A 115,343-nucleotide genomic window follows, 5' to 3' on the forward strand; every position below is an offset into this window, starting at 1 on the left:
GCCGACGCGCGCAGCTCGGGCTGCCGGTGGCCGCCGCGGCCGGCGACGTGACCCGGCAAAGCCTTCTGGCGGTGGTGGTGCTGGGGGCCATTTATCTGCTCAATGATTACCGCGGCGTACCTACGCCGGTACTGATCCTCACCGCGCTGATGCTGGCGGGGATATTTATGGCTACCCGCACCGCTTTTGGCCGCCGGATTTATGCCATTGGCGGCAATATCGACGCCGCGCGCCTGTCGGGGGTCAACGTCGAACGCACCAAGCTGGCGGTGTTCGCCATCAATGGCCTGATGGTGGCGATTGCCGGGTTGATCCTCAGTTCGCGGCTGGGCGCCGGCTCGCCGTCGGCGGGCAATATCGCCGAGCTGGATGCCATCGCCGCCTGCGTGATTGGCGGCACCAGCCTGGCCGGCGGCATCGGCAGCGTAGCCGGCGCGGTGATGGGGGCGTTTATCATGGCGTCGCTGGATAACGGCATGAGCATGCTGGACGTGCCGACCTTCTGGCAGTACATCGTCAAGGGCGCGATCCTGCTGCTGGCGGTGTGGATGGACTCCGCCACCAAGCGCCGGGCATAAGAATATATCCTTCATACTTGAAGTTGCATCTGTGTTGGCTGCACTTACTCACCCGAATCACTTACTTTAGTAAGCTCATCGGAATGAGTTCCTTTGCCGCCTTGATACAACTCCAATTATTTTGGATATAGCGCTTGAGCTCACAGTTATGAGGTAATGCTTTCTGCTCTCGAAGATAGCTATGCTATCCCAGAGAGCAGTTTATTTATCGGGGATGCCGCATGTTCGCGAAGCGCTTTCGCATTACGTTACTGTTCAACGCCAATAAGGTGTATGACCGCCAGGTGGTCGAGGGCGTCGGCGAGTATTTACAGGCTTCACAGTGTGACTGGGACATCTTTATCGAAGAGGATTTTCGTTGCCGTATCGACAACATCAAGGACTGGCTGGGCGATGGGGTGATCGCCGATTACGACGATCGCGAGATTGAGCGGTTGCTGCATAACGTCAATGTGCCGATCGTCGGCGTTGGCGGCTCCTATCACCGTGAAGAGGATTACCCGCCGGTGCACTATATCGCCACCGATAATCAGGCGCTGGTGGAGGCGGCGTTTATGCACCTGAAGGAGAAGGGGGTCAATCGCTTTGCCTTTTACGGCCTGCCGGCGGAAGGCGGCAAACGCTGGGCGCAGGAGCGCGAACAGGCTTTCCGCCAACGGGTGGCGGCGGAGCAATATCAGGGTGTGGTGTATCAGGGTATGGCCACCGCGCCGGAGAACTGGCAGTACGCGCAGAACCGGCTGGCGGATTGGGTGCAGACCCTGCCGCAACAGACCGGCATCATCGCCGTGACCGACGCGCGGGCGCGCCATTTGCTGCAGGTGTGCGAGCACCTGGATATCGCGGTGCCGGAGAAACTCTGCGTGATCGGTATCGATAACGAAGAGCTGACGCGCTACCTGTCGCGGGTGGCGCTGTCGTCGGTGGCGCAGGGCACTCGCCAGATGGGTTATCGCGCCGCCAAGCTGCTGCATCAGTTGCTGGACCGCCGCGAACTGCCGCTGCAACGCATCCTGGTGCCGCCGGTGAAGGTGATCGAACGCCGCTCCACCGATTTCCGCTCGCTGCGCGATCCGGCGGTGATTCAGGCCATGCATTACATCCGTCATCACGCCTGCAAGGGCATCAAGGTGGAGCAGGTGCTGGATGCGGTCGGCATGTCGCGCTCCAACCTGGAAAAACGCTTTCGGGACGAGACCGGCGCAACCATCCACCATATGATCCATCAGGAAAAGCTGGAGCGCGCCCGTAATCTGCTGACGGCGACCTCGCTGACCATCAACGAGATCTCGCAGATGTGCGGCTACCCGTCGTTGCAATACTTCTATTCGGTGTTCAAAAAAGGCTATGACGCAACGCCCAAAGAATACCGCGAACGCCACGGTGAAACCGGGTATTAAGAGGTGTAGCCATAATGGCTACAAATGTAGTTAATCAGGCTACATCGCTCTTCTCACACCAACCCGCAGAACGCCCTTAGCCGCTCGGCCAGTGCTGGGGTGGCGGCGGGTGCGCTGTCGCGGTAGTAAAGCGCCAGCTCGAAGCTGCCGACCGGCGGTAACCCTTCGGCGATGCCCAGCACCCGGTGGCTCGGTAACCGGCAGCCGGCCGGCAACAGGGTGACGCCCAACCCGGCGGCGGAGGCGGCGGTGAGTGCCGCCAGGCTGGCGCTGCTGTAGCCGATGCGCCAGCGTTTGCCGAGGTTATCCAACGCCTGACACAGCTCTTCGCGGTACAGGCCATTGAGCGGGAACACTGCCAGCGGCACCGGGGATTGCTCGATCGCCGGGAAGGCTAGGCTGTCGAGCCACAGCAGCGGTTCCGGCCTGGCGGCGCGCGGCGGCTGGCTGCGGCGCTGCTTGACCAGGATCAGATCCAGCTCTTCACGGGCGTAGGCGCTGTGCAGATCGGCGCTCAGGCCGCTGGCGACGTCGAGGCGCAGGTGCGGGTGCGCACGGCTGAATTCCGCCAGCAGCTCGGTGGTCGGTGCCGCGAAATCCTCCGGCATCCCCAGCCGCAATACCCCGTCGCGCCAGATGCCGGTCAGCGCGTCGTGCGCCTCTTCATTCAGCGCGATAATCCGCCGCGCATAGCTCAATAGCTTGACGCCCTCTTCGGTCAGCAATACCTGATGGGATGAACGTTCAAACAGCGGCTTGCCGAGCATCTCCTCCAGCCGCCTTACCTGCTGGCTGACGGTCGATTGCGACAGGAACACCCGATCCGCGGCGCGGGTGAAGCTGCCGCTGTCGCAGACCGCGACAAAGCTGAGCAATAACTGCGGATTGAACATCGGGTAACGATTCATTTTCCCACTGCCGGCTATTTCATTATTTAATTTCCCAATACTAGCGGCGATGCCTACAGTAACGCAACGCTGTGGCGCACAGGCTGTGACGCTGCACTCTTCATCCCGCAAGACCAGGATTATGCCGTGTTGAATCATTCCGTTTCCCCTGCTACCCCGCGCCGCGGGCTTAACCCGCTGCTGTGGGTGCTGGTGCTGATTGGCCTGAATATGCGGCCCTTGTTGACCTCGATTGGCCCGCTGCTGCCGACGCTGCGGCAGGCCACCGGGCTGAGCTTTGGCGGCGCTGCGCTGCTGACCACCCTGCCGGTGCTGATGATGGGGCTGATGGCGCTGGGGGGTGGGGCGATCAACCGCCTGTTCAGCGAACGGACCAGCGTGGTGCTGAGCCTGCTGGCGATCGGCCTCGGTGCCGCCTGGCGCGAACTGGCACCGGGCAGCGCGCAACTGATGCTGAGCGCGGTGCTGGGCGGCCTGGGGATTGGGGTGATCCAGGCGGTGATGCCCGGGATTATCAAGCATCACTTTCTCAAGCGGATGGCGTTGGTGGCCGGGCTGTGGTCGGCGGCGCTGATGGGTGGCGGCGGACTGGGAGCGGCGATAACGCCGTGGCTGATGAGCGCCGGGCATGACTGGCACAGCGCGTTGGCTTGGTGGGCTGCACCGGCGCTGATGGCGTTGCTCGCCTGGTGGCCGGTCAGCCGTGGGTTGGCTCGCCTTGCGCCATCCGGCGCTTCCGCCGGCCCGAACCTGCTGTTCAGCTGCCGCGCCTGGCTGTTGGGCGCTTATTTTGGTTTGATCAACGGCGGTTATACCAGTCTGATCGCCTGGCTGCCGCCGTATTATATGCAGCTTGGCTGGCAGCCGCAGGCCAGCGGAACGCTGCTGGCGCTGATGACCTTCGGCCAGGTGATTGGCGCGCTGTTGCTGCCGGCGGTGGCGCGGGCGCAGGATCGTCGGCCGCTGTTATGGTTGGCGCTGGTGATGCAACTGATCGGTTTTATCGGCCTGATTTACCTGCCGCAGACGCTGCCGTGGCTGTGGGTACTGATCGCCGGCCTGGGGCTGGGTGGGGCCTTCCCGCTGTGCCTGGTGCTGGCGCTCGATCATATCCTGCACCCGGCGGCGGCGGGGCGGTTAGTGGCGTTTATGCAGGGCATCGGTTTTTTGCTGGCGGGGGTGACGCCATATCTTTCCGGCCTGCTGCGCGACTACAGCGGCAGCTTTGTGCTGGACTGGCAAATCCATGCGCTGCTGGTTGTGGCGTTAATCGCCATCACCGGGCGTTTTCATCCGCGCAGCTACCGGCAGGCATTCCGCGAATAATATTTCTGTCATTGCGGCTCCCTATAGTGACGTTGCTTTTACCTCGGGGCGATAACAACAATTAGGGAACCATGACATGCACATCACCAAAACCCGTTTGGCGCTGTTAGCCGGCTGTATGGCATTAAGCAGCAACCTGTGGGCCGACGCGCAGCCGGCGCAGGCGATCCTGGCCGGGCATGCGCTGCTGCCGGTTAAATCCAGCATCTCCGCGCCACAGGATGCGCCGACCGATTTACGGCAAAGCGGCAAATACACCAGCGGTAAACGTGTCACCGAATTGGGCAGCGTGGCGGGTAAATCTGCCGATCGCATGACCGGCATCGGCCTGCCGATCAACGGCCAGCCGCTGCAGGGCCATTCCGGCATCAAGCACATGCCTGACGGCACCTACTGGGTGCTGACTGACAACGGCTTTGGCAGCAAGGCCAACTCGCCGGACGCCATGCTGTATCTTAATCACTACAAAATCGACTTCAGCACCGGCACGGTCACGCCGCTGAAGACGGTATTCCTGCACGATCCGGATCAGAAGGTGCCCTTCCATATCATCAATGAAAGCACCGAAAAACGTTACCTGACCGGCAGTGATTTCGACCCGGAGAGCTTCCAGTTCGCCGACAATGCGCTGTGGATCGGCGACGAGTTCGGTCCTTACCTGATCAAGGCCGATCTGGACGGCAAGGTGCTGGCGGTGTTCGACACCAAGGTGGACGGCAAGGTGGTGAAATCGCCGGACAACCCGACGCTGACCCTGCCGGGCGCACCGGACGGCAAACAGAACTTCCAGGTGGCGCGTTCCAAAGGCTTTGAAGGCATGGCGGCATCGCCGGACGGCAGAAAACTCTACCCGCTGCTGGAAGGCGCACTGTGGGACGGCGAGAAGTTTGAAAACGTCGACGGCAAACGCTACTTGCGGGTGCTGGAGTTTGACGTGAAACAGCAGGCCTGGACCGGTCGTAGTTGGCAATACGTACTGGAAGACAACCAGAACGCCATCGGCGATTTCAATATGATCGACGCCACGCACGGCCTGGTGATTGAGCGCGACAATGGCGAAGGCACGCCGGACAAAGCCTGCGCTGCGGGTGCGCCGACCGACAATTGCTTCAGCCAGGTAGCGAAGTTCAAACGGGTGTATAAAATCGCCTTCTCGGACGCCAACGTCGGCAAACCGGTGGAAAAGCTGGCGTATATCGATCTGCTGAACATTCAGGACCCGAACAAGCTGGCGCGCAAGCCGTTGAACGACGGCGTGCTGACCTTCCCGTTCTTCACTATCGAGAATGTCGATGTGGTAGACGGTAGCCATATTATCGTCGGCAACGACAATAACTTCCCGTTCTCTTCCAGCCGCCAGCCGAATGTGGCGGACGACAACGAATTTATCCTGCTGGACGTGAAAGATCTGCTGAAGCCTTAACCCCGCCGGCCTCCGGTATCGCTGCCGGGGGCCACCGCTATTTCCCTCTTAGCGCCAGGGATAAACTGCGCTATAATCAGCCTCTTGCTTCTGACTCCCGAAGGAAGATCCTCGTCCCCGGTGGGGCGGCCGGACTTCAAATCCGGTTGGGGCCGCCAGCGGTCCTGGGCAGGTTCGACTCCTGTGATCTTCCGCCAATGCTTGTCCCTCCTTATCAACATCAACACTGACGGTAGTAAATGTTGGCGTTTTCGCTATCGCTCGTGATTTCAATACCATGTGACATACTATGCTCAGAATAAAAGCGGCCAATTTGTAACTTTCACCTGGCAATGACATCAACTTAAAATCAATTGCGGCAGCTTCCCAGCCACAATCCAGTAGCCTGATAATTGATATCACCAACTTAGAGTTATGATGAGCAGGATGTGAATCAAAGTACGGTATTAACTAATGAGCACAACGATGTTATTGAAGTAGCTACAAAATATGTCCAGGCTTTACGCAGCGGTAACGTTGATGTGTTGGCTGATATTTTGAATAAGAATTTTTTGCGTACGGAACTGTTAATAGTGAGATTATGTAACCTCATGATTTATTTAATTAAGAACTATGGGGGGGCTGAAATTATTTTTAATATTGACGTTCTTGATATTACACTAACCACAGTATTTGTGCGAATGATTATGGAGAAGGATGCTGTTGGGGCTGACTGCAACGACTATCTCTCGTTTATTAAACTTGATAAAATTTTGGTTGTAATTGAAAATATTTTTCATCAATTAGATAAGGTTTTTTCGTTAACTAATCAATTTATTTATAAAATAATTTATGAGAATTATATTATTCGCAGAAATTTTAGTATATAAATAAGCATCAAGCCCAACCCTCTAGCTTCAGCAATATCATATTATTTAGGTTTGCTGATGTATTTCTCTGAATGCCAGTTTTACCCGGTGAAAAATGAAACCGTAAATTTCATTTTGAGAGCTTACGTAAAATATGTATATAAAAAGTTCTTAGCGTTGGATATTTCCTGTTTTCCAAGCTGAACCCTTTATGGATACCTATGTAATCAATGCCCCCAGGCGTTTTTCCTTGGTTAGAAAAATCATAAAAAACAAAATAATTCAATATGATAACTGGATTTTCATGATCGTGTTTTAGTACAACTGAACCTCGCGAATTAAGCGCTGCGTTGATGATTTAAACTACCAATTTTATCTGGTGCCAACCCAAAAACAGGTGAATGCAGCTTTTCCGGTTTACCTAGACTAATGCGGCAGGACTGTCGTTTTAAACAACAGCGTACAACAGAAAGTGTCGTCGAACACTCCTGCTCAGACGGATTGAAAGTAACTAAAATAATCCCACTTTGATTTTTATATACTAAGTTTTATGCTTACATGCAGTCCCTTACTATAAATTTATTTTATTTTTTAATAAATGCAATCACAATAATTTGCATTCAACGAAAATGATCACTATATTAAAGTATGGCAGAGTTTTCTTATAGAATGGACTTTATAATCTCTGTTTAAATAATGTTGTGTGGTCGTTAGTTTTGAAGGGGAATGTATGGAGTACATAATAAACAATTATGTAAGTTTTAACTCATCGGATGGCACGTTGTTTTGCCAAGATGACAGTATTGACATGATCACACTTAACCGAGTGAGCAATGAACTTTTATTGTTGTTTATCCAAAATGTTGGCGTTCCGATAAGCCGAGATAAGTTATTAAATGAGCTGTGGGAAAAAAAAGGCCTGAGCGCATCTAATAATAACCTCAATAACTATGTCTCTATGCTGAGAAAGGCACTGGCACAATGCGGTTGCCCTGGTGTTATTTCGACAATTCCAAAGCATGGTTTTTTATTTGAAGCAGATATTATATATATCGCTCCTTCTGCGACCTCCCCTGCCGTTACTGAAGATAATCAATCCCTCACCCCGCCATTAGGTCATGGAGATAAGGGGATTGGGATCGATTTTTTTTCATCCAAAAAAATTAAGATAGCGACCTTTTTTTTAGTTTTACTCACTGCCGGCGTTACCGCCTATATACACGAAAATCTGAGACTCAACTCGGTAAGGAGTGAGATTTTTCGTTACCAGCAATGCCGATTTTATCTTATTGATGACATGACCCGCCGACTTGATAGAAGTAAGGTGATTAACAGAATTAATGCCATTGTTAAGGATGAGAAAATAAACTGCGCCATTAAAGCTAATGTTTATTTTTCAGCAGACAAAAAAAGGAATACGTCAGGTAATTATGCCTATTTCGATATTCTCGGTCACTGTGCTTATAAAAGCAAGGCACCTTGTGAAAATTACATTTACTCCAGAGTTGAAGGTGTATATGAAAATAAAAACTAAAATTTTAGTATTTTTTCTCGCTGTAACAGCCTGTGTCATTTTTTGGAAAAACATGCACAAAGATAAAGGCTTTAATTGCTGGGCACGTTTACACACTTTAGGTAATGTGGAAAATTGCAAGGGAAAGAGTGTGTATGATATTTTTTTATCTCTGCACTCCGGAGGGGAAGGCTATATTCTTGTCTCTGGAGAATGGTCATGCAAGAACTCATCACCGAAGACTGTCGATGGCATAATGAATTTCAGTTATATTAAAAATGGCGATTACTATTCTATCCATATGAAGGAACGAAATCCGCAACTTGAAACCATATTTCGTGTTTTAACATACCGCGATATAAAGTTAAAAGTGACTGCGCTTAATTCTTCGGACTTTGTCCTGACGCTCCCTAATGAAACATTGATGCTATGCACTGAAGATTAATATTTTGAGTTTGGATAGAGTGGAATATTGTAATTGCCACCCATATAAAATGGGCAATGTCCTACACCGCGAGTGTTTTTCGCACTGCCTGTTTCGGCAGATTTTCTTGGTCACGGTCAACGTCACAGGCAGAGATCATCCGTCAGTGCCCAAGCTATTCTGGCTCCAGGTGACAGGATAAAAATGAACGCTGCTATGCCAATGCAGCCAAGGTTTACGACGGTTGTAAACCTTTTCCGATGAGTTACATTTGTCTGAAATATAAACCTATAAAAAACTATAAGGCAGAATATTAATCTATGAATGGTGTTGTATTAATTATATAAAACCAAATCGTGTTTTTAAGTGGTAACCTCTCTCATGCTTTGGCGCTGGATGCATGGCTTGCGGATATTCCGAGTAAGTGAATGTGCCCAGACAACTTGCAACTATCCTGGGTATCCATCCTTGGATTATTGAAACGTTCTAAACGAGAGGGGGTTCTATGCCAAATCATATTTTTTTTGAAAATGATGCGTTACTTATGAAATCTCGGGTGCTACATCTCAAGGGCCAGAATATCGTGGTTGCTCTGAGTAAAAATCAGGCCCTGCTGATATACTGTCTAATGAATAAAATAAATGAAAAGGCGTTGCTGATTGAATATATATGGCCCAAGCAGAACCATGACTTGATGGAGGCTCGTTATAATCAACTTATTTTCAAAACGCGGCGCGCTCTAAATGATAATGGATTTCCGTCGGATTTTATTCTGACCCTCAAGGGTTTCGGCCTCTGCCTGAACAGTGATTTCTTTGACATGAAAGAAAAAAACTTTGACCGTGATGTTTATGTGCGAACACAACCCTTTATTTTATAGGTTTTGGAGGGTTTGTATTAATTGTAATTAAATGTAGTTACATGTGTGCTTTTTCTTATGTTGTGTGAGCTTGCGCAAGTTAGGTTTTTATTGTTTCCATCTGACCAATGTTTACACCCAATTATGTGATGTTTCACTTGTAGGCTGAGTCTTTATTTTTATCCCGGTAGTGCTTGCGGTCTGTATTGTCGATGTGATGATCTGTACTTGATGTTGTCGCGATGTTTAGAAAAAATATAATGGCCTGGTCGAAGCTATTTTCTAGCCCGTAGATATTATAATAAATCACGTCAGGCAAACTCTTTGCATGCATTGCCGTTGCGTGACGCGTTGATCAAATAAGGATGTGTTTTTAGTTCTGTGATATTTTTTTCCCACGCTTCTGTTGCAAAGGAATCCCCCTGCCAGCGATAGTGCTACTGACGGGGTACGTGCCGATTTTTATCGGAACGATTTATTTCGGGGCATGGCTATTGTCAATACGTAGCGTATAGACCATGGTGGCATTGGGCGGCACCTTAGGCGGATAGCCGGTGTCCCCATAGGCCAGCGCTGGCGGAACCACCAGGGTCAGTGAACCGTGGTTGCGCAGGTAACTTATCGCCTCCTGGAATAGCGGTGGAAACGCTGAAAGCGGTTGTGACAAGACCTTTCCATTAAGATCCATGTCCTGAATGACGGTGTTGTCGGTCAAGGTTTCTTTCACCACCACGTCAATGACTGCATCCTTTGCAAGTTCACTGTCGCCGGCATAATCGACTCGATACCAGAACCCCATTGGAGAAAGGGTTGCACCTTTCATTTTTTTAAACTTAGCGAGATAGTCGTCATCGCGAATCGCTTGTGCATGAAGTCGTTTATCACGCGCCGCACTGGCGGTGGCATCGGTTTTTACCATTAATTGGGCCAGTTGCTCCTGCGGCAGCTGCAAGTGCCCCGATACGCTGTCGATAACGCCGGCCAGCAAGGCATCCCGCTCCACGGGGACTCCCCATTCTTGGCGCTCAACTATCATTGCCTGAATATCCTGACCCAGCGTTGAACCCGCGGCGTAGGATAGACGGGTTTTCTCCTGCGCCAGTTGCTCTGGTGTCATATTCCATGAAGTCCGTTTACGCAACGCGGCCAATTCCGTTTGTGCCTGGTTTGTTACCTCCTTCTGCTTGGCCAATTTCTGTTCATTGTCCAGTAGCGTTGCGCGCAAGGCCTGTAACGTATTTTCAGTCTCCTGCTGCAGTTTTTCACGTTCACCTTCGGCCTTTTGCGCTGCAACGTTGAGACTCTTGATCTGTTCGTTGGCCTGGGCTGCCGCTTTTTGTGCCCGATCTGTCTGTAGTACCGCCTCGCGAAGCAGGGCGGTAGTTCGTTGTGCATCGGGTGATCCACGCCAGGCCTTTCCCAGACTGACGACCCATTGTTTCAACGGTTGCAGGTCAGGCAATTTGGGGGGGATAACAGCGGGAAGTAAGATTTTTTCTGCCCGTAACGCGCTAACTTCCTTACGAAGTGTTTCCAGTTCGATGTATTGCCGTGCAAGTTGCTGTTTACTGGCTAGCAGCGATTGATGTTGCGTACTGGGTTTACCCTGCGGGGTTACGGCGCTCTGTTTCTCCGGCCTGCGGGTGGGCTGTGTCGGATTTTTCGTCGATACGGCGACACCTGACGTGGGCGCTTTTTCTGTGGTTGCCGGTTTTTCAAGCACCTGTTGTTGATATTGTTCGGCAAACTGTAATAAGGCAGGCACACCGTCATCCGCCGAGACGCTGCCGGTTATCATAAGGGCTGCTAATGCAGTGTAACCTTGGGTGAACAGCCATTTTCGTTGACTCATTTCACCGGTTCCTCTTTAACCTGCTCCGCTCGCTCAGCCAGGCCGGTCAACACGGCTTGGCTGAGACTGGCACACAGGTAGTTGATCTTGTAACGATATAGAGCATCCACCGTTTCCTGGGTATTGTTGTTCACTTGGACGCGCAGACTCGCATACTGTGAGGCACCGTTCATCAGGTTGTCGAAGGCCTGTTTGTACTGCTGATGCTGTTTTGGATTAATTTTAATCAACGCGCCTAATTGCTCTTGGCACAGAGTTAATCGCTCTATCTCACGGTGTTTGAGCTGGGCATCTTCGGTGATGTTTTGTTCTGTGGCGGCAGGGTCCTTGGTGGTTGGCTTGCCTGATTTTTGCGTTTGGCAGGCTACAGAGCCGAGGACAATGAGGTACACGATGCCCATACGAATTGTGTGATTGACCGATTTGTTCATTCTTGGTGCGCATCCTGCTGAGTAGGTTTTTTCTTTATTTATCATGCTGAGATCTCTCGTTTCCGAGGCGTGGCTTGATTGGCGTTACTCTTCCGAGGAGGGGGCAGCGTTTGGGCCTCGATGAGGCTTTGCGGCAGACCATTCTGGTTGCACAGCCAGAGATACAATTCGTGATTACGAGAGAACCCCAACTTGCGCATGGCGGCACATTTATGGGAGCTCACCGTTTTGGAGTGCACTCCGAGTTGCCTGGCTATACGGTTAGGCTGCAGTCCTTGCGCTATAGCGGTTAAAATTTGACCTTCCCTGAATGTTAGAGATGGATTTCTGCACAGAGCATCATCGGTGGTGCTGTCATTGTGTTTTTTGAATGCCGTCTCAATTAACTGCCGCACGGTGTTTATGCTGTCGCGGCGTTTGATGATGCTGGCCCGGTACAGTGGTGAAACTGCCCGGTATCGGGGGTTATCCTGGATCAGAAGTACATTTCGCCGGGCATTCATCATTGCTGTCGAATAGGCCTTGAAGAAAGTGGAGGGATCATCCGTTACTATTATCAGGTCGGCCAGATAGCGATTCTGATGAGTTAAAAAGGTGACTGTTGTGTCCCTACACAATTCCTCAATTTGTAACAAGGCACTGAGGCCCTGTGCAAAATATTGATTGGGGTCTTGTATAAAGATATTGACGTGGTTTTTTTTCATCGACTTTCCTGGTTATTGTGCGTTGCAGTGCTACCGACTGAAGGGGGGGAGAAACGAATATCGGTCGGGAAAAACAATGCCGCCTCACGGCGATAACGCTCTGCAGTTGCTCGGTGTTTCTGGTGCAGTAATATGGGGATTAGGTTGGCGTAAACGTTCTTGTCGATGCGTTGTTGCAGGTAGGTTTGTGCCCACTGGCTGTAGTCTTCCAGTAGATGTTCATCACGCGTCCGGTTGTAGGTCATCAGGGCACCGACCTGCTCATCAAAGGTAATACGTTCCTGAAGCAGTTGACGAGTCAGAGAGGGCAACGTTTTTAAGGGGGCGACATCTTCCATGCCAAATCTTTCCACTTGCGTGAGAGTCACCGCCCCCTTAAGGGTAAAGCTGGCCAGCACGGTAATGCCCAGCGCCAGAACCGTCAGGGTCCGGTTCAGTATTCTGCTCGAGATGTTCGGCAAGGGGTTTAGGGTTGCCTTTGTTGCGCTGAGGCGGTCCGCCATGGCGAGCATAAGCAGGAAAATGACGAAATGCAGCGTCGAGAGGTAGAACGGAAACTCCAGCAGACTATGGATAGCCATGGGCAGTGCGGCAATACTCAGCGCTGTCGTCACTCCGGCCATGCGATGACCGGCCCTTAGAGCAGAACGGTCCCGTTTTATCGCCTGCCTGACAATGGTCCCTATGCCGATAAGAACCAGCGTCATGCCAGTTAGCCCCATCAGGCCACCCTCAACGGCCCACAGCAATATTTCGTTATGTGGATGGCGAGCAATTTCGGTCACTTGGGTGGGTGAAGCCTGGGAAACGCGAAAGTGCTGAAAATCATACTCGAACCCTCCATACCCCCATCCCTGCCAGGGTCTGTCAGCAATCATGGCTAGCGTATCGCGTAGCATGGTCCAGCGAGACAGGTTGCTGTGAGCGTGGTCGACCAGAGGAATGAGGGATTGCCCCCAGAGCAGCAATGTACCCCCCAGGAAGACACCCACGGTCAGTGCTGCAACGGCACGGACCGTTCGTGGCGAATTGAGACGACCAAAACGAAAAAGGAGCAATACTGCGGCGATGCCACCCAACCAACCAGCCCGAGACTGAATGCAAATCAGAACGGCAGAAAGCATCGCCAGTAGCATGAGCAAGCCGCACTGGCGTGCTTGCTCATTTCCGGCGCGTTTTGAGGCCAGCCCGGGGAGCAGCAGCAATGCAAGGGGCAGGGTAACGCCGGTGGCAATAAAGCTGGCGAGGACGTTCGGCTGAAAGAATGAGCCGTAGACCCGCTTGCCATAGAGAGGGACCCAGGCATTATCAGGCATAAGCCACTGCTGTCCGGCAATAATGGCCTGCACGGCAACCAAAAAGAGTAAGCCATAGAGCGCCGCAAGCACCGTAGATCGGCGCCAGTGTATTTGCAGGCACGAAACAAACCAAAATAGTCCAAGTACGGTACCGCCAACCCGCCAGGCGGCACTCGTAACTCGCATGTCTGTGGTATATGCCAGTGGGAGGGCTAATACCACAACCCCCGCAGTAAAATAGGCCAAGGCGGGCGAGACTAAAATCGCGCGATGATTTGCGGCACGCCGAAACCAAAAACCAAACAACCCCAGGCACAGCCCCAGACATATCAGAATATTGACATAGAAGGCCAATATTAATTCCTCGCTCTTTATTATTTATTAATGGCTTTTGCCGGTAAAAAATTATCGACTGGAGAAGGGGTAGTTTTCTCTATCGGAAACCAGCGTAGCGAATTTTTTACTGCACTATTACTGACGACGACATGATTTTTTCTAACCATATCGAGTAGTAAATAACGTGCTCGATAAATCCCGATATCAAGAGCCATCGCCAGTTGCCGCGTAGAAGGCCAGCTCGTCTGCGGTGGTAACCTATTGTTTGTTACTGGCGGTGCTAACTGTTGCAAAGCGATAAGTAACGCGTGTTGCAGCCGGAGGCTTTCTCTGCGTGTGGCCTTTAGCTCCGCCATTGTATTCGCTCCATGATCCCATCCACACCCAATGCCATTATGTGTCGCTGAATGTGGGAATGCGCCCCTCATGTGGTTCATTGTAGTGCAATTTTGTGCTTTGGCGATCTATAAAATCGCATATCAATATGATTTCAGTTTTTTATGTCGCAACGGGGTTTTTCACGATCGTATATTTTGATTTTTACCTCAAAAAAAAAGGTTGTTAGTTTTATATTGTTTTTTTATTTGGTTTTGATAAAAGAGCTCTCGGTTTTTGTTTTTTTTTGCAATAATTAATTTCAGAACGAGGGTGTCCTTTGTTCTTATTCTGGATCTGCATGCTGTTTTAACGTGAGTCGATTTTATCTCTTATTGAGTTATTGTTTTTTGCGTAATGGATTGTGCAGTCCGTGGTCCGGAAATAAAACTTTAATCATTAATTATCTTAGGAAATTTACAAATGAACCTGAATAAGACACTTCTGGCTGCCGTAATTGCATTTGGTTCGGCTTCTATGGCACATGCTGCTGACCAGGGTCACGGCAAAGTCACCTTCACCGGGTCTATTATCGATGCACCTTGCTCTATCGCACCGGAGTCTATCGATCAGACCGTTGACCTGGGGCAGATTTCTAATGCCACTCTGAAAGACAGTGGCCAGTCCACGCCAAGAAACTTTGATATCAAGCTGGAAGACTGCTCATTCGGCACGCCGGCTGCCAAGAACAAGGTACAAGTGACCTTCACCGGCATGGAATCTTTGGCGGGTAACGGTCTGCTGGGGATTACGGGTAATGCCAAGGGCGCTAGCATCGCTATCACCCAGAGTGATGGCCAGGTCATCACTCTGGGCCAGGCAACCAAAGAGCAGGCATTGCAGGACGGTAACAACACGCTGAGCTTCGCGGCTTACATGCAGGGTGATGGCGCGTCCGCGACCATTACTGAAGGTGACTTCCAGGCAGTGACTGACTTTACCCTGGCGTACAACTAAGCCCCTTTTATTCCCCTTATTTTAAATATTGGTGTGCCTGTGCATGCGGGTTTCCCGCATGCCTTTTTTATGCGAACCACCCAAAGGAATAATGGAAGATGCACATTAATAGCAAAACGTTAATCGTATTTTCCTGCCTGTTTTCCCCTGTATTATTTTCTGCGTATGCCGCCGGGGGTCTGGCGGGGTGGGGACGGGTAAATATGCAAGGAAGTATTATCGATACCGCCTGCGCTATTGCAGTGGACAGCCGTGAACAAAGTATCGATATGGGGGTTATTCCCGTGGCCGATATTATTCGTGATGGTCAGGGCCGCAGAAAGCCCTTTTCAATTGGCCTCGTGAATTGTGTGCTTGAACGCCAGGGTAAAGAGGACTGGAAACAATTCCAGGTGACCTTCGACGGCGACAACGAAGGGGACTTGTTTGGTGTTCGTGGCGGCGCTTCAGGTGTAGGGCTGCAAATTTCTGATGGCTCGGGAAATATTGCGTCACCCGGAAAGGTCTTGCCGCTTGTGGGTATTATCCCCGGCAGCATGCAATTGAATTACTCCCTGAAACTGGTGGCGAATAATCACGCATTGAAGCCCGGCGATTATTTTTCGTCAATTCGTTTCAAACTGGATTATTTCTGAAGGTCTCGCGCACTGAGTCGGAAACGATTATTTAAAATAAAAAGGTAAGGATATGGGATTGTCACCAACAGGAAAACTGGTTCGGCTCCAGGCCGTGGGGTTGTGCGTCTCGCTAGCGCTGGGCACGCCGATGACCGTGGTCTACGCGGCAGACGACATTCAGTTCAATACGGATGTGCTGGACGTCAACGACCGAAAAAATATCGACCTGAGCCAGTTTTCCAGTGGTGGTTACATCATGCCAGGCACCTACGGCATGGTGGTGCATATCAACAAGAATGACCTGCCTGAGCAGCAAGTGCCTTTTTATGCCCCGAAGGATGACCCGAACGGCAGCCGGGCCTGTATCAGCAAAGCGCTGGCGAATGAGCTGGGGTTCAAGGAAGGCGTGCTCAAGGATCTGACCTGGTGGCATGGCGGCGAGTGCCTGGATGAGCGCAGCGTGCCGGGGATGGAAGTGCGGGGGGATTTGGCCACCAACGGCCTGTATCTCAATATCCCGCAGGCCTTCCTGGAGTATAGCGACGAGAACTGGGACCCGCCGTCACGCTGGGACGAGGGCATTCCGGGGTTGCTGTTTGACTACAACGCCAATGCCCGCAGCCAGCGTCAGCAGCAAGGCGGCAGCAGTACACAGACCCTGAGTGGCAACGGCACGGCTGGGGCGAACCTGGGGGCCTGGCGCCTGCGGGCGGACTGGCAGGCGAACCTCGACCACCAGACCGGAGAGGGGCAATCGACCCGTAAGCAACTGGACTGGAGCCGGTATTACGCCTACCGGGCGGTGCCGTCGCTGCGTTCGAAGATGACGCTGGGGGAGAGCTACCTGGATTCGGGCATGTTCGACAGCTTCCGCTTTACCGGCGCGAGCCTGATATCGGACGACAACATGCTGCCGCCGAACTTGCGCGGGTATGCCCCGGAAGTGGTGGGTGTGGCGAAGACCAACGCCAGGGTGGCCATCAGCCAGCAGGGGCGGGTGCTGTACGAGACCACGGTGGCCTCGGGGCCGTTCCGTATTCAGGACATCAACGATGCGGTCAGCGGTGAGTTGAACGTGCGGGTGGAAGAACAGGACGGCAGCGTGCAGGAGTTTGTGGTGAACACCGCGAACATCCCGTACCTGACGCGGCCGGGGGCGGTGCGCTTCAAGCTGGCGGCGGGTAAGCCTTCGGACTGGCAGCATCATTCGCGCGGCCCGGTGTTCGGCACCGGCGAGTTCTCCTGGGGGATCAGTAACGGCTGGTCGCTGTACGGCGGTGCGCTGGCGGGCGGGGATTATAACGCGTTGTCACTGGGTATCGGGCGTGACCTGATGCTGTTGGGGGCATTGTCGTTCGACGCCACGCAGTCACGGGCGCGGTTACCGCAGGAAGGCGGCACGCTCAGTGGCGGATCTTATCGCCTGAGTTACTCGAAGAACTTTGACGAGTACGACAGCCAGGTGACCTTCGCCGGCTACCGCTTCTCTGAGCAGGACTTCATGAGCATGAGCGAGTATCTGGATGCGAAATACTACGGCACCCGGTCCGGCAACGGCAAGGAGATGTACACCGTCACCTTCAACAAGCACTTCCGTGACTGGGGGCTGAGCAGCTACATCAACTACAGCCACCAGACCTACTGGGATCGGCCGGCCAACGACCGTTACAACCTGACTGTGTCGCGTTATTTCGACGTGGGCCGGTTTAAGAACCTGAGCCTGTCGCTGTCGGCGTACCGTAATGAATATAACGGTACCAAAGACGACGGGGCTTACCTGTCGCTGTCGATGCCGTGGGGGAGCAATGCCACGGTGAGCTACAACACCACGGTGAACCGCAACGACACCACGCATCAGGTGGGGTACTCCGACCGGATTGATGAGCACAATACCTACCAGCTGCGCGCCGGCAGCTCTCGCAGCGGCGTGAACGTGAACGGGTATTACAACCATGAAGGCGATACGTCGCGCATGAGCGCCAATGCCAGCTACCAGGAGAACCGCTACAGCGCCGTCGGCATGTCGATGCAGGGCGGGATGACAATGACGGCGAACGGGGGAGCCCTGCACCGTGCCGGCATGGCGGGCGGCACCCGGATGCTGATTGATACCCAGGGCGTGCCGGACGTGCCGGTGCGCGGGTATGGCCGGACCAGCCGGACCAACGTCTGGGGCAAGGCGGTTATCGGGGATGTAAACAGCTACTACCGCAACAAGGCGAGCATCGATGTGAACAAGCTGGGTGACAACGCCGAAGCCACGAAATCGGTGGTGCAGGCGACGCTGACCGAAGGCGCCATTGGTTACCGGCAATTCGACGTGATTGCCGGTGCCAAGGCGATGGCGGTGATTAAACTGGCCGACGGCAGCGAGCCACCGTTTGGCGCCACGGTGATGAATGCGCGCAAACAGGAGACCGGCCTGGTCAACGACGGCGGCAGCGTCTACCTGAGCGGCATTAACGCCGGTGACCGCATGACGGTGCACTGGGGTGGGGGGGCGCAGTGCGAGGTGCGGATGCCGGCACTGCTACCGGCGGACATGCTGATGAATACGTTGCTGTTGCCGTGTCATCCGCTGAGTGCCGTAACCCCAGAGCCTGACGGAGATAAACCCAAGGCGTGACAACACAAGCCTGTGCCGCTGAATGGCGAGAGCGGCATGCGGTTTTACCTAACACATTTCAGAGGCCCTGAGGCCGGGAAAGAGACAATGCGAAACGACTTAGTGAAAACGACCCTCCCTTCACGCTGCAGCACCGGCACGACCGCGTTGCTGACCGTCGCCCTGCTGGGCAGCATGGCGGCCCAGCAGGCCCAGGCGGCGATAGCCCTGGACCGCACCCGGATCATCTTCGACGGCAGCCAACAGTCGGTGAGCCTGAACGTCAGCAACCAGAACAAACAGTTGCCGTACCTGGCACAGGGCTGGATTGAAGACGAACAGGGCAACAAAATCCAGAGCCCCCTCACGGTGCTGCCCCCGGTGCAGCGCATCGAGCCCGGCAAGCCGAGCCAGGTAAAAATCCAGGCGCTGCCGGTGGTGAAGACGCTGCCGCAGGACCGCGAGACGATTTATTACTTCAACCTGCGGGAAATCCCGCCGAAGAGCACCAAGCCGAACACGCTGCAAATCGCGCTGCAGTCGCGCATCAAGCTGTTCTACCGCCCGACGAGCATTGCGATGGACAAGAACGCGCCGCCACCGCAGGAGCAACTGACCCTGAGCAAGCAGGGCGACAAGTACGTGGTCAATAATCCCACACCGTATTACGTCACTCTGGTAGATGCCGCGGCGAAAAAAGACGGCTCGGGCATCAAAAGCTTCGAACCGATGATGGTGCCACCAAAAGGTAACCTGCCGCTGACGGTGAGTGTGGCAGCGGTGGGCAACAGCCCGGTGCTGACCTACGTCAACGACTACGGCGGCCGACCGCAGCTGAGTTTCAGCTGCAACGGCAGCACCTGCAACGTGATGCCGGCGAAGAAGGCGTAGCAAAACAGTATCGGGTGGTGCCGGGCACCGGCGACGCGAAGGGAGACAGGATATGGGCATAACACGCGAGACAGGCAGACACCGGCAGGGCCCGCGCAGGGCGACCGAGCTGAAGTACTACGCCACGCTGGGCGGGCTGGCGCTGATGGCTCCGCTGACGTTGGGCGCGATACTGTGGCTGCTGCCACCGGCGCAGGCGGCGGTGAACAATTGGGATGTCGACGGTGCCAACGGCACCTTGTACGTGCACGGTGCACTGACGGAAAGCGCCTGTCGGCTGGATATGACCAGCGCCCATCAGGATGTTGCGTTGGGTGAGGTGGGAACGGGGCGTTTGCAGACGATTGGCGCCCGCGGCGAGCCGGTCCTGGTCGAACTGCGATTAACGGATTGCCTGCGTAGCCCGGCGGGCAGTCGCGACGTACGCACCGGCGGCCTGACCTGGGCGGACAATCAGCCGGCGGTGACGGTGAGCTTTAACGCCACCCGCGACGCCGATAACCTGCAGCTGGTGAAGGCGCAGGGCGTCTCGGGGCTGGGGCTGCGGCTGGAGAACGCGCAGGGTGACGATGTGCGCCTGGGCAGCCGGGGTAAACCGCTTTTGCTGACGCCGGGGCAGAATACGTTGAGCTACACCGTGACCCCGGAACGCACCCCCGCTCCCCTGATGGCGGGCAGCTATCGGGCCGTGGTGGATTTTCATCTGAGTTATGACTGAGGTGGGCAGGACAATGAAGGACACCCTGATACGGCGGCGGCATGCCTGGCAGACACTGGTTGCTTTACTGGCCGCGCTGCCGCTGCTGGCATTAGCCGCGTCCACGGCCACGGTCACGGTCAAGGTGACCGTGGTGGCGCCGCCGCCCTGCGTGATAAACGATGACCGCCCGATTGACGTGGAGTTCGGTGACGTGATGACCACCCGGGTGGACGGCGACAACTACAAAATGCCGGTGAATTACACGCTGTCATGCACCGGCGCGCCCTCTAATGCGATGAAGCTTCAGGTGAAGGGAACGGGGGCCGCGTTTGACGCCACGGTGCTGCAGACCAACAAGGCAGCGCTCGGTATCGAACTGCGCCAGGGCGACAGCAAGCTGGCCGTCAACGACTGGCTGAACTTCACCTATCCGAACATGCCTGAACTGTGGGCGGTGCCGGTGAAACAAACAGGCGCAACCCTGACGGGGGGCGAATTCAGCGCAGGGGCCACGATGGCCGTGGCTTACCAGTAACGGGAGCGGAACATGACCAGAACGATAAGCGTCCTGTTGCTGACCGGCGGCCTGATGGCGGGCATTGCCCCGGCACAGGCAACGGACGGTGAAGCGGACATGACGTTTCACGGCACCCTGATAGAGCCGCCGCCTTGCACCATCAACGACGGTAATCAGGTGGATGTCGACTTCGGCGAGCGGGTGGGTATCAACAAGGTGGACGGGGTGAACTACCGTCAGCCGTTGAATTACCAGATCACCTGCGACAAGGCCGTCGGCGGCAGTTGGGCACTGACGCTCAGCCTGAGCGGCAGTGTGGCCGGGTTCGACAGTGAGGCCTTGCTGACAGACAAGACCGACCTTGGCATCCGAGTGTACCAGAACGACACGCCCTTCACCCCGAACAGCACGCTGAAGATAAACCTGGACAGCCCGCCGCGTCTGGAGGCGGTGCCGATAAAACAAGCGGGTGCCACGCTGACCGAAGGGGCCTTTGAGGCCTGGGCCACGCTGCGTGCCGACTATGAATAAGGTGCACGAGATGAAAAGGAAATTGGGCAAACGTCAGCGTTCAGGACATCCCCGTTCCGGGGCCGCTGCCCTGCTGTTGGCACAGGCGCTGATTGCGATACCGCTGCCGATTCTGGCGGCGGATGACAACAACGTGCACCTGCACGGCGCCCTGGTGGCCGAGCCCTGTGTGATACCGCCGGGCGAGGAAGAAATCACGCTGGATTTTGGCACCATCATCGACAAGTACCTGTACCTGAACACGCGCACGTTGGGGCAGGCCTTCGAGATACACCTGGAAGAATGTGACCTGACGCTGGGCAAGACGGTCAGCGTGAGCTTTACGGGCACCGAAAGCAGCGCCTTGCCGGGCCTACTGGCCCTTGACGGCGGCAGTGCGGCCACGGGGATTGCCATTGGGCTTGAGACAGCGTCGGCCAAACCGCTGCCACTGAATCAGGTGAGTGATAAATCCCTGCTGCAGGAGGGGAGCAACATCATTGCTCTGAAGGCCTATGTGCAGGGCGAGCCGGGAGCCCTCAGTGACCAGAGTATCGAACGCGGCCCCTTCAGTGCGGTGGCGACCTTCCATCTGGAATATGAGTAATAACGTCAAACAGGCAGTGCGCTGAGCCCACTTATTGGCGGCGGCATGTTTATAGTTATTTTGCGACGTGTGAGGAGATATTTCATGCCCGATAGAGGGATGACTTTATTTTCTTCACCAAAAAGCGCTGGCATTTACGCAAGGCAAGCAAGCGACTGCATGAATTTTTTGATTTGGGTGGTTTTGAAACACACCCGGATAAAACGCAACGGGGGAAGATTGAACATGGCTTTGACTGGTTGGGACTATGGTATGCCCCCGAAGGGCCCCGGATAGCCCCGAGAGCAATAGAGAACCATCGGGCACATATTGCGCGGCTTTATGAGCAGGCATGTATGAGGAAACTGTCGAAGGCAGAGACCGACCTGCGTGTGCGGGAATATGAGACCCGATGGATGAATTAGGGCAAAACACCACTTATAAAACGTGAGCTGAATGCCTGCTGAACAAATTTTCACCCTAGGATGGCCCATGAACGCCCTTACCAAATTACTCCTCCTCGTTATACTCATCACGCCCGTAACCGCAGTTGCTGTCTTGCACCCAAACATCGTGAACCACCGGATCCTGTCTTGTCAGCCATATCCTCCGTACGCATGCGGCCTCAGTGTGGTTTATACCGCGGACCGCGTCGAACTCACTGAACAAACCCCCGCCGTGCCCCCATCCCCAAGCGCACAACTTCTGCTGATGGCCGTCATGATTCACTGTTTGGGCGGGAGTGGTCCCCTAGGCATGCCGTTTAACTACTGCTCGTTCGTGTCGGGGTACCATGCTCCCACTATCCGTAATTGTGTACTCAAGTCCCATTCGTCGTGGGAACTCACCCCCGAGTCCACGTGCACGCTCACCACTGGTACATGGACACATGGCGGGGCCGATACAGGGGGGGAGTGTGTCGTCTTTGTTCAGGCGGGGGGGTGGTCGGCGAACACCGCTCGAACTATATACGGCGAAATGAACGCAACTGCACTTGCCAATAGCGGCTCCGTCTATTGCCATAAACCCTTACCGCCAGACGCTATCTGTAATATCAACTTACCCCCGACGCTCGACCACGGCGTAATTAATACCAATGCTCACTCTATCGTTGGTATTGAAGGGACAGTAGACTGTGGTGCCAAACCCGTGATCACGATCCAGGGGGGCGGTAAAATCCAGCTCTCACCAGGCGTGACCGCCGATATTACAACACAAATGGACGGGACTGACCGTGTTCGCCTCACCTCGACACTTGATGCCCTCAATGCGGAGCCCGGGGATCACAGTGGGTCTGTTGTCGTCATTGCATCGCCTTACTAATCCCTGGTGTGCTATCCATTTGTCAAGGCTAGGGGCGCCTGACGTGGTAGGGGCCAACGGTCGGCCCCTCCTGCGTCACCGTGCATCCACCCCTTGGCGCTCTACTCCCTCAGGTAACAAATCTTCACACCGCGTAACCTCTTTGGTTCCTCCCAACTGCACCGACATTGTGATCTCTTCCCTTTGTTCAGTACCGGCGTAACGTAGTGTTTTCGGCCTTTCTTCTCCTAAAAAAAGAGGTCATCTGATATGAAAAAGACACGTTATACCGAAGAACAGATCGCGTTTGCCCTGAAATAGGCTGAAACCGGCACTCGCGTGGTGGAAGTGTGCAGAAAGATGGGAATTTCTGAACCCACTTTTTACAATAGGAAGAAGAAATTCGGTGACATGGGCGTAAGGGATATAGCCGAAACCCGTATTCGCTACGGCGTGCAGCGCATTCATATCCTGCTGCGCCGGGAAGGCTGGCTGATTAACCATAAGAAAACTCACCGTATTTATTGTCAGGAAGGGCTGAATCTACGGACAAAGCACCCCCGTCGACATGTCACAGCCAGGCACAGACGGGCGCGTCCGGCAGCGACGGCGGCCGATCAGTGCTGGAGCATGGATTTCGTGGCTGATAATCTATTCCGCTGGCGCCGGATCCGGGCGCTGACTGTAGTCGATAATTTTAGTCGGGAATGCCTGGCGATAGAAGTGGGACAGGGGCTGCGGGGTGACGACGTCGTTGCGGTAATGGCGCGGCTGAAGCAATTACAGCAGCGAGTCCCCGAACGGCTTCAGACCGACAATGGCAGCGAATTTATCTCAAAGGCGTTGGATAAATGTGCGTATGAAAATGGCGTCACGATGGACTTCTCCCGGCCGGGAAAACCGACGGACAGTGCGTTAATCGAATCCTTTACCGGTAGCTTCCGTGACGAGTGTCTGAACTTTCACTGGTTCCTGTCACTGGAAGATGCGCAGGAAAAGGTCGAGTGCTGGCGATAGGCATATAACCGCAAATACCCCATTCTCCATTAAATAACCAGACTCCGGAGGAATTTGTCCGAAGTCTGCAAAAAAGGCCGGATCTCTGATTTATCCTAGTGCTGATTTGGGGAAGAGATCAACCAGGTCGGGAGCTCAAAAAGTGCATGGAATTAAAACGGGTCTATTTACATTATGCTATGTTTTTATTTTCATAGTTATTATTGCAATAGTTATCTCTAGTGCAGCTGTTCTTACATTTGCACAATGGTCGGGTTGTCTGAGTTTTCAACCAGAAAGTACGGGCCTCCATAAACATGTGAAGGGAGCAAAGTAGTCGGTGTGGTTTACCTGAGAGTAAGGGGAATGCTGCTGGCTGACGCTGTTCACTCTGAAGTGAACGGTTATGTATAGTTTTAGATAACCATTCACCATGTAGTTTATTGATTTTTAATCATTTAAATTAAAAGTTACTACTGTGATCTGTTTTGCCATAAATCTTTTTCTGACCAGCGGTGAGTTGCAGGGGCTGAGTCAAAATTGTTCATGGCAATGTTTGTGTATAGCGAGGTGTATAAGATGGATTTTTATATTAAAAAATACAATTAATATCAATGTGATAATTTTGGTTTATCACTCCTGTGATCTCCGCCAACGCACTGTTTTCCGCACTTTCTTAAATTCAACGAAAGGTGCTCTGCATTTGGCCCGCATAAAAATTAAGACACCCGCGTTCGGTGTCTTTTTGCAGGTTTCGCCATCAAGTCAATAACGCATTGCGGGCAAACTATGACTGATAAACATTGCCTTCATGCATCTGCAACAGGTGGTTGTTTGCCTGTTCGCTAAGTTCTAACAGAGCAGGGAGCACATGCGCGGAAGCTTTGAGCCAGGCGCTGATTTGCACCCTGCTGCTTGTTGAGCTCTGTTCTCCATTCTCCAGCGATTCCGCCAGATACAATAAGCCATGACATAATCCTTCTGTGGATTCCTGAGCCACGGCGCTGAGATAATCGGGGGTTCCAATCCCGGCTACGGATTTTGCCGCAGCAAGAAGACTCTATCCCGGCGATAACGCGCAGGAAACAGGCTGGATAGATTTACAGGGATTTGTTGTAGAGATTGGAATCTGGCTCGCAATTTATTATTACCTTACGGACCTTATTATCTCCGACACCTGTACAGGGTGGGGCAATATTATCGGTAGGATAAACACCTTGCCCTGAGCGGTTAACATCTATTCCAGAGCGTTATTCTTCACGAGAATTTTTATTTAAATATTATCATCATGATAAATTTAACCCCCTCAGTGATTCCTGCCGAAATCATTTCAAGTGCAATCATAATTGGTTTTCCAGGGTAATAGAAAAACGTCTAATCTGTATTTAAGTAAACTACTACCGGAGCACATATGTTCGAGCCATGCTTTCCAGAGAATGAAGCCGAACGTCTGTCGGTTCTGAATTCGTTGAACGTATTGGACACGAATTCAGTGGAAAAATTGGACCGCATCACGCGGCTGGCCGCAAAATATTTTGGCGTCAGCATTGCGCTGATTTCTCTGATAGACCGTGATCGTCAGTGGTTTTTGTCGCGCTTTGGCCTGGATGCCAGGGAGACGCCACGCAATATTTCTTTCTGCGGGCACGCCATTTTGCAGCGAGAGACCCTGGTGGTGCCCGATACCGCCACCGACCCGCGTTTTTTCGATAACCCCCTGGTCACCGGCGGCCCAAAGATTGGGTTCTACGCCGGGCAACCCTTGCTCTCGCTGGATGGCCTGCCGCTGGGCACGCTGTGCATTATTGACAGCCGTCCTCAATCCTTTTCCCATGACAGGGCGCACGACTTACGGGATTTTGCCGCGGTAATCGAAGAACATCTGCATAGTGTTGAGCGGAATATTTATACCGAAAGCCTGAAATCTAACCTGCAGCGCACTGAAGCCATGTTTGAACAGACATTTTCTCAGGCGGCTGTGGGTATGGCCCTGGTCTCGCTGGAAGGGTATTGGTTGCGCGTCAACCCACGCATTTGCGAAATGCTGCAGTATTCTGAACGGGAATTGCTGGAGCGCACGTTCCAGGACATCACCCATCCGGACGATCTGCATATCGACCTTGGCCTGCTGAAACAGTTACTAGCCAACGAGATAGAAACCTATTCGATGGAAAAGCGTTATTACCGCGCAGATGGCTCAATTATTTGGGTTCAGCTTACGGTGGCCCTTAACCGCTTGCCGAATGGCAATCCCCACCATTTTATTTCGGTCATTGTGGATATCAGCGAGCGTAAAGCGGCTGAGGCCGATTTGTTCGCGTTGCAGCATGAGCTGGAAGAGCGGGTCGAACTCCGTACCCACGAGCTCAGCGTGGTCGTTAATAAACTCAATCTCGAAATTGACAGCAGAGTCCTTACCGAACATCAACTTAGCGCAGAGAAAGAACGTCTGCGCGCCATTACCGACAATATGCCGGCCCTGATCAGCCAGATTGACAACGAGGAACGTTATCTTTTCGCCAACAGCGCTTATAAGACCTGGTTTGGCCTGGATGAAGCGCGCCTCAAGGAAATGACGGTACGAGAGTTGATAGGAGAGGCTGCTTATGCGACGGCCAAACCTGTGATCGAAAGAGCGTTATACGGGGAAACCCTAAGCTTTGAGAATGAACTCCAGACGCGGCAAGGGTTATTGATGGTCCATACCACATTAGTGCCCTGTGAAACGCAGGGTTTCTATATTTTGTCTATGGACATCACCGAGCTTAAACGCTTGCAGCAGCGGCTGGAATACGATGTCACCCATGACATGTTGACAGGGTTAACCAACCGACGCGCTTTCCTGCGCCGGCTGGCCGGCACATTGCAGCTCTGTTGCCCCCAGCAGCAGATGGCGCTGTTGTTCATTGACCTTGATGGTTTCAAAACCATCAACGACACCTTCGGCCATGATTTTGGCGATCTGATCCTGAAGACTTTCGCCAAACTGCTCAGTGCCTGTGCCGGCACCAACAACAGTGCGTCGCGGTTAGCCGGGGATGAGTTTACGGTAATCCTGTGGCCGCTCATGCACCCGGAGCGGCAAGTCAGTGAGTTTTGCGAGAAGCTACTCACGGAGCTGGCGGCGATAACGCAAATTGGCAATCAGAAGGTGACCCTGTCCGCCAGCATCGGCGCCGCGATATCTTCAGACGGCAATATCAGCGCTGAAGCGTTACTGACCAAAGCCGATGACGCCATGTACCAGGCGAAGTCCGCAGGCAAAAAGACCTACACGATCCGCTAGTTGAATCGTCTTTATCGGCTTTGATGGGGGATTCCAGGCATGCTAAGACACCTCAGTAAAAACGAAGAGGAACGACAAGCCACGATCGATGCCCTGGAAGGGCTTGATACCAGCCATAATGACGCTATTCATAATGTGTTGGATCTGACGTGCCGGCTTCTGCAAGTGCCCGGCTGTTTTATCTGTCTCTACGGCTCAAAAAAAATCTGGATCAAGGCAAAAATCAATACCGAACTGCAGGATATCGATTTTAACAGCCCACTCTTCAACTTTGTCCGACATAGCGGTAAACCGCTGATCTGCAAGGATACCAAGCGGGACAAACGTTTCGCATCAGACCTGATGGTCACCGGCCCTGCCGCGATTCGTCACTATGTCGCCATGCCTATACGTACCCGCGAAGGCTATATTATCGGGGCGTTATGCATCACCGACAAACAACCGCGTTTTTTTTCGGCCGCCAGGGTCGGTTTGCTCAGTAATATGACCACCATCGTTATTGAGCTGATTGAGGCACAAAGTGAGATTGGTTTAGTCGACGCGGTAACGCGTTTCCCTAATCGCCAGAGGTTAATGAGAGAGATCGGCAATCTGTCGTCGGCCTCCGGTGAATATGCCTTGATTCTGCTCGATACGATCGACATTAAATACGCCTACGAAATGGCGCGCTCTTTCGGTCTCTCGGCCGTGGAGCTGGTGTTGATGGATATTGGGCATTTTCTAAAAGGCACCTTTCTTGGCGAACAACTTTTATACAGCATTTCCCCGGGACGTTTCGCCACCATTATCGATGCCCAAAAAATACACCCGGCAATAGGCATGCTGGAAACTTGTGCAGAGCGGATCCGCCATGAAGTGCGCGGTATCGTGCCGTTGAAACTGGAGCTGTATGCCGGCTACACCCTGTTCTCGGTCCAGGGCAGCAACCCGCAGGAGGTGTTGCGCGAAGCAACCAGCGCCTTGCATGACGCAATAGATGAGAGCCTGACCGTCTCGGCCTATAACGTCTCGAAGGATGCCATACGTAAATACAAATTCAATTTGCTCAATGAACTGGCGGAAAGTCTGAAACAAAGGGTCGGTTTGTATCTTGAGTATCAACCCAAAGTTGAGCTGATCTCGAAGCAGATTATTGGGGCGGAAGCGCTGCTGCGCTGGCAGCATCCGGTACTCGGGGCAATCCCCACCGGTGATTTTATTCGTCTCGCAGAGAACACGTCGCTGATCAAACCCCTCACCGAGTTTGTGATTTCACAGGCGACCCGCGAGGTCTTCAGGTTGCGTCAGGCAGGGGTCAATATACCCGTATCGATCAATGTCACCGCCGAAAATTTTGCCGAGAAAGACTTTTCGGGCAGGCTGGACGACGCACTCTGCCACTATAATCTGCAACCACAAGATATCGAGATCGAATGTCTGGAATCACAGCGGATCCTTGAAAGCGGTGAGGCGTTAGCCTGTTTGCAGACGCTCAAGGCCAGAGGTTACACCATTGCGCTGGATGACTTTGGCGCAGGCTACAGCAATCTAAACTACCTGCGGCATATCCCCGCCAACGTGATTAAGCTGGATGGATCTTTGATCAAAAACTTGAGAACGGACAACGAGAGCCGAATCGTGGTGCAAAGCATTATTGATATGTTACATAAGCTCAATTATGTCGTGTTGGCCGAAGGCGTAGAAGATCAAGAGTCACTGCACTACCTTGAGCAATATGGTTGCGATATCGCTCAGGGATTTTATTTCTCCCCTTCAGTCAGCCTGGAGAAACTGTGCGTGTTGCTTAATACCCACCCTCAGCGGGTAAAGATATCCTGACTGCATATACCCGGTTTTTCCAGGGTGCTGGCCGCTGGCCAGAGGGGTATGGTGCAGATGAATTTGAAAGTATAGGTTAATAATGCTAAAGTAATCTTCCCGGACAGCAGTGGCTTTTTGCATGCCCTGTCTGACCGGAAAATTTTCCCTGGTGTTGGCTATATTGGCTACCTGACCGTAACGGTCAGGTTTTTTTTACCAGAGCCTAACGAGGTTTATTATATACTGCGGGTTACAATATATAAGCTGTACTTAAGTCTAGGTTCTTTCCTCTAAAGGGTAAAGTCGGATCGCCACGGAGCGCGCATGTTTTCTACCCTCAATGAAAATCAAACCATAACGGGAACGCTTCGGGAGCATATCGACAGGAAGTTATCCCCACTCGGTAGCCCGGCATACGCCTACACGGTTGTCAGGAAGAATAATCCGTCAGATGTGCTTATTATCTCCAGTTACCCGGACGAATGGGTGGATCTCTACCGCGCCAATAATTTCCAGCTTACAGACCCGGTGATACTGACTGCGTTCAAACGCGCCTCGCCTTTTGCATGGGGCGAAAATATTACCCTGATGTCAGATAAAATATTTTCCCTCTCCAGGCGATACCACATCGTTAACGGTTTCACTTTTGTATTGCATGACCCTATGAACAACCTGGCGCTGTTGTCTGTCATCATCGGCAGCAACGGACAAGGGGCGTTGGAAAAGCGGCTCTCGTCCGATCGCGGCGCTCTGCAGATGTTACTGATCGATTTTAATGAACAGATGTATCGTCTCGCCGGGTCGGTCTCCTCCGGTATAAGCGAGCATCATGCGGGTGTTTGCAAACCCATTTTCACCCCACGGGAGAATGAGGTGCTGTATTGGTCCAGCATGGGGAAAACCTATGGAGAGATTGCTGCCATTGCGGGTATTTCCGTGAGTACGGTGAAGTTCCACATGGGTAATATTGTGGTGAAACTGGGCGTCGGCAACGCCCGCCAGGCTATCCGATTGGGCGCTGAGTTGGGGCTTATTACACCGGCAGCGACAGCGGCCAGGTGATAAGGAGGTCCCTCTACCATGCCTATCTAAGGCTGTTCTGGCTTTACCCTGCGGATGGGCAGGTCTCCGCCAATTGCGTCAGCCCCTCACTTTCCTGTTTAAATGACACCTTATTCACTCCGCCGCTGTTATCCAGCGTGACCACAAAAATGCTGTCGAAGTCGCTGCCCGGCCATTTGGGCACCTGATTGGCATCACCACCGCGTGCGGCAACGATGCTTTTCACCACCTTGTCGAGGTTCTTGTGTTCCCAAACGATGAAAATGCGCGAGTTTTGGTATTTATCGCTGAGCAGCGCTTGTTCAAGCCCGGCGATGTCGTCGGCGTGGAACTGAATGTTGATGGGTAACTCTGCACGCACGGCGGTGGGCATAATGGTCGACAAAGCGCGCAGCGAACTGCCGCTTTTGTTCTCCTTCGGCCCGGCAGCAAAGATAAAGTCCGGCTTGCCGTAGCGGCCCAGCAGCACCTGCGGTAATGCCAGTGCGCGGTTCAACCCCTTGCAGGTCAGTTGGCCGCTGTTGTTGGCGGGTTTCTCCCCGTGCCGGACGAAGATCAGCGTTTCCTGCGCTTGTGCGCTTTGGCTGCACAGCCACAATGCCGCCAAACAGCCCAGTATGTTGTGGCCTATCTTGTTGCGCATCTTTACCCTCAACCTTCATGCAATGGTTCGTTGATTTTCTTGCGCTTTGCCTCGCATAACTCGTTATCATAACCGGCGTAACAAATAGGGCCGGCCGCCATATCGACGCTGACGAGTCGCCTCTGGGATAATTAAATACTGACCTAAGGAAGGATTTACAATGAAAAATATTTTCTTTTTTGACGCGATGCTGACACCGAAAATCATCACCGCCGTTTACTGGCTTTGCCTGCTGGGCATTCTTGTTAGCGGCATTGGGGCGATGTTCTACGGGGAGTTCTTCCGTGGCCTGCTCGGGATTATTCTCGGCGGCGTGTTTACCCGCGTCTGTTTTGAAATGATCATCATTGCATTCAAAAACAACGAATACCTGCGCAAAATCGCCGAAAAGCCGTAATTTAGTTGAAAATGCCGGGCCATGCCCGGCATTTTTTCATTCGCCCAGCGTTATCGCCAGCCGCTCCCTTATTAATTCAATAAAATTCTCCGGCAGTGTTTTAGCCGTTGGCTCCCGTAGCGCCTGGCTCCATACCGGCTCGGGGAAATGCGAGTCGTCGAGGTAACGTGGGATGATATGCCAATGCAAATGCGGCAACGCGGTACCCAAGCTGGCGATGTTTATCTTCGCCGGCGTCAGCAATTGCCGCAACTGCGCTTCAACCTGAGCCACCACGGCCATGATGCTGTTGCGTTGGTCGTCACGCAAATCGCTCAGTTCCTCGATATGCTCATGCCATACCACTCGGCACCAGCCCGGGAAAGGGCTGTCGGCAATGAAAATGGCCCGGCACAGCGGGTTTTGCCACAGCAGGATTTCATTGGTTGGATGGCAGTAAACGCAGGATTCATTATTCATTTTTATTCTCCCGCTGCGGTTTTGGGCGCAGCGAAGCCCCGCCGCGCATGAGCGCAGCATGGATTCTGTATGAAAGAGAGCGGAACCGCAGCTCCGCCGGAGATTACGCGTTAATAACCGACTGGCGGCGCACCAGGCTGGGAGCGAATAAAAACTCCTCCACCGGCAATTCAGGGTTTTCCAGTCGACCCATCAGCCGATCGACAATTTTCACCGCCATCTCGCGCAGCGGCGGCGCCACTGAGCTGAGCGCCGGGTTAAACAGTTCGGACAGAAACATGTTATCGATGCCGACAACCGAAATATCTTCCGGTACCCGCACGCCGAGCCGCTGGAAGGCGGAAATCATGCCGATGGCCAACATGTCGTTCAGCGCTACAATGCCGTCCGGCCGGGTTGCACTCTGGTAAATCTGCTCGGCCAGCGTCTTGCCTAACTCGGCCATTTCAGCATCGCCGTAGGCAAACTGCGCCTTGCCTTCGATCACCCAAACCGGCAGCCCTGCGCCTTCCAGTGCCTGCCGGTAACCGGCAATTTTGTTGGCGCGGCTGCTGGTCATGCCGGATGCGGTAGCGAAGGCGATACGGTGGCAACCCTGGGCGATCAGATGCTGTGCCGCCATGCTGCCGGCAGCGCAATTATCCATCGACACGCTGTCGACCGGCAGTGCCGCCTCGCCTGGCGCCGCCAGGGTGCGTTCGTCATAGTTAATCATCACCAGGCCGCGTTTAAGGGCATCGCGAAAATGGGGGCGATCATAAAACGTGGAGGCTACCACTACGCCGCGAATGCCTAACGCCAGCAGATCGTCGAGAAAACGGATCTCTTCTGCCTGTTGGCGATGGGTATCGCCCAGCAGCACCTGATAGCCATAGTTTTGCTTTGCCGCCAACTCAATCTCGCGCACCAGCGCAGCAAAGCTGGGATTGACGATAGACGGTACCAGCAGGCCAAGCATTTTGACCTGCCCGGTTTTAAGCTGCTGTGCGGCGCGGTTTGGCTGGTATTGCAGCGCCGCCATCGCCTGTTCAATACGGGCCAGCGTATCCTTGCGCATCTGATCGACTCGTCCGTTCAGCACGTTGGATACCGTACTGACCGACACCCCGGCATGACGCGCCACATCACGTATATTCGCCATCACATTCCCGTTTTCATTAACCCATTGCCCCGACTTTATCACGCGGCCGAAAGTGAGTCACAGACCCTTAGGGCGCGAGTTGACCGCCGTTGACGTCGATAATTTGCCCGGTGATATATCCGCTGCAGTTATGCGATGCCAGGAACAGGTAGGCGGGTGCCACCTCTTCGCTGCGGCCAAAGCGGCCCATCGGAATGGAAGCGCGCATTTTTCCCAGCACTTCGTCGCTCTTGCCGTGATGGAAAGCGGTGTCGATGCTGCCCGGTGACACGATATTGAAACGGATATTGTCTTGGGTGAACTCCTTCACCCAGTTGCGGTGAATATTGTGCAACCAGGCTTTGGCGCTGGCATACAGACCGGCGCCGATGCCGCCGCCTTCGCGTGCAGCAATTGAGCCGGTGCTGATGACGCTGGCGGTCGTCCCGTTCTCGCGAGCCGAAGCGCGTAGGTATGGGATAGCGAATTTGGTCACCATCAGCGCCGAGCGGCAGTTCAGGTCCATCACCCGATCAAAGAATTCGTCGTCTATTGCTTCCAGCCCGTTGCGACCGCCCAGCCCACCGGCGTTGTTGATCAATATATCTATGCCGCCGAAGCGTGCGACAAAGGCTTCCACCAATTCCTCACAGCCGGCAGAGCGCGATAAGTCGGCCGAGAAGAACGCGCATTCACCGGGGAAGGTGCCGATTTCTGCCGGCGGCTCGCTGCGCATGCCGTTAATTCCCACCTTGGCACCATGTTGGGCGAACAGTGCGGCGGTTGCCAGCCCGATACCGGCGCTGGAGCCGGTGATCAATACGCGTTTGTCGGTTAAATCAGAGAACATGATATGACTCCTTGCTTGAGAAAATCAGTAACCCAGCCGCGTCGGCAGCCAGGTGGTGAGCGCCGGGAACAGCGCGATAACGATGATGCCGAACAGGACGATCATCAGGTATTTGGCCATAGGTTTAATCACGTCCTGCATCGGCACGCCGCAGATGGCACAGGTGGTGTACAAACCCAGGCCGATCGGCGGTGAAAACAGGCCGAACCCCATTGCCAGAATCATCACAATGGCGTAGTGCAGCGCGTTGAAGCCGAGCTGAGTGGCTATGGGTACCAGAATTGGTGCAAAGATAATCAGCGCCGGAGCCCCCTCCAGTACCGCGCCGAAGATAATCAGAATGACTATCGACAACAGCAAGAACAGCCACGGACCGTAGTCTGCGCCGATGGCAACCAGCAGTTGCGCGCATTGCTGCGGGATCATCTCTATGGTCAGGGCGAAGGACAAACTGGTGGCGCAGGCGACGATAAACAGCAGCATGCCGGACAGCGCGGCGGTGTCGACAAACAGCTTCAGGGTGGCTTTAAATGTCAGCTCACCAAAGGCCAGTCGACCTACCACGATGGCGTAGACCACGGCAAAGGCTGAGATCTCCGTAGAGGTGGCGATACCGGCTACCACACCCTTGCCGATCATCAAAATCATGACCAGGCCGACGGCGGCACCGATCAGCAGTTGGCGCGTCGGCATCCGTACCGGGTAGGCATCATCCACGTTGATGCGCTTGCCAAATATCACAGCGGCAACCAGCAGTAATACCAGCAGGCACAGCGCTGGGATCAGTCCGGCGATAAACAGCGCACCAATCGAAATGTTGGCGATAAAGCCCATTACGATCAGATTTACGCAAGGGGGAATGGTCTCCGCCATAATGGCTGAAGCGGCGAATACCCCGGCAGACTCTTCGGCAGGTTGGCGAGCCCGGCGTACCGCCGGCATCAACACACCGCCGACCGTGGCGACGTCCGCCAGCTTGGAGCCGGAAATGCCGGAGAAAAACGCCATTGATAGAATCGTCGTCATGTTCAGGCCGCCGCGGTAGCGCCCCATTCCGCGCACGATCAGCTCAACTAGCCGTGACGACATGCCGTTGACTTCCATCACCGCGCCAGCCAGCAGAAAGAACGGGATCGCCAGCAGCACGAAATGGTCGACACCGGCGGTGACCTGTTGGGCAAAGAACACGAACGGCAGTGACGGATCGCTGAGGAAAAACACCATGGCCGAGATGCCGAGGGTAAAGGCGATCGGCACGCCGGAGATAATGCCCAGAATAAAGCAGGCCAGCATCAGCGCGGCGGGCAGCGAGCCAAGCCCGTTTGCGGTATGCAGGCTAAGGTAGCCCGCAGCACCCAACAGCGCGACGGCGGCGGCGCTGGTTAACACTACTTTCAGCGGTGCCCGGCAAGCGTGGTCGAGTGCGCTGACCAACATCACCGCCGCACCGATAAATACCGGCACCACAAAAATGGCCTGCGGCAGGCCGTGTTCGGTGGTCTGCTGTAGCGAAATACCGACCAGGCTAAAACTGGATACTGTCAGCCCCAATGCCACCAACACCAAAACCCAGCGGCTGGCATGGACTACATATGGCCGGGTGGCTGCCGGTAGCCAGCGCAGAAACAGATCGACGCCGATGTGTCTGCCGCGCCCGGTGGAGGTGGCGACGCCAAAGAATACCAGCGTCACCATCAGCGCACGCGCCACTTCTTCCGCCCATTCGATCGGGCTATGCAGCGCATAGCGCCAAACGACCGAAGCGAATACCACCACCACGTTCACCAGCAATGCCAGTGCGCCGCCCCAGGCGGTAAAGCGGGTCAGGCTGCGGCTTAACTGCGTCAGGATGGCCACTTTTTTCACGCTCATTTCAAGGGTTACAGGAAGGGTCATAGCAAGTCCTCCGCCAGTAGCGCGTTACGGCTGCGCCGCGGCATGAATGGCATCCAGCACCGCTTTGGCCTGTGGATATTTAGCGGTAAACGCCGCCTGTAGCGGCAGGGTTTGTCGGCGGAAATAGTCGCGGTCGGTTTCGCTGAAAATCACGCCGGCGGCTTTCAGTTTTTCCATGGCCTGAATTTCTTTTTCCGCCGCAATTTTGCGTTCATAAAGGGTGGCTTCGTTGGCTGCGGCCAGCACCTCGGCGCGCAGGTCTTGCGGAATACGCTGGAACGCCGCCTGGCTGATGGTAGCGACTATCGGATTGTAGATATGGCGGGTCAGCGTGGCATTTTTGGCGATCTCGTAATACTTGCTGGTGTAAACCGTGGCGGCATCGTGCTCCACGCCGTCGATCACTCCCATCTGCAGTGCGGAGTAAACTTCACCGCCGGGCATCGGGATCGCCGTGGCGCCCATACTTTTCAGCGTGGCGATGAAATTGGGTGCCGGCAGCACGCGCACCTTCATCCGGTTGAGATCCTGCGGCGACTGAAGCGGCTTTTTACTGTAAATGTTGCGCGCCCCCAGGCTGAAACCGTAACCCAGTACCTTGATGTTGCTTTGTTTGGCCAGCATGGCGCTCAGCAGTTGGCCTGCCTGGCCGTCGAGCGCCTGACCCAACTGTTGGTTGTCGTTAAACAGATAGCCCAGATCGAGCACACCTATTTCGGGCACCAGCGTGCCCCAGATGGAAGTGCCGGAGATCATCATATCGATCGCGCCGATACGCACCTGCTGCACCGCATCGGCTTCTTTTCCGAGCATGCCGTTAGGGAAATAGTTGAGGGCGATTTTGCCTGGTAGACGCTGCTCCAAATTCTGCTTGAAGCGGTTGAACCAGATGGCGTGTGCGGAGTAGCCATCGTCGGGTAACGATGAATAAACCCGCAGGCTGACTTCGGCGGCGTTGGCGTGCAGCGGCAGGGTAAACAGCACAAATAACAACGTGATAAACAGGCGCGGCGTTAAGCGACATGTCATTGATTTCATGAGCCTGGCTCCCGATCGCAGACGGCCTGCGATGCTGGTGGTGAAGATGACTCCCCTGCTGGGCAATGCGGTAGGGACAGGGGGAACGGTGGCGATACTTTGTGTCTGCTCTTTAACTGTAACGTTTTAGTGTATCGTTACAGAAAACCTACAAAGATTCGGTTTGCAGATCAATTTTTATCCGTGGAAAAGGTCGGGAAATGCGCATTCTGTGAGCCACTTCTAAAAATAGGCCGGTAGAGATTGGCGAACGCCGGACTGCCCCTAAGCCCTTTTAGCACCTATAATCGCTGCTGGATAACCGTGAATTCAGGGGTGAGCATGCCGTCCAGGGCGATAATCAAAGGGATCAAACGGCTGACGGTTGTGGTCGTCACGGTTGTATTCACGTTGCTTGCAGTGCGGGTTTACGACACCCAACGCGGCCCGGCGTTGGAGCCGTGGCACACTTTTGTGCCGCACGAGTTGGCTGCCGCCGAGTTGGATAAGGCTGACTGGCAAGCGTACCTGGCCGCCGAAAACCGGGTGTTCGACGAGGTGAAGGCCAACGTCACCGACAAGCTTTCCGCCAGCGAGCGCATTCCGCTTAACCGCTATTTCGACGGCAGCCCTGTGTATCCGCCGCATTTCGCTCAGGACTGGAACCGCTCCTATGAGCTGCTGCCGCAGGGCGAACCGCGTGGCGCGGTGGTGTTGCTGCACGGCCTGACCGATTCCCCTTACAGCCTGCGGCATATCGCCGAAAACTACCGGCAGCGCGGTTTTGTGGCCGTCGGCATTCGCCTGCCGGCGCACGGTACGGTACCGGGTGCGTTGACCGATATCGAATGGCGCGATTGGCTGGCGGCGACGCGGTTGGCGGTACGCGAGGCACGCAGTAAAGTCGGGGGCGACAAGCCGCTGCATATCGTGGGCTTTTCCAACGGCGGTGCGCTGGCGATGAAATATGCGCTGGACGCGCTGGAAGACCCGAAACTGGCGGCACCGCAGCGGCTGATTCTGATTTCGCCGATGATCGGCGTCACCAGCTTTGCCCGTTTCGCCGGCATCGCCGGTTGGCCGGCGGTATTCCCGGCGTTTGCCAAAGCGGCGTGGTTAGGGGTGCTGCCGGAGTTTAATCCGTTTAAATACAACTCGTTTCCGGTGAATGGTGCGCGCCAGTCTTATCTGCTCAGCAATAGCCTGCAACAGCAAATCGCCCGTGCGGCGCGTGACGGCAAGCTGGGCGCATTGCCGCCGGTGCTGACCTTCCAGTCGGTGATGGATTCCACCGTCAGCACCCGGGCGGTGATCCGTGCCTTATACAACGAATTGCCGGCGAACGGCAGCGAACTGGTGCTGTTTGACGTCAATCGTACAATCAACTTCGGGCCGCTGCTGCGGCCAAACGCGGCGGCGGCGGTTAGCCAGTTGTTGCCCGCACCCCCGCGCCGTTACCAGACGACGGTAATCGCCAATGCTTCACCGGAAAGCAGTGAGGCGATTGCCCGCATAACGGCCGCCGGTGAAACCACGGAAACCGTGCAGCCGCTGGGGATGACTTACCCGGCGGATATTTATTCGCTGTCGCATGTGGCGTTGCCGTTCCCGGTGAGCGATTCGCTGTATGGGCGTTTCCCGGTGCAGCGCGATGAGTTCGGCATTAGCCTGGGCACTATCGCTGCGCGCGGCGAACGGTCGGTGTTGGTGGTCGATCTCGATTCGTTGATGCGTATCGCTTCCAACCCGTTCTTCCCCTACCTGCTGCAGCGCATCGACAACAAACTTTAGGCGAAGCCCAGAATGCTGAACGCATCGTCTTGCGGGTAGTAGCCGAGCAGGCGGCTGGTCTCTTCCAGCGACAGCCGCTTATAGCGGTTGTTGGAGACGCCGTGCACCACCGCATGGTGCACGCCTTCAATACGGACGCAGCGGTCCAGCAGATCGGCGGCGTCGCGGTGGCTGAGAAAAGCGCTCATGTCACGGGCGCTTAGCTGCTCGCCGGCTTCGAGCGTGGTGAAGTTGGCGATGCGTACCGACAGCGCGGAAAGCCCTTCCTGATAGGCAAAATAGGCGGCGATGCCTTCGCCGAACGCTTTGCTGACGCCGTACAGGTTTTTCGGTTTGGGGGCGTCTTCCGGCCGTATCTGATAATCCAGCGGATAACCTTCCACAGCCTGCGCGCTGCTGGCGAATACCACGCGTTTGCAGCCGGCGTCTTTCGCCGCACGGAAAATATTGTAGGTGCCGAGGATATTGTTATCCTTCAAAGAGTTGCAAAAATCGGCGTCGGGGGAGGGGTCGGCGGCCAGGTGCAGCACGGTATCGATATTGGCGCAGGCCGCACGGCAGGCTTCGAGATTGGCAATGTCGAAGCTGATCACTTCATCGCCGGGGTGCAGGCCGGTCAGCAAGTTGATGTCCCTTTCCGCCAGCCGCAGTTGATAGCGATCGCCCACCGATTGACGGAATGCCGTGGCGACCCGCCCGCCCGCGCCGGTAATCAAAATTCGTCCAAACTCAGTACGCAATGTCATGATCGCAACTGTCCATAAAGTAAATTACGCGGTGATCAGTAATAATCCCCCGCGTGACTTTTGTCCAGCATTCAATTAGCCGCCCTGATGTTTTATGTTGCCAGAGGGCATTTTTTTCCGATGAGATCGCTCAGGAAAGTCATCACCGTGCGGATGGCGGTGGAACGCGCCAGATCGGGGTAGGTGACCAGCCATAACTCGCGCGTTGGCGGCGCTATCGATGTCGGCAAGGCAACCAGCGCCGGGTCGTCATCAGCGACAAACGTCGGCAATACCACCGCACCCAGCCCCGAACGGGCGGCTTCTTGCAGAGAGAACAGATCGCTGGCCTGAAATACCACCGGGCGGCCTTGCAACAGCTGCAGCAGCCACTGTTGGTGCGGCTGGTTGCTGTAGTGATGGTCGTAGGCGATAAAGGCCCGCGCCGCTTCCGGCAGGGCGGCGTGCTGCGGAGTAGCGTACAACCTGTAGCGCATCATGCCGATGCGCTGCACCAGCAAATCCGGCTGCTGTGGCCGCACCATGCGCACCGCCACTTCGGCGTCGCCGCGATCCAGTTCGGCGATGGAGGCTTCGCCGGAGAGTATCAGCGTAATATGCGGAAAAGCCTGGTGAAACTCGGCGATATGGGGTGCGATGACCCGTGCGGCGATCGACGGCGGCGCGCTGATACGCACCTGGGCCTGCGGCGTTTCACCGGCGCTGCGGGCATGGCGAGCAATGGCGTGACTTTGATTTTCGATCTCTGCCGCCAGCCCGGCCACCCTTTGGCCGTCCGGGGTCAGCGGTGTGCTGCGCGGCAATCGGAGGATCAGCCGCAGCCCGAGCGCCTTCTCCAGCGCCGCCACCCGCCGGCCGACCGTCGCGTGGTCACAGCCCAATTCCCTTGCTGCCGCCGACAATGAACCGGTGCGTGCCAGCACCACAAAGTGTTTTAAATCCTGCCAATCGAACATCAGTGAATTCCTGCACAGTATTGCCGCGATTTTATGGAATATTCACACAGAGTGGGTTGTGATTCAATGCCGTAATCTCTTCAGCTAAATTGAATTATTCAATTAGGATATCTTATGTATTTGCAGTTGCGGGATCGTATCGCGCTGGTCACCGGTGCCAGCGAAGGCATTGGTGCCGGTATGGTTCGGGTTCTGGCGGCGCAGGGGGTCACCGTGGTGGCGACCGCCCGCCGTGAGGAACGTTTGTTGGCTCTGGCCGATGAGGTTGAACGAAGCGGCGGCACGCGGCCCTATGCGATCGCGGCGGACATCACCGACGCGGCGGCGCTCGACAGCATGCTGGCGCAGGCGGCACGCCTGGCCGGGACGATTGATATCCTGATTAATGCGGTCGGCGGCGCTCGTCCGACCGCGTTGAGCGAAGGTGACGCCGGTTGGGAAGAGGCCTTTGCCCTGAACTTTACGCCGGCCCGCCGGGTGACCCACGCGCTGTTGCCCGGCATGCAAGCGCAAGGCTGGGGGCGAATCATCAACATCAGCGGCTCGATGGAACCGCGCAGCCTGAATGCCGCCACCGCCGCCAAGGGCGCACTGCACCTGTGGGCCAAGGGGCTGGCAAGCGAGCTGGCGGCGCAGGGCATTACCGTCAATACGCTGCAACCCGGGCGGATTAACAGCGAACAGGTGCGCGAAAAACTGCATCCGACCGAAGCCGCGCGCCAGGCGTTCATCAAGCAAAACATCCCGATCGGCTACTTTGGCGAGCCGGAGGACATGGCTTACCTGGCGGCGTTTCTTTGTTCCCCGCTGGCGCGCTATATCACCGGCGCCGTGATCCCGGTAGACGGCGGCATGCACTATTTCGCCCACTGAGGCCGTTTTGTACTGCGGATCACAGTTCAGGTATTTTGCCGCTGCAAGGTCTTGCCTCGGCAAAAAGCCGGATGTTAACGTCATAACTCAGCCGCTTTAGGGTTGTCACTGCTCCGGCAGGCAAAACCTAAACCTCGTGCTTCTGTCCTTATTGGGATCAGAGGCCATGAGGTTTAGGTTTTTTTTTGCGCTGAATTCCGTCACGGCGATTGGCCATCGCTGCGCAGGAGCGGCAGAACATCGATTGTAAGGATAACGCTATGAAATATGACACATTAGCCAGTGAGATTTTGGCCGGCGTCGGTGGCCGCGACAACGTGAAAAGCCTGGTGCATTGCGCCACTCGCTTGCGTTTTAAGCTGCGTGATCGTCAGCGCGCCGATGCTGCGGCGTTGAAAGCAAACCCCGGCGTCATCATGGTGGTGGAGAGCGGCGGGCAGTTCCAGGTGGTGGTAGGCAACCATGTGGCGGAAGTCTATAACGCAGTCAATCAGGTCGCCGGCCTGGGTGACGGCGCTGCTGCGAGTGACGGGGATGATGGCAAGAAGGAAAACCTGTTCAGCCGTTTTATCGACGTGGTGTCGGGCATCTTTACCCCGCTGCTGGGGGTAATGGCCGCTTCGGGGATCCTGAAAGGTTTTCTGGCGCTGAGCCTGGCCTGCAACTGGCTGTCGGGGGAGGGCGGTACCTATAAAATGTTGTTTGCCGCCAGCGACTCGCTGTTCTACTTCCTGCCGATCATGCTGGGCTATACCGCCGGGAAAAAGTTCGGCGGCAATCCGTTCGTTACCATGGCGATCGGCGGCGCGCTGACCCACCCGCTGATGATGGCGGCGTTTGAAGCCGCGCAGCAGCCAGGCGCAGTGCGCGAGTATTTCCTCGGCATCCCGATGACCTTCATCAATTACAGCTCGTCGGTGATCCCGATTATTTTCGCAGCCTGGGTCTCCTGCCGGCTGGAGCCGTTGTTTAACCGGGTGATCCACAGCGCGCTGCGTAACTTCATTACACCGCTGCTGTGCCTGGCAATCACCGTGCCGCTGACCTTTTTGCTGATCGGCCCGGCGGCAACCTGGCTCAGCCACCTGCTGGCCAACGGTTATCAAAGTATCTATGCCTTTAACCCGATCGTTGCCGGCGCCTTTATGGGGGCGATGTGGCAGGTGTGCGTGATCTTCGGCCTGCATTGGGGCCTGGTGCCGTTGATGATCAATAACCTGAGCGTGCTCGGCCGCGACACCATGGTGCCGCTGCTGTTGCCGGCGGTGATGGGGCAGGTGGGCGCCACGCTGGGCGTAATGCTGCGTACCCGTGACGCCAAACTGCGGGCGCTGGCTGGGTCCGCCATCGGCGCAGGGGTGTTTGGCATTACCGAGCCTGCGGTCTACGGCGTGACCTTGCCGAATAAACGGCCCTTTATCTTTGGTTGCATCGGCGGTGCGCTCGGCGGCGCGGTGATCGGCTATTTCCATACCGCCACATACTCTTTCGGTCTGGTGAGCGTCTTCACCTTTGCGCAGATTATTCCCGCCGGCGGCTTCGATGCCACGGTATGGGGGGCGATTGGCGGCACCCTGTTGTCGTTCTGTTTCGCTGCGGTAGCCAGTTATCTGTTCGGCGTGGCGCCGGCAGAGGAGGCTGCACCACAGGAGCCGATGCCCGTCGCATCGCTCAATCGCAAGGAGATTGTCGTCAGCCCGATCGCCGGTGAGGTGATGCCGTTGGCACAGGTCAACGACGCCACCTTCGCCAGCGGGTTGCTTGGCAAGGGCGTGGCGATCGTCCCGTTGCAAGGGCGGGTAGTGTCGCCGGTGGCGGGGCGCGTAGTGTCATTGTTTAAAACCAAACACGCGATTGGCATTGAGTCGGAGGACGGGGCGGAAATCCTTATTCACGTCGGCATCGATACCGTCAAGCTCGACGGGCTGCATTTCACCGCCCACGTGCAAGAAGGAGATCGGGTCAAGCCGGGCGATCTGCTGATTGAGTTCGACCAGGCGGCGATCCACGCTGCCGGCTTTGATACCACCACGCCGATCATTGTCAGCAACAGCGATGACTACGTCGACGTATTGGCCGGCGGCCAGGGCAGGGTGCAGGAACAGGCGCCGCTGCTGACTTTATTACGTTAACCAAGGAGAAAGCGATGAGCAGCAAATTTCCAGACCATTTTCTGTGGGGCGGCGCAGTGGCGGCAAATCAGGTGGAAGGGGCTTACCAGACTGAAGGTAAAGGGCTGTCGACTTCCGATCTGCAGCCGCAGGGCATTTTCGGTGCGGTGACGCCACGGGTTGACGGCGACAGCGGCATCAAGGACGTGGCGATCGACTTTTACCATCGTTACCCGCAGGACATCGCGCTGTTCGCGGAAATGGGCTTCAAGTGCCTGCGCACCTCCATTGCCTGGACGCGCATTTTCCCGCAGGGCGATGAGGAAACCCCCAACGAGGCCGGGCTGGCGTTTTACGATCGGCTGTTTGACGAAATGGCCAGGTATGGCATTCAGCCACTGATTACTTTGTCGCACTATGAGATGCCGTACGGGTTGGCGAAAAAGTACGGCGGTTGGGGCAATCGCAAGACCATCGGCTTCTTTGAGCGCTATGCGCGTACTGTGTTTGAACGCTATAAGCACAAGGTGAAGCACTGGCTGACCTTCAATGAGATCAATATGTCGCTGCACGCGCCCTTTACCGGCGTCGGCCTGCCGGAGGGCAGCAGCAAGAGTGAGATTTATCAGGCGATTCACCATCAGTTGGTCGCCAGCGCCAAGGCGGTGAAGGCCTGCCATGAGATTGTACCGGAAGGCAAAATCGGCAACATGCTGTTGGGCGGTATTTTGTATCCGCTGAGCTGCCGGCCGGAAGACCTGCTGGAAACCCAGCGCCAGAACCGCGACTGGCTGTTCTTTGGCGACGTGCAGGCGCGCGGTAGCTATCCGGCCTATATGAAACGCTATTTCCGTGAAAACGGCATTCAGGTCGAGATCACCGCCGAAGACCAACAGGCGCTGCGCGAGACCATCGATTTTATCTCATTCAGCTACTACATGAGCGGGTGCGTCACCACCGACGAGGCGCAAAACGAGACCGCCCGTGCCAACATTCTCAACATGGTGCCGAACCCACACCTGGCCAGCTCGGAGTGGGGCTGGCAGATAGACCCGATCGGGCTGCGTTACCTGCTCAACGTGCTGTATGACCGCTATCAAAAGCCGCTGTTTATCGTGGAGAACGGGCTGGGCGCCAAGGACCGCATTGAAGCCGACGGCAGCATCAACGACGACTATCGCATCAATTATCTCAATGACCATCTGGTGCAGGTGGCGGAAGCGATTGACGACGGCGTGGAGGTGATGGGTTACACCAGCTGGGGGCCGATCGATCTGGTCAGCGCCTCTAAAGCCGAGATGTCCAAGCGCTACGGCTTTATTTATGTCGATCGCGACGATGCAGGCAACGGCAGCCTGGAACGTCGCCGCAAAAAGAGTTTCTACTGGTATCGCGATGTGATCCAGAGCAACGGTAACAGCCTGAAAGACCAAGGCTAAATCTGAATGCCCGCCCGGCGGCAATCGTCGGGCAATCACCTTTACTCACTGCTGCCAATTATGGGGAATTCTCGCCCAGGGAATGCTGTTGCCCGCAGTCAGCGTTTTATATGCGGAGAAATATAATAATGAAATATCCATTACCTCACACCGGGACACTCGCGGCACTGCTGCTGTTTTGCAGCGGCGTGCAGGCGGAAACGCTGCAAACCGGCAAAGACGTCGAAGCGCCAACCGCCCAATGGGATGGCGTGGCGCTCGGTTTCGAACCGCCTTCGCCGGGGTTGCTGGGCGATATGCTGGGGATCAGACCTATCCTCGAAGAGAGCGGCTTCCACTATAACCTCGGCTATCTCAGCCAGCTGTCGTATAACGCCGGCGGCGGGTATAACCAGGATAAGCAGGCTTCGTATATCGATCAGTTCTCGTTGACCTTCAGTCAGGATTTGCAGACGCTGACCGGCATCCCGGACGCGGCCATTGAGGGCAATATCGTCAACCGCAACCACGACAATAACCTGACGCGCGATCGTTTGCAGGATCCGCGCGCCAATCCGACCGATCTGTCGCAGGAAAGTTATGGCGGCCAGTCGATCACCCGGCTGGGCTGGCTGACCTTCAGCCGCAGTTTTCTCGATCGCCGGTTGCAGTGGCGCATCGGCATGATGAACAAGGTGCAGGATTTCGATCAGATCATTCCCTGCGATTTCCAGACGCTGGCGCTGTGCGGCGGCAAGTCCGCCAACTCGCTGACCTGGTATAACTGGAACGTGCACTACTGGGGCACCACCCTGCAATACAAACTGACCGACGGGCTGACGTTCAAAACCGGCGTGATGGAGCAGAACCCGAACGCCACGAGCCGCGGCCATGCCTGGAGTACCACCACCAAGGGCAGCAAGGGCTTTTTACTGCCGATGGAACTGGAGCTGAAAACCAATGCGGTCAATCAGTTGCCGGGGGTGTACAACATCGGTGTCCTGTTCACCAACGCCAGGCAGCAGGATCTGTATGAAGGGGTTTCCGGTGGGGCGGGCGCGACCGATCCGAACGGGTATCGCAACCATAACCGTACCTGGTTCCTGTACAGCGGTTTCAACCAGCAGGTGACGCGCCACCGTGATGACGCCAGCCGGGGTTTGAGCCTGTTCTACAGCTTGGGGCTGGCGGATCAGCGCACCAACTATATGCACTATTCCACCTCGACCGGCATTCGCTACCACGGCCTGTTCGACGCGCGGCCGGACGACTGGCTGGGGCTGGGGGTATCTATGGTCAAGCTGAGCGATCATTATCGGGATAATCAGCGTTATATGAATCAAATCAACCAGGTTACCGATTATCAGGATCCCAACTATCGCCCGGTGCCGGGGCATTCGGTGACGGCGGAGCTGTTCTATCGCTTCAACGTCACCCCTTGGTTACAGTTGCAGCCGGGTCTGCAATACTGGCATCACCCGGCGGGCGTCAGCGAAACGCAGGACGCCTGGGTGACGGCGTTGAAAACGGTGGTGACGTTCTGACGGCTACGCCGCATCGCTTTCCCGGTAACGCTGGCGCGCATGTTCGAACCAGCTTGCCGGGACGTTATGCGGCGGTAACTGGAGCCGGGTCAGTCCTTGTTCGACGATATGGCTGGCCTGTCGCCACAGCGTCGGGTCGCCTTCGGTCAGCACTTCCAGCAGCCGCTGTTTTTCAATCAGATAGGTTCGGGCAAAGTGGCTGTCGTATTCCAGCAGCGAACGGGTGTTGTCGATCAGGTCCGCCAGTTTGATGGTTTTAGCCTGCGGCGAGGCGCCGGCACTGTGCCGCCGATCGCGGTTTTTGCGTTCAAAGCGGTTGCCGCCGCCGGTGCCGCTGACGTTGGTCAGCATGCCCACCAGTTCAGCGACCTGCGGCCCAAAATGGCTTGCGATATCCCCGAGGGTGGTCGGCGTGTCTTCCACCGTGTCATGCAGCCAGGCGGCGGCCAGCATCGCTTCGCTATGCGGTACGCTGCTGACGATTTCCATCACCGCCTGCGGGTGAACAATGTAGGGGTCATTGGTGTATTTGCGGCGCTGATCGATCGCCGCATGCGCTTTGGTGGCGTAACGGCGCGCACGTTCTACCAGTGTGGTTGTCATATCCTTTCCCTCCGCACAGCACCCTGCTGTGGCATCCCCTGCATTAAAAATGTAGCACATCGCGAAAAAAATAGTTTGCGATTGCATCGCGCACTATCTATATTTAGCTCATGAAAACCAAAGACACCGAACAACCCACTGCGAAAAACCTGCTGCTGCTCGACCAGCAGATGTGTTTTGCCCTGTACTCCGCCAACCTGGCGTTGAACAAGGTGTATCGTAAACTGCTGAGCCAACTCGAACTCACCTATCCGCAATACCTGGTGATGCTGGTGCTGTGGGAGCGGGATGAAATTACGGTCTCGGACATCGGCGAACGGCTGTTTCTCGATTCCGCCACCCTGACGCCGCTGCTGAAGAGGCTCGAGACCGCCGGTCTGCTGGTGCGCTACCGCGCCACGACCGATGAGCGGCAGGTGATCATCGCCTTAACCGAAAACGGCCGCGCGCTGCGTGAAAAAGCGCAGGCGGTGCCGGAAGCGGTGATGTGCGCCACCGATTGCAGCCTCGATGAAATAGTGAATATCAAGCAGCAGTTGGAAAAGCTGCGCGGCAAGCTGATCGACCAGATTTGATGGCCAGTGCCAGAAGCACGATCGCCGATCGTGCACTACACTGAGTTAAGCGCACAATATAAGTAGTGTACGATTTAATCGTGAAAGATAGAGCAGTGACGGCGTTCAGCCTACTGAAGCCGATGTCATACCTCCAACCCAGAAATAAGGAACGATTTATGTCCATTGAAAAAGTTGTTTACCGCGCTCATGCAACCGCCACCGGTGGCCGCGATGGTCGTGCGACCTCATCCGATGGCGTGCTGGATGTGAAACTGGGCGTGCCGAAAGAAATGGGCGGCGCGGGCGGTGAAGTCACCAACCCGGAACAGCTGTTTGCCGCCGGTTATTCGGCCTGCTTCCTTGGCGCGCTGAAGTTTGTCGCGGCGAAAGAAAAAGTGAAGATCCCGGCCGAGGCCAAAATCGACGGTACCGTCGGTATCGGTGAAATCCCCAACGGGTTCGGCATCGAAGTGCAACTGGATATCACCCTGCCGGGCATTGAACGCAGCGTAGCCGAAGACCTGGTGAAAAAAGCCCATGTGGTGTGCCCATATTCCAACGCCACCCGCGGCAATATTGATGTAACTCTTAACGTTAAATAACGTTTTCGCCGACACCACGGAAAAAATGGAGAGGAAACTCTCCATTTTCCCTTCTGCCCCGCATTTATCGTCATCACAAAAAACGGCAAAAAATGCCTGCTTTTTGAGAATTCACTTGATTATTACCCCCAAAATAGCGCTTATTGCCGATCGGCTGAACCTGCAGCCGCATCCAATGTCTGACTGATTCAGAACTGTTAAAGCTCCGGAGCCACCGCGTTACATGAACAAAGTTAAATCGCTATCACAGCAGAATTTATCGTTATTGTTAGCGATTTATATCGGCATCTTTTTGAACCTTTCCGTTTTTTATCGTCGTTTTGATTCGTTTTCGCACGGTATTCAGGGCATTAAGGTTATCTCTGCGGTCACTGAAGTTATCGCTATCGTTCTGTTCACCTTCTTCGTCATGCGGCTGATATCGCTGGGCGGCCGGCTGTTTTACCGCATCATCGCTTCGCTATTGGTGCTGATTTCCGTTGCCGCCAGCTATTACATGACGTTCTTCAACGTGGTGATTGGCTACGGCATCGTCGTCTCGGTGATGACCACGGATATCGACCTGTCGAAAGAAGTGGTCGGGATGCATTTCGTCCTGTGGATGGCGGTGCTCAGCGCATTGCCGCTGCTGTGCATCTGGAAAAACAACCTGCGCTACACGCTGATCGAACAGCTGAAAACTCCCGGGCACCGGGTGAAACCGCTGATGGTGCTGGTGGCGGTGGTGGCGTTGGTCTGGCTGCCGCTGCGCATGCTGGACAAAGAGCAAAGCGCACAGGAAAAAATCACTAACGTCGATCTGCCAAGCTACGGCGGCGTGGTGGCGCATTCCTACCTGCCATCCAACTGGATCTCGGCGCTGGGGCTGTTTGCCTATACCCGCTACGACGAAAGCCTGGATCAGGCCAATTTGTTCGATCCGGCCAAGAATTTTACCTATGTGCCGCCGGCGGATATCGATGACACCTACGTGGTGTTCATCATTGGTGAGACCACGCGTTGGGATCACATGGGCATTCTCGGCTATGACCGTGATACCACGCCAAGGCTGTCGCAGGAGAAAAACCTGGTGGCGTTCCGCGGTGAATCCTGCGATACCGCGACCAAGCTGTCGCTGCGTTGCATGTTCGTGCGCGAAGGCGGCACGTCGGACAACCCGCAGCGCACGCTGAAAGAACAAAACGTGTTTGCGGTGCTGAAAAACCTGGGCTTCACCTCCGAGCTGTTCGCCATGCAGAGCGAGGTCTGGTTCTACAACAATACCGAAGTGGACAACTATTCGTTCCGCGAGATGATCGCCTCCGAGAAACGCAACGACGGCAAATCGGTCGACGACATGCTGCTGGTGGACGAAATGAAAGAGTCGCTGTCGCGTTACCCGAAAGGCAAGCATATGGTGATCTTGCACACCAAAGGCTCGCATTATCTCTATTCGCAGCGTTATCCGCGCAGCTACGCGCGCTATCAGCCGGAGTGCATCGGCGTTGACGACTTCTGTTCCAAAGATCAGCTGGTTAACGCCTTCGATAACTCGGTGCTGTATACCGACAGCTTTATCACCAATGTGATCGACCAGGTGCGCGATAAGAAGGCGATTGTGTTCTATTCGTCCGATCACGGCGAGTCGATAGGCGAGAATTCACACCTGCACGGCACGCCGCGCGAAATGGCGCCGCCGGAGCAATTCCGCGTGCCGATGATGGTATGGACCTCCGACAAGTTCCTGGAAGACCCGCAGCACCGCAGCGCGTTTGAGCAACTGCAGGCGCAGCAGCGTATCGGCAAGACCCACCGTCACGTCGAGCTGTTTGATACCATTCTCGGTTGCCTCGGTTACACCTCGCCGGATGGCGGCATCGTGGATAAAAACAACTGGTGCAACATCCCGCAGGAAAAAGCGGCGGCGACCCCGCTGTAACATCTCCATGCCGGGCGCGGCTGCGCCCGGCGTTAATATCCCCATCATACTTGAAGCTGCATCTGTGTTGGCTGTGCCCGTGTACCCCAGTCACGTAGTTTACTAAGCTCCTGGGGATGAACGGTCTTGCCGCCTTGATGCAACTCCAATTATTTGGGGATACATGTCCCCCTCTTCAATTCATCCGGCTCAGGCTTGCGGTATACTTGCGCACTTTCCCCCTCGGACCGGAGATTTCCATGACCCTGCGCGTGGCGTTTATTGACGATCATGACATTGTGCGATCGGGCTTTGTACAACTGCTGTCGCTGGAGGCGGATATTCAGGTGGTCGGGGAGTTCAGCAGCGCGGCTCAGGCGCGCGCCGGCTTGCCGGGCCTGGAGGCGGACATCTGCATCTGCGACATTTCGATGCCGGACGGCAGCGGATTGGACCTGCTGGCGGACATTCCCTCAGGGATCCGGGTTGTGATGCTGTCGATGCATGACAATCCGGCGCTGGTGGAGCTGGCATTGGAGCGCGGCGCCTGCGGTTTTTTGTCCAAGCGCTGCAAGCCGGAGGATTTGATCACCGCAGTGCGCACCGTCGCCAGCGGTGGCGTGTATCTGATGCCGGAAATCGCCCAACAGTTGGCGCGGGTGAAGGTCGATCCGCTTACCCGCCGCGAACGCGAAATCGCGCTGCTGCTGGCGCAGGGGCAGGAAGTGCGGGAGATCGCCGTTGTGCTGGGGTTGTCGCCGAAAACGGTGCACGTGCATCGCGCCAATTTGTTCGCCAAGCTGGGCATCAATAACAACGTCGAGCTGGCCAAGCGGATGCTGAATCTGTGATGCAACGCCTGATCACCCAATTGGCGCTGTTCTTTATCTATGCCACCAGCGCCTTTTGCCTGTGGGGCATAGGTACGGCGCTGATCGACCCGCCGTGGCAGGCGCTGTTGCTGTTCCCGTTTGGTCTGCGGATGGGCATTTTGCTGCAAAGCCCTTACCGTTTCTGGCCAGGGATTTTGCTGGCCGATCTGCTGCTGATGGTGCTGCTGGCGGATCAGTTCGGCTATGGCCCGGCGCTGTGGGCTTCGGTTGTGGTGCTGGCGCTGACGGTGCTGCTCAGCCTGCTGGCTTCCCCCTGGTTGTTGCGCCATCAGCAAAGCGACAGTGAATGGCAATGGCCGCTGCTGCAGGGCGCGGTGGTGGCGGCGGCGGCCTTGTTGCAGGCCATGGTGTGGCAACTGGTGAACGGTGAGGGCGCGCGTGCGCTGCTGCTTGGCCTGGCGGGCGGTTTCACCATTGCGCCGACCTGCCTGCTGCTGTGGCATTATCTGGCGCGACAAATCTGGGTGCCGCTCGAGCCGGGCCTGATCCATAAACCGGTGACGCTGCGTTTGCGCCATCTGGCCAGCTATCTGCTGCTGTTTGCGCTCAGCATCTGGTTGCAGCAGCAGGTGAACGCCGCCGAGCTGCGCCGTTTCGCGCCGTTCTGCCTGGCTATTCCGATTGTCTTTATGTCCTACCGTTATGGCTGGCAGGGCGCGCTGCTGGCGACGCTGCTCAACGGCGTTGTGCTGGTGGCCAACGAGCCGCCGCAACCGGAATCACACCGCGATCTGCTGCTGTCGCTGCTGGCTCAGAGCCTGACCGGCCTGTTGCTCGGTGCGGGCATCCAGCGCCAGCGCGAACTGAACCAGCAACTGCGGTTGCGGCTGACGGAAAACCGTCAACTGGCGCGCGCGCTGGTCACCGCAGAGGAACAGACCCGGCGTGAGGTGGCGCGAGAGCTGCACGACGAGGTCGGCCAGACCATCACCGTCATCCGCACCCAGGCCAGTATCGTTAAACGCCTGGCGCCGCAGCCGCAGGTGATTGGCTGCGCCGAAGTCATAGATACGCTGGCGCTGCGGGTCTATGACGGCGTGCATGACGTGCTGACCCAATTGTGGCCAGCGGCGTTGAATAACCTGCCGTTGTCGGCGGCGGTGGCGGCGATGCTGCGTGAATCGCTGCCGCAGGATGCTTCGCTGGTGAGCGTGATGCAGTGGCAGGTGCCGGATGAGTTGCTGGACGAGACGCTGAAGATCACGCTGTATCGGGTGTGCCAGGAGGGGGTGACCAACGTCTGCCGCCACGCGGCCGCCAGCCGGATTGAGCTGGATGCGCGTCTTCGTCGTCGCAAAGGGCGGCCGCCGCAAATCCTGCTGACCATCCGCGATAACGGCGTGGGTATCGATCTGGCCAGCCACGAGCCGGGCTATGGTCTGCGCGGCATGCAGGAGCGCATCAGCGCGCTGGGTGGCCGGCTGCGGCTGACGTCAGAACAGGGCACCTGTTTGAATGTGATCTTACCCACAGTTTCACTGACAGAGGGGCAAAACTAGGAAATACTCCTAGCCGCGTCGGGAATCCGGCGTAAGCCATTCGCACGCGCGCGCAGCATGATAGCGGCACTTTCCCCTTCTTCTGAGGTTTCACATGTGGTCTTTCCTTAAAAGCCGCCAGGATGTGCCGCAGGTCACCGATCAAAAACAGATCGATGCCAGCTATAAATATTGGCGTATCCAACTGATGTGGACGATGTACATCGGCTATGCCGCGTTTTACTTCACGCGCAAAAGCTTCAACTTCATCATGCCGGCAATGCTGAGCGATCTTGGCCTGACGATGTCCGATGTCGGCATCCTCGGCACGCTGTTTTACATCACCTACGGCTGTTCGAAGTTTATCTCCGGTATGATCAGCGATCGCTCCAACCCGCGCTATTTCATGGGCCTGGGCCTGATCATGACCGGGATACTCAACATCTTCTTCGGCCTCAGCTCTTCGCTGATGATGCTGGGCACGTTGTGGATCCTCAATGCCTTCTTCCAGGGCTGGGGCTGGCCGCCATGCTCCAAAATCCTCACCAGTTGGTACTCGCGCTCCGAGCGCGGCAGTTGGTGGGCTATCTGGAACACCTCGCACAACTTTGGCGGCGCGCTGATCCCGCTGCTGGTCGGCTTTATCTCGCTGCACTTCAGCTGGCGCTACGGCATGATCATTCCGGGCATCATCGGTGTGGCGCTGGGCCTGCTGATGTGCTGGCGCCTGCGTGACAAGCCGTCCACCATGGGCCTGCCGAGCGTCGGCAAATGGCGCAACGACGCCATGGAGCTGGTGCAGGAATCGGAAGGCCAGGGTCTGACCAACCGGGAAATCATCAAGCGCTATGTGCTGACCAACAAGTACATCTGGCTGCTGGCAGTGTCTTACGTGCTGGTGTACATCGTGCGTACCGCGATCAACGACTGGGGCAACCTGTACCTGACGCAGGAAAAAGGTTATACGCTGATGACCGCCAACTCGGCGATCTCGCTGTTCGAAGTGGGCGGATTTATCGGCTCGCTGGTGGCGGGGTGGGGCTCTGACAAGCTGTTCCGCGGCAATCGCGGGCCGATGAACCTGATCTTCGCCATCGGTATTTTCCTGTCGGTTGCGGCGCTGTGGATCATGCCGGGCGTCACTTTCCTGTTGCAGGCTGCCTGCTTCTTTGCCATCGGTTTCTTCATCTTTGGCCCGCAGATGCTGATCGGCATGGCGGCGGCGGAATGTTCGCACAAGGATGCCGCCGGTGCGGCGACCGGTTTTGTCGGTCTGTTCGCTTACCTTGGCGCAGCGCTGTCCGGTTATCCGATCGCTCGGGTGATGGAAATCTGGCACTGGAACGGTTTCTTCGTGGTGATTTCCATCGCCGCCTGCCTGTCCGCGCTGTTCCTGTTGCCGTTCCTGCGCGCCCAGTCGCCGGCGCTGAATACCGCCAAGGCATAACGCAAAAGCGCTGCACAGGCTCTGGTGCAGCGCTTTATGCCGTTTTTATCGCCACTTGACGGGCGCGGTTGAAAAAGTCATTGACGCCTATGATGACCGGCAGTAACATGCGCCCCCATCGGCGAGTAGCGCAGCTTGGTAGCGCAACTGGTTTGGGACCAGTGGGTCGGAGGTTCGAATCCTCTCTCGCCGACCACATTTAAGAAACCTGCTTTTCAAGCAGGTTTTTTTTCGCCTGGAGTTTATGAGGATGAGAACCTCCGAAGGAGGTTTGAGCCGAGCGCAGCGAGACCACGTTGCTTTAGCAACGGCCCGCAGGGCAAGCATCAAAGATGCGCGTAATCCTCTCTCGCCGACCACATTTAAGAAACCTGCTTTTCAAGCAGGTTTTTTTTCGCCTGGAGTTTGTGTTTTGCCCCCAGCGTCCAGAACTCACGTATCCCGATGAAAAACATTTATCCTTTCTCACTAATTAATTCACTCTCCTTATTTCTACCTATTCCCTTTATTCATATTTAAATAAATTCACCGTTGCCCAATAAAACCCGGTTGATAGCGCTATTGTATTGTCGGCGGTTTTATCTATAGTCTGAGTACATACAGCGGGATTAATTAATTCCTGTTGTGTGGCAAGATATTTAATATTTTTTTACTTTAATCGGCCAGGATTATTGCGGAATTATTTTGCTCCGGCAATAGGCGGCCGTCATTAACTCTTTTACGTTTATCCTCTCGGAATAAAGGAATCAGTTATGCGCAAATTTAATAAACCGTTGTTGGCGTTGCTGATCGGCAGCACGCTGTGTTCTGCGGCGCAGGCCGCTACGCCGGGCAAGCCCACGCTGGCCTGGGGCAATACCAAGTTCGCCATTGTCGAGGTTGATCAGGCGGCGACGGCTTATAATAATCTGGTGAAAGTAAAAACTGCCGCGGATGTTTCCGTTTCATGGAATTTATGGAATGGCGATACCGGCACCACGGCAAAAGTGTTATTAAACGGCAAGGAAGCCTGGAGCGGTGCCTCAACCGGCGCTTCGGGCACGGCAAACTTTAAGGTGAGTAAGGGCGGCCGTTATCAAATGCAGGTGGCATTATGTAATGCCGAGGGCTGCACCGCCAGCGACGCGACAGAAATTGTGGTGGCGGATACCGACGGCAGCCATTTAGCGCCGTTAAAAGAACCGTTACTGGAAAAAAATAAACCTTATAAACAAGATTCCGGCAAAGTCGTCGGTTCTTATTTCGTTGAATGGGGCGTTTATAACCGTAACTTCACCGTCGATAAAATTCCGGCGCAGAACCTGACGCACCTGCTGTACGGCTTTATCCCGGTCTGCGGCGGTGACGGCATTAACGACAGTCTCAAAGAGATCGAAGGCAGTTTCCAGGCGCTGCAACGTTCCTGCCAGGGCCGTGAAGACTTCAAGGTGTCGATCCACGATCCGTTCGCCGCGCTGCAGAAAGGGCAAAAGGGCGTTACCGCCTGGGATGACCCCTACAAAGGCAACTTCGGTCAGTTGATGGCGCTCAAACAGGCGCGTCCCGATCTGAAAATCCTGCCGTCTATCGGCGGCTGGACACTGTCCGACCCGTTCTTCTTTATGGGCGATAAGGTGAAGCGCGATCGCTTCGTCGGTTCGGTGAAAGAGTTCCTGCAGACCTGGAAGTTCTTTGACGGGGTGGATATCGACTGGGAATTCCCGGGCGGGCAGGGCGCTAACCCGAAACTGGGCAGCGCGCAGGACGGGGCGACCTATGTGCAGTTGATGAAAGATCTGCGTGCCATGCTGGATCAGCTTTCGGCGGAAACCGGCCGCAAGTATGAGCTGACCTCCGCCATCAGCGCCGGTAAGGACAAGATCGACAAAGTGGATTACAACACCGCGCAGAACTCGATGGACCACATCTTCCTGATGAGCTACGACTTCTATGGCGCTTTTGATCTGAAAAATCTGGGCCACCAGACCGCGCTGAAAGCGCCGGCCTGGAAACCGGACACGGCTTATACCACGGTTAACGGCGTCAATGCGTTGCTGGCACAGGGCGTGAAGCCGGGAAAAATTGTGGTGGGTGCGGCCAAGTACGGCCGTGGCTGGACCGGCGTGAGCGGTTACCAGAACAACAATCCGTTTACCGGTACCGCCACCGGGCCGGTGAAAGGCACCTGGGAAAATGGCATCGTGGATTACCGTCAGATCGCCAACGAGTTTATGAGTGGCGAATGGCAGTACAACTATGACGCCACCGCAGAAGCGCCTTATGTGTTCAAGCCGTCTACCGGCGACCTGATCACCTTCGACGATCCGCGCTCGGTGCAGGCGAAAGGCAAGTATGTGCTGGATAAGCAGTTGGGGGGATTGTTCTCTTGGGAAATTGACGCCGACAACGGGGATATTCTGAACAATATGAATACCAGCCTGGGTAATAGTGCCGGCGCGCAATAATTCGGTTGTAGCACGTCGCCGGGGGATATCCTTTCGCCCCCGGCTTTTTCACAGACGAAAGTTTTTTTACGCTGCACAGTTTGTGGTGCCATAGAGCTCAAAAAGGACAACTCCGCCTCACCCTTTCGAGTAAGGAATCAGCATTTCGTCCTGTTTTTAACGCAGATAACAAAAATAACCGTTCAGATATTCATCATTCAGCAACAAACTTTTTTAGTTTTTTCTCGGAGTTAAATGCCAATAACTTTAAACATAACAGCCTAACGAGCTAAAAATGACCGTATAGCATAATTTTTAATGCTGTAACTGTTAAAAAAAGGTTTTTTTTATGTTTGTTTGCTGTTTCTCACAGTCTGCGTAAATCCCCACTGGTTATATTGACGACACCCCAAACAGTTGGCAATTTGGTAGTCTCAGGGGTAAGAGCTAGAGTTGTTTGAGTGAATTCCACGCGCTCAGACGCCCCGCCGGGGTACGTTCCCCCGGCCTCTCACGTGCGATTATCCCTTCTGCCTTCGGGCGCTGACTGCACAGGCCGTGCAATAAAAAATATAGGGCCTGGCAGTAATACACACATCACATCACATAACGGAGCACAGCGATGACAAGTTCCTTGGGAAAAACAGGGATTCTGAAATTCGGGATTGGGCTGATTGCGTTGACCGTAGCGGCCAGCGTACAAGCCAAAACGTTGGTTTACTGTTCTGAAGGGTCCCCGGAAGGGTTCAACCCGCAACTGTTCACCTCGGGTACCACCTATGATGCCAGCTCGGTGCCCATCTATAACCGTTTGGTCGAATTCAAAATCGGCACCACCGAACTGGAGCCGGGCCTGGCCGAAAAATGGGACGTCAGCGAAGACGGCAAAACCTACACTTTCCACCTGCGTAAAGGCGTGAAGTGGCAGAGCAACAAAGACTTCAAACCGACCCGCGATTTTAACGCCGACGACGTGGTGTTCTCGTTCGAACGTCAGTTGGACGCGAACAATGCCTACCATAAAGTCTCTGGCGGCAGCTATGAGTACTTTGAAGGCATGGACATGCCGAAGCTGATCGCCAAAATCGAAAAAGTGGACGATAACACCGTGCGCTTCGTGCTGAACCGTCCGGAGTCGCCGTTCCTGGCCGATCTGGGCATGGACTTCGCGTCCATCCTGTCAGCCGAATACGCCGACAACATGATGAAAGCCGGCACGCCGGAAAAAGTGGACCTGAACCCGGTCGGTACCGGCCCGTTCCAGCTGCTGCAATACCAGAAAGACTCCAAAATCCTGTACAAGGCATTTGACGGTTACTGGGGCACCAAGCCGAAGATCGACCGTTTAGTCTTCTCCATTACGCCTGACGCTTCCGTGCGTTACGCCAAGCTGCAGAAAAACGAGTGCCAGGTGATGCCTTTCCCGAACCCGGCCGATATCGCTCGTATGAAGCAGGACAAAACCATCAACCTGATGGAAAAACCGGGGCTGAACGTCGGTTATCTGTCGTTCAACGTCGAGAAAAAACCGCTGGATAACCTGAAAGTGCGTCAGGCGCTGACCCTGGCGGTCAACAAGCAGGCGATCATCGACGCGGTGTATCAGGGGGCGGGCCAGGCGGCCAAGAACCTGATCCCACCGACCATGTGGGGCTATAACGACGCGGTGAAGGATTACACTTACGATCCGGTCAAGGCCAAAGAACTGCTGAAAGAAGCCGGTATGGCTGACGGTTTCGCCATCGATCTGTGGGCGATGCCGGTACAGCGTCCGTATAACCCGAACGCGCGTCGCATGGCGGAAATGATCCAGAACGACTGGGCGAAAATCGGCGTGAAAGCCAAAATCGTGACCTATGAGTGGGGCGAATACCTCAAGCGCGCCAAGGCGGGCGAACATCAGACGGTGATGATGGGCTGGACCGGCGACAACGGGGATCCGGATAACTTCTTCGCCACGCTGTTCAGCTGCGCCGCAGCGAAAGACGGCTCCAACTACTCCCGCTGGTGCTATAAGCCGTTTGAAGATCTGATTCAACCGGCGCGCGCCGAACCAAACCACGACAAACGCGTAGAACTGTACAAACAGGCTCAGGTCATGATGCACGATCAGGCTCCGGCGCTGATTGTTGCCCACTCCACCGTTTATGAGCCCGTGCGTAAAGAAGTGAAAGGCTACGTCGTGGATCCGCTTGGCAAGCATCACTTTGAGAACGTCTCTCTAGATTGATTCTGGCCCTTCGGCCGGGGTGCACAAAAGGACTTGGCAGGGGCGCAACAGGTTGCGCTTCTGCTGAGTCGTCCCCGGCGTATGGCATCAGGGTTGTTCAAAGTGTGTGAGCTTTAATAAGCCTGGCGGACGATGAGCTGCCGGGCATTGATACAGAGAGTTCGGGATATGTTGCAGTTCATACTCCGACGTTTGGGGTTAGTTATCCCAACGTTTATCGGCATAACTTTGCTGACTTTTGCATTCGTCCATATGATCCCCGGTGACCCGGTGACCATCATGGCCGGGGAACGCGGGATCTCCGCAGAACGCCATGCGCAGTTGATGGCGGAAATGGGGCTGGATAAGCCGCTCTATCAACAATACTTCCATTACGTATCCAACGTGCTGCATGGCGATTTGGGTACCTCCCTTAAAAGCCGCATCTCGGTGTGGGAAGAGTTTGTTCCACGCTTTAAAGCCACGCTGGAGCTCGGTTTATGCGCGATGATCTTCGCCGTGCTGGTGGGCATTCCGGTAGGGGTGCTGGCGGCGGTCCGGCGGGGGTCGATATTCGATCATACCGCGGTGGGCATTTCGTTGACCGGCTATTCGATGCCGATTTTCTGGTGGGGCATGATGCTGATCATGCTGGTGTCGGTGCAGCTAAACCTGACGCCGGTATCGGGGCGCGTCAGCGATACGGTGTTCCTCGATGACAGCTTGCCGCTGACCGGCTTTATGCTGATCGACACCCTGATTTGGGGGGCGCCGGGCGACTTCACCGATGCGGTAATGCATATGATCCTGCCGGCCATCGTGCTCGGCACCATTCCGTTGGCGGTCATCGTGCGCATGACGCGCTCCTCGATGCTGGAAGTGCTCGGCGAGGATTACATCCGCACCGCACGCGCCAAGGGCGTGAGCCGTATGAGGGTGATTGTGGTGCATGCGCTGCGCAACGCGCTGTTACCGGTAGTGACGGTCATCGGCCTGCAGGTCGGCACCATGCTGGCCGGCGCCATTCTGACCGAAACCATCTTCTCCTGGCCGGGCCTGGGGCGTTGGCTGATGGACGCGCTGCAACGCCGCGACTACCCGGTCGTTCAGGGCGGCGTGTTGTTGGTCGCCTGTATGATTATTCTGGTTAACCTGCTGGTAGACGTGCTCTACGGCGTGGTCAACCCGCGTATTCGCCACAAGAAATAAGGGGCGCTCTAATGTCTCAAGTCACTGAGCCTGTTGTTAAAGGTGCGCCGAAGCCCATGAGCCCGTTCCAGGAGTTCTGGCACTATTTCAAGCGCAACAAAGGGGCCGTTGTCGGCCTGGTTTATATCGTTTTGATGTTTGTGATTGCTATTGGCGCCGGCGTACTGGCACCGCATGCCCCGGCGGATCAGTTCCGCGACGCGCTGCTCAGGCCACCGGCCTGGCAGGAAGGGGGCAGTTGGCAGTATTTCCTCGGTACCGACGATGTGGGCCGAGATGTGCTGTCGCGCCTGATGTACGGTGCGCGGTTGTCATTGCTGGTCGGTTGCCTGGTGGTTGTGCTGTCGCTGATCATGGGCGTGGTGCTGGGCCTGCTGGCCGGCTACTTCGGCGGCGTGGTAGATGCCGTCATCATGCGTATCGTCGACATCATGCTGGCGCTGCCAAGCCTGCTGCTGGCGCTGGTACTGGTGGCGATCTTCGGCCCGTCGATCGTCAACGCCTCGCTGGCGCTGACCTTCGTCGCCCTGCCGCACTATGTGCGTCTGACCCGCGCGGCGGTGCTGGTGGAAGTGAACCGCGACTACGTCACTGCCTCACGCGTGGCGGGCGCCGGTGCGATGCGCCAAATGTTCATCAATATTCTGCCAAACTGCCTGGCACCCTTGATCGTCCAGGCCTCTCTTGGCTTCTCGAACGCCATTCTGGATATGGCCGCTCTCGGCTTTCTGGGCATGGGTGCGCAACCGCCAACGCCGGAGTGGGGCACCATGCTCTCCGACGTGCTGCAGTTCGCCCAAAGCGCCTGGTGGGTCGTGACCTTCCCCGGCGTGGCGATTCTGCTGACGGTGCTTGCATTCAACCTGATGGGGGACGGCTTGCGTGATGCTCTCGACCCCAAACTCAAGCAGTAACAGAGGACGAGAGAGATGGCGTTATTAAATGTAGACAAGCTTTCGGTGCACTTCGGTGACGAAGGGACACCGTTCCGCGCGGTCGACCGTATCAGTTACAGCGTTGAGCAGGGCCAGGTGGTCGGCATCGTCGGCGAATCCGGCTCCGGCAAGTCCGTCAGCTCGCTGGCGATCATGGGATTGATCGATTTCCCCGGCAAGGTGATGGCCGAAAAACTGGAGTTTAACGGCCAGGATCTGCGCAAGATTTCCGAAAAAGAGCGCCGCCAACTGGTGGGCTCGGAAGTGGCGATGATCTTCCAGGACCCGATGACCAGCCTGAACCCGTGTTACACCGTCGGTTTCCAGATTATGGAAGCGTTGAAGGTACACCAGGGCGGTAGCCGCAGTACCCGCCGCCAGCGGGCCGTGGATCTGCTGACCCAGGTGGGCATTCCCGATCCGGCCTCGCGGCTGGACGTGTACCCGCATCAGCTTTCCGGCGGGATGAGCCAGCGCGTAATGATCGCCATGGCGATCGCCTGTCGGCCCAAGCTGCTGATTGCCGATGAACCGACCACGGCGCTCGACGTGACCATCCAGGCGCAAATTATCGAACTGCTGCTGGAGTTGCAGCAGCGCGAGAATATGGCGCTATTGCTGATCACCCACGATTTGGCGCTGGTATCCGAAGCGGCGCACCACATCATCGTGATGTACGCCGGTCAGGTGGTGGAATCCGGCAAGGCCGCAGAGATTTTCCGCGCGCCGCGTCACCCTTACACCCAGGCACTGCTGCGCGCACTGCCGGAATTCGCCGCCGACAAGGCGCGTCTGGCATCGCTGCCGGGCGTGGTGCCGGGCAAATATGACCGTCCTAACGGGTGTCTGCTCAACCCGCGCTGCCCGTACGCCAATGAGCGTTGCCGTACCGAGGAGCCGGAATTGCGCAGCATTCCCGGCCGTCAGGTTAAATGTCACACACCGCTGGATGATGCGGGGAGGCCGACCGTATGAGCCAGAATCAACCCTTATTGCAGGCGATTGACCTGAAGAAACACTATGCGGTCAAGAAGGGGATATTTGCCCCGGAACGGCTGGTCAAGGCGCTGGACGGCGTTTCCTTCACGCTGGAGCGCGGTAAAACGCTGGCGGTGGTGGGCGAATCAGGCTGCGGCAAATCGACCCTTGGCCGCCTGCTGACGATGATCGAAGTGCCGACGGCCGGTGAACTTTACTATCAGGGGCAGGATCTGCTGAAACCGGACGTCACCGCCGAGAAACTGCGGCGCCAGAAGATCCAGATTGTGTTCCAGAATCCTTACGGATCGCTCAACCCGCGTAAAAAGGTCGGGCAGATCCTCGAGGAACCGTTGCAGATCAACACCACGCTGACCAGCGCGGAGCGCCGTGAAAAGGCGCTGGAGATGATGGCGAAGGTCGGGCTGAAAACCGAGCATTATGATCGTTATCCGCACATGTTTTCCGGCGGCCAGCGTCAGCGCATCGCCATCGCGCGTGGGCTGATGTTGAACCCGGACGTGGTGATCGCCGATGAACCCGTGTCTGCACTCGATGTGTCGGTGCGTGCGCAGGTGCTGAATCTGATGATGGACCTGCAGCAGGATTTGGGGCTGTCTTATGTGTTCATCTCGCATGATTTGTCGGTGGTGGAGCACATTGCCGACGAGGTCATGGTGATGTATCTCGGGCGTTGCGTGGAGAAAGGCAGTAAAGACGCCATTTTCAACAACCCGCGCCATCCGTACACCCAGGCGCTGCTGTCCGCCACGCCGCGGTTGAATCCGGATATGCGTCGCGAGCGTATCAAGTTGACCGGCGAACTGCCCAGCCCGATGAACCCGCCGCCAGGCTGCGCATTCAATGCTCGCTGCCGTCGCGCCTTCGGGCCATGCACCCAGTTGCAACCGCAGCTTAAGCAATACGGCGACCAGATGGTGGCTTGTTTTGCGGTCGATCAGGATGAAAATCCTGCTGCATAACTTTGTTATCGCTGATAATTAATGAAAATGCCGGCGTTTACGCCGGCATTTTTTTGACGTTGATACTTGCATTTATTAATTAGATTATCATTTAGATACTTTGTTTATATTAATTACGCTTATTTTACCTTAACGAAATCCTTAAGAAACGTTATCTGTATTCGGATTTTTCGCACGATCATAATTAAACATTTCTTTGATTTAAGTCTGTCTGTTTTTCCCGGCGGGCTGAGAAGACTTAACGCCAATTAAATCGCATGCATTGAATTTCGCCGTGCTAATAGCCCTATAAAAAAAAGCACGCCCGAAGGCGTGCCTGAGAATTAACTGCGGGGTGGGCTGTACGCTTATTGCGGATAAGGCACCCAGTCGCCGCCATTGAGGCGAATGTAAGGTTTACCCTGATATTGCATCACGATGGCGTTGTCATTCTCCGAGATAACCGGCGTTTGCGGCAGATTCTGAGTCAGCGCTTGCCAGTCTACGCTCGGCGCGGTGAAGGCTTTACCGTCGACCAGGCGGGATACCAGCTCTGAGAGCGCCAGATAGCTGCTTGGCGTTTTAACTTGCAGCGGGCCGCCCTGATGCGGCGCTTTCATGCCCACCAGTTTGATGCCGACCGGCGTATGGGTAATGCTCGGGCTTGGGATATCACGCAGGCCGGACATCTGCATTTTGTCCCCCACCAGCGCCGCGCCGTGTTCCGGCACAATCACCACCATCACTTTGCGCCCGGATTTTTCCAGTTGTTCCAGGAAGGCATTCAACTGGTCAAACAGCTTTTGCGCCCGCGGCTGATAATCCGCGCTCTTGTTCGAACCGACGAAACGGTTGCCGTCATGCAACGGAATGACGTTGAAGAAGGTGGCGCTGCGGGTATCTCCGGCTTTCTGTTGTTGATCCAGCCAGCGGGTGAGCAGCTCCAGATCGTTGTAAATCGGTTCGCCGTCGAAAGAGGCCAACTCATTGCCGATCCCGGCTTGCGACATCAGCGGTGCCTGCATATCGGCCAGCTCGCGCAGATTTTTCAGGTAGTCGCCGAACACGCCCGAGTGGTCCAGCATCAGTTGCTCTTTAAAGCCCAGTTTGGCCAGATTATCAAACAGGTAGCACTGCTGGTTTGCCGCCTGATAGAGATCGTGGTGGGAGGTTTGACCGCAACTGGCGCGCAGCAGGCGGATCGCCGCCGGGCCGCTGTAGGCCGTCGCCGAGTTGAAGTTATCGAACATGATGTCCATCTTCGACCATAGCGGGTGATTCTGCAGTTTCACCGCATCCATATCGGCCCAGGCCAGCGAACAGACGTTGATCACCAGCAGGTCAAACGGCTGGGCGTCGGCGGGCAGGGTGGCCGGGAAGGCGGTGGTGCGGGCTTTTTCCTTATCGTAAAACTGATTCAGATAGGCCGTCAGGTTGGCGCTGGTCGGCGGCGCGCTGTCGGTTGGGGCGTTATCGCTGCCTGCTGCGGCCGGCGCCGTCGTTGCCGGCGTGGTGGCTGCGGTGGAGTTGGCGGGCAACAGCGACACGGCCGGGCCGGCGATGGTCAGGACATTCAGCCACACCAGCGCCCCCACGGTGAAGACCGTGACGCGCACCCACTGGGCCAGGAACAGATAGGCAATCAGCATCACGAAGGCGGCGCCGATCATCTGCCAGTTGATAAAACGGGTCACCAGTTCCAGCAGGTATTGGGCGCTGAAGCCGGTCAACTGCGAACCCTGGCTGATGATGCTGTTAATGCCCGGCAGCCAGGTATCGTAATAGAACAGAGCGATACCGACAGGAATGGCGACGTAGTGCCGCCAGCGGTGCAGACGCATCGCCGGTATCGGCATCAGCAGGAACGCCATGAACACCAGGTTCGGCAGCGGGTGGAAATTCAGGTAGCCGAACCACAGCAGGCCGAATTTGGCCAGGAAGTAGTAGTTCCAGCCGCCGAGCCCGCGCCAGTAGCGCCACAGGGAGTTATCGGGTTGGGTGTTGTTTTTTGGCTTCATGGCTGTTTTTTACGCTTAATCTGAGATGAAGAACCTTCGCGCACCCATAACCCGGTGGGTTTTAAATAGCGCGGTGATAAAAACAGGTTTTGCCAATATTGACGCCAGCGCGGGAAACGGCGATGAAAGAAGTACCCCAGCGGAATAAAAATGATCGCGCACAGCAGGATCAACTGCACGATATCGTTAAGGTTCAGCATGCTTGTTCTCCTGTGCGCCGGTAGTCAGCGTGAAGGCCACCGGTTGACGGCGCTCCTGCGGGCTGTCAGCCACGGCGGCGCTCTGGCGCGGCGCGGATGGCTTGGTGGCCTGCGGCGCTAACGGAATATTGGCGCTGTGCGCCAGCCGTTTGATTTCTGAAGTGATATCTACATCCTGGTGCCATACCACCCGGTTGCTGAACGCCTCGTTCACCGGCAGGCGGAAGATAAATTTCAACGCGGTGTCCAGATCGTTAATCCGGCAAGTGGATAGGAACAGCACCAGCCGTCCTTGCACCACGGTCATCACGTCGCCGAAGCGGCGCAGATGACACAGGGTCATCGCCTGTTCGGCGCGCAGCCCCGGCGCAGGGCGTAGCGCGACCATCACGCCTTTGCCGTCTTCCGGCAGCAGCGTGTTTTCCATCAGCGAAATGACCGCCTGGCTGAAGTCGTCCGGGCGCATATAGCCTTTCAATTGCAGCGGTCGCAAGCCGTGCAGCAGGGCGTCGATATCCGCCGGAACATGGCGTGAGAAGCGTTGCCCCTGGATGCCTTCCAGCATGGTCAGAAAACGCGACAGCGGCGCAACGTGCGGCACCGTCAGGTTGGCACCGCAGGCCAGCAGCAGGCGTTCATCGCTGTAGCGCAGGCTGGCGCTCATCTCGCGCACCACGATCTTCAGCCCGTTGCCGCGGTGGCGGCGCAGGCTGTGAATTTGATGGGCCAGCACATCGATCTCATCGCTCTGATAGAGCGCAAATATCAGCGTTGCCGAGAGCGTCAGCATGCCGTGCTGAGCCAGTTGCGCATTGCTTTCCAACAGTTGCCAGTTGGCCGACAGCGGCGGCGCGCCTTCAAGAATGCTTTGCTGGGCCAGGTAGAGGCCTTCGTCGCTGCGTATCGAGGTTGGCGAAGGTTGGTTGCCGTCATCGTCCCCCTGCCAGCCGTTTTCACCGGCGAACAGCGTTAGCAGCTGGTTGGCGTTGATGCCGTTTCCCGTACTCCACCAGTTAACCAGATACTGTGCGCTGTCTTGCTGCCACTGCAGGTTGGCCAGGCCGTTAAGAATACGGTGCTGGGTGCTGAGCTGCCCTTTGAGTTTGTTCACGCCGCTGCCATGGCTGAGGATCAACAGGGTGCACCCTTGCCGATGCAGCCAGTGGCCAGTGGTCCGGGCCCAGTCGCGCAACTCTTCGGTGGTGAAGGTTTGCCACAGGCTGGCGTGGGCGAGCAGGATCAATAAGCGGTTTTGCGGTTTTAAGGCGCGCATCAGGTCATCGCAGAAATGCGTCAGCGCCGCTTTTTTTTCCGGTAACTGGTACAGCGGAATTTTTTTCAGCGCGGGGGAGGCCAGCTCAGCCAGCAGTTTGTCGGGTTTATCTCCGCTGCAGATCAGCGCGACCTGGCTGGTTGCGGCCTGGGCAGCCAGGGTTTGTTGGCAGAGCAGAGCGGCATCAGTTTGGCGGTCGACATTCACCCAATAGAGCCCGGGGGACTGCATCACTGACAGTTCTTCCCAAATCTGCCGAATACCTAATGAGAAAGATTGCGCCATAGGATATTTTTCTACTTTCGTTGAAAGTGTCGTTGCGGCCAACTGAGTAATGCTAGTCAGTCATCGTATCATTGGGATCAATAATAACAAATCTGACAATCTGTGTAATAATATCTGTTAGGAATCATCTTATTGGCCATGTCTTTTTTTACGTTGCTATAGTTAATTAACATTAGCCTATTTTTAAAGGCGGCAGAATGAATAATCAATTAACGCGCTTTCAAACCGTGGCACCGTCGGAAACTCAGGATGATCTGCTGGCCCTTAGCGAGGCATTTTCTCTGCCGACATTAAGTTATGTCGATATTTCGCGTCAGGAACGATTAACGCAAATGATGACGCGCTGGCCGCTGCTGGCCGAATTGGCGCAGACAACGGGGAGCCGCTAGTTTATGCCGGTAATTGCTCTGCAGGGGCTGCGAGGCGGAATGGGCACGACGTCAGTGACGGCGGCGCTCGCCTGGGCATTACAACAGTTGGGTGAATCGGTGCTGGCGATTGATTTCGCGCCGGATAATCTATTACGCCTGCATTTTAATATGCCGTTTGGGCTGGCGCGCGGCTGGGCCCGTGCTGAGCAAGACGGCGGCGACTGGCAGCAGGGCGCGATGCGCTATTGCGAAAAGCTCGATTTTCTTCCTTTTGGCCGGCTAACGGCCACGGAACGGCTGAATCTGCAATCCCCCGCCCACTGGCAAGATAGGCTGGCGCAGTTGGCCGCCGGCGGGCAATATCACTGGATCCTGCTCGACGTGCCGGCGGACGACAGCGTACTGGCGCGTCAGGCGTTGGCGCTGGCAGACGGCATCTTCATGCTGATCGCCCCGGACGCCAACTGCCAAATCCGTCTGCATCAACAGGCGTTGCCGGAAGGCTGCCACTTTCTGATTAACCAATATTTCGCTGCCAGCCAGTTGCAGCAGGATTTGCATCAGTTATGGTTGCAAACGCTGGGCGGCCTGTTGCCGGTGGCTATCCACCGCGATGAGGCGATGGCCGAGGCGATGGCGGTGAAGCAGCCGTTGGGCGAGTACCGCCCGGAAAGTCTGGCCGCCGATGAGGTGCTGACGCTCGCCAACTGGTGTCTGATCAATCTCAAGGATGCGGCACCATGAGCCGGGTGATGAGCCTGTTGCTGGTGCCGCCGGTCCATCAGGCGGTGCAGACGCGCTATCGAACCTACCGCCGTAACGGATCCTCGGCCTTTAGCGCTTTCCTTGCCACGCTGCTGGTGGCGTTGGGCTGGATTTTCCTGCGCTTTGAATCCCCGGACTGGCAGCGAGTGCGCGCCAGCCGCGCCTATTGGTTCCCGCATTTATCCTTCAGCCGCCCGCGCCCTGCGGATGGGCTGCGTTATCTGTTGCAGGGGCTGTGGCTGCTGCTGTTTCGCACCGGTCGCGCGCCGATGGGCCGTCATTATTTCGCCGGTTGGCACCGTCTGCAACTGCGTTACGCCAACTGGTTGCAAAGGCTCCCGCACCGGTTGCAGAGCGCCGGGATGGAGCAGCGTTCAGTGGAACGTCTGAGCCAGATGAACCGGCGCATGCGCCGGGTGCTGTTTATCATTGTCGGCGTACTGGCGGCGATCCTCGCCATGCTGTGCATTTCGCAACCCTTCGATTTGCCGGCGCAGTTTGTGTTTGTGGTGCTGCTGTGGGGCATTGCGATGGTAGTGCGCAGGGTACCGGGCCGTTTGCCGGGGCTGATGCTGATCGTACTGTCGTTGACCGTTTCCTGCCGCTACCTTTGGTGGCGCTACACCGCCACGCTGAACTGGGACGATCCGCTCAGCCTGATCTGCGGCCTGCTGTTGCTGGCGGCGGAAACCTATGCCTGGGTGGTGTTGGTTCTGGGCTATTTCCAGACCGTTTGGCCGCTTAACCGCCAGCCGGTGCCGCTGCCTGCCGACAGCGCGACCTGGCCGACGATCGATCTGATGGTGCCGACCTACAACGAAGATCTTGGGGTGGTGAAACCGACGATCTACGCCGCGCTGGGTATCGATTGGCCGAAAGAGAAGGTCAATATCTACCTCCTCGATGACGGCAACCGACCGGAATTCAAAGCCTTCGCCGAAGAGGTGGGGGTGAAGTATATCGCCCGGCCGACCCATGAGCATGCCAAGGCCGGTAACATCAACAACGCGTTGAAGCAGGCCACCGGCGAGTTTGTGGCGATCTTCGACTGCGACCACGTACCGACCCGCTCCTTCCTGCAATTGACCATGGGCTGGTTCTTCAAAGACAAGAAGTTGGCGATGTTGCAGACCCCGCATCACTTCTTTTCGCCGGATCCGTTTGAGCGCAACCTCGGGCGTTTCCGCCAGACCCCGAACGAAGGCACGCTGTTCTACGGCCTGGTGCAGGACGGCAACGATATGTGGGATGCGACCTTCTTTTGCGGCTCTTGCGCCATCCTGCGCCGCAGCGCGCTGGATGAGATAGGCGGCATCGCGGTGGAAACCGTCACCGAAGATGCCCACACCTCGTTGCGTTTGCATCGTCGCGGGCACACCTCGGCCTATATCCGTATTCCGCAGGCCGCCGGACTGGCGACCGAAAGCCTGTCGGCGCACATTGGCCAGCGCATTCGTTGGGCGCGCGGCATGGTGCAGATTTTCCGGCTGGATAACCCGCTGTTCGGCAAGGGGCTGAAACTGGCGCAGCGGCTGTGTTACGCCAACGCCATGTTGCACTTCTTGTCCGGCATTCCGCGGCTGATTTTCCTTACCGCGCCTTTGGCGTTCCTGCTGCTGCACGCCTATATCATTTTCGCCCCTGCGCTGGCGATCGCGCTCTATGTGTTGCCGCATATGATCCATGCCAGCCTGACCAACTCGCGCATTCAGGGTAAATACCGTCACTCTTTCTGGAGCGAAATCTACGAGACCGTGCTGGCCTGGTATATCGCCCGCCCTACCACGGTGGCGCTGTTCAATCCGCACAAGGGCAAATTCAACGTGACCGCCAAAGGCGGGCTGGTGGAAGAGGAACATGTCGATTGGGTGATTACCCGCCCTTACATGTTTCTGGTGGTGCTCAATCTGGCCGGCCTGATCTTCGGCGCCTGGCGGATGGCCTACGGCCCGACGGACGAAGTCATGACGGTGATCGTCAGCCTGGTGTGGGTGCTGTACAACATGACGATTCTCGGCGGCGCGGTGGCGGTGGCGGTAGAGGCCAAGCAGGTGCGCCAGGCGCACCGCGTGGAGATTGCCATGCCGGCCGCGATAGCCCGCGCCGATGGTCACCTGTTTCCTTGCACGCTGCGCGACTATTCCGACGGCGGGGTAGGGATTGAAATGCGCGTGTCCGATGCGCTGAAAGACGGCGACAAGGCATCGCTGCTGCTGAAACGCGGCCAGCAGGAATACAGCTTCCCGTGTGTGGTCACGCGCGCCTTCGGCAGTAAGGTGGGGATCCGCATGGTCGATCTCACCACCCGTGAACATATTGATTTTATTCAGTGCACCTTTGCCCGCGCCGATACCTGGGCGCTGTGGCAGGACGGGTTCCCTGAAGATAAACCGATCGAAAGCCTGCGCGACGTTCTGGCGCTGGGCTTCCGGGGTTACCTGCGCATGGCGGACTATGCGCCGCCGATGGTGCGCAGCCTGCTGGTCGGATTCACGACGATGATTGCGTGGATAGCGTCATTCATCCCGCACGGTGTTGGCAGGAACCCGGCTTTCAGCCAAAAAGAGACAGTGGTATAGGCAAACCGCCCCGTTCACTTGCCTGGCTCCCAGGCTCTAACATTGATGATGATACGATGACGAGAAAAATAACCTGGTTTACCGCCCTGGCCTTAGGCATCAGCACCCTGTCTCAGGCTGAAACCGCCACTGCGCCGACCGTCGTCGCGCCACCGGCGAGTGTACCGGCCGATGCACCGGTCACCACGCCTATGGGAACGGCCGCACCGCAGGATGCGAATGCGCCGGTCCGCGACGTGCAATTGCCGTTTGCCCAGATAGCGCCGCCGCCGGGGACCTTTACCCTGCGCGGCACCCGGCCGGATGGCCAGGTTGAGTTCGGCGTCCGCAGTGACGAAGTGGTGTCGCAGGCGACGCTCGATCTGGAGTTCACGCCTTCGCCGTCGCTGATCCCGGTGGAGTCGCACGTCAAGGTGTACCTCAATGACGAACTGATGGGCGTGACTACCCTCACCAAAGAACAGCTCGGCAAGCCAAATCGTATCCAGATGGCGATCGACCCGCGCTATATCACCGATTTTAACCGCGTGCGGTTGGTGTTCGTCGGCCATTACCAGAACATTTGCGAAAACCCGGCCAACAGTACGCTGTGGCTCGACGTCAGCAAATCCAGTTCGCTGAATTTGCGTTTCCAGACGCTGCCACTGAAGAACGAACTGTCGCATTTCCCGGAGCCTTTCCTGGACAGCCGCGACAACCGGTCGTTGACCTTGCCGATGGTGTTCGCCGGCTCGCCGGACCTCACTCAGCAGCGTGCGGCGGGCATGTTGGCCTCGTGGTTCGGCAGCAAGGCGCAGTGGCGCGGCCAGTCGTTCCCGACGTTGTATAACAAGCTGCCGGACCGGCACGCCGTCGTCTTCGCCACCAATAAGCAGCGCCCGGATTTCTTGCGCGATTACCCGGCGGTCAACGGGCCAACGGTGGAGATGATCAGCCATCCTGACAATCCCTACGTCAAACTGCTGCTGGTGCAGGGGCGCGATGACAACGATTTGATCACCGCGGTAAAAGGCATTGCGCAGGGCAACATTCTGTTCCGCGGCCAGAACGTCACGGTGGATAAGGTTGAACAACTGGCGCCGCGCACGCCTTACGATGCGCCTAACTGGGTGCGCACCGATCGGCCAATGACCTTTGCCGAGTTGCAACAGTACGCCGAACAGCTGCAAACCAGCGGTATCGAGCCTGGCCCGATCTCGCTGACCATGAACCTGCCGCCGGATCTGTTCCTGATACGCAGCACCGGCATCGATATGCACCTGAAATACCGCTATACCGCGCCGCGCATTCAGGACGGCTCGCGCCTGAGCGTTAGCCTGAACAACCAGTTCGTGCAGGCCTATTCGCTGGTGCCGGAACACGAACAGGGCGCTCAGTTGCTGCGTCTGCCGCTGACCCAGGGGCTGATCGACTCCGACAAGAGCGTCAATATTCCGGCGCTGCGGTTGGGGGCCAGCAACCAGATGCGGTTCGACTTTGATTACACCACGCTGTTGGCCAGTGGGGCGGAAGGGCGCTGCGAGACGTATTCGTTCACCCAAAACCACGCGGTCATCGACGGGGCGTCGACCATTGATTTCTCCGGTTACCGTCACTTTATGGCGATGCCGGATCTGCGCGCCTTCGCCAATGCCGGTTTCCCGTTCAGCCGTCTGGCCGATCTGTCGCAAACGCTGGTGCTGGTCAACAAACAGCCGCAGCCGGCGCAGGTTAGCGCCATGCTGAACGCACTGGGGATCATCGGCGCCCAGACCGGTTACCCGGCGCTGGCAATGACGTTGAGTGACGACTGGTCGCAGGCCAAAGATCGCGATGCCGATATTTTGATGATCGGCACCATCCCGCCGGAACTGCGGGACGACAAAAAAATCAGCCTGCTGGTGGATGCCACCCAGAGCTGGGTGAAACAGCCAACGCGTCAGTTGCCGCTGCCGACAATGGATGTATTGCCGGAGGACACCAAACCGGACAGCCAGACCACCATCAGTTCCGAAGGTGCGATGTCGGCGATTATCGGCGTGCAGTCGCCGTTTAACGATCAGCGCAGCATTGTGGCGCTGCTGGCCGACAGCCCGCGCGGCTATGACCTGCTGAACACGGCGCTGTTGGACAGCGGCAAGCGTGCGGCGGTGTTTGGTTCGGTGGCGGTGATCCGCGAATCGGGGGTGAACAGCCTGCGCGTAGGCGACATTTATTATGTCGGTCACCTGCCGTGGTGGGAGCGCATCTGGCACGCGTTGTCGACCCATCCGGTGTTGCTGGCGGTGATTGCGGTGATTGTGGTGGTGATACTGGCGCTGATGCTGTGGCGTGGTCTGAAGGCCTTTAGCCGCCGTCGCCTGTCGCCGGAAGATCGGGATTAATCACCATGTCTGCAACGCTGAAACGCCTGACGTTCGGTATGCTGCTGCTGTGTGCATTCGGCGCTTCGGCGGCCTGCGAGTGGCCGGCCTGGCAACAGTACAAACAGTTTTACATCAGCGACGAAGGACGGGTGATCGACCCGAGCAGCCCGAACCGCATCACCACCTCGGAGGGGCAGAGCTACGGCCTGTTCTTCGCCCTGGTGGCGAACGATCGGCCGGCGTTCGACAAGTTGCTTGAGTGGACGGAAAACAATTTGGCGGCGGGCGATCTCAGCGCCCATTTGCCCGCCTGGCTGTGGGGCGAGGACGATAAAAAACGCTGGACGGTGCTGGACACGAATACGGCGTCCGATGCCGATCTGTGGATTGCCTACAATCTGCTGGAAGCCGGTCGTTTGTGGAAAAGCCGGCGTTATCAAACTCTGGGGACGCTGCTGTTGCAGCGTATCGGCCGCGAAGAAGTGGCCGACATCCCCGGGCTGGGGCTGATGTTGCTGCCGGGCAAGATCGGGTTCGTGGCGCAAGATCGCTGGCGGCTCAATCCAAGCTACCTGCCGCCGCAGCTGCTGGCGCGTTTTGCCGCCCTGAACGGCCCATGGCGAGCGATGCAGAAAACCAATCAGCGGTTGTTGCTGGAAACCGCACCGCACGGTTTCTCCCCGGATTGGGTGGTGTGGCAGGCCGGCAAAGGCTGGCAACCGGATACCGTGAAACCGAATGTCGGCAGTTACGACGCCATCCGGGTTTATTTGTGGGTCGGTATGTTGGCGGACGATGACGAGCATAAAGCCGCATTGGTCAAACAGCTGCTGCCGATGGCGCAATTGACCGCTCAACAGGGTGTACCGCCGGAAAAAACCGACACCGCCAGCGGCAAAACCAGCGGCGACGGCCCGGTGGGTTTCTCCGCGGTCATGCTGCCGATGCTGGCCAATCAAACGGCTGCGCTGGACGTCCAGCGCCAACGCATCAATCAACACCCTCCGGGCGACGATGCCTATTTCAGCGCTTCTTTGACGCTGTTCGGCCAGGGATGGGATCAACAACGTTATCGTTTTAATCGGCAGGGTGAACTTCAACCCGCCTGGGGCGGCCAATGCGTAACTTCAAAATAAACTGGCTGGGCCTGGTGCCTTTAAGCCTGGCGATGCTGCCGCAGGCGCAGGCGGCAGAAGCCGTCTCGCCGGAGCAGTGGCTATTGGAGCAGGTGCGCGTCGGGGAGGCCAGTAACAAGGATGAACTGGTGCGCCAGTCGCTTTATCGGCTTGAACTGATGGATCCGAATAACCCGGACGTGATTTCGGCGCGCATGCGCCTGGCGTTGCGGCAGGGCAATCAGGCGCTGGCGCAGCAGCAACTGGATAAGCTCAAGCAGATTGCGCCGCAGTCCAGCGCCTATCGCCAGGCGGAAATGAACATGCTGCTGACCCAGCCGGAAACCCGCCAAAAACTGCAACAGGCGCGGCTGATGGCCACCGCCGGCCGTTTGCCGGAGGCGAAAGTGCAGTATGACGACCTGTTCCATGGCGATCCGCCGACGCTGGAACTGGCGGTGGAATACTGGCGTCTGGTTGCTCGTTTGCCGGGTCAGCAAGCGGCTGCGCTGAAGCAGTTACAGTCATTGGATCAACGCTATTCCGGTAACGTGCCGCTGCGCATGTCGCTGGCGCGGATGCTGTTCAGCCAGGATCGTGACGCGCAGGCTTATGATTTGCTGCAAAAAGTGGCCGCCGATCCCGCCGGACGCGGCGATGCCGCCGATCTGTGGCTGGAAAAGGTCAAAGCCATGCCGGTCAGCCCGCAAAGCGTAGCGGCCCTCAACCGATTCCTCGGTGTATTTGAAACCGGCGATCAGGCGGTGAGCGCCCGGCAGGAACTGGCCCGGCAGCAAGCGTTGTTGTCGGATCCCACCTATTTGGCGCGGGTGCGCGGGTTGGCGCAGGTGGACAAGGGCGGCAGCCGTGCGGCGATCCCCGAACTGAAAAAAGCGCTGGCAGCCTCGCCCAATGATGCCGAAGTGCTGGGGGCGCTGGGCCAGGCCTATTCACGCGCCGGTAATCGCCCACAGGCGTTGAGCTTGTTCCGTCAGGCGTTGCAGGCCGATAAAGGTGGCAATAACAGCAGCAAATGGCAGAGCCTGATTAAGAGCAACGCTTACTGGCTGGCGATTGACGAAGGCGACAAGGCGCTGAAAGCCGGCAATCTGGCATTGGCGCAGCAAAAATACCAGCAGGCGGGCCAGATTGACGGCCGTGACAGCAGTGCGGCGCTCGGCCTGGGTGACGTTGCGGTGGCGCGTAAAGATGACGCCGCTGCGGAACGTTATTATCAGCAGGCGCTGAGGCTGGAGCCGGGTAACGGCAGTGTGGTGCGCGGTCTGGTGAATATCTACCAGCGTCAGTCGCCGGAAAAGGCGCTGGCCTATCTCAATAGCCTGCCGCGCAGCCAGCAAAACAAGCTGCGCAGTACGCTCGACGGCCTGCAGCTCGATATGCTTAAGCAGCAGGCTGACGACTTGGCCGGGCAGCAGCAATGGCATCAGGCGGCGGAAAAATACCGCCGCGCCCAGTTGATGGACCCTGATGACGTCTGGCTGACCTATCACTATGCGCAGACGCTGCGTCAGGCCGGGCAACCGCAGCAGGCGGACGCCTTGTTCAGCCGGTTGGCGCAGAAACAGCGTGACAACCCGCAGCAGACCTATGCCTATGCGTTATACCTCTCCGGCAGCGATCGCGACCGGCAGGCATTGGCGCAACTGAATACCTTGCCCGCCGCGCAGTGGAACGACAACATGCGGGAACTGGCGCAGCGGCTGAAAATGCAGGCGACGCTGGAACAGGCCGAACGGCTGCGCGCGGCAGGCGACGAACCTGGCGCGGTAGCCTATCTGCGCCGACAACCGGCGGATACCCGTATCGACCTTCAGTTGGCCGATTGGGCGCTGGCGCGGGGTGAATATGATGCCGCGCTGGCCGATTATCAGCGGGTGCGGGCCCGTGAGCCGAACAACCCGGATGCGCGGTTGGGTGAGATTGAGGCCTATGTGGCGCAGGGCAAACTCAGCGAAGCGCGTCAGCGCCTGCAAACCGAACCGCAGGCGCCGGAACCTTCCAGCAACAGCGGGCGGCGAGTGGCCAATGCCTGGTATGCCGTTGGGGAACCGCAGAAAGCGAGCGACATTTTTACCCGGCTGAAAACGGCGGCGCAACAGGAGCCGGCGGGGCAGGCGAAAGCGCTGATTTACCGCGACGCGGCCAGAATTGAACGTGAACAGCGGCAGCCGGAATTGGCGCAACAGGATTATAAGCAGGCGATGGTCGCCGGCGGCATTACGCCGACCGTGCCGCAGGATAACGACAGTTACACTTATCTGACGCGCAACAACCCGAGTGACGACTGGCTCAAGCGCGGCATTCGAGCAGACGCGGCGGATCTGTACCGCCAGCAGGATGTCAACGTTACGCTCGATCACGATTACTGGCGTTCCAGCGGAACCGGCGGCATCTCCGACTATAAAGCGCACGACACCATGTTGCAGGTGGACATGCCGCTGTACGACGGGCGAGCCTTCTTGCGGACCGATACCGTGCAGCTGGATGCCGGCAGTTTCTCCTCCGACAGCAGCGGCAAGTATTACGAAACCTTCGGCACCTGCAATACCCAGGGCTGCAGCGGCGATGAACATCAGAAAACCACCGGCACCAGCGTGGCGGCCGGTTGGAAAAACGACCGCTGGGCAGGGGACATCGGCACCACGCCGATGGGCTTTGAGGTGGTCGACTGGGTAGGCGGGCTGGCCTACAGCAATGACTGGAACCACATTGGCTGGACGCTGGCGGCGTCACGCCGGCCGATTTCCAGCTCGCTGCTAGCGTTTGGCGGCACTAAGGATCCGAACACCGGCACCACCTGGGGCGGCGTGCGTGCCACCGGGGTGAGCCTTAGCGCCAGCTACGATCGCGGCGAAGCGCACGGCGTCTGGGCTGACCTCAGCGCGCACCAACTGACCGGCAAAAACGTCGAAGATAACCAGCGCGAGCGCTTTATGGCCGGTTATTACTACAAGCTGATCAACGAAGATAACCGCCGCGTCACCGTCGGGCTTAACACCATGCTGTGGCACTATCAAAAGGATTTGAGCGGTTACTCGCTCGGCCAGGGGGGGTATTACAGCCCGCAGCAATATATGTCGCTGGCGGTACCGGTAAATTATCGCCAGCGTACCGAGAACTGGTCGTGGGAACTGGGCGGATCGGTATCGCTGTCCCATTCGAAAACCAACAGCCAACGGCGTTATCCGCTGCAGGGGCTGATACCGGATTCATTGCCGGACAAGTTCGCGGTGGAAGACGGCAGCTCCTCTTCCGGCGTTGGTTATACTTTGCGGGCGATTGTTGAGCGCCGTCTCAGCTCGCACTGGACACTGGGCGCCGGCATCGATATTCAGCAGGCGAAAGATTATACACCGAGCCATGCATTGATTTATCTCCGCTATTCGTTGGCTGGCTGGCAGGGCGATCTCGATTTGCCGCCGCAGCCGCTCACGCCTTACGCAGACTTCAAATAACCCGGTTCAGTCAGATTCGGAGTGTCGGACGCAGGGTAGTTTTGCTACCCTGTGTTGAGGCTGCGCCCTGCCATTTTCCGCCACCGGCGCGCATGTGCCGGGGCGAGATAGGGCCTTTCGATTAAGAAAAGACTGAAACCCGCAGTTTTCTTGGTTCTGCAATGGGTATGGCAAGATAAAAACGGCAGACAATCGAGTATACTCGGACCGGTCCGAAGGGGGGGGGTAGGATGCTTCTTAACCTCTTTTTTATTTCAGCCCGAATTAGCGGAGAGCAGGTTTGCGGGTCAGGCGTTCATTAACGATTAAACAGATGGCAACGGTGTCCGGCGTGGCGCTGGTGACGATCTGCATATTTATCGTGATCCAGTTATTCCACTTTGTGCAGCAGCGCAGGGATGACTATGCCCAGCAACTGGAAAACATTGCGCATTCCGTACGCCAACCGCTGGCGGAAGCCGTACTGCGCATGGACGTGCCGGAAACCAAGCGGGTGCTGAATACTCTGCTGCCGGTGGGCATACTGACCCGTGCGGATATCGTGCTGCCGAATGAATTTCAGGCACTGCACGCCAACTTCCCGCCGGAACGTCCGGTACCTACGTTGATCGCCCGTCTCTTCGAGCTGCCGATCCAAATTTCCGTTCCGCTCTATTCGCTGGAGCGCGTGCCCGCCAACCCGCAGCCCCTGGCTTATCTGGTGCTGCAGGCCGATTCGTTTCGCATGTACCAATTCATTCTCAGCATGTTGTCGACCATGCTGTCGACCTATTTGCTGCTGGCATTGATTCTGTCGGTCGCTATCAGCTGGTGTATGAACCGGTTGATGGTGCATCCGTTGCGCGCCATGGCGAAAGAGCTGGAAAATATTTCGCAGGACGAAGCGCCGTATCACCAACTGATGCTGCCGGCCCTGCACCAGGACGATGAGCTGGGGTTGCTGGTGCGCAATTACAACCGCAATCAGCAGCGGCTGGCAAAAGCCTATGCCGAGATGAGCCGCCTGAGCACGCGCCATCCGGTAACCGAGCTGCCCAACCAGGCGCTGTTTACCGCCCTGCTGGAACAGCATATCGCCTCCAGTCTGCGCCCCGATCGCTTCAACCTGCTGGTCATTGGCATTGAGACGCTGCATGAGGCATCCGGCGTGCTCAATCCGGCGATGCGCGAAGCGCTGTTGCTGACGTTGGCGAAGAAGCTGCGCGAGTGTATTGATGAGAACGGCGTGCTGGCGCAACTGAGCAACACCGAGTTCGCCATTTTGGCCAAAGGCGTTGAGCGACCGTTCCACGCCATGCAGTTGGCGCGCCGCATTATGGCGCAGATCAATGCGCCGCTGAGCCTGCAGGAAATGCCGTTGCGGCCAAGCGCCAGCATCGGCATCGCCCACTATCTCAATGTCGGGGAGAGTGCGGAACAGCTGCTGCGCAGCGCCACTTCGGCGATGATGTCGGCGCATCGTGAAGGCAAGAACCAGATCCTGTTCTTTGAACCGAGCCTGACGGAGCGTACCCAAAAGCGGTTGACGCAGGAAAGTGAAATTCTGCACGCCATTGATCAACGCCGTTTCACCCTGTTTTTGCAGCCGCAGATGGATATGCAGTCCAATGCGGTGATCGGCGCCGAGGCGCTGCTGCGTTGGCAGCAGTACGACGGCAGCTTTACTCTGCCGGCAGACGTCATTCCGTTGGCCGAGGAGCTTGGCGTGATTGTGCCGCTCGGCAACTGGGTGCTGGAGGAGTCCTGCCGCATTCTGGCGGACTGGCAGACCAGAGGCATTACGCTGCCGTTGGCGGTCAACATTTCCGCCACCCAGATGCAGCATGAAGACTTTATTCCACACCTGAAGAGCATGTTGGCGCAGCATCATATTGATCCGCGCAAGCTGCTGCTGGAAATTACCGAAACGGTGCGCATTGACGATCTCGATCGTGCGTTGTCGCTGTTGCGGGAATTGCACGACCTGGGGCTGTCGATTGCGCTGGACGATTTTGGTATGGGATATTCCAGCCTTAATTACCTTAACCGCCTGAAATGCCTGCCGATCGATTTGATTAAAATCGACAAGAGTTTTATTCAGGGATTGCCGGCGGATGACGCGATGGTGCGTATCGTCAGTTCGATTTCTGAGGTGCTGCATCTGCCGGTGATGGCTGAAGGCGTCGAAAATGCCGGGCAGCGCGACTGGCTGTTGCAGCACGGTATTCACAGTGGTCAGGGGTTCCTGTTTGCCCGTCCGTTGCCGCGCGCGGAATTTGAAGCTCAGTTCTGCCAACCGCCAGCTTAAGCTCTCCGCCTTTGCCTTTCTCTTTGGGCGGCGCGTGCGTCGCCCGTTGCCTATCTTGCCCAAAAAGCGTTGATTATCAGCTACCCCTTTTGCGTTAGTGCAAAGAAATAGTTACGCAATTCGCCGCCTTACATTCGGGCTGGCGCGTTTCAGCTCTTAAATTCGTATCAACATGTGTCTGTGGGTGCAACAAATTATTTCCATGTTGTTATGTGGGTGTTATTTTCCGCGCAAGCGATGAACAGGCGAGATAACTAGACTACCGCCTGGTGCGTGTCTTCCCCCCCAAAGGATGTTCATATGAAAATCACTATCTTTAAGAGCCTCTATTTTCAGGTGCTGACGGCGATTACGCTGGGCGTCCTGCTTGGCCATTTTTATCCTGAGATTGGCGCACAGATGAAACCTCTGGGCGATGGATTCGTTAAGCTGATCAAGATGATCATTGCGCCGGTGATTTTCTGTACCGTGGTGACCGGCATCGCGGGCATGGAGAGCATGAAAGCCGTAGGCCGCACCGGTGCTATCGCACTGCTCTATTTTGAAATTGTCAGCACCCTGGCGCTGCTGATTGGCCTGCTGATCGTCAACGTGGTACAGCCGGGTGCGGGGATGAACATCGATCCGGGCACGCTGGACGCCAAAGCGGTGGCGGTATACGCCGAACAGGCTCAGCAGCAGGGTATCGTTCCGTTCCTGCTGGACATCATTCCCGGCAGCGTCATCGGCGCTTTCGCCAGCGGCAACATTCTGCAGGTGCTGCTGTTTGCCGTGCTGTTCGGTTTCGCCCTGCATCGCCTGGGTGATAAAGGCCAGTTGATCTTCAACGTGATCGACAGCTTCTCGCGCGTTATCTTCGGCATCATCAATATGATCATGCGCCTGGCGCCGCTGGGTGCTTTCGGGGCAATGGCGTTCACCATCGGCAAGTATGGCGTGGGTACGCTGCTGCAACTCGGCCAGTTGATTGCCTGCTTCTATATTACCTGCGTGCTGTTCGTGGTGGTGGTGCTTGGCACCATTGCTCGCGCCAATGGTTTCAGCATTTTCAAATTTGTTCGCTATATCAAAGAAGAGTTGCTGATTGTGCTCGGGACCTCTTCTTCCGAGTCGGTGCTGCCGCGCATGCTCGACAAAATGGAAAAGTTGGGCTGTAAAAAATCTGTGGTGGGGTTGGTTATCCCGACCGGTTATTCCTTTAACCTGGACGGCACCTCGATCTACCTGACCATGGCGGCGGTATTTATCGCTCAGGCGACCAATACCCATATGGATATCGTGCATCAGGTGACTCTGCTGGTGGTGCTGTTGTTGTCCTCGAAAGGGGCTGCCGGGGTGACCGGTAGCGGCTTTATCGTGTTGGCTGCCACCATTTCCGCAGTGGGCCATCTGCCGCTGGCCGGCCTGGCGTTGATTCTGGGCATTGACCGCTTTATGTCCGAAGCCCGCGCGCTGACCAATCTGGTCGGTAACGGCGTGGCAACCGTGGTAGTGGCGAAATGGTGCAAACAGCTGGATGAAAAACAGCTGAAAGACACCTTGTCCAACAAGCACGGCGGAGGTGCCGATAAAACACTGCCTTCTGCCTGATTTTAGCTTCAAATCACCGGCTGCGGCCGTGGCCGGTGATGTTTTATTCCTCCGAGTAACTCATTCTTGCATTAAAAACCCGACTATCCATTATTTTTCACTTCAATGAGTGACATCCGCAAAGGCATGCGGTCTAACAGAGTGGTACACTTTCCGCTTTCCGCCCCACTGTGAAACTCAGGGCGTATTTGTAGGCTGTACGACACAGCCTAATATTCCGGTGAATGGAATATCCGCATTTGTATACAGAAATTGGATAGTAATTAAGTAGGGGTTCACATGCAGGGCACCAGAATTCATCTTATAGTCGGTGGGCTGTTGTTGGCTGCCGCCAACGGCAGCGTGCAGGCTGAAGCACTACAACCCGATCCTGCCTGGCAGCAGGGTAAGCTCGACAACGGGTTTTCATGGCAGATACTTGATACGCCGCAGCGACCGAGCGATCGCGTCGAGCTGCGGTTGATGGTCAATACCGGCTCGCTGGTGGAGTCTTCCCAGCAGATCGGTTTTGCGCACCTGCTGCCGCGCCTGTCGCTGGCGCGCAGCGAAAGCTTTACGCCACCGCAGTTGCGCTCGCTGTGGCAACAGAGTGTGGACAGCGAGCGGCCTTTGCCGCCGGCGATCAGCTCTTACGATTTCACCCTTTATAACCTCAGCCTGCCGAATAACCGCCCAGATTTGCTGAAAGAAGCGCTGGCGTGGCTTTCCGATACCACCGGCAAACTGGCGATCGACGAACATACCGTGCACGCGGTGATGAACTCCAGCGTCGACCCGGTCGGTACTTTCCCGCCGAACCCCAAAGATGCCTGGTGGCGTTATCGCCTGAAAGGCTCGACGCTGCTGGCGCACGATCCGGCACAGCCGGTGAAACGGCCGGTGAATATCGATCAACTGAAGAAGTTCTACCAGCAATGGTACACGCCGGACGCGATGACGCTGTACGTGGTGGGTAAAGTGGACAGCCGCAGCCTGGGCGAGCAAATCAACAAAGCCTTCTCGCCGCTGAAAGGGAAACGCGAAACGCCGGCCACCATGCCGACGTTGACGCCGTTGCCGCCGCAGCCGGTCAGCCTGATCAGCGAGCAGGTGAAGCAGGATACGTTGTCGATCATGTGGGACGCGCCATGGCACCCGATCCGCGATTCGCAGAACCTTAGCCGTTACTGGCGCAGCGACATCGCCCGCGAGGCCCTGTTCTGGCATCTTCAGCAGGTGCTGGAAAAGAGTGACCAGAAAAACCTGCATCTGGGCTTCGATTGCCGCGTGCAGTACCAGCGTGGCCAGTGCGGCATTCACCTTGATACGCCGAACAACAATCTGAACAACAGCCTGGGCTTTATCGCCCGCGAGTTGGTCAGCGTGCGTAACAATGGGTTGTCGCAGGACGAGTTTAACGGCCTGTTGGCGCAGAAGAACGATCAACTGAGCAAGTTGTTCGCCACCTACGCCCGCACCGACACTGACGTGCTGATGAGCCAGCGTCTGCGTTCGCAACAAAGCGGCGTTGTGGACATCGCGCCGGAACAGTATCAGAAGCTGCGTCAGGAGTTCCTCTCCGGATTAACGCTCGAAGCGCTGAACCAGGAGCTGAAGCTGCAGCTCTCGCAGGATGCGACGCTGGTATTGATGCAGCCGAAGGGCGAGCCGGAAATGAGCATGAAGCAGTTACAGGAAACCTATAACGGCATTATGGCACCGGCACCGGCGGTGGTGACGGAAGAGGCCAAGCCGACCGACACCGCTCCGGCACCGGAGACCAGCGCACAGTAAAAGCGGAGGGGGCGGTCAGCCCCCTCAGTTGCGGTACAGCACCTTGATGATGTGGTAGCCGAACTGGGTTTTCACCGGACCATAAGGTTTCAGCAGCGGGATGCTGAACACCGCTTTATCAAAGGCCGCCACCATGGTGCCCTTGTTGAATTCGCCCAAGGCGCCGCCGTTGCGCTTTGACGGGCAGCTTGAATATTTGCGCGCCAGCGTGTCGAAGCTGACGCCGCGCTTAAGCTTGGCCAGCAGATCGTTGGCCAGTTTTTCGTTATCTACCAGAATGTGCAGGGCGCACGCCGTCTTTGCCATGGTATTGCCTTATCGATACAGAAATTGTGCCGAGTATACCCGTTAAATCTCATCGGCGCTTTCTGCTACAATCCCCTTCCACGTGATAAAGTCGAGCAATAAAGCGCCATGCGATTAAACCCCAGCCAACAACAAGCCGTCGAATTCGTTACCGGGCCTTGCCTGGTGCTGGCCGGTGCAGGTTCCGGCAAGACGCGCGTCATCACCAATAAAATCGCTCACCTGATCCACAACTGTGGGTATCAGGCGCGGCATATCGCCGCCGTGACCTTTACCAACAAGGCTGCGCGTGAGATGAAAGAGCGTGTGGCGCAAACCATGGGGCGCAAAGAAGCGCGTGGGCTGATGATTTCCACTTTCCACACGCTGGGCCTGGAAATCATCAAGCGTGAATATGCTGCGCTGGAGATGAAGTCCAACTTCTCGCTGTTTGACGATCAGGATCAGCTGGCGTTGTTGAAAGAGCTGACCGAAAAATGGCTGGAGAATGATAAAACGCTGGTGGCGCAGCTGATCTCCACTATCTCCAACTGGAAAAATGACCTGGTCGATCCCAAAAAGGCCATGGAGTTGGCGCGCTCCGAGCGCGACAAGCTGTTCGCTCATTGCTATGGCCTGTATCACGCCCATATGAGGGCGTGTAACGTGCTGGATTTCGACGATTTGATCCTGCTGCCGACCTTACTGCTGCAGCGTAATGAAGAAGTGCGCGAGCGTTGGCAAAACCGTATTCGTTACCTGTTGGTGGATGAGTATCAGGATACCAATACCAGCCAGTATGAACTGGTAAAACTGCTGGTGGGTAACCGCGCGCGCTTTACCGTGGTAGGGGACGATGACCAGTCGATCTACTCCTGGCGCGGCGCGCGGCCGCAAAATCTGGTTCTGCTGAAGGAAGACTTCCCGGCGCTGCAGGTGATCAAGCTGGAGCAGAACTACCGCTCCAGCGAACGTATCCTGAAAGCGGCGAATATTCTGATCGCCAATAATCCGCACGTGTTTGAAAAACGGCTGTTTTCCGAGTTGGGTTACGGTGAAGAGCTGAAAGTGGTGACCGCGAATAACGAGGATCACGAGGCCGAGCGAGTCGTGGGGGAACTGATTGCCCACCACTTCGTGAAGAAAACCAATTACGGCGATTATGCGATCCTTTATCGCGGTAACCATCAGTCGCGGCTGTTTGAAAAAATGCTGATGCAGAACCGTATTCCTTACAAGATTTCTGGCGGCACCTCGTTTTTCTCGCGGCCGGAAATCAAGGATCTGCTGGCCTATCTGCGCGTGCTGACCAACCAGGATGACGACAGCGCTTTCCTGCGTATCGTCAATACGCCAAAGCGTGAAATTGGCCCGGCGACGTTGCAAAAACTGGGTGAGTGGGCCAATCAGCGCAACAAAAGCCTGTTTCGCGCCAGTTTCGATCTGGGCCTGAGCCAGCATTTGACCGGCCGCGGGCTGGAGTCTCTGCAACGCTTCACCCATTGGCTGGACGGTATCGCCCAACTGGCGGAGCGTGAGCCGGTGGCCGCGGTGCGCGATCTGATCCACGGTGTGGATTATGAAAGCTGGCTGTTTGAAACGTCACCCAGCCCGAAAGCCGCCGAAATGCGCATGAAAAACGTCAACACGTTGTTTGGCTGGATGACGGAAATGCTCGAAGGGAGCGAGCTGGATGAGCCAATGACGCTGACCCAGGTGGTGACGCGCTTTACCCTGCGGGACATGATGGAACGCGGTGAAAGCGATGAAGAGCTGGATCAGGTTCAATTGATGACGCTGCATGCCTCTAAAGGGCTGGAGTTCCCTTATGTGTTCCTGGTGGGGATGGAGGAGGGATTATTGCCGCATCAGAGCAGCATCGATGAGGATAATGTCGATGAAGAGCGGCGTTTGGCCTATGTGGGGATCACCCGTGCCCAAAAAGAGCTGATTTTTACGCTGTGCCGTGAGCGGCGCCAATATGGCGAGCTGGTACGGCCGGAACCGAGCCGTTTCTTGCTGGAACTGCCGCAGGATGATTTGGCGTGGGAAAGCGAACGTAAGGTGGTCAGCCCGCAGGAGCGGATGCAAAAAGGGCAGAGCCATTTGGCCAATATTCGCGCGCAGCTGGCCAAGGCCAAAGGCGAAGGCTAAAAAGAAAGGGCGCTTGGCGCCCTTGTCATATCAACGTTGTTCTTCCAGCATCAGCGGCCAGTGCACATAGCTTTGCCAGTGGCTTTCCTGATCCAGCGCCTCTGCACGCAGCGGGTGCTGTTCCAGCCAGCCTGACGGCAGGATCACCGTCAGCTCGTCATCGTTATTGGCGCGCAGGCGCACCGCAGGCAGCGTGTCGTCGCGGCGTCGGCTGGCAAAGATGATGGCCAGCCGCAAAATGCGGCATAAACGTTGCGCCATACGCGGCGGCAGGGCGTTTTGCTGGCTCAGCAGCGGCAGATCGATAGGGTTGCTCTGGTTTTGCAGCAACGTAGCCAACAGCTTTTTTTGTGCCGGTGTGAAACCGGGTAAATCCAGATGACGGATCAGGTAGGCGGCGTGTTGCGGCGCCTGCTTGAAATCAACGCTGAGGCCGATTTCGTGGATCAGACAGGCGCTGTGCAATAACTCGCGACATCGTGCGTCCAACTGCCACTCATTGCTCACCTGCTGCGAGAAGTTGGCAGCCAGTTGGCTGACGCGCTCGGCCTGTTCGGTATCCAGCAGATAGCGCCGTTGCAGATTGCGAATGGTACGGCTGCGAATATCCTGTTCAACCGGCAGATGCAGCATGCCATAGACCAGCCCTTCGCGTAGCGCGCCGCCGGCCAGCATCATGCTTTCAATGCCCAGTTCCTGGAAAATCGCCAGCAGGATCGACAGTCCACTTGGAAACACCAGTGCGCGTTCCAGCGTCAACCCTTCGATTTCCAGCTCTTCCAGCTTGCCGCACTGAATGGCGCGCTGTTTCAACTGGCGCAGCTTGGGCAGGGTGATACGTTCATCCATGCCTTGTGCCACCATGATTTCCTGCAACGCCTGTACGGTGCCGGAAGCGCCGACGCAGATTTGCCAGCCGTGCTGACGCAGGTGCGGCGCTATCGGACGCACCATTTCGCGCGCGGCCTGTTCGGCGCGTTCGAAATTATCCAGCCCCAGATTGCGATCGCTAAAGAAACGCTCCAGCCAGGTGACGCAGCCCATAGACAGGCTGTATAGCTGGGCGGCCTGAGCGCCGGTGCCGGTGACCAACTCGGTACTGCCACCGCCGATATCGACAACCAAACGCTGGTCCGGCCCGCCGGTGGTATGGGCAACGCCATGATAAATCAGGCGCGCTTCTTCCTCACCGCTGATCACCTGGATCGGGCAACCGAGAATTTGCTCGGCGGTCTGCAGGAATTCATCGGCATTTGACGCCAGACGCAGCGTGGCCGTGGCAACCACACGGATCTGGGCGCGAGGGATGTCCTGCAAGCGTTCGGAGAACAGCTTCAGGCATTGCCAACCGCGCTGCATGGCGTCATGCGACAGGTGATTGTTCTGATCCAGCCCGGCCGCCAGACGCACTTTACGCTTGATGCGCGCCAGGGTCTGAATGCTGCCGGCCACTTCCCGTACCACCAGCATGTGGAAGCTGTTGGAGCCGAGGTCGATAGCGGCATAGAGCGTGCTGGAACTGAGCATGGTTATCAGCCTGGACGTTTACGGTTATTGCGTGGCGCGCTGCCACCGCGGCGCGGTGCGGAATTACGGCGTGGGCCGTTGCCGCCGCGTGGACGCGCAAGACGTTTCGGCGCAGGCAAGTCAGTCAGCAACGCGTCGCTGTTGTATTTGCTCACCGGAATGCTGTGGCCGGTATAGGTTTCGATCGCCGGCAGGTTGAGCGCGTATTCTTCGCAGGCCAGGCTGATGGAATGGCCGCTTTCGCCGGCACGGCCGGTACGACCGATGCGGTGAACATAGTCTTCGCAGTCGTCAGGCAGATCGTAGTTGAATACGTGCGTAACCAACGGGATGTGCAGGCCGCGGGCGGCGACGTCGGTGGCGACCAGAATATCGAGGTTGCCCTTGGTGAAGTCTTCCAGGATACGCAGGCGTTTTTTCTGCGCCACATCGCCGGTCAGCAGGCCTACGCGGTGCCCGTCGGCCGCCAAATGGCCCCAGACGTCTTCACAGCGATGCTTGGTGTTGGCGAAGATGATGCAGCGGTCCGGCCACTCTTCTTCGATCAGCGTCTGCAGCAGGCGCATTTTTTCTTCGTTGGACGGGTAGAACAATTCTTCTTGAATGCGGTGGCCGGTTTTCTGTTCCGGTTCCACTTCAACATATTCAGCGTTGTTCATCTGCTCGAAAGCCAGTTCGCGGACGCGATAGGACAGGGTGGCAGAGAACAGCATGTTCAGGCGTTGATCGACCGCAGGCATGCGGCGGAACAGCCAGCGAATGTCTTTGATGAAGCCCAGATCGTACATGCGATCGGCTTCATCCAGCACTACGACCTGGATAGCGCCCAGATCGATGTAGTTCTGTTTGGCGTAATCGATTAAACGACCGGTAGTACCCACCAGGATATCCACGCCGCTTTCCAGCACTTTCAGCTGTTTGTCGTAGCCGTCGCCGCCGTAAGCCAGGCCAAGTTTCAGGCCGGTGGACTGGGACAGGGCTTCCGCATCGGAGTGGATCTGCACCGCCAGTTCACGCGTTGGGGCCATGATCAAGGCACGCGGCTGGTTGGTCTGGCGATCCTGTTTCGCCGGGTTAGAAAGCAAATAGTGAAAAGTAGACGCTAAAAATGCCAGCGTCTTTCCGGTACCGGTTTGCGCCTGACCTGCAACGTCACGCCCGGAGAGCGTGAGCGGCAATGCTAACGCCTGGATAGGCGTGCAATGGTGAAACCCTTTTTTTTCAAGGGCTTCAAGGACTAACGGGTGCAGGGCGAAGTCGGAAAACTTCTGTTCGGTCAAGTGTGTTTTGCTCATAGTGTGGTAGAATATCAGCTAACTATTGCTTTACGAAAGCACATCCGTTGAAATAAACGCGGTGAAATAAAATCACCTTGGGTTGGTTAATGCTACACCAACAAGGTAGACATAATCCTGTGGAGTAGAACATGAGCGATAAAATTATTCACCTGACTGACAGCAGCTTCGACACCGACGTGCTAAAAGCTGAAGGGCCAATCCTGGTCGATTTCTGGGCTGAATGGTGTGGACCGTGCAAGATGATTGCTCCGATTCTGGATGAAATTGCCGTTGAGTTCGAAGGCAAGTTGACCATCACCAAGCTGAATATCGACCAAAACCCGGCAACCGCACCGAAGTACGGTATCCGCGGTATCCCGACGCTGTTGTTGTTCAAAAACGGTGAAGTGGCAGCGACCAAGGTGGGCGCACTGTCTAAAGGTCAGCTCAAAGATTTCCTTAACGCGAATCTGTAATCGGGCGTAACGTCCTATATCCTATGGGTTTAAAGCTACAGCCAACAACGCTGTCGCTTCAGGGACAATGGGGATATTCAGGCGTCTGGCGGGGATTTAAATTCACCGCTAGACGCCTGCCAATAAGCGTGTTAAGTTTAGCCACACTGCATATAGAACTTGCCCGAAGTTTTAAATCTAAAGAGTTTGAATCTAAAGCTATACTCTGTGCTGAACCGCTGGTGTTGAAAGTAAAATGAACTCAACCCGTGTTTTAGCAATCAAACGGTTTTGCAAAATCAATTTTAAGGTACCTTCGATCTTAAGCCGTCAATGCGCGCGTCTCCTGTAAGCCATTTCTTACCTTGACAGCTAGCGCCCGGTGGTCGAACGTCCAGTAAACAGGCACGTATCACGCTGCCATACCATTCACGATAGAAGTTCGAGACACACCCCGAGTTTAAGAACCCACCACTATGAATCTTACCGAATTAAAGAATACGCCGGTTTCTGAGCTGATTACTCTCGGCGAAAATATGGGGCTGGAAAACCTTGCCCGTATGCGCAAGCAGGACATTATCTTCTCCATCCTTAAGCAGCATGCGAAAAGTGGAGAAGATATCTTCGGCGATGGCGTGTTGGAGATATTGCAGGATGGATTTGGTTTCCTCCGCTCTGGAGACAGTTCCTACCTTGCAGGCCCCGACGACATCTACGTATCCCCTAGCCAAATCCGCCGTTTCAACCTCCGTACAGGTGACTCCGTTTCCGGTAAGATTCGTCCGCCAAAAGAAGGCGAGCGCTATTTTGCCCTGTTGAAAGTCAACGAAGTCAACTACGACAAACCGGAAAACGCCCGCAGCAAGATCCTGTTCGAGAACTTAACCCCACTGCATGCCAACTCCCGTCTGCGGATGGAACGCGGCAACGGTTCAACCGAAGACCTGACAGCCCGCGTGCTGGACCTGGCTTCTCCGATTGGCCGTGGTCAGCGTGGTCTGATTGTTGCTCCACCGAAAGCCGGTAAAACCATGCTGCTGCAGAACATTGCGCAAAGCATCGCTTACAACCATCCAGACTGCGTGCTGATGGTGCTGCTGATCGACGAGCGTCCGGAAGAAGTGACCGAGATGCAGCGTCTGGTGAAGGGTGAAGTCATCGCCTCTACCTTTGACGAGCCGGCTTCCCGTCACGTCCAGGTTGCGGAAATGGTGATCGAAAAGGCCAAGCGCCTGGTTGAGCACAAGAAAGACGTCATCATCCTTCTTGACTCCATCACCCGTTTGGCGCGTGCCTACAACACCGTGGTACCGGCTTCCGGCAAAGTGCTGACCGGTGGTGTGGATGCCAACGCCCTGCATCGTCCTAAGCGTTTCTTCGGTGCGGCACGTAACGTTGAGGAGGGCGGTAGCCTGACCATCATCGCTACCGCGCTGGTAGATACCGGTTCCAAAATGGACGAGGTTATCTACGAAGAGTTCAAAGGTACCGGCAACATGGAATTGCATCTGGCGCGTAAAATCGCCGAGAAGCGCGTATTCCCTGCGATCGACTACAACCGCTCCGGTACCCGTAAAGAAGAGTTACTCACCACGTCTGAAGAACTGCAAAAAATGTGGATCCTGCGTAAAATCATTCACCCGATGGGCGAGATTGATGCGATGGAGTTCCTCATTAACAAGTTGGCCATGACCAAGACCAACGATGAATTCTTCGATATGATGAAGCGCTCATAATGACGATGCGCTCATAATTGAGTAAAAAATTCAGAGAACGCCACGCCTAGTCGTGGCGTTTTTTGCATTTGGCGGATACGATAAGTAACAGAAATGGAAATGTAAGTTTTTTGTGACTTACTGAGAATTCATCTTATTTGCGGTCGGCGTTTTGCCGTTCGCGCTTTGTTGCTGTCGAAACGGCGGGCACACACACATTGGCGTAAGAATGAATGGCTGTTGTCATAGGAAATGACTGAAAGGTAGCGGGATCCCATGGCGCAACCTGTCGCCCGTGTTAAGCTGCCTTATCTTCTACAGAGATCTGTTAACTGTGAACTTACTCACTATGAGTACTGAAATTCTATTTGTTTTCCTGTTTTCTTTGGCGTTTCTCTTTGTTGCCCGTAAAGCAGCAAAACGTATTGGCCTGGTTGATAAACCTAATTACCGTAAACGTCATCAGGGGTTAATTCCTCTTGTCGGCGGTATTTCCGTTTATGCCGGCCTGTGCTTTGCCTTCCTTATCTCTGACCAAACGATTGCGCACGGTAAACTTTACCTCACCTGTGCGGGTATATTGGTGTTCGTTGGTGCTCTCGACGATCGTTTCGATATCAGCGTGAAAATTCGCGCGTTGGTTCAGGCATTGGTTGGCATTGCGATGATGGCCTTCGCCGGGCTCTATCTGCGCAGTTTCGGCCATGTGCTGGGCGACTGGGAAATGCAGTTGGGGCCCTTCGGCTATTTGGTCACGCTATTTGCCGTTTGGGCGGCGATCAATGCCTTTAACATGGTGGACGGCATTGACGGTCTGCTGGGTGGGCTTTCGTGCGTTTCTTTCGGCGCGCTGGGTGTTTTGCTGTACCTGAGCGGCCACGCCGATTTGGCTTTCTGGTGCTTCGCGATGATTGCCACCATCGTTCCCTATATCCTGCTTAACCTCGGCATTCTTGGCCGCCGGTATAAGGTCTTTATGGGGGATGCAGGCAGCACGCTGATCGGCTTCACCGCCATCTGGTTGTTGCTGCAAAGTTCGCAGGGTAAAGTCCACTCCATCAATCCGGTTACCGCCCTGTGGATTATCGCTATTCCGCTGATGGACATGATTGCGATCATGTACCGTCGCTTACGCAAGGGGATGAGCCCCTTCTCCCCCGATCGTCAACACATTCACCATTTGATTATGCGCGCAGGTTTTACGCCGCGGCAGGCTTTCGTACTGATTACCCTGGCGGCAGCGCTGCTGGCGGCAATCGGCGTGCTTGGCGAGCGTCTTACTTTTGTTCCTGAGTGGGTAATGTTGGCATTATTCTTGCTTGCCTTCTTCTTGTACGGTTATTGCATCAAACGCGCCTGGCGTGTTGCACGTTACATTAAGCGTATCAAGCGCCGCTTACGGCGTTCGACCGACAATAAGCAAGTATCTTAACCAGAGGCTTTTGGGCAGTGATGAATCCAGAAACAACGTCTGACAAGAATATCCCGGCAGTGGATAACGAACTCGATATCCGTGGCCTGTGTCGTACCCTGTGGCGCGGCAAGCAATGGATTATCGGCACTGCGGCATTGTTCGCGGTGGTTGCGCTGGTCGTCTCCTACCTGGTGAAACAGGAATGGAGCGCCGCGGCGATTACCGATCGGCCAACGGTGAATGCGCTGGGCGGCTATTATTCCCAGCAACAATTCCTGCGTAATCTGGATGTGCGCACTCTGCCGGCGGTTTCGGCTGAGCAGCCGGGCATTGCTGACGAAGCCTATAATGAATTCATTATGCAGTTGGCGGCGTACGATACGCGTCGCGATTTCTGGCTGCAGAGCGATTATTACAAACAGCGTCAGGAAGGTGATGCGCGCGCCGATGCGGCATTGCTCGATGAACTGATTAACAACGTTCAGTTCACGCCGCGCGATGACAAAAAAGTGCCCAACGACGGCGTGAAGCTGACGGCGGAAACTGCGGCGGACGCCAATCACCTGTTGCGCCAGTACGTGGCATTCGCCAGCCATCGCGCAGCCCAGCACCTGAATGAAGAAATCCAGGGCGCATGGGCTGCCCGCACGACTTCGATGAAGGCGCAGGTGAAGCGTCAGGAGGCGGTGGCGGACGCGGTTTACAAGCGCGAGCTGAACACTATTGAGCAGGCGCTGAAAATTGCCGATACGCAGGGCATCAGCCGGACTCAAACCGATACGCCGGCCGAACAATTGCCGGATTCCGATCTGTTCCTGCTGGGGAAACCTATGCTGCAGGCGCGTCTGGAAGGGCTGCAGGCTTCAGGGCCAACTTACGATCTGGATTACGATCAAAATCGTGCGATGCTGTCGACATTGAATGTTGGCCCGACGCTGGATGAGAAATTTCAGACTTACCGCTATTTGCGGACCCCGGAAGAACCGGTAAAACGTGACAGCCCGCGGCGGGTATTCTGGTTGATCATGTGGGGCGCGATGGGCGCTTTGGTTGGCGCAGGTATTGCCCTGGTGCGCCGCCCGCGTAATTAAAAATAATATAATAATTCGCTTATGGGCGTGCGAGCGCCCAATTCGCAGGTATGCCTGCGGTTAACCGACCAAAAGAGATTCGCTGTGAAAGTGTTGACTGTTTTCGGCACCAGACCTGAAGCCATCAAAATGGCACCGCTGGTACATGCCCTGGCTCAGGATGAAGCCTTTGAATCAAGAGTCTGCGTAACGGCACAGCATCGTGAGATGTTGGATCAAGTATTGCGGTTATTTGAAATCGTGCCGGATTACGATCTGAATATCATGAAGCCCGGCCAGGGACTGAGTGAGATTACCTGCCGTATTTTGGAAGGCCTGAAAGGTGTTCTGGAAGAATTCAAACCGGATGTAGTGCTGGTTCACGGTGACACAACCACCACACTGGCGACCAGCCTGGCGGCTTTTTATCAGCGTATCCCGGTCGGACACGTGGAGGCGGGTTTGCGCACCGGCGATCTGTACTCGCCGTGGCCGGAAGAGGCCAACCGCAAGCTGACCGGCCATCTGGCGATGTATCATTTTGCACCGACGGAAAATTCACGCCAGAACCTGCTGCGCGAACTGTTGCCGGACGATCATATTTTCGTTACCGGCAACACGGTTATCGACGCGCTGTTCTGGGTGCGCGATCGGGTAATGGGCGATGCCGCATTGCATGACAGCCTGGCGCAGCGCTACCCGTTCCTGGATGCCAGCAAAAAATTGATCCTGGTGACCGGCCACCGCCGCGAAAGCTTCGGCGGCGGGTTTGAGCGGATTTGCAGCGCGCTGGCGGAAATTGCCCGCACCCATCCTGACGTACAGGTGGTGTACCCGGTGCATCTCAACCCGAACGTCAGCGAGCCGGTCAACCGCATTCTGAAAGGGATCGATAACATCATCCTGATCGATCCGCAGGATTACTTGCCCTTTGTGTATTTGATGGCTAACGCTTATATGATCCTGACCGACTCCGGCGGTATCCAGGAAGAGGCGCCGTCGTTGGGCAAACCTGTGCTGGTCATGCGTGACACTACCGAACGGCCGGAAGCGGTGGATGCGGGCACGGTCCGCCTGGTCGGTACCAACGTGGCTAAAATTGTTGATGCGGTTACCCGGCTGTTGACGGACGAAAAGGAATATCACGCCATGAGTCGGGCGCATAACCCTTACGGTGACGGGCATGCCTGCCAGCGTATTCTCGCAGCTTTGAAGAATCATCAGGTGACACTATGAGTTTTAACACTATTTCGGTTATCGGCCTGGGGTATATCGGTCTGCCAACGGCGGCGGCGTTTGCCTCTCGCAAGAAAAAAGTGGTGGGCGTAGATGTTAACCAGCATGCGGTAGACACCATTAACCGCGGTGCGATTCATATCGTTGAGCCCGATCTGGATAAAGTGGTTAAAGAGGCCGTCGACGGCGGTTACCTGCAAGCGGTGACCAAACCTTTGGCCGCGGATGCTTTTCTGATTGCGGTACCGACGCCGTTTAAAGGCGATCATGAGCCAGACCTGGCTTATGTCGAGGCCGCCGCCAAATCACTGGCGCCGGTACTGAAAAAGGGTGACCTGGTTATCCTGGAATCCACCTCGCCGGTAGGGGCGACCGAACAGATGGCGCAGTGGCTGGCCGAGGCGCGCAGCGATCTCAGCTTCCCGCAGCAGGTGGGTGAAGCCGCCGATGTCAATATCGCTTATTGCCCGGAGCGTGTGCTGCCGGGGCAGGTGATGGTTGAGCTGATTCAAAACGATCGCGTTATTGGCGGCATGACGCCAAAATGCTCCGATCGCGCCAGCGAGCTGTACAAGATTTTCCTTGAAGGCGAATGCGTGGTGACCAATTCACGCACCGCCGAGATGTGCAAACTGACCGAAAACAGCTTCCGCGACGTGAATATCGCCTTTGCGAATGAGCTGTCGCTGATTTGCGCCGAACAGGGCATCAACGTCTGGGAACTCATCCGCCTGGCGAATCGCCATCCGCGGGTGAATATCCTGCAGCCGGGTCCGGGCGTCGGTGGTCACTGCATTGCGGTCGATCCGTGGTTTATCGTGTCGCAAAATCCGCAGCAGGCGCGCCTGATCCATACCGCGCGTCTGGTGAATGACGGGAAACCGCTGTGGGTGGTTGATCGTGTGAAAGCCGCCGTTGCCGACTGCCTGGCGGCCAGCGACAAGCGCGCTTCAGAAGTGAAAATTGCCTGTTTCGGTCTGTCCTTCAAGCCGAATATCGACGACTTGCGCGAAAGCCCGGCGGTGGAAGTGGCGCATCTGATTGCAGACTGGCACGTAGGCGAAACGCTGGTGGTGGAGCCCAATGTTGATCATCTGCCGAAATCCCTGGCTGGCCATGTGACGCTGAAAGCGTTGGCCGATGCCTTGCAGCAGGCGGATGTGATCGTAATGCTGGTCGATCACAAAGAGTTCAAGGCAATTAAGCCGGAAGAAATAAAACAAACGTGGGTTGTTGATACAAGAGGAGTATGGCGTTGAAGCGTATTTTAGTCACTGGAGGCGCTGGTTTTATTGGCTCCGCGGTCGTGAGACATATCATTGAAGCCACACAGGACAGCGTCATGGTGGTGGATAAACTCACTTATGCGGGCAATCTGGAGTCGCTTTCGGTGATTGCCGATAACGAACGCTACTCGTTTGAACAGGTGGATATCTGCGATCGCACGGCGTTGGATCGGGTGTTTGCCCAGTATCAGCCGGATGTGATCATGCACCTGGCGGCGGAAAGCCATGTTGACCGTTCGATCGACGGCCCGGCGGCATTTATTGAAACCAACGTGGTGGGGACCTACACCATGCTGGAGGCGGCTCGCCATTATTGGCATCCGCTGGATGCGGAGAGAAAGCAGAATTTCCGTTTCCACCACATTTCCACCGACGAAGTGTATGGCGACCTGCACGGTACGGACGATCTGTTCACTGAAACCACGCCTTACTCGCCAAGCAGCCCATATTCGGCTTCTAAAGCCTCCAGCGATCATCTGGTGCGCGCCTGGTTGCGCACCTACGGCCTGCCGACCATCGTCACCAACTGTTCCAATAACTACGGTCCGTATCACTTCCCGGAGAAGCTGATCCCGCTGGTGATCCTCAATGCCGTTGCCGGCAAGCCATTGCCGGTGTACGGCGACGGTGCGCAGGTGCGTGACTGGCTGTATGTTGAAGACCACGCGCGCGCGTTGTACCAGGTTGTTACCGAAGGCGTGGTAGGTGAAACCTACAATATCGGCGGCCACAACGAGCGCAAGAATATCGAGGTGGTGCACACCATCTGCGATTTGCTGGAAGAACTGGCACCGAACAAGCCGCAGGGCATTGAGAAATACCGCGACCTGATTACTTACGTCAAGGATCGCCCAGGCCATGATATGCGTTATGCGATAGATGCCGGAAAGATTGACCGGGAACTGGGTTGGCGCCCGCAGGAGACCTTTGAAAGCGGTATCCGCAAAACGGTTTCCTGGTATCTGAACAACGAAACCTGGTGGCGTCGTGTTCAGGACGGTTCCTATACGGGTGAGCGTTTAGGTTTATCCGACTAAATTTATTGCAGCGCTGCCCGAGAGGCAGCCTGTAGATTCTGGAGTAAGTATGAAAGGCATTATTTTGGCCGGTGGTTCCGGTACCCGTTTGCATCCTATTACCCGCGGCGTATCCAAACAGCTGTTGCCTATTTACGACAAGCCGATGATTTACTACCCGATGTCAGTGCTGATGCTGGCGGGTATCCGCGACATTCTGATCATTTCCACCCCGGAAGATCTGCCTTCATTCCAGCGATTGCTGGGGAACGGCGATCAGTTTGGCGTGAATCTCAGCTATGCCGCGCAGCCGAAACCGGAAGGCCTGGCTCAGGCGTTCCTGATTGGTGAAGAGTTCATCAACGGCGACTCTTGCTGCCTGGTGCTGGGTGATAACATTTTCTTCGGTCAATCTTTCAGCCCTAAATTAAAGACCGTGGCGACGCGTACCGAAGGTGCAACGGTATTCGGCTATCAGGTGATGGATCCCGAGCGCTTCGGCGTGGTGGAGTTTGACGAAAACTTCCGCGCGCTGTCGATCGAAGAAAAACCGAAAAAACCTAAGTCCGACTGGGCGGTAACCGGCCTGTACTTCTATGACAAGCAAGTGGTGGAGTTCGCCAAACAGGTGAAACCTTCCGAACGCGGCGAACTGGAAATCACCAGCATTAATCAGATGTATCTGGAGCGCGGCGAACTGACCGTCGAGCTGCTGGGCCGCGGTTTCGCCTGGCTGGATACCGGCACCCACGACAGCTTGCTGGAAGCCAGCAGTTTTGTGCAGACGGTGGAAAAACGCCAGGGCTTTAAAATTGCCTGTCTGGAAGAGATTGCCTGGCGTAATGGCTGGCTGGACGACAAAGGCCTGAAGCGCGCAGCCAACTCACTGTCCAAAACCGGTTACGGCAAGTATTTGCTGGATCTGCTGCATGCGCGTCCACGCCACTATTGAGCCCTTAGCCTGGGAAACCGAGTTTTTCGCGCTCAACAGCGCGAAACTCAACTTTTCCTCTGCTGCCCCGGTACTTGCCGAGGCCGATCTGGCCGCCTATGAGCTGGTGCAGGCCAAAATTCCTGCCCATCAAACGGCCTGGGCGGACGGATTGACCAGGTTGGGTTTCCAACTGGTTGAAGGTGAAGTCGATCTGGTACTGAACATCGGCACGGGATGTGCTTCATCCCAGAGAGTGCTGCCACAGGCCATTCGTCCGGCAGTGCCAGCCGATATTCCGGCGCTGCGTGCCGCGGCGGCCAAGGTGTTTACCGCCAGCCGTTTTCGTGCGCCCTGGTATAGCGTTCATGACAGTGGCCGTTTCTATGCCATGTGGATAGAAAAAGCGGTATTGGGGACTTTTGACCACCAGTGCTTGCTGGCGCTGGACGAAGCCGGACAGCCTGAAGGGTTTGTCAGTCTGCGTGATATCGGTGGCCAGGAGGCGCGAATCGGCCTGCTGGCGGCTTTCCCCGGCGCCACCGGTAAAGGGATTGGCTCCCGATTGATGGCCGCGGCAATGGCAGAGTGCCGGTCGCAACAGCGTCTGCGGGTCGCGACTCAGTTCGGTAATATCGCCGCGTTACGGCTCTATCAACGACAGGGTGCCGCTATCGAAAGCACCTCGTATTGGTTATACAGAGGAAAACATGATCCCATTTAACGCACCACCGGTTGTTGGCACCGAACTTGAGTATATGCAGGCTGCAATGGGCAGTGGCAAACTGTGTGGCGATGGCGGGTTTACCCGGCGTTGCCAGCAGTGGATGGAACAGCGTTTTGGCTGCCCGAAGGTATTGCTGACACCGTCCTGTACCGCCTCGCTGGAGATGGCGGCGATCCTGCTGGATATTCAGCCGGGCGATGAAGTGATCATGCCGAGCTTCACCTTTGTTTCGACCGCCAACGCCTTCGTGCTGCGCGGCGCTAAAGTGGTATTTGTCGACCTGCGCCCGGACACCATGAATATCGATGAGAGCAAAATCGAAGCGGCGATCACCGATAAGACCCGCGCCATTGTGCCGGTTCATTACGCCGGCGTAGCCTGCGAGATGGACACCATCATGGCGCTGGCGAAAAAATACAATTTGTACGTGGTCGAAGATGCCGCACAGGGTGTGATGGCTACTTATAAGGGCAAAGCGCTCGGCACCATCGGCCATATTGGTTGTTTCAGCTTCCACGAAACCAAAAACTACACCGCAGGCGGTGAGGGTGGCGCCACGCTGATTAACGATCCGGCGCTGATCGACCGGGCGGAAGTCATTCGCGAGAAAGGCACCAACCGTAGCCAGTTCTTCCGTGGGCAGGTCGACAAGTACACCTGGCGCGATATCGGCTCCAGCTATCTGATGTCAGATCTGCAGGCCGCTTACCTGTGGGGCCAGCTCGAGGCGGCCGATCGCATCAACCAGCGCCGCCTGGCGCTATGGCAGAAGTATTACGATAGCTTCCTGCCGCTGGCCAAGGCCGGCCGCATCGTCTTGCCGACCATTCCGGCGGGCTGCGTGCAGAATGCGCACATGTTCTATATCAAACTGCGTGATATTGAAGATCGCACGGCGTTTATCGATTATCTGAAAGAAGCCGAAATCATGGCGGTGTTCCATTACATTCCGCTGCATGACTGCCCGGCGGGCGATCGTTTCGGCCGCTTTGCCGGTGAAGACCGCTTCACCAGCCAGGAAAGCGCGCGTCTGGTGCGCTTGCCTCTGTTCTATAATATGTCTGACGTTAATCAGCGTACGGTGATCAATACCATTCTTAGTTTCTTCGCCTGATATGTCGTTGGCAAAAGCATCGATTTGGACCGCCGGCTCCACGCTGATCAAAATTGGCGTGGGGTTATTGGTGGTGAAACTGCTGGCGGTGGCGTTTGGCCCCAGCGGCGTTGGGCAGGCGGGTAACTTCCGCCAACTGATCACCGTGCTGGGCGTGCTGTCCGGTGCCGGGATTTTTAACGGCATCACGAAATACGTTGCCGAATACCATCAGGATCCGCAGCGGTTGCGCCTGGCCGTCGGCACGGCGTCGACTATCGTGCTGGGCTTCTCCACGCTGTTGGCGCTGGTGTTTTTATTCGCAGCCGTTCCCATCAGCATCGCGCTGTTCGGTCATGCCGAGTATGTGAACGTGGTGCGTGCGGTGGCCTTTATTCAGATGGGTATCGCCTACGCCAACCTGTTTATGGCGGTGCTGAAAGGCTACCGCGATGCGATGGGCAACGCGTTGGCGGTGATTGGCGGCAGCCTGATTGGCGTGGTGGCGTACTACCTGTGCTTTACGCTGGGCGGCTATGAAGGCGCTCTGGCAGGATTGGCGCTGGTGCCGGCATTGGCGGTATTGCCCGCCGGCTTCATGTTGTGGCGGCGCAAAACCTTGCCGCTGAGCTATCTGGCGCTGGCCTGGGACAAGGCGCTGGCCAGTCATCTAGGCAAGTTCACCATCATGGCGTTGATCACCTCCGTGACGCTGCCGGTGGCCTATGTGATGATGCGTAACCTGCTGGCCAGCCATTACAGTTGGGACGAGGTGGGGATTTGGCAGGGTGTCAGCAGCATTTCCGACGCTTATCTGCAGTTTATCACCGCTTCGTTTACCGTCTACCTGCTGCCAACACTGTCGCGGCTGAAGGAAAAAAGCGCCATCTCGCAGGAGATCGTACGTTCGCTGAAGTTTGTGCTGCCCGCCGTGGCGGCGGCAAGTTTCACCGTCTGGCTACTGCGCGACTTCGCCATCTGGTTGCTGTTCACGGACAAGTTCGTCGCCATGCGCGATCTGTTCGCCTGGCAACTGGTGGGCGATGTACTGAAGGTGGGCGCCTATGTCTTTGGCTACCTGGTTATCGCCAAGGCGTCGCTGCGTTTTTACATTCTGACGGAAGTCAGCCAATTTCTGTTGCTGACGCTGTTTTCGCACTGGTTGATACCGCTGCACGGCGCATTGGGTGCGGCGCAGGCTTACATGGCAACCTACATTGTGTATTTCGCGCTCTGTAGCTGCGTATTTCTTCTTTATCGTAGACGAGTATGACCATACTGATTCACGTATTGGGTTCTGATATCCCGCATCACAATCAGACGGTGCTGCGTTTCTTCAACGACGTGTTGGCGAAGCGCCTGCCGTCCGAACAGACGCGCCATTTTATGGTGGCAGCCAGAGACGTAGCGGCGCTGGGCGATTTTCCCGAGTTGAGCATCGAGGCTTTCCCGGATAAAAAAAGCCTGGCGGCGGCGGTGATTGCCCGCGCTCAGGCCGATCGTAATCAGCGTTTCTTCCTGCATGGCCAGTTTAATCCTACGCTGTGGCTGGCGTTGCTGAGCGGTAAAATCAAAGCTCGCCAGGTGAGCTGGCATATCTGGGGCGCGGATCTGTACGAGGACGCCAGCAGTTGGAAATTCCGCCTGTTCTATGTACTGCGCCGCATCGCGCAAGGGCGGGTGGGGCGTGTATTTGCGACCCGCGGCGACGTGATCCATTACCAGCAGCGCCATGCGCGCGTGCCGGCCTCCCTGCTGTATTTTCCAACGCGAATGGACCCGGCCCTGACCGGCATCAGCGTGGAGAAGAACCTGGCCGGGCCCATGACCATTCTGGTAGGGAATTCCGGCGATCGCACCAACCGTCATGTTGAAGCGCTAAAAGCGATCCACCAGCAGTTCGGCGCGGACGTGCGCGTGATCCTGCCGATGGGTTATCCGGCCAACAACGACGCCTATATCGACCAGGTGCGTACCGCCGGGCTGCAATGGTTCAGCGACAAGAACCTGCAGTTGCTGACGCAGCAGGTGGCATTCGACGATTACCTGAACATCCTGCGCGAATGCGATCTCGGTTATTTTATTTTTAACCGTCAGCAGGGTATCGGCACCCTGTGTTTGCTGATTCAGTTCGGTGTGCCGTTCGTGCTCAGCCGGCAGAACCCGTTCTGGCAGGATTTGGCGGAGCAGCATCTGCCGGTGCTGTTCTACGGCGATTCACTGGATGAAGCGGTGGTGCGCGAGGCGCAGCGCCAACTGGCGTCGGTAGATAAACAGGCGATCGCTTTCTTTAATCCAAACTACGTCGATGGCTGGCAACAGGCATTGGCGCTGGCTGCGGGGGAAGGCTCATGACGTTGGCGCAATTTGGCGGATTGTTTGTCGTCTATCTGGTCAGCGTGCTGTTTATTCTTACGCTGACTTATCAGGAGTTTCGGCGTATCCGCTTTAACTTCAACGTTTTCTTTTCCCTGTTGTACTTGCTGACGTTTTACTTCGGCTTTCCGCTGACGTGTCTGCTGGTGTTTCAGTTCGACGTCGAGGTGGTGCCGGTCGAGTTCTTGCTGTACGCCATTCTCTCCGCTACCGCGTTTTACGCGATTTATTACGTCAGCTACAAGACCCGGCTGCGTAAGCCCAGCGTACGGCCGCGTAAGCCGGTCTTTACCATGAACCGGGTGGAAACCAATCTGACCTGGATATTGCTGGCGCTGGTGGCGATCGGTACCGTGGGCATTTTCTTCATGCAAAACGGTTTCCTGCTGTTTAAGCTCAACTCTTATAGCCAGATTTTCTCCAGTGATGTGTCTGGCGTAGCGCTCAAGCGGTTCTTCTATTTCTTTATTCCGGCAATGCTGGTGGTGTATTTCCTGAAACAGGATCTGCGCGCCTGGTTCTTCTTCCTGGCGGCTACGGTGGCCTTCGGCATCCTGACCTACGTGATTGTCGGCGGCACCCGCGCCAATATCATCATCGCTTTCTCGCTGTTTCTGTTTATCGGCATTGTCCGCGGCTGGATCTCGCTGTGGATGCTGGTGGCTGCCGGCGTGTTCGGCATTGTCGGCATGTTCTGGCTGGCGTTAAAACGTTATAGCCTCGACGTCAGCGGCTCTGAAGCGTTCTACACCTTCCTTTACCTGACGCGAGATACCTTCTCGCCATGGGAAAACCTGGCGCTGTTGCTGCAAAACTACGACAAAATCGACTTCCAGGGATTGGCGCCGATAGTGCGTGATTTCTACGTGTTCATTCCTGCTTGGCTGTGGCCGGGCCGTCCGGATACGGTGCTGAATACCGCCAACTACTTCACCTGGGAAGTGCTGGATAACCATTCCGGCCTGGCGATCTCACCGACGCTGATCGGGTCGCTGGTGGTGATGGGCGGTGCGTTGTTCATCCCTGTCGGTGCCGTGCTGGTTGGCATGATCATCAAATGGTTCGACTGGCTGTACGAAATGGGCAAAAGCGAGCCTAACCGCTACAAGGCGGCCATATTGCAGAGTTTCTGCTTTGGTGCGGTGTTCAACATTATCGTCTTGGCGAGGGAAGGCGTGGATTCGTTTGTCTCGCGGGTGGTGTTCTTCTGCCTTATTTTTGGCGCCTGTCTGTTGATGGCGAAATTGCTGTACTGGCTGTTTGACACTGCCGGTTTGATTAAGGCTCGGGTGCTGCGTTCACGCAGGCTGGCATCGCCGGTATCCTCCCCACGCGCCGACGGTCTTCTGTAAGGATAAGAATAACGATGGAAGCAACGATTAGGGTTCCCAAATACGAGCTGCGCGGTTTCAGCCTTTGGGGATTTCGCGATATGGCGCAATGCATGGATTTTCTGTTTGACGGCGGCCAGGTAAAGCAGGGCACGCTGGTGGCGATGAACGCAGAAAAGATACTGAAGGCGGAGGACGATGCGGCGTTGCATGCGTTGCTGGACGAAGCGGAATACAAATATGCCGACGGTATCAGCATGGTGCGATCAATCCGCCGCAAATATCCGGGGGCCGAGGTGTCGCGCGTAGCGGGAGCCGATCTGTGGGAAGCGCTGATGCAGCGTGCCGGTCGTGAGGGGACGCCGGTGTTCCTGATTGGCGGCAAACCTTCGGTATTGGCGGAAACCGAGCAGAAGCTGCGCAGCCAGTGGAATGTGAACCTGGTCGGCAGCCAGGATGGTTACTTCAAGCCTGAACAGCGCGATGCGCTGTTTGAACGCATCCGCGTCAGCGGCGCCGCTATAGTGACGGTTGCCATGGGATCGCCGAAACAGGAAATCCTGATGCGCGACTGCCGCAAGGTGCATCCGCAGGCATTGTATATGGGCGTAGGCGGGACCTACGACGTGTTCACCGGTCACGTGAAGCGCGCGCCAAGGATTTGGCAGAATCTGGGTCTGGAGTGGCTCTACCGGCTGCTCAGTCAACCCAGCCGGATTGGCCGTCAGTTGAAACTGCTGAAGTTCGTGAGTTACTACTATCGCGGTAAGATGTGATAACTACGTCGGGGTGTTTCGTGCTGCCCTGACGTATTCGTTTGTTCAAATAACCTGCTTTATGACGTATTAGCCAGCACCTCTATAACCTCAGACCCTAAGCCCACCCTCATTTATTCCATAAAGTTTTAAGTTGCGGTTTGCTTATAGCAGCAAAATGCGAAACGATACCGTCCGGAAATTATCCCCAGTTGCCGGCGCCCGGTGCGGTAGTGCTGAACGACGTTTTTCTCGCCGTAAGATCGCCCCGATCACATATCGATGTCAGCCAAAGCGGCGGGGGATGATTTACTCTATTTTCATCAAAAACAATAACGACCGGCAGCGGCCGGCATGCAAACACAATCAAAAAAACATCATTGAGGATTTATGGCACACATTGAAAAACCGCAAGGACTGCACCGGGGGCTCGAAGCCCGGCATATTGAGCTGATTGCTCTGGGCGGCACCATTGGCGTCGGTCTGTTTATGGGGTCGGCCAGCACGTTGAAATGGGCGGGGCCATCGGTCTTGTTGGCCTATATCATCGCCGGGCTGTTCGTGTTCTTTATTATGCGCTCGATGGGCGAAATGCTGTTTCTGGAGCCGGTAGCGGGCTCTTTTGCCGTTTATGCGCATAAATATATGGGGCCGTATTTCGGTTACCTCACCGCCTGGGGCTATTGGTTTATGTGGATTGCCGTTGGCATCTCCGAAATCACTGCCATTGGGGTCTATGTGCAGTTCTGGTTCCCGGAAATTCCGCAGTGGGTACCGGCGCTGATCGCCGTGGCGATGGTGGCGCTGGCCAACCTGGCGGCGGTGCGCCTTTACGGCGAGCTGGAGTTCTGGTTTGCCATGATTAAGGTGACCACCATCATTGTGATGATTCTGGTGGGACTGGGAGTGATCTTCTTTGGCTTTGGCAACGGCGGTGAGCCGATCGGCTTTGCCAATCTTACGCAGCACGGCGGCTTCTTTGCCGGCGGCTGGAAGGGCTTCCTGTTCGCGCTGTGTATTGTCGTGGCGTCCTATCAGGGGGTTGAGCTGGTCGGTATTACCGCCGGTGAAGCCAAGAACCCGCAGGTTACGCTGAAACGCGCGATTAACAATATCCTGTGGCGCATCCTGATCTTCTATGTCGGCGCCATCTTTGTCATCGTCACTATCTTCCCATGGAACGGTATCGGCACTACCGGCAGCCCGTTTGTGCTGACCTTCGCCAAGATCGGCATCGTCGCCGCCGCCGGTATCATTAACTTCGTGGTGTTGACTGCGGCGCTGTCCGGCTGCAACAGCGGCATGTACAGCGGTGGCCGCATGTTGTATGCCCTGGCCAAGAACCGCCAACTGCCCGCTTCGTTGACCAAGCTGTCCGCCAGCGGCGTGCCGGTGAACTGCATTGCCGTGACCATCGTCTGCCTGCTGGTCGGCTCCGGGTTGAACTACCTCATTCCGAATCCGCAGCAGGTGTTTGTTTACGTCTACAGCGCCAGCGTGCTGCCTGGCATGGTGCCGTGGTTTGTGGTGCTGATCAGCCAGCTGTATTTCCGTCGCGCTCATAAAGAAGCGATCAAAACCCACAGTTTCAAGTCAGTGATGTTCCCGTATGTGAACTATCTGACCATCGCTTTTCTGGTCTGCGTGCTGATTGGCATGGGAATTAACCCGGATACGCGAATTTCTTTGTTGGTCGGGGCGATTTTCTTAGCGGGTGTTAGCCTGTGTTACTTTGCTTTCGGCATGCACAAGAAACATCATCCGGCTGAAAAGCGGGCAGAAATGCAGCAATAACCGGTAAAAAGGGGCTACGGATAGCGCTTTCCTGCGCGGGAGTGAGCAAAGCGTAATCAAACGCAACATTTCTGCGAAAAAGCACTAGACAGGATTGGGTTAAATCCGTAGTATCCCCTCCCGCAACGGCGCTATGCGCCCGTAGCTCAGCTGGATAGAGCGCTGCCCTCCGGAGGCAGAGGTCTCAGGTTCGAATCCTGTCGGGCGCACCATTAAGTTTGTGTGCAAGAGCTGCGGTGGTAGTATTACCGCGTGAAGTTAAGAAGTAATGGTGGCTATAGCTCAGTTGGTAGAGCCCTGGATTGTGATTCCAGTTGTCGTGGGTTCGAGTCCCATTAGCCACCCCACTTCCTAAGAGAAGTGAAGAATTGTAAGCTGTTTTGTGACTGTGCGAAGGTGGCGGAATTGGTAGACGCGCTAGCTTCAGGTGTTAGTGTTCTTACGGACGTGAGGGTTCAAGTCCCTCTCTTCGCACCACACAAAATGTCTGATAAATTTTAATATTTACATAGACATAAGCGATAAAATTCAGTAGTATGTGCAACAAGAAATCGGCGAGTAGCGCAGCTTGGTAGCGCAACTGGTTTGGGACCAGTGGGTCGGAGGTTCGAATCCTCTCTCGCCGACCACTTTCAGAAAAGCCCGTTCAGCAATGAACGGGCTTTTCGCTTTCTGTAATTCGCACTTTTTATTTTCTTTGTCTTTGTCTTTGTCTTTGTCTTTGTCTTTGTCTTTGTCTTTGTCTTTGTCTTTGTCTTTGTCTTTGTCTTTGTCTTTGTCCTTCCTGTCTGCGGGTTTTGGCTCATCGTTGGGTTTCAGCGACATGGGCATCATGCATTGTCGTCAGGTTGAGACATATAACATGATGATTTTGTTTGGTAAAAATTACTTTGGCTTAAGTCGTCGTTCTAAGGTGACATAGTTTACTGCGACAGGCCAAGAGAATGGCGCAGGAGTGCGAACCGCGTTATCGGTGTGAAAATAATTAAATGTTTTGTAATTCAATAGAATAGTTGTTTTTATGCAAAGTCCGGCAAGCATCTGCCAGAAGTTGGCACGCCTTGTGCAATATCTATTACGTAGATGCTCATTCCACCTCTTATGTTCGCCTTAGGCTTCATAAACCCTGGGAATGATGCAGAGCCGATTTAGGGTGCCTATTGTCCACCAGAACGATGACAGCGTTGCTTGCAACTGCTGACATCACACTCCGGGCATAACGTTGAGTGAGGCACCGCCCCTGTTGTCCTAGACCTGATTGCTTTTTATACACTTGCCACCGCGGCAAGTGTTTTTTTTTGCCTATCTCCTTCAGACTCGAAGCCGTATCTGTGTTGGCTTGCGTTTGTATGCTCTGGTCAGAGAATAAAGCGGATAAAAAAGGCGCGACCAGGGGGCGCGCCTTGAGGACAATGCATTGCCGGCGTTACTCGCCGTTATGCTTCAACGTCAGCATCAGCCCTTCACGTCGCATTTGAGCGGCCTCGTCCGAACGGTGCAGCTTATCCAGCACATCAGCCAGCCAAGCGTAGTCGTAGGCATCCGGACGCTGTTTCAGCGCTTCCCGGAATGCGTCGGCGGCCTGTTGCCATTCACCGTGTTTCATCAACAACTGACCTAGCGTACTGTTCAGCAAGGGTGTAGCGCCATGCTGTTTGACCTGCTGACGCAGCGCTTTTTCCAACTGTTCCGGGTTGCCGGACTTCAGGCGCGGGATCAGCAGCACCAGACGTTCGTCATATTGGCGCTTCAGGCTGTCGAGCACGATTTCCTGCGCCATTTCGTGGTCATTGCATTCGATCAGGTGTTCCACCATCGCGATTTGCAGCGGGACTTCATGACGGGTTTTACGGCTCTGATCTTTCCACCAGCGCTTCAGGCCATCGCTGCCTTCGTCCGCCATCGCCTGATTCATCAGGCCGATGTAAGCCTGCTGTTGCAGCGCTTGCAGCTCAGCTTCGGTGTGCAAATTGATTTTGCCCATCGACGGTAGAATTTCCAGCAGTGAGGCAAAGGCGCCGGTGCGCAGATAAGCCTGCTCTGCCAGACGCAAGACCTCCGGATGACGCGGCGCTTGGTTCAGCAGACGATCGACGCCGTGACGTGCCGCATGGTTTTCCCCCTGCGCCAGTTGAATGCGCACGCGCGTGATATCTACCGGTAACTGATCGGTATCGGCGGCCTCGGCGGCGCGCTCCAGATACTGATTGGTGCGGAAATCATCACCGCGCTGCTGTGCGGCTTCGGCAGCCAGCAGATAGTTCACTACCGGCTGTTCGGCATGGTCGGCATTGCGCGTCAGCAGTTTTTCGACCTGCTTGTAATCCCCTTCAGCCAGTTTGATCAGCGCGGCTTTGGTTTGTTTGCGCGCCCGGCTGCGTTTGCGGCCAAGGAACCAGCCGCGGGTACGGGCACCGGTACGGAAGATGCGGCGCAGGATCCATTCGATCGCCAGCAGCACGACAAAGAGCAGAACTGCCATGATCACCAGGCCGGTGACGCTGGTTTCGACATTGTAGTTATCGGTCTGGATCAGCACATAGCCCTGATGGCCGGCCAGCATCGGCCCGACCACCACGCTTGCGATCAGTACCAGGAACAGAAATAGCACGCGTAACATGGCTTATCCCTCCTGGTGAGCGGCAGGGGACTGGGTCAGCAGATTGCGCACCCGGGTCTGCATCAGTTTTTCCAGCAATGGCTGGCTTTTCAAGTGATCCGGCACGTCCATGGAGATCGACTGCTGGCTCAGGTTATCCAACTCTTCCAGAAAAGCTTTGGTGGCGGGGTCGGTGGTGTCGAAATAGGCGCGTACCCAGGTGGAGATGGTTTCCAGCGACTGTTTGTACGTCTCATTCTGATGGCGCGGGATAGCTTGCGCAGCCACCAGCAGGCGCGAACGGATATTTTCGCGCAGATAGATGTCCTGATTCGGCGCCAGTAGCGGTTCGGCGCTGGCATCGCGGCGGCGGACGGTAATAAAGTCGGCCATAAAGTTGTGCCAGCTTTTGGCCAGGTTCTGCCGCCATTCGCCAATTGAACTGGAAAGCTCGCTGCTGTCCTGATCCATTGGCGCTTCATCGCTGTCGTTATCCGCCAGACGCAGGTTGTCGACCTGGTTAGACAGCTGATTGGTCTTGAGAATGATGCCGTCGAAATCGACTTGGGTCAGGGTGGACAGCGTGCTGATATCTTCGGTGATGGCGCGACGAATCTCTAGCAGGCTGGGGTCGTTCATGTCCGCCAGGCTGGCATCGGCGCTTTTCAACAGCGTCGCCGCACTGGTCACGTCCTGATCGCTCCACAGCTTGCGCCCGGCCATTTTCACCAGGAAATCGGCCTGCGCCAGTAGCCAGGTTTTGGCATCGCTGCCGGAGATGGTCGCGACCTTTTCCTGCAGCTCGTTAAGTTGCCGCGCCAGAGTGGCTTGCTCGCGGTCGGCGGCGTCCAGCGTTTTGCCCTGCTGTTGCAACAGGCCTTCCAGCGCGCTTCTTTCCTGCTGCTGGCTCTGTTTCAGCCCGTCAAGCTGTTGCTGCAGAGCCTGGTTGGCGGCGATGAGCCGTTGCGCCTGCTGATGTGTGTGGTAGTAGCCGCCCGCGCCCAGTGCGATAACCAGCACGATAGCGATCGCGCCGAGCACTGGACCGGTATTTTTCCCTTTGCGACGGTCAGCGTCTGGCTGCTGGGAGGTCTCAACCGCTGGGGTGGATTCTTCAACCGGGGCGGATGGGGTATTTTGTTCCGTCATAGTGGTACATCCCATAGTCAGGTTTATTGTAGCGCGCGGATCAGCGCGTCATTATCGGCGTTATCAGCTACCCGAATCATGCTCCAGCCCAATTCCTGGGCGAGGGTAGCCAGGCGTTCACTCACTACTACCAGGCGGCAACGCAACAGCCACGAAGAACGATAGTAGTCAGGAACTAAAGTATAGAGCTGTTGTAACATTTCACCGCTGGTGACGACCAGCGTATCAACACCGGCGCGCTGCCAGTGGGCGCTTTGCTCACTGCCATCATAGTGCACCGGGCTGCGTTGATAACATTCATAATAGCTGACGTTGGCGCCACGCTCGCTCAATCGGTCGCCGAGCAACTCGCGACCGCCGTTGCCGCGCAGGATAAGCGCCTGCTTGCCGTCCAGCTTCTGCAACGCCGGCAGCAGCAACAGCGTTTCGCTGATCTGCTGCTCGCGCGGGTACTCCACCGGCAGGCTGCTGATGCGGTGCATCGCCAGCCCGGTTGCGCGGCCAATGGCATAATAGGTCAGGCGCGCCGGCCATGTCAGCCCGGCGCGGCCAATGACCGAATTGGCGTAGTTCACCGAATGCTGCGACACGACAAACACCAGATCGCCATCATTGAGTTGCTGCAACGCCTGCGGCAGTTTGGGCAGATCGCGGCCAGGGGCGAAATCGATCAACGGGGCATGATAGGCAACCCGGCCGAGTGCGCGCAGGCGGCTCACCAGTTGTTCTCCAAAAGGAGAAGGGCGGGTTACCAGAATCGTCATGCCGGGGGATTTCCCTGATAAACGTCATGCAGGATTTCACGTGCGCCACGCGCCAGCAGTTCTTCCGCCAGCTCAACGCCCATTTGTTCGGCCAGGGCCGCCGGGCCGCGACGTTCGCCGCGCACCATCTGGCTGCCGTCCGGTGAGCCGACCAAGGCTCTCAGCCACAGGCTGTCGCCTTCCAGTTCGGCATAGCTGCCGATCGGCACCTGACAGCCGCCTTCCAACCGCGTATTCATCGCCCGTTCAGCGCGCACGCGGATATCGGTTGCGGCGTGATTGAGCGGTGCGAGCAGCGTACGGGTGGCGTCATCGTCGAGGCGGCATTCGATGCCCACCGCGCCCTGACCGACGGCCGGCAGGCACTCTTCGGGGCTCAATGGGCTGCGGATACGTTGCTCCAGCCCCAGACGTTTCAACCCGGCGACCGCCAGAATAATGGCGTCGTAATCACCGTTATCCAGCTTGGCCAGGCGGGTACCGACGTTGCCGCGCAAATCGCGCACGATCAAATCCGGCCGGCGTTCGCGCAACTGGCTCTGACGGCGCAGGCTTGAGGTGCCAACCACGCTGCCCTGCGGCAACTGATCGAACGAGGCGAAACGATTGGAAACAAAGGCGTCGCGCGGATCGTCACGCTCGCAAATGGTCACCAGGCCCAGGCCGGCGGGGAAATCTATCGGGACGTCTTTCATCGAATGGACGGCGATATCGGCGCGGCCTTCCAGCAACGCCAACTCAAGTTCTTTAACAAACAGGCCCTTACCGCCTACTTTCGCCAGCGGCGTATCCAGAATAATGTCGCCCTTTGTGACCATTGGCACCAGTTCAACCTGCAGGCCGGGGTGGCTGGCCATCAGGCGCTGTTGCACATAATGTGCTTGCCAGAGTGCCAGCGGGCTTTGTCGGGTGGCAATTCGAATAATTTTGTCTAACATGCTTGTTACCGTTTTTATAATTCGCCGTTCATCCTACCACTGAGTGCGAAAACTGTCAGTGCAAGAAGCCACAGGCGAAGAAAGGACAACGGAATCAACGGGACGTGTGATGTATTTTGGGGCAGTTGACACTGCGGGTAAATCGTTTAGAGAAGCGCTACAATAATAGTGGAGCGTTACCTCCTTTACGGTCAATCAGCAAGGTGTTAAATTGATCACGTTTCCAACAATAAGTTGCCAAATATTCTTCCAACACTAACGGCGCTTATGGAATACGGGTTTTTTCTAAACACCGGGATAATCAGGCGAGACGTCTTGTACCTCTACATCGAGACACTGAAGCAGAGACTGGATGCGATCAACCAATTACGAGTCGATCGCGCCCTAGCGGCCATGAAGCCCGCGTTTCAACGGGTATACAGTCTGCTGCCTACCTTACTGCACTACCATCACCCACTGATGCCGGGCTATCTGAACGGTAACGTTCCCCACGGCGTTTGCCTTTACACGCCTGATGAAACCCAGCAAGATTACCTCAACGATTTAGAAGACAAATGGGGCAGCCCGTTTGACAAATTGGCCAGCGGTGAGCTGCCGATTACCGGCGTTTACTCCATGGGCAGCACGTCGTCTATCGGCCAAAGCTGCAGCTCGGATCTCGACATCTGGGTGTGCCATCAGTCCTGGCTGGATAACGAAGAGCGTAGCCGTCTGCAGGAAAAATGCGGCCTGCTGGAAAAATGGTCGGCGTCGATGGGCGTAGAAGTCAGCTTCTTCCTGATCGATGAAAACCGCTTCCGCCATAACGAAAGCGGCAGCCTGGGTGGCGAAAACTGCGGATCCACACAGCATATCCTGCTGCTGGACGAGTTTTACCGCACTGCGGTGCGCCTGGCCGGCAAACGTATTTTGTGGAACATGGTGCCGGGCGAAGAAGAAGCGCATTACGATGAGTATGTGCTGTCGCTGTATTCGCAAGGCGCGTTGACGCCGAACGAATGGCTGGATCTCGGCGGCCTGAGCACGCTGTCGGCGGAAGAATATTTTGGCGCCAGCCTGTGGCAGTTGTACAAAAGCATCGATTCGCCTTACAAGGCCGTGCTGAAGACCTTGCTGTTGGAAGCCTATTCCTGGGAATACCCGAATACCCAACTGCTGGCGATGGACATTAAACACCGTCTGCATGAAGGCGAGATCGTCTGCTTCGGGCTCGACTCTTACTGCATGATGCTCGAACGCGTTACGCATTATCTGAACCAAATCAACGACACCACTCGCCTCGATCTCGTCCGCCGTTGTTTCTATCTGAAAGTCTGCGAAAAACTGTCGCGCGCTAACGCCTGCGTCGGCTGGCGTCGCGAAATCCTTAGCCAGTTGGTCAGCGAATGGGGCTGGGACGAAGAGCGCCTGGCAATCCTGGATAACCGCGCCAACTGGAAGATCGAACGGGTGCGTGAAGCGCACAACGAGCTGCTGGATGCGATGATGCAGAGTTATCGCAACCTGATCCGCTTCGCGCGGCGCAACAACCTCAGCGTCAGCGCCAGCCCGCAGGATATCGGGGTGCTCACCCGCAAGCTGTATGCGGCGTTTGAAGCCCTGCCCGGCAAGGTAACGCTGGTGAATCCGCAGATCTCACCGGACCTGTCGGAAAACGACTTAACCTTTATTCATGTGCCGATTGGCCGCGCCAACCGTACCGGTTGGTATCTGTACAATCAGGCGCCGGCGATGGATTCCATCGTCAGCCACCAACCGCTGGAATATAACCGCTACCTGAACAAGCTGGTGGCCTGGGCCTATTTCAACGGCCTGCTGACGCCGCAGACCCGCCTGCACATCAAGAGCGGCAACTTGTGCGACACGGCCAAACTGCAGGAACTGGTAGCCGACGTATCGCACCACTTCCCGCTGCGGTTGGCGGCACCGACACCGAAAGCCTTGTACAGCCCGTGCGAAATCCGCCATCTGGCGATTATCGTCAATCTGGAAAACGATCCAACCGCCGCCTTCCGCAACCAAGTGGTGCATTTCGATTTCCGCAAGCTCGACGTGTTCAGCTTCGGCCAGCAGCAGCAATGCCTGGTGGGCAGTATCGATCTGCTGTACCGCAACTCATGGAACGAAGTGCGTACCCTGCATTTCAGCGGCGAGCAATCGGTGCTGGAAGCGCTGAAGACCATTCTCGGTAAAATGCATCAGGACGCCGCGCCACCGGAATCGGTAGAAGTGTTCTGCTACAGCCAGCACCTGCGCGGTCTTATCCGTACCCGCATACAGCAACTGGTGTCGGAATGCATAGAGCTGCGTTTGTCCAGCACCCGTCTGGAACCGGGCCGTTTCAAAGCGGTGCGCGTCGCCGGCCAAACCTGGGGCCTGTTCTTTGAGCGCCTGAGCGTATCGGTGCAAAAGCTGGAGAACGCGGTGGAATTCTACGGCGCCATTTCCAACAACAAATTGCACGGCCTGTCGATCAAAGTGGAAACCGATCAGGTGCACTTGCCGCCGGTAGTGGATGGTTTCGCCAGTGAGGGGATCATTCAGTTCTTCTTCGAAGACACGTCGGACGATAAAGGCTTTAACATCTATATTCTGGATGAGTCTAACCGGGTGGAGGTTTACCACCATTGTGAAGGCAGTAAAGAGGAGTTGGTGCGTGACGTGAGCCGTTTCTATTCTTCTTCACACGATCGCTTCACTTACGGTTCCAGCTTTATCAACTTCAACCTGCCGCAGTTCTACCAGATAGTTCAGCTGGATGGTCGTACCCAGGTGATCCCGTTCCGCAGCAATGTCCTGTCGAGCCTGTGCGTTACCCTGGCCGATGGCGCCGCTCAGCCGCTGAAACAACAATTCCAGTTGCATTGATTCCGTAGGGCAGGCCCCACGGAATCAGCGGCTTATCAGGAAAAATGCACGTCTTCGCCGGCCTGTGCGCTGGCCGCTTCGCTGAGCAACGGGTAGAATCCGCGATCGCTGCGATCGCAGAACCAGGCGCCGTCCCGGTAGTTAAAGTGATAGCCGCCGGTTTTGGTTGCCAGCCACACCTGATGCAACGGCTCCTGACGGTTGATCACAATTTTGGTGCCATTTTCGAAACTTAACGTCATTACGCCGCCGTTAGTTTCGTAATCGATGTCCGCATCGCCGTCAAAATCGTCCAGTGTCTCTTCAATATTAAGCATCAGTTGGTCAGCCAACTGGTGAAACTCACTGTCGTTCATAATCAATTCCTATTGCTTTTCATGATCCACCTGCGATTATAGAGATCTTGGACGCATGAATTACAGGCATTAATGCAAATGAAAAAACAACTACGCTATGCGCTGATGGCAGTTCTGCTTGCCGGGCTCTCTGGCTGCGGTCTGAAAGGCCCGCTGTATTTCCCTTCGGACGAACCGGGTACTAAGAAACCCGCCTCTCAGGTTCAAACGGGCGATCAGGTACAGAAAAATCAGCAGGAAACCTCTGTCTCTCAGTAAAAACCGTCGATGAGCGACCAGTAACACCTGATTTGCGGTGGCGGGGCGTCACCGCAAACCCAAGACGGATAGCGCGTCCAGATAGCGGAGTATGATATGCAGTTCTCCAAAATGCACGGTCTGGGCAACGACTTTATGGTGGTCGATGCCGTTACACAGAATGTCTATTTTTCACCTGAACTGATCCGCCGATTGGCCGATCGGCACTTGGGCGTTGGCTTTGACCAGATGCTGGTGGTAGAACCGCCTTACGATCCGGAACTTGATTTCCACTATCGCATTTTCAACGCCGACGGCAGTGAAGTGGCGCAGTGCGGTAACGGCGCCCGCTGTTTCGCCCGCTTTGTGCGGCTGAAAGGGTTGACCAACAAACGCGACATCCGCGTCAGCACCCAAACCGGACGCATGGTGCTCAGCGTCACCGACGACGATCTGGTGTGCGTGAATATGGGCGAACCGAATTTTGATCCTCAGGCTGTGCCGTTTCGCGCCACCAAAGAGGAAAGGACATACATCATGCGTGCGGCGGAACATACGGTGCTGTGCGGCGTGGTGTCGATGGGCAATCCGCATTGTGTTTTACAGGTGGATGATGTAAAAACCGCCAAGGTAGAGCTGCTTGGGCCGGTGCTGGAAGGACACGAGCGCTTCCCGGAACGGGCCAATATCGGTTTTATGCAAATCGTCAGTCGTGAACATATCAAGCTGCGGGTCTATGAGCGCGGCGCCGGTGAAACGCAGGCCTGCGGCAGCGGCGCTTGTGCGGCAGTGGCAGTGGGGATTCAACAAGAATTGCTGTCAGAAGAGGTGCATGTAGAACTGCCGGGCGGCAGCCTGCATATTCGCTGGAAAGGGCCGGGCAATCCGCTGTTTATGACCGGTCCGGCAACCCATGTATATGACGGATTTATTCATCTATGAAGAGTGTTGAGGACCAGGCTGTCACGGGCATTGAGCTTGATGACGACGCCGTAATGCAGTTTTTGCTGCAAAACCCGGATTTCTTTATTCGCAACGCGCGTTTGGTTGAACAGATGCGCGTCCCCCATCCCGTTCGCGGAACCGTGTCGCTGGTCGAGTGGCATCTGGCCCGCCAGCGCAACCATATTGGCCGGCTCGAAGAAGAGATCACCCTATTGATGGAGCAGGCCAGCGCCAATGAAACGCTGTTTGCCAGCTTGCTGCATCTGCAGGCCAATCTGGCTACCGCCAGCAGTCTGCAAGACATGCTCAACCGTCTGCAACGCTGGGCGCGTGGTTTCGGTTTGGCCGGCGCCAATATCCGCCTGTTTTCCGAAAGCTGGAAAATCGGCGCGCCTTCCGACTTCACCCATCTCGCCCTGACGCGGTCGTCGTTTGAGCCGCTGCGCATTCAGCGCCTGGGTGACCAACAGCATTACCTCGGTAGCCTGAATGGCCCCGAACTGTTGCTGCTGTTGCCGCAGGCCAAGCTGGTTGGCTCGGTCGCGTTGTCGATGTTGGGCGAAGACGGCGAACTGGGCATGGTGATTTTCAGCAGCCGCGATACGCAACACTATCAGCAGGGCATGGGTACCGTGATGCTCAATCAGCTGGCGCGCATGCTGCCTGAACTGCTGGAACGCTGGATAGAACGAGCATGACCCCGATAGCGACCAGCCTGCAACAGCCGGTGGACGCTTTCCTGCGCTATCTGAAGGTTGAGCGCCAGCTCAGCCCGCTCACTCAGCTCAGCTATTCTCGCCAACTGCAGGCGCTGATGGCGCTGGCGCAGGAGATGGGCGTGACCGAATGG

93 protein-coding genes, 6 tRNA genes, 1 other RNA gene and 1 pseudogene (1 of these 101 running past the window's edge) are annotated in these 115,343 nt (G+C 56.1%); 75 read left to right on the forward strand and 26 right to left on the reverse strand.

Annotated features, from left to right (window positions below; genetic code table 11):
* Both ACTJJ1_RS22760 and xylR read left to right on the forward strand, forming a co-directional pair.
* The coding region (locus tag ACTJJ1_RS22760) for an ABC transporter permease subunit (protein ID WP_440835437.1) at positions 1-578 on the forward strand (578 nt) is incomplete at its 5' end.
* A 221-nt stretch (positions 579-799) separates the two neighbouring features.
* On the forward strand, positions 800-1,978 hold the full coding sequence (gene xylR, locus ACTJJ1_RS22765; RefSeq protein ID WP_004950728.1) for a D-xylose utilization transcriptional activator XylR: 1,179 nt from the start codon (positions 800-802) through the stop codon (positions 1,976-1,978).
* A gap of 53 nt (positions 1,979-2,031) precedes the next feature.
* Here the strand turns inward: xylR and ACTJJ1_RS22770 are convergent, their stop codons facing one another.
* Positions 2,032-2,886 (reverse strand): LysR family transcriptional regulator, encoded by an 855-nt coding sequence (locus ACTJJ1_RS22770; protein WP_006322935.1) that lies wholly within the window; start codon positions 2,884-2,886, stop codon positions 2,032-2,034.
* Positions 2,887-3,012: 126 nt separating this feature from the next.
* On the opposite strand from ACTJJ1_RS22770, the gene ACTJJ1_RS22775 reads away from it, so the two are divergent.
* The 7 genes from ACTJJ1_RS22775 (at position 3,013) to ACTJJ1_RS22805 (ending at position 9,300) form a co-directional block, all read left to right on the forward strand.
* A complete protein-coding gene (locus ACTJJ1_RS22775; protein WP_440835440.1) occupies positions 3,013-4,212 on the forward strand; it encodes a cyanate transporter in 1,200 nt (399 codons plus the stop codon).
* Between the two features lie 76 nt (positions 4,213-4,288).
* A complete protein-coding gene (locus ACTJJ1_RS22780) occupies positions 4,289-5,635 on the forward strand; it encodes an esterase-like activity of phytase family protein (protein ID WP_440835442.1) in 1,347 nt (448 codons plus the stop codon).
* Positions 5,636-5,737: 102 nt separating this feature from the next.
* Positions 5,738-5,832: transfer RNA gene (locus ACTJJ1_RS22785), tRNA-Sec, on the forward strand.
* Between the two features lie 231 nt (positions 5,833-6,063).
* Positions 6,064-6,504, forward strand: a complete 441-nt coding sequence (locus tag ACTJJ1_RS22790) for a hypothetical protein (protein WP_440835444.1) — start codon at positions 6,064-6,066, stop codon at positions 6,502-6,504.
* A gap of 709 nt (positions 6,505-7,213) precedes the next feature.
* Positions 7,214-8,017, forward strand: coding sequence for a winged helix-turn-helix domain-containing protein (locus ACTJJ1_RS22795; RefSeq protein WP_440835446.1), 804 nt, complete (start codon positions 7,214-7,216; stop codon positions 8,015-8,017).
* Positions 8,001-8,441 (forward strand): hypothetical protein, encoded by a 441-nt coding sequence (locus tag ACTJJ1_RS22800; protein WP_440835448.1) that lies wholly within the window; start codon positions 8,001-8,003, stop codon positions 8,439-8,441. Before ACTJJ1_RS22795 ends, ACTJJ1_RS22800 begins: the two co-directional genes overlap by 17 nt.
* Before the next feature lie 484 nt (positions 8,442-8,925).
* Positions 8,926-9,300, forward strand: coding sequence for a winged helix-turn-helix domain-containing protein (locus ACTJJ1_RS22805; RefSeq protein WP_440835450.1), 375 nt, complete (start codon positions 8,926-8,928; stop codon positions 9,298-9,300).
* A gap of 454 nt (positions 9,301-9,754) precedes the next feature.
* On the opposite strand, the gene ACTJJ1_RS22810 is transcribed toward ACTJJ1_RS22805, so the two are convergent.
* The 5 genes from ACTJJ1_RS22810 to ACTJJ1_RS22830 are packed head-to-tail and all read right to left on the reverse strand — an operon-like array spanning position 9,755 to position 14,256.
* Positions 9,755-11,131 (reverse strand): FKBP-type peptidyl-prolyl cis-trans isomerase N-terminal domain-containing protein, encoded by a 1,377-nt coding sequence (locus ACTJJ1_RS22810; protein WP_440835452.1) that lies wholly within the window; start codon positions 11,129-11,131, stop codon positions 9,755-9,757.
* Positions 11,128-11,607 (reverse strand): hypothetical protein, encoded by a 480-nt coding sequence (locus ACTJJ1_RS22815; RefSeq protein ID WP_440835454.1) that lies wholly within the window; start codon positions 11,605-11,607, stop codon positions 11,128-11,130. Before ACTJJ1_RS22815 ends, ACTJJ1_RS22810 begins: the two co-directional genes overlap by 4 nt.
* On the reverse strand, positions 11,604-12,266 hold the full coding sequence (locus tag ACTJJ1_RS22820) for a helix-turn-helix transcriptional regulator (protein WP_440835455.1): 663 nt from the start codon (positions 12,264-12,266) through the stop codon (positions 11,604-11,606). Before ACTJJ1_RS22820 ends, ACTJJ1_RS22815 begins: the two co-directional genes overlap by 4 nt.
* Positions 12,263-13,918: a Wzy polymerase domain-containing protein gene (locus ACTJJ1_RS22825; protein WP_440835457.1), complete on the reverse strand. Its 1,656-nt coding sequence runs from the start codon at positions 13,916-13,918 to the stop codon at positions 12,263-12,265. Before ACTJJ1_RS22825 ends, ACTJJ1_RS22820 begins: the two co-directional genes overlap by 4 nt.
* 20 nt (positions 13,919-13,938) lie before the next feature.
* Entirely contained in the window at positions 13,939-14,256 is a 318-nt protein-coding gene (locus ACTJJ1_RS22830) for a hypothetical protein (RefSeq protein ID WP_440835459.1), read from the reverse strand.
* A 442-nt stretch (positions 14,257-14,698) separates the two neighbouring features.
* Between ACTJJ1_RS22830 and ACTJJ1_RS22835 the strand changes: the two genes are divergently transcribed.
* The 12 genes and pseudogenes from ACTJJ1_RS22835 to ACTJJ1_RS22890 all read left to right on the forward strand — a co-directional run bounded on the left by ACTJJ1_RS22835 (position 14,699) and on the right by ACTJJ1_RS22890 (position 30,104).
* On the forward strand, positions 14,699-15,232 hold the full coding sequence (locus ACTJJ1_RS22835; protein ID WP_440835461.1) for a fimbrial protein: 534 nt from the start codon (positions 14,699-14,701) through the stop codon (positions 15,230-15,232).
* 98 nt (positions 15,233-15,330) lie between these two features.
* Complete coding sequence (locus ACTJJ1_RS22840) at positions 15,331-15,867, forward strand: fimbrial protein (RefSeq protein ID WP_440835463.1); 537 nt, start codon at positions 15,331-15,333, stop codon at positions 15,865-15,867.
* 52 nt (positions 15,868-15,919) lie between these two features.
* Complete coding sequence (locus tag ACTJJ1_RS22845) at positions 15,920-18,475, forward strand: outer membrane usher protein (protein WP_440835465.1); 2,556 nt, start codon at positions 15,920-15,922, stop codon at positions 18,473-18,475.
* A gap of 87 nt (positions 18,476-18,562) precedes the next feature.
* Positions 18,563-19,345 carry a fimbria/pilus periplasmic chaperone gene (locus ACTJJ1_RS22850; protein ID WP_440835467.1) on the forward strand — a complete coding sequence of 261 codons (783 nt, stop codon included), beginning with the start codon at positions 18,563-18,565 and terminating at the stop codon, positions 19,343-19,345.
* Positions 19,346-19,397: 52 nt separating this feature from the next.
* Positions 19,398-20,063, forward strand: a complete 666-nt coding sequence (locus ACTJJ1_RS22855) for a fimbrial protein (RefSeq protein ID WP_440835469.1) — start codon at positions 19,398-19,400, stop codon at positions 20,061-20,063.
* 13 nt (positions 20,064-20,076) lie between these two features.
* On the forward strand, positions 20,077-20,580 hold the full coding sequence (locus tag ACTJJ1_RS22860; protein ID WP_440835575.1) for a fimbrial protein: 504 nt from the start codon (positions 20,077-20,079) through the stop codon (positions 20,578-20,580).
* A gap of 12 nt (positions 20,581-20,592) precedes the next feature.
* The gene (locus ACTJJ1_RS22865; RefSeq protein ID WP_440835471.1) at positions 20,593-21,093 is read left to right on the forward strand and encodes a fimbrial protein; all 501 of its coding nucleotides are present in this window, start codon (positions 20,593-20,595) and stop codon (positions 21,091-21,093) included.
* A 10-nt stretch (positions 21,094-21,103) separates the two neighbouring features.
* Positions 21,104-21,679, forward strand: a complete 576-nt coding sequence (locus ACTJJ1_RS22870; RefSeq protein WP_440835473.1) for a fimbrial protein — start codon at positions 21,104-21,106, stop codon at positions 21,677-21,679.
* Positions 21,680-23,230: 1,551 nt separating this feature from the next.
* Positions 23,231-24,066 (forward strand): annotated as a pseudogene (locus ACTJJ1_RS22875) (IS3 family transposase).
* Positions 24,067-25,367: 1,301 nt separating this feature from the next.
* A complete protein-coding gene (locus ACTJJ1_RS22880; RefSeq protein WP_440835475.1) occupies positions 25,368-27,242 on the forward strand; it encodes a diguanylate cyclase domain-containing protein in 1,875 nt (624 codons plus the stop codon).
* A gap of 39 nt (positions 27,243-27,281) precedes the next feature.
* Positions 27,282-29,060: an EAL domain-containing protein gene (locus ACTJJ1_RS22885; RefSeq protein WP_440835477.1), complete on the forward strand. Its 1,779-nt coding sequence runs from the start codon at positions 27,282-27,284 to the stop codon at positions 29,058-29,060.
* A 306-nt stretch (positions 29,061-29,366) separates the two neighbouring features.
* Positions 29,367-30,104, forward strand: coding sequence for a helix-turn-helix transcriptional regulator (locus ACTJJ1_RS22890; RefSeq protein ID WP_421414713.1), 738 nt, complete (start codon positions 29,367-29,369; stop codon positions 30,102-30,104).
* 43 nt (positions 30,105-30,147) lie between these two features.
* Here ACTJJ1_RS22890 and ACTJJ1_RS22895 read toward each other — a convergent pair whose 3' ends face one another.
* Positions 30,148-30,747 (reverse strand): histidine phosphatase family protein, encoded by a 600-nt coding sequence (locus ACTJJ1_RS22895; protein WP_440835479.1) that lies wholly within the window; start codon positions 30,745-30,747, stop codon positions 30,148-30,150.
* A gap of 160 nt (positions 30,748-30,907) precedes the next feature.
* On the opposite strand from ACTJJ1_RS22895, the gene ACTJJ1_RS22900 reads away from it, so the two are divergent.
* Positions 30,908-31,144 (forward strand): DUF4282 domain-containing protein, encoded by a 237-nt coding sequence (locus tag ACTJJ1_RS22900; protein WP_004950762.1) that lies wholly within the window; start codon positions 30,908-30,910, stop codon positions 31,142-31,144.
* A gap of 36 nt (positions 31,145-31,180) precedes the next feature.
* Here ACTJJ1_RS22900 and ACTJJ1_RS22905 read toward each other — a convergent pair whose 3' ends face one another.
* The 5 genes from ACTJJ1_RS22905 to ACTJJ1_RS22925 form a co-directional block, all read right to left on the reverse strand.
* Positions 31,181-31,603: an HIT family protein gene (locus ACTJJ1_RS22905; RefSeq protein ID WP_073440178.1), complete on the reverse strand. Its 423-nt coding sequence runs from the start codon at positions 31,601-31,603 to the stop codon at positions 31,181-31,183.
* A gap of 103 nt (positions 31,604-31,706) precedes the next feature.
* A complete protein-coding gene (locus tag ACTJJ1_RS22910) occupies positions 31,707-32,744 on the reverse strand; it encodes a LacI family DNA-binding transcriptional regulator (protein WP_440835482.1) in 1,038 nt (345 codons plus the stop codon).
* Positions 32,745-32,811: 67 nt separating this feature from the next.
* On the reverse strand, positions 32,812-33,573 hold the full coding sequence (locus ACTJJ1_RS22915; RefSeq protein WP_346826662.1) for an SDR family NAD(P)-dependent oxidoreductase: 762 nt from the start codon (positions 33,571-33,573) through the stop codon (positions 32,812-32,814).
* 24 nt (positions 33,574-33,597) lie between these two features.
* On the reverse strand, positions 33,598-35,469 hold the full coding sequence (locus ACTJJ1_RS22920; RefSeq protein WP_440835485.1) for a TRAP transporter large permease: 1,872 nt from the start codon (positions 35,467-35,469) through the stop codon (positions 33,598-33,600).
* 24 nt (positions 35,470-35,493) lie between these two features.
* A complete protein-coding gene (locus ACTJJ1_RS22925; RefSeq protein WP_440835487.1) occupies positions 35,494-36,507 on the reverse strand; it encodes a TRAP transporter substrate-binding protein in 1,014 nt (337 codons plus the stop codon).
* A gap of 321 nt (positions 36,508-36,828) precedes the next feature.
* Here ACTJJ1_RS22925 and ACTJJ1_RS22930 point away from each other — a divergent pair, with 321 nt between their 5' ends.
* Positions 36,829-38,277: an alpha/beta hydrolase gene (locus ACTJJ1_RS22930; protein WP_440835489.1), complete on the forward strand. Its 1,449-nt coding sequence runs from the start codon at positions 36,829-36,831 to the stop codon at positions 38,275-38,277.
* Here the strand turns inward: ACTJJ1_RS22930 and ACTJJ1_RS22935 are convergent.
* Together ACTJJ1_RS22935 and ACTJJ1_RS22940 are read right to left on the reverse strand one after the other, a co-directional pair.
* Positions 38,274-39,023: an NAD-dependent epimerase/dehydratase family protein gene (locus ACTJJ1_RS22935; RefSeq protein ID WP_004950777.1), complete on the reverse strand. Its 750-nt coding sequence runs from the start codon at positions 39,021-39,023 to the stop codon at positions 38,274-38,276. The two genes, ACTJJ1_RS22930 and ACTJJ1_RS22935, sit on opposite strands and share 4 nt — an antisense overlap.
* Positions 39,024-39,115: 92 nt before the next feature.
* Positions 39,116-39,979, reverse strand: a complete 864-nt coding sequence (locus ACTJJ1_RS22940; protein ID WP_202291032.1) for a LysR family transcriptional regulator — start codon at positions 39,977-39,979, stop codon at positions 39,116-39,118.
* Positions 39,980-40,093: 114 nt separating this feature from the next.
* Here ACTJJ1_RS22940 and ACTJJ1_RS22945 point away from each other — a divergent pair, with 114 nt between their 5' ends.
* From ACTJJ1_RS22945 to ACTJJ1_RS22960, 4 genes are all read left to right on the forward strand, one after another.
* Positions 40,094-40,852: an SDR family NAD(P)-dependent oxidoreductase gene (locus ACTJJ1_RS22945; RefSeq protein WP_440835492.1), complete on the forward strand. Its 759-nt coding sequence runs from the start codon at positions 40,094-40,096 to the stop codon at positions 40,850-40,852.
* Positions 40,853-41,112: 260 nt separating this feature from the next.
* A complete protein-coding gene (gene bglF, locus ACTJJ1_RS22950; RefSeq protein WP_325987375.1) occupies positions 41,113-42,984 on the forward strand; it encodes a PTS beta-glucoside transporter subunit IIABC in 1,872 nt (623 codons plus the stop codon).
* A gap of 14 nt (positions 42,985-42,998) precedes the next feature.
* Positions 42,999-44,402, forward strand: coding sequence for a glycoside hydrolase family 1 protein (locus tag ACTJJ1_RS22955; RefSeq protein WP_004950787.1), 1,404 nt, complete (start codon positions 42,999-43,001; stop codon positions 44,400-44,402).
* Between the two features lie 128 nt (positions 44,403-44,530).
* Positions 44,531-45,925, forward strand: a complete 1,395-nt coding sequence (locus ACTJJ1_RS22960) for a carbohydrate porin (RefSeq protein ID WP_440835495.1) — start codon at positions 44,531-44,533, stop codon at positions 45,923-45,925.
* Between the two features lie 3 nt (positions 45,926-45,928).
* On the opposite strand, the gene ACTJJ1_RS22965 is transcribed toward ACTJJ1_RS22960, so the two are convergent.
* Positions 45,929-46,528 (reverse strand): HD domain-containing protein, encoded by a 600-nt coding sequence (locus tag ACTJJ1_RS22965; protein ID WP_004950792.1) that lies wholly within the window; start codon positions 46,526-46,528, stop codon positions 45,929-45,931.
* A gap of 110 nt (positions 46,529-46,638) precedes the next feature.
* Between ACTJJ1_RS22965 and ACTJJ1_RS22970 the strand changes: the two genes are divergently transcribed.
* From ACTJJ1_RS22970 to dppF, 14 genes are all read left to right on the forward strand, one after another.
* Positions 46,639-47,103 carry a MarR family winged helix-turn-helix transcriptional regulator gene (locus ACTJJ1_RS22970; protein WP_004950795.1) on the forward strand — a complete coding sequence of 155 codons (465 nt, stop codon included), beginning with the start codon at positions 46,639-46,641 and terminating at the stop codon, positions 47,101-47,103.
* Positions 47,104-47,261: 158 nt separating this feature from the next.
* Positions 47,262-47,687: an organic hydroperoxide resistance protein gene (locus ACTJJ1_RS22975; protein ID WP_004950797.1), complete on the forward strand. Its 426-nt coding sequence runs from the start codon at positions 47,262-47,264 to the stop codon at positions 47,685-47,687.
* A 223-nt stretch (positions 47,688-47,910) separates the two neighbouring features.
* Positions 47,911-49,605 (forward strand): kdo(2)-lipid A phosphoethanolamine 7''-transferase, encoded by a 1,695-nt coding sequence (eptB, locus tag ACTJJ1_RS22980; RefSeq protein ID WP_440835498.1) that lies wholly within the window; start codon positions 47,911-47,913, stop codon positions 49,603-49,605.
* A 239-nt stretch (positions 49,606-49,844) separates the two neighbouring features.
* Complete coding sequence (gene uhpA, locus ACTJJ1_RS22985; protein ID WP_440835500.1) at positions 49,845-50,435, forward strand: transcriptional regulator UhpA; 591 nt, start codon at positions 49,845-49,847, stop codon at positions 50,433-50,435.
* Positions 50,435-51,976, forward strand: coding sequence for a signal transduction histidine-protein kinase/phosphatase UhpB (gene uhpB, locus ACTJJ1_RS22990; RefSeq protein WP_006322972.1), 1,542 nt, complete (start codon positions 50,435-50,437; stop codon positions 51,974-51,976). Before uhpA ends, uhpB begins: the two co-directional genes overlap by 1 nt.
* A gap of 94 nt (positions 51,977-52,070) precedes the next feature.
* Complete coding sequence (locus tag ACTJJ1_RS22995) at positions 52,071-53,402, forward strand: MFS transporter (protein ID WP_004950809.1); 1,332 nt, start codon at positions 52,071-52,073, stop codon at positions 53,400-53,402.
* A gap of 119 nt (positions 53,403-53,521) precedes the next feature.
* Positions 53,522-53,598 (forward strand) — tRNA-Pro (locus ACTJJ1_RS23000).
* Positions 53,599-53,632: 34 nt separating this feature from the next.
* Positions 53,633-53,761: non-coding RNA, RtT sRNA (locus tag ACTJJ1_RS23005), on the forward strand.
* A gap of 393 nt (positions 53,762-54,154) precedes the next feature.
* The gene (locus ACTJJ1_RS23010) at positions 54,155-55,846 is read left to right on the forward strand and encodes a glycosyl hydrolase family 18 protein (protein WP_440835502.1); all 1,692 of its coding nucleotides are present in this window, start codon (positions 54,155-54,157) and stop codon (positions 55,844-55,846) included.
* A 601-nt stretch (positions 55,847-56,447) separates the two neighbouring features.
* Entirely contained in the window at positions 56,448-58,055 is a 1,608-nt protein-coding gene (dppA, locus tag ACTJJ1_RS23015; protein WP_440835504.1) for a dipeptide ABC transporter periplasmic-binding protein DppA, read from the forward strand.
* A 168-nt stretch (positions 58,056-58,223) separates the two neighbouring features.
* Positions 58,224-59,243 carry a dipeptide ABC transporter permease DppB gene (gene dppB, locus ACTJJ1_RS23020; protein ID WP_041416683.1) on the forward strand — a complete coding sequence of 340 codons (1,020 nt, stop codon included), beginning with the start codon at positions 58,224-58,226 and terminating at the stop codon, positions 59,241-59,243.
* Positions 59,244-59,254: 11 nt separating this feature from the next.
* Positions 59,255-60,157: a dipeptide ABC transporter permease DppC gene (gene dppC / locus ACTJJ1_RS23025; protein ID WP_020438278.1), complete on the forward strand. Its 903-nt coding sequence runs from the start codon at positions 59,255-59,257 to the stop codon at positions 60,155-60,157.
* Between the two features lie 15 nt (positions 60,158-60,172).
* On the forward strand, positions 60,173-61,153 hold the full coding sequence (dppD, locus tag ACTJJ1_RS23030; RefSeq protein ID WP_004950826.1) for a dipeptide ABC transporter ATP-binding protein: 981 nt from the start codon (positions 60,173-60,175) through the stop codon (positions 61,151-61,153).
* On the forward strand, positions 61,150-62,139 hold the full coding sequence (gene dppF / locus ACTJJ1_RS23035; protein WP_004950828.1) for a dipeptide ABC transporter ATP-binding subunit DppF: 990 nt from the start codon (positions 61,150-61,152) through the stop codon (positions 62,137-62,139). Before dppD ends, dppF begins: the two co-directional genes overlap by 4 nt.
* Positions 62,140-62,486: 347 nt before the next feature.
* Here dppF and bcsG read toward each other — a convergent pair whose 3' ends face one another.
* Genes bcsG through bcsE form a run of 3 tightly spaced genes read right to left on the reverse strand, consistent with a single transcriptional unit; the run spans position 62,487 to position 65,894 of the window.
* On the reverse strand, positions 62,487-64,136 hold the full coding sequence (gene bcsG / locus ACTJJ1_RS23040; protein WP_440835507.1) for a cellulose biosynthesis protein BcsG: 1,650 nt from the start codon (positions 64,134-64,136) through the stop codon (positions 62,487-62,489).
* Positions 64,133-64,336 (reverse strand): cellulose biosynthesis protein BcsF, encoded by a 204-nt coding sequence (bcsF, locus tag ACTJJ1_RS23045; protein WP_004950833.1) that lies wholly within the window; start codon positions 64,334-64,336, stop codon positions 64,133-64,135. Before bcsF ends, bcsG begins: the two co-directional genes overlap by 4 nt.
* The gene (gene bcsE, locus ACTJJ1_RS23050) at positions 64,323-65,894 is read right to left on the reverse strand and encodes a cellulose biosynthesis protein BcsE (RefSeq protein WP_421414737.1); all 1,572 of its coding nucleotides are present in this window, start codon (positions 65,892-65,894) and stop codon (positions 64,323-64,325) included. The genes bcsF and bcsE overlap by 14 nt, the downstream gene beginning before the upstream one ends.
* 197 nt (positions 65,895-66,091) lie before the next feature.
* Between bcsE and bcsR the strand changes: the two genes are divergently transcribed.
* The 9 genes from bcsR to ACTJJ1_RS23095 all read left to right on the forward strand — a co-directional run bounded on the left by bcsR (position 66,092) and on the right by ACTJJ1_RS23095 (position 82,195).
* Positions 66,092-66,283 (forward strand): cellulose biosynthesis protein BcsR, encoded by a 192-nt coding sequence (gene bcsR, locus ACTJJ1_RS23055; RefSeq protein ID WP_006322982.1) that lies wholly within the window; start codon positions 66,092-66,094, stop codon positions 66,281-66,283.
* 3 nt (positions 66,284-66,286) lie between these two features.
* Positions 66,287-67,009, forward strand: a complete 723-nt coding sequence (gene bcsQ / locus ACTJJ1_RS23060) for a cellulose biosynthesis protein BcsQ (RefSeq protein ID WP_440835510.1) — start codon at positions 66,287-66,289, stop codon at positions 67,007-67,009.
* The gene (gene bcsA, locus ACTJJ1_RS23065) at positions 67,006-69,609 is read left to right on the forward strand and encodes a UDP-forming cellulose synthase catalytic subunit (RefSeq protein WP_004950843.1); all 2,604 of its coding nucleotides are present in this window, start codon (positions 67,006-67,008) and stop codon (positions 69,607-69,609) included. Before bcsQ ends, bcsA begins: the two co-directional genes overlap by 4 nt.
* Before the next feature lie 56 nt (positions 69,610-69,665).
* Complete coding sequence (gene bcsB, locus ACTJJ1_RS23070) at positions 69,666-71,972, forward strand: cellulose biosynthesis cyclic di-GMP-binding regulatory protein BcsB (protein ID WP_004950845.1); 2,307 nt, start codon at positions 69,666-69,668, stop codon at positions 71,970-71,972.
* A 5-nt stretch (positions 71,973-71,977) separates the two neighbouring features.
* The gene (gene bcsZ / locus ACTJJ1_RS23075; protein WP_409443838.1) at positions 71,978-73,090 is read left to right on the forward strand and encodes a cellulose synthase complex periplasmic endoglucanase BcsZ; all 1,113 of its coding nucleotides are present in this window, start codon (positions 71,978-71,980) and stop codon (positions 73,088-73,090) included.
* A complete protein-coding gene (bcsC, locus tag ACTJJ1_RS23080; RefSeq protein ID WP_440835513.1) occupies positions 73,072-76,545 on the forward strand; it encodes a cellulose synthase complex outer membrane protein BcsC in 3,474 nt (1,157 codons plus the stop codon). The genes bcsZ and bcsC overlap by 19 nt, the downstream gene beginning before the upstream one ends.
* A gap of 280 nt (positions 76,546-76,825) precedes the next feature.
* The gene (gene hmsP / locus ACTJJ1_RS23085) at positions 76,826-78,832 is read left to right on the forward strand and encodes a biofilm formation regulator HmsP (protein WP_004950854.1); all 2,007 of its coding nucleotides are present in this window, start codon (positions 76,826-76,828) and stop codon (positions 78,830-78,832) included.
* A gap of 300 nt (positions 78,833-79,132) precedes the next feature.
* Positions 79,133-80,422 carry a dicarboxylate/amino acid:cation symporter gene (locus ACTJJ1_RS23090; RefSeq protein ID WP_004950857.1) on the forward strand — a complete coding sequence of 430 codons (1,290 nt, stop codon included), beginning with the start codon at positions 79,133-79,135 and terminating at the stop codon, positions 80,420-80,422.
* A 279-nt stretch (positions 80,423-80,701) separates the two neighbouring features.
* A complete protein-coding gene (locus tag ACTJJ1_RS23095) occupies positions 80,702-82,195 on the forward strand; it encodes a M16 family metallopeptidase (protein ID WP_004950859.1) in 1,494 nt (497 codons plus the stop codon).
* A gap of 24 nt (positions 82,196-82,219) precedes the next feature.
* Here the strand turns inward: ACTJJ1_RS23095 and ppiC are convergent, their stop codons facing one another.
* Positions 82,220-82,501, reverse strand: coding sequence for a peptidylprolyl isomerase PpiC (gene ppiC, locus ACTJJ1_RS23100; protein WP_004950862.1), 282 nt, complete (start codon positions 82,499-82,501; stop codon positions 82,220-82,222).
* Between the two features lie 108 nt (positions 82,502-82,609).
* Between ppiC and rep the strand changes: the two genes are divergently transcribed.
* Positions 82,610-84,634 (forward strand): DNA helicase Rep, encoded by a 2,025-nt coding sequence (gene rep, locus ACTJJ1_RS23105; protein WP_020438282.1) that lies wholly within the window; start codon positions 82,610-82,612, stop codon positions 84,632-84,634.
* 30 nt (positions 84,635-84,664) lie between these two features.
* On the opposite strand, the gene ppx is transcribed toward rep, so the two are convergent.
* Both ppx and rhlB read right to left on the reverse strand, forming a co-directional pair.
* A complete protein-coding gene (gene ppx, locus ACTJJ1_RS23110; RefSeq protein ID WP_006322996.1) occupies positions 84,665-86,161 on the reverse strand; it encodes an exopolyphosphatase in 1,497 nt (498 codons plus the stop codon).
* Between the two features lie 5 nt (positions 86,162-86,166).
* Positions 86,167-87,456 carry an ATP-dependent RNA helicase RhlB gene (rhlB, locus tag ACTJJ1_RS23115; RefSeq protein ID WP_004950870.1) on the reverse strand — a complete coding sequence of 430 codons (1,290 nt, stop codon included), beginning with the start codon at positions 87,454-87,456 and terminating at the stop codon, positions 86,167-86,169.
* Between the two features lie 131 nt (positions 87,457-87,587).
* Between rhlB and trxA the strand changes: the two genes are divergently transcribed.
* From trxA to ACTJJ1_RS23210, 19 genes are all read left to right on the forward strand, one after another.
* Positions 87,588-87,914 (forward strand): thioredoxin TrxA, encoded by a 327-nt coding sequence (trxA, locus tag ACTJJ1_RS23120; protein WP_208904529.1) that lies wholly within the window; start codon positions 87,588-87,590, stop codon positions 87,912-87,914.
* A gap of 455 nt (positions 87,915-88,369) precedes the next feature.
* Complete coding sequence (rho, locus tag ACTJJ1_RS23125; RefSeq protein ID WP_004950874.1) at positions 88,370-89,629, forward strand: transcription termination factor Rho; 1,260 nt, start codon at positions 88,370-88,372, stop codon at positions 89,627-89,629.
* A 313-nt stretch (positions 89,630-89,942) separates the two neighbouring features.
* Positions 89,943-91,040 carry a UDP-N-acetylglucosamine--undecaprenyl-phosphate N-acetylglucosaminephosphotransferase gene (gene wecA / locus ACTJJ1_RS23130; RefSeq protein WP_086012850.1) on the forward strand — a complete coding sequence of 366 codons (1,098 nt, stop codon included), beginning with the start codon at positions 89,943-89,945 and terminating at the stop codon, positions 91,038-91,040.
* Between the two features lie 20 nt (positions 91,041-91,060).
* The gene (wzzE, locus tag ACTJJ1_RS23135; protein ID WP_004950878.1) at positions 91,061-92,113 is read left to right on the forward strand and encodes an ECA polysaccharide chain length modulation protein; all 1,053 of its coding nucleotides are present in this window, start codon (positions 91,061-91,063) and stop codon (positions 92,111-92,113) included.
* Positions 92,114-92,197: 84 nt separating this feature from the next.
* Positions 92,198-93,328: a non-hydrolyzing UDP-N-acetylglucosamine 2-epimerase gene (gene wecB, locus ACTJJ1_RS23140; RefSeq protein WP_041415811.1), complete on the forward strand. Its 1,131-nt coding sequence runs from the start codon at positions 92,198-92,200 to the stop codon at positions 93,326-93,328.
* Positions 93,325-94,587, forward strand: coding sequence for a UDP-N-acetyl-D-mannosamine dehydrogenase (wecC, locus tag ACTJJ1_RS23145; RefSeq protein ID WP_004950881.1), 1,263 nt, complete (start codon positions 93,325-93,327; stop codon positions 94,585-94,587). Before wecB ends, wecC begins: the two co-directional genes overlap by 4 nt.
* Entirely contained in the window at positions 94,578-95,651 is a 1,074-nt protein-coding gene (gene rffG / locus ACTJJ1_RS23150; RefSeq protein WP_004950882.1) for a dTDP-glucose 4,6-dehydratase, read from the forward strand. Before wecC ends, rffG begins: the two co-directional genes overlap by 10 nt.
* Positions 95,652-95,700: 49 nt before the next feature.
* Positions 95,701-96,582 carry a glucose-1-phosphate thymidylyltransferase RfbA gene (gene rfbA / locus ACTJJ1_RS23155; RefSeq protein WP_013811038.1) on the forward strand — a complete coding sequence of 294 codons (882 nt, stop codon included), beginning with the start codon at positions 95,701-95,703 and terminating at the stop codon, positions 96,580-96,582.
* A complete protein-coding gene (gene rffC, locus ACTJJ1_RS23160) occupies positions 96,560-97,285 on the forward strand; it encodes a dTDP-4-amino-4,6-dideoxy-D-galactose acyltransferase (RefSeq protein WP_409443834.1) in 726 nt (241 codons plus the stop codon). Before rfbA ends, rffC begins: the two co-directional genes overlap by 23 nt.
* Positions 97,272-98,402, forward strand: a complete 1,131-nt coding sequence (rffA, locus tag ACTJJ1_RS23165; protein ID WP_006323011.1) for a dTDP-4-amino-4,6-dideoxygalactose transaminase — start codon at positions 97,272-97,274, stop codon at positions 98,400-98,402. The genes rffC and rffA overlap by 14 nt, the downstream gene beginning before the upstream one ends.
* Position 98,403: 1 nt before the next feature.
* The gene (gene wzxE / locus ACTJJ1_RS23170; RefSeq protein WP_004950887.1) at positions 98,404-99,654 is read left to right on the forward strand and encodes a lipid III flippase WzxE; all 1,251 of its coding nucleotides are present in this window, start codon (positions 98,404-98,406) and stop codon (positions 99,652-99,654) included.
* Positions 99,651-100,736 (forward strand): TDP-N-acetylfucosamine:lipid II N-acetylfucosaminyltransferase, encoded by a 1,086-nt coding sequence (locus tag ACTJJ1_RS23175; RefSeq protein ID WP_440835521.1) that lies wholly within the window; start codon positions 99,651-99,653, stop codon positions 100,734-100,736. The genes wzxE and ACTJJ1_RS23175 overlap by 4 nt, the downstream gene beginning before the upstream one ends.
* Positions 100,733-102,109: an ECA oligosaccharide polymerase gene (gene wzyE, locus ACTJJ1_RS23180; protein ID WP_004950893.1), complete on the forward strand. Its 1,377-nt coding sequence runs from the start codon at positions 100,733-100,735 to the stop codon at positions 102,107-102,109. The genes ACTJJ1_RS23175 and wzyE overlap by 4 nt, the downstream gene beginning before the upstream one ends.
* Before the next feature lie 14 nt (positions 102,110-102,123).
* A complete protein-coding gene (wecG, locus tag ACTJJ1_RS23185; protein ID WP_004950896.1) occupies positions 102,124-102,864 on the forward strand; it encodes a lipopolysaccharide N-acetylmannosaminouronosyltransferase in 741 nt (246 codons plus the stop codon).
* A 369-nt stretch (positions 102,865-103,233) separates the two neighbouring features.
* On the forward strand, positions 103,234-104,637 hold the full coding sequence (gene thrP, locus ACTJJ1_RS23190) for a bifunctional threonine/serine APC transporter ThrP (RefSeq protein WP_004950898.1): 1,404 nt from the start codon (positions 103,234-103,236) through the stop codon (positions 104,635-104,637).
* 135 nt (positions 104,638-104,772) lie between these two features.
* Positions 104,773-104,849 (forward strand) — tRNA-Arg (locus ACTJJ1_RS23195).
* Between the two features lie 59 nt (positions 104,850-104,908).
* Positions 104,909-104,984, forward strand: a tRNA-His gene (locus ACTJJ1_RS23200).
* Positions 104,985-105,027: 43 nt separating this feature from the next.
* Positions 105,028-105,114: transfer RNA gene (locus ACTJJ1_RS23205), tRNA-Leu, on the forward strand.
* A 75-nt stretch (positions 105,115-105,189) separates the two neighbouring features.
* Positions 105,190-105,266: transfer RNA gene (locus ACTJJ1_RS23210), tRNA-Pro, on the forward strand.
* Positions 105,267-106,063: 797 nt separating this feature from the next.
* On the opposite strand, the gene hemY is transcribed toward ACTJJ1_RS23210, so the two are convergent.
* From hemY to hemC, 4 genes are read right to left on the reverse strand one after another with little or no spacing between them, the layout of a single operon-like run.
* On the reverse strand, positions 106,064-107,257 hold the full coding sequence (gene hemY, locus ACTJJ1_RS23215) for a protoheme IX biogenesis protein HemY (protein ID WP_004950900.1): 1,194 nt from the start codon (positions 107,255-107,257) through the stop codon (positions 106,064-106,066).
* Positions 107,258-107,260: 3 nt separating this feature from the next.
* Positions 107,261-108,385, reverse strand: coding sequence for a uroporphyrinogen-III C-methyltransferase (gene hemX, locus ACTJJ1_RS23220; protein ID WP_440835524.1), 1,125 nt, complete (start codon positions 108,383-108,385; stop codon positions 107,261-107,263).
* Between the two features lie 23 nt (positions 108,386-108,408).
* Positions 108,409-109,149, reverse strand: coding sequence for a uroporphyrinogen-III synthase (gene hemD / locus ACTJJ1_RS23225; protein WP_004950904.1), 741 nt, complete (start codon positions 109,147-109,149; stop codon positions 108,409-108,411).
* Positions 109,146-110,087, reverse strand: a complete 942-nt coding sequence (gene hemC, locus ACTJJ1_RS23230; protein WP_073439733.1) for a hydroxymethylbilane synthase — start codon at positions 110,085-110,087, stop codon at positions 109,146-109,148. Before hemC ends, hemD begins: the two co-directional genes overlap by 4 nt.
* A 315-nt stretch (positions 110,088-110,402) precedes the next feature.
* Here hemC and ACTJJ1_RS23235 point away from each other — a divergent pair, with 315 nt between their 5' ends.
* Positions 110,403-112,955, forward strand: coding sequence for a class I adenylate cyclase (locus ACTJJ1_RS23235; protein ID WP_006323023.1), 2,553 nt, complete (start codon positions 110,403-110,405; stop codon positions 112,953-112,955).
* A 35-nt stretch (positions 112,956-112,990) separates the two neighbouring features.
* On the opposite strand, the gene cyaY is transcribed toward ACTJJ1_RS23235, so the two are convergent.
* Positions 112,991-113,311, reverse strand: coding sequence for an iron donor protein CyaY (gene cyaY, locus ACTJJ1_RS23240; protein WP_004950911.1), 321 nt, complete (start codon positions 113,309-113,311; stop codon positions 112,991-112,993).
* 78 nt (positions 113,312-113,389) lie between these two features.
* Here cyaY and lptM point away from each other — a divergent pair, with 78 nt between their 5' ends.
* From lptM to xerC, 4 genes are all read left to right on the forward strand, one after another.
* A complete protein-coding gene (lptM, locus tag ACTJJ1_RS23245) occupies positions 113,390-113,569 on the forward strand; it encodes an LPS translocon maturation chaperone LptM (RefSeq protein WP_283936129.1) in 180 nt (59 codons plus the stop codon).
* A 96-nt stretch (positions 113,570-113,665) separates the two neighbouring features.
* Positions 113,666-114,490 (forward strand): diaminopimelate epimerase, encoded by an 825-nt coding sequence (gene dapF, locus ACTJJ1_RS23250; RefSeq protein WP_004950915.1) that lies wholly within the window; start codon positions 113,666-113,668, stop codon positions 114,488-114,490.
* Positions 114,487-115,191, forward strand: a complete 705-nt coding sequence (locus ACTJJ1_RS23255; protein WP_004950917.1) for a DUF484 domain-containing protein — start codon at positions 114,487-114,489, stop codon at positions 115,189-115,191. Before dapF ends, ACTJJ1_RS23255 begins: the two co-directional genes overlap by 4 nt.
* A protein-coding gene (gene xerC, locus ACTJJ1_RS23260) for a tyrosine recombinase XerC (protein WP_440835529.1) crosses the window boundary here: on the forward strand, positions 115,188-115,343 show its 5' end (the start). 756 nt of this gene lie beyond the right edge of the window; the window shows 156 of its 912 coding nt (coding positions 1-156); it begins with the start codon at positions 115,188-115,190; its stop codon lies off the right edge, out of view. The genes ACTJJ1_RS23255 and xerC overlap by 4 nt, the downstream gene beginning before the upstream one ends.

The sequence above is a fragment of the Serratia sp. 22264 genome (assembly GCF_052045345.1).
Taxonomy (GTDB): Bacteria; Pseudomonadota; Gammaproteobacteria; order Enterobacterales; family Enterobacteriaceae; genus Serratia; species Serratia plymuthica.

What these genes read in the sequence shown, in the direction of transcription:
- xylR (WP_004950728.1), top strand. Translation starts at nt 800, where the DNA reads ATGTTCGCGAAGCGCTTTCGCATTACGTTACTGTTCAACGCCAATAAG.
- ACTJJ1_RS22770 (WP_006322935.1), bottom strand. Translation starts at nt 2,886, where the DNA reads ATGAATCGTTACCCGATGTTCAATCCGCAGTTATTGCTCAGCTTTGTC.
- ACTJJ1_RS22780 (WP_440835442.1), top strand. Translation starts at nt 4,289, where the DNA reads ATGCACATCACCAAAACCCGTTTGGCGCTGTTAGCCGGCTGTATGGCA.
- ACTJJ1_RS22795 (WP_440835446.1), top strand. Translation starts at nt 7,214, where the DNA reads ATGGAGTACATAATAAACAATTATGTAAGTTTTAACTCATCGGATGGC.
- ACTJJ1_RS22800 (WP_440835448.1), top strand. Translation starts at nt 8,001, where the DNA reads ATGAAAATAAAAACTAAAATTTTAGTATTTTTTCTCGCTGTAACAGCC.
- ACTJJ1_RS22805 (WP_440835450.1), top strand. Translation starts at nt 8,926, where the DNA reads ATGCCAAATCATATTTTTTTTGAAAATGATGCGTTACTTATGAAATCT.
- ACTJJ1_RS22810 (WP_440835452.1), bottom strand. Translation starts at nt 11,131, where the DNA reads ATGAGTCAACGAAAATGGCTGTTCACCCAAGGTTACACTGCATTAGCA.
- ACTJJ1_RS22815 (WP_440835454.1), bottom strand. Translation starts at nt 11,607, where the DNA reads ATGATAAATAAAGAAAAAACCTACTCAGCAGGATGCGCACCAAGAATG.
- ACTJJ1_RS22820 (WP_440835455.1), bottom strand. Translation starts at nt 12,266, where the DNA reads ATGAAAAAAAACCACGTCAATATCTTTATACAAGACCCCAATCAATAT.
- ACTJJ1_RS22830 (WP_440835459.1), bottom strand. Translation starts at nt 14,256, where the DNA reads ATGGCGGAGCTAAAGGCCACACGCAGAGAAAGCCTCCGGCTGCAACAC.
- ACTJJ1_RS22835 (WP_440835461.1), top strand. Translation starts at nt 14,699, where the DNA reads ATGAACCTGAATAAGACACTTCTGGCTGCCGTAATTGCATTTGGTTCG.
- ACTJJ1_RS22840 (WP_440835463.1), top strand. Translation starts at nt 15,331, where the DNA reads ATGCACATTAATAGCAAAACGTTAATCGTATTTTCCTGCCTGTTTTCC.
- ACTJJ1_RS22845 (WP_440835465.1), top strand. Translation starts at nt 15,920, where the DNA reads ATGGGATTGTCACCAACAGGAAAACTGGTTCGGCTCCAGGCCGTGGGG.
- ACTJJ1_RS22850 (WP_440835467.1), top strand. Translation starts at nt 18,563, where the DNA reads ATGCGAAACGACTTAGTGAAAACGACCCTCCCTTCACGCTGCAGCACC.
- ACTJJ1_RS22855 (WP_440835469.1), top strand. Translation starts at nt 19,398, where the DNA reads ATGGGCATAACACGCGAGACAGGCAGACACCGGCAGGGCCCGCGCAGG.
- ACTJJ1_RS22860 (WP_440835575.1), top strand. Translation starts at nt 20,077, where the DNA reads ATGAAGGACACCCTGATACGGCGGCGGCATGCCTGGCAGACACTGGTT.
- ACTJJ1_RS22865 (WP_440835471.1), top strand. Translation starts at nt 20,593, where the DNA reads ATGACCAGAACGATAAGCGTCCTGTTGCTGACCGGCGGCCTGATGGCG.
- ACTJJ1_RS22870 (WP_440835473.1), top strand. Translation starts at nt 21,104, where the DNA reads ATGAAAAGGAAATTGGGCAAACGTCAGCGTTCAGGACATCCCCGTTCC.
- ACTJJ1_RS22880 (WP_440835475.1), top strand. Translation starts at nt 25,368, where the DNA reads ATGTTCGAGCCATGCTTTCCAGAGAATGAAGCCGAACGTCTGTCGGTT.
- ACTJJ1_RS22885 (WP_440835477.1), top strand. Translation starts at nt 27,282, where the DNA reads ATGCTAAGACACCTCAGTAAAAACGAAGAGGAACGACAAGCCACGATC.
- ACTJJ1_RS22890 (WP_421414713.1), top strand. Translation starts at nt 29,367, where the DNA reads ATGTTTTCTACCCTCAATGAAAATCAAACCATAACGGGAACGCTTCGG.
- ACTJJ1_RS22895 (WP_440835479.1), bottom strand. Translation starts at nt 30,747, where the DNA reads ATGCGCAACAAGATAGGCCACAACATACTGGGCTGTTTGGCGGCATTG.
- ACTJJ1_RS22900 (WP_004950762.1), top strand. Translation starts at nt 30,908, where the DNA reads ATGAAAAATATTTTCTTTTTTGACGCGATGCTGACACCGAAAATCATC.
- ACTJJ1_RS22905 (WP_073440178.1), bottom strand. Translation starts at nt 31,603, where the DNA reads ATGAATAATGAATCCTGCGTTTACTGCCATCCAACCAATGAAATCCTG.
- ACTJJ1_RS22910 (WP_440835482.1), bottom strand. Translation starts at nt 32,744, where the DNA reads ATGGCGAATATACGTGATGTGGCGCGTCATGCCGGGGTGTCGGTCAGT.
- ACTJJ1_RS22915 (WP_346826662.1), bottom strand. Translation starts at nt 33,573, where the DNA reads ATGTTCTCTGATTTAACCGACAAACGCGTATTGATCACCGGCTCCAGC.
- ACTJJ1_RS22920 (WP_440835485.1), bottom strand. Translation starts at nt 35,469, where the DNA reads ATGACCCTTCCTGTAACCCTTGAAATGAGCGTGAAAAAAGTGGCCATC.
- ACTJJ1_RS22925 (WP_440835487.1), bottom strand. Translation starts at nt 36,507, where the DNA reads ATGAAATCAATGACATGTCGCTTAACGCCGCGCCTGTTTATCACGTTG.
- ACTJJ1_RS22930 (WP_440835489.1), top strand. Translation starts at nt 36,829, where the DNA reads ATGCCGTCCAGGGCGATAATCAAAGGGATCAAACGGCTGACGGTTGTG.
- ACTJJ1_RS22935 (WP_004950777.1), bottom strand. Translation starts at nt 39,023, where the DNA reads ATGACATTGCGTACTGAGTTTGGACGAATTTTGATTACCGGCGCGGGC.
- ACTJJ1_RS22940 (WP_202291032.1), bottom strand. Translation starts at nt 39,979, where the DNA reads ATGTTCGATTGGCAGGATTTAAAACACTTTGTGGTGCTGGCACGCACC.
- ACTJJ1_RS22945 (WP_440835492.1), top strand. Translation starts at nt 40,094, where the DNA reads ATGTATTTGCAGTTGCGGGATCGTATCGCGCTGGTCACCGGTGCCAGC.
- bglF (WP_325987375.1), top strand. Translation starts at nt 41,113, where the DNA reads ATGAAATATGACACATTAGCCAGTGAGATTTTGGCCGGCGTCGGTGGC.
- ACTJJ1_RS22955 (WP_004950787.1), top strand. Translation starts at nt 42,999, where the DNA reads ATGAGCAGCAAATTTCCAGACCATTTTCTGTGGGGCGGCGCAGTGGCG.
- ACTJJ1_RS22960 (WP_440835495.1), top strand. Translation starts at nt 44,531, where the DNA reads ATGAAATATCCATTACCTCACACCGGGACACTCGCGGCACTGCTGCTG.
- ACTJJ1_RS22965 (WP_004950792.1), bottom strand. Translation starts at nt 46,528, where the DNA reads ATGACAACCACACTGGTAGAACGTGCGCGCCGTTACGCCACCAAAGCG.
- ACTJJ1_RS22970 (WP_004950795.1), top strand. Translation starts at nt 46,639, where the DNA reads ATGAAAACCAAAGACACCGAACAACCCACTGCGAAAAACCTGCTGCTG.
- ACTJJ1_RS22975 (WP_004950797.1), top strand. Translation starts at nt 47,262, where the DNA reads ATGTCCATTGAAAAAGTTGTTTACCGCGCTCATGCAACCGCCACCGGT.
- eptB (WP_440835498.1), top strand. Translation starts at nt 47,911, where the DNA reads ATGAACAAAGTTAAATCGCTATCACAGCAGAATTTATCGTTATTGTTA.
- uhpA (WP_440835500.1), top strand. Translation starts at nt 49,845, where the DNA reads ATGACCCTGCGCGTGGCGTTTATTGACGATCATGACATTGTGCGATCG.
- uhpB (WP_006322972.1), top strand. Translation starts at nt 50,435, where the DNA reads ATGCAACGCCTGATCACCCAATTGGCGCTGTTCTTTATCTATGCCACC.
- ACTJJ1_RS22995 (WP_004950809.1), top strand. Translation starts at nt 52,071, where the DNA reads ATGTGGTCTTTCCTTAAAAGCCGCCAGGATGTGCCGCAGGTCACCGAT.
- ACTJJ1_RS23010 (WP_440835502.1), top strand. Translation starts at nt 54,155, where the DNA reads ATGCGCAAATTTAATAAACCGTTGTTGGCGTTGCTGATCGGCAGCACG.
- dppA (WP_440835504.1), top strand. Translation starts at nt 56,448, where the DNA reads ATGACAAGTTCCTTGGGAAAAACAGGGATTCTGAAATTCGGGATTGGG.
- dppB (WP_041416683.1), top strand. Translation starts at nt 58,224, where the DNA reads ATGTTGCAGTTCATACTCCGACGTTTGGGGTTAGTTATCCCAACGTTT.
- dppC (WP_020438278.1), top strand. Translation starts at nt 59,255, where the DNA reads ATGTCTCAAGTCACTGAGCCTGTTGTTAAAGGTGCGCCGAAGCCCATG.
- dppD (WP_004950826.1), top strand. Translation starts at nt 60,173, where the DNA reads ATGGCGTTATTAAATGTAGACAAGCTTTCGGTGCACTTCGGTGACGAA.
- dppF (WP_004950828.1), top strand. Translation starts at nt 61,150, where the DNA reads ATGAGCCAGAATCAACCCTTATTGCAGGCGATTGACCTGAAGAAACAC.
- bcsG (WP_440835507.1), bottom strand. Translation starts at nt 64,136, where the DNA reads ATGAAGCCAAAAAACAACACCCAACCCGATAACTCCCTGTGGCGCTAC.
- bcsF (WP_004950833.1), bottom strand. Translation starts at nt 64,336, where the DNA reads ATGCTGAACCTTAACGATATCGTGCAGTTGATCCTGCTGTGCGCGATC.
- bcsE (WP_421414737.1), bottom strand. Translation starts at nt 65,894, where the DNA reads ATGGCGCAATCTTTCTCATTAGGTATTCGGCAGATTTGGGAAGAACTG.
- bcsR (WP_006322982.1), top strand. Translation starts at nt 66,092, where the DNA reads ATGAATAATCAATTAACGCGCTTTCAAACCGTGGCACCGTCGGAAACT.
- bcsQ (WP_440835510.1), top strand. Translation starts at nt 66,287, where the DNA reads ATGCCGGTAATTGCTCTGCAGGGGCTGCGAGGCGGAATGGGCACGACG.
- bcsA (WP_004950843.1), top strand. Translation starts at nt 67,006, where the DNA reads ATGAGCCGGGTGATGAGCCTGTTGCTGGTGCCGCCGGTCCATCAGGCG.
- bcsB (WP_004950845.1), top strand. Translation starts at nt 69,666, where the DNA reads ATGACGAGAAAAATAACCTGGTTTACCGCCCTGGCCTTAGGCATCAGC.
- bcsZ (WP_409443838.1), top strand. Translation starts at nt 71,978, where the DNA reads ATGTCTGCAACGCTGAAACGCCTGACGTTCGGTATGCTGCTGCTGTGT.
- bcsC (WP_440835513.1), top strand. Translation starts at nt 73,072, where the DNA reads ATGCGTAACTTCAAAATAAACTGGCTGGGCCTGGTGCCTTTAAGCCTG.
- ACTJJ1_RS23090 (WP_004950857.1), top strand. Translation starts at nt 79,133, where the DNA reads ATGAAAATCACTATCTTTAAGAGCCTCTATTTTCAGGTGCTGACGGCG.
- ACTJJ1_RS23095 (WP_004950859.1), top strand. Translation starts at nt 80,702, where the DNA reads ATGCAGGGCACCAGAATTCATCTTATAGTCGGTGGGCTGTTGTTGGCT.
- ppiC (WP_004950862.1), bottom strand. Translation starts at nt 82,501, where the DNA reads ATGGCAAAGACGGCGTGCGCCCTGCACATTCTGGTAGATAACGAAAAA.
- rep (WP_020438282.1), top strand. Translation starts at nt 82,610, where the DNA reads ATGCGATTAAACCCCAGCCAACAACAAGCCGTCGAATTCGTTACCGGG.
- ppx (WP_006322996.1), bottom strand. Translation starts at nt 86,161, where the DNA reads ATGCTCAGTTCCAGCACGCTCTATGCCGCTATCGACCTCGGCTCCAAC.
- rhlB (WP_004950870.1), bottom strand. Translation starts at nt 87,456, where the DNA reads ATGAGCAAAACACACTTGACCGAACAGAAGTTTTCCGACTTCGCCCTG.
- trxA (WP_208904529.1), top strand. Translation starts at nt 87,588, where the DNA reads ATGAGCGATAAAATTATTCACCTGACTGACAGCAGCTTCGACACCGAC.
- rho (WP_004950874.1), top strand. Translation starts at nt 88,370, where the DNA reads ATGAATCTTACCGAATTAAAGAATACGCCGGTTTCTGAGCTGATTACT.
- wzzE (WP_004950878.1), top strand. Translation starts at nt 91,061, where the DNA reads ATGAATCCAGAAACAACGTCTGACAAGAATATCCCGGCAGTGGATAAC.
- wecC (WP_004950881.1), top strand. Translation starts at nt 93,325, where the DNA reads ATGAGTTTTAACACTATTTCGGTTATCGGCCTGGGGTATATCGGTCTG.
- rffG (WP_004950882.1), top strand. Translation starts at nt 94,578, where the DNA reads ATGGCGTTGAAGCGTATTTTAGTCACTGGAGGCGCTGGTTTTATTGGC.
- rfbA (WP_013811038.1), top strand. Translation starts at nt 95,701, where the DNA reads ATGAAAGGCATTATTTTGGCCGGTGGTTCCGGTACCCGTTTGCATCCT.
- rffC (WP_409443834.1), top strand. Translation starts at nt 96,560, where the DNA reads ATGCGCGTCCACGCCACTATTGAGCCCTTAGCCTGGGAAACCGAGTTT.
- rffA (WP_006323011.1), top strand. Translation starts at nt 97,272, where the DNA reads ATGATCCCATTTAACGCACCACCGGTTGTTGGCACCGAACTTGAGTAT.
- wzxE (WP_004950887.1), top strand. Translation starts at nt 98,404, where the DNA reads ATGTCGTTGGCAAAAGCATCGATTTGGACCGCCGGCTCCACGCTGATC.
- ACTJJ1_RS23175 (WP_440835521.1), top strand. Translation starts at nt 99,651, where the DNA reads ATGACCATACTGATTCACGTATTGGGTTCTGATATCCCGCATCACAAT.
- wzyE (WP_004950893.1), top strand. Translation starts at nt 100,733, where the DNA reads ATGACGTTGGCGCAATTTGGCGGATTGTTTGTCGTCTATCTGGTCAGC.
- wecG (WP_004950896.1), top strand. Translation starts at nt 102,124, where the DNA reads ATGGAAGCAACGATTAGGGTTCCCAAATACGAGCTGCGCGGTTTCAGC.
- thrP (WP_004950898.1), top strand. Translation starts at nt 103,234, where the DNA reads ATGGCACACATTGAAAAACCGCAAGGACTGCACCGGGGGCTCGAAGCC.
- hemY (WP_004950900.1), bottom strand. Translation starts at nt 107,257, where the DNA reads ATGTTACGCGTGCTATTTCTGTTCCTGGTACTGATCGCAAGCGTGGTG.
- hemX (WP_440835524.1), bottom strand. Translation starts at nt 108,385, where the DNA reads ATGACGGAACAAAATACCCCATCCGCCCCGGTTGAAGAATCCACCCCA.
- hemD (WP_004950904.1), bottom strand. Translation starts at nt 109,149, where the DNA reads ATGACGATTCTGGTAACCCGCCCTTCTCCTTTTGGAGAACAACTGGTG.
- hemC (WP_073439733.1), bottom strand. Translation starts at nt 110,087, where the DNA reads ATGTTAGACAAAATTATTCGAATTGCCACCCGACAAAGCCCGCTGGCA.
- cyaY (WP_004950911.1), bottom strand. Translation starts at nt 113,311, where the DNA reads ATGAACGACAGTGAGTTTCACCAGTTGGCTGACCAACTGATGCTTAAT.
- lptM (WP_283936129.1), top strand. Translation starts at nt 113,390, where the DNA reads ATGAAAAAACAACTACGCTATGCGCTGATGGCAGTTCTGCTTGCCGGG.
- dapF (WP_004950915.1), top strand. Translation starts at nt 113,666, where the DNA reads ATGCAGTTCTCCAAAATGCACGGTCTGGGCAACGACTTTATGGTGGTC.
- ACTJJ1_RS23255 (WP_004950917.1), top strand. Translation starts at nt 114,487, where the DNA reads ATGAAGAGTGTTGAGGACCAGGCTGTCACGGGCATTGAGCTTGATGAC.